Origin of the sequence: Clostridium sp. (genome assembly GCF_029258205.1) — a bacterium.
Lineage (GTDB): Bacteria > Bacillota > Clostridia > Clostridiales > Clostridiaceae > Sarcina.
Genome location: NZ_JARHZJ010000015.1, coordinates 1 through 91146, shown reverse-complemented (window position 1 = coordinate 91146; position 91146 = coordinate 1). Strand labels below are relative to the sequence as shown.

Genomic DNA, 91146 nt, shown 5'->3' with positions numbered 1-91146 from the left:
TTATTTTCTTATTAACTTAGCCACATTCTCAATATGAGAAGTGTTTGGAAACATATCAACTGGTTGAACTTCTAAGGTTTTATAGCCATTTGCCTCTAATATTTGTAAGTCTCTTCCTAAGGTGCTTGGATCGCAACTTACATATACTATTTTTTTAGCATCTATATTTGTTATAGCATCTAGCAATTTTTTATCGCACCCTTTTCTAGGTGGGTCTACTACTACCACATCAGCTTTTACTCCCTTATTTATTAAGTCTGGTATTACTATTTCTGATTCTCCAACAAAGAATTCCACATTCTCTACTTTATTTTCCTTTGCATTTATAAAAGCATTATCTATAGCCTGTGGAATTATTTCTACTCCATAAACTTTTTTAGCCTTTTGTGATAGAAATAATGTTATTGTTCCTGTTCCACAATATGCATCAAAGACTTCTTCATTTCCTGTAAGATTTGCATATTCTAAAGCCTTACCATATAAAACCTCTGTTTGAGTAGGATTTACTTGGAAGAATGATAATGGAGATATGTTAAATCTAAAGTCTCCTATGTAATCTGATATTGTATCTTCTCCCCATAGAGTTTTACTTTCTAATCCTAATATTACATTAGTTTTCTTTGAGTTTATATTTTGTATAACGCTCTTTATTCCAGGAATATTTTTAACCATTAAGTCTACAAACTCTTCTTTGTGAGGAAGTTTCTCTCCATTTGTAACTAAGACAACCATAACTTCATTAGTTTTAAAACCTCTTCTTATCATTATATGTCTTACTATTCCATTTTCATCATACTCACCATCTACATTATATGGCCTTATATTAAATTTCTCTATCCACTCCCTAGTAAGTTTAACAACCTTATCTCCTATTTCATCCTGAATTAAGCAAGATTCCATATCTATAATGTCATGACTTCTTGGAGCAAAGAATCCTATTTTAACCTCTCCATTAATTAATCCTATTGGTAATTGAACCTTATTTCTATATTTCCAAGGTTCATCCATTCCTAATGGATACTTAACTATGCTAGAATCTAATTTTCCAATCTTACTAACACAGTCCTTAACTCTCTCCCATTTAAAATCTAATTGAGCCTTGTAAGAAGCATGCTGAAGTTTACATCCACCACATCTTTTATAAATAGAACAAGCTGGGTTAACTCTTTCCTCTGAAGCTTCTAATACTTCAATAAGTTTTCCATAAGCAAAATTTTTATTAACCTTAACTATTCTTACTTTAACCTTTTCACCCTTTAAAGCTCCCTCAATAAAAATTGGGTATTTATTATCAATTTTAGCTATTCCTTCACCCTCATATCCTTGAGAGATTATATCAAAAATATATTCTTTATTCTTTTCAACCATCCACTAAAACTCCCTTATGTATATTTAATCATCTACTGTATATGTTTTATTCCATAATAACTAACCTTTAAAGTTTATCACATGAAATATGCTTTTACAACGGATTTACTCTTAACTTCCTCACCAATTATCCTTATTCCCTTTTCTATCTCTTCCTCTGAAAGTCTTGTAAAGCCAATCCTTAATGTATCTCTTTTTTCTCTCTCTTTAATATTATGTCCCTCTAAAGAAAATACTCTATTTTCTTTTTCTAGGTAAATATCATTGTCTATATAAAATAAATCTCCAGGCATAAAAAGAACTCCTCTATCATAGCATCTTTTCAAAAGTTCTCTTGTATCAATACCTTTTATTTTTAAGAACATATAGAGTCCACCTTCGCCCCAAATTTCTGCCTCTTTAATATATTTTTCTATAATATTCTTTGTAAATTTATATTTTTCCTTGTAAACTTTTCTAACTTTCTTAATATATTTTTCAAAAGCTCCACTTATCATGAAATCATAAAGAATTCCTTGATCTAAAAAAGAAGTATGAATATTTCTACATCTTTTTACACTCTCTAATACTCCTATTATTTTCTTATCTCCATATACCCATCCTATTCTTAATCCAGGAAATAATATTTTAGAAAAACTTCCTATGTATATTACCCCATTACTTTCTCTATCTAAGGCTGCTAGAGGAATAGTTGGAGAGCTTTCATATAAAAGTTCTTCATTAAAACCATCTTCTATAATAGGAATACCTGCATTTCTTAAAACATTATATACCTCTTCTCTCTTTTTAATAGATGCCACAACTCCTGTTGGATTATGATATGATGGAATTAAGTAAGAAAATTTAATCTTTGAAGCAAACATTTTAATTTTTTTATTTAAATCATCTATATCAATACCATCTTTAGTCATTTTAACTCCAATAATATTTAACTTGTGAGTTTTCATTATTTTTAAAGCAGTATTATGAGTTGGATTTTCACAAAGTATATAATCTCCTTCTTCAGTAAATGCAGAAAGCATCATATCTAATCCTTCTGTAAATCCATTAGTTACTATTATTTCTTTTTCCTCTGAATAAGCTCCCTTTTCTTTCATATAATCTTTTAAATAATCTATAAAAGGTTTGTATCCTACAGCATAGCCATAATTAACTATTTTATGTTTTTCTAAAGCAATTCTATTAGAAAAAGCTCTCTTTAACTCCTCAATATTAAAAAGATTTCCTAGAGGAGCTATGCTTTTAAAAGAAATCATTCCTCTTTCCCACTTTTCTTCACTTTTAATAATATCTAAATTTTCAGCTAACAATCCATATTCATTAATTTTTTTATTCCAATGAATATTCCACTTATTATCCTCTTTAACTTCAGAGTTTTCTTTTTTCATTGATGAAACTTTAGTAGATTTCTCATTACAAAATTCTTTTTTAACAAATGTTCCCTTACCTTTTATAGTTTCAACAAATCCTTCACTTTCTAAAATCTCATAAGCAGACATAACCGTATTTCTTCCTATTGATAAAATACTACTAACCTCTCTTGAGGAAGGTAACTTACTTCCTTCTATTAAAACGCCCCTATTAATAAGATCTCTAATATACTTTGCTATTTGTATATACTTTTTTTCATTTTCACTAAAAGTTAAATTTTTAAACACAACTTCCTCCAAGCAAATTCATAAAAAACCTTTCTTTTAAGACAAAACTTATTTTTAATTAACTTATTTAAAAGATAAATAAAATCTCTTTCTAATTAAATCTTTCTAATTAAACTAAATAAATTCTATCATATATGTTTTTATTCAAACAACTATATCCATTCATAGATTTAAATTCTAGTATAAATAAATTGCTTTTTACACACTATATATACTGTTGGTAATTCCAACAAAGAGGTTCTTAAATTAAGGAGGAGTTTATTATGAAACATAACTCAAGCATAGGATGTACAGTTCATGAGTGTAAACACCATTGTCATGAGGACAATTATTGTACTCTAGACAAAATTGAAGTTGTAAAACATAGTACTAACGCTTGTTCTACAGAATGTACTGATTGTGGAAGTTTCGAAAAAAAATAATAAAATTTCACTCTAATACCCAAAAGGAGGCTATAATAAAGCCTCCTTTTCTGAATTTTTATATTGAATTACATTCTTTTAAACTTTAATTTATTAAATTAATTAGTAAAATTCTATAACTTAATTTTTTTATTTTAATTACATAAGTAAATAAAATAGGCTTTATATTCTTGTAAACCCCTTTATCAATCTCACTATTTTTATTACATAAGTGGAGCAAAAACCCTTATTACTGATCTTAAAATTCTAGTAGGAACTTTAACCTTGGCACAATCTTCTAAGGTTATTCTTTGACATTTCTCTAAAGTTTTTAAAAAATCATCTTTTATTTGCCCTACTGATTTAGTTTTATATAACCATACTCCACATTCAAAGTGAAGATATAAACTTCTATAATCTAGATTTATAGTACCTACTATACCAATTTCATCATCAGATACAAAGGTCTTTGAATGAATGAAACCTGGAGTATATTCATATATTTTAACACCAGATTCTATAAGTTGAGGATAATAAGCCCTTGTAACTATATGAGCATACCATTTATCCTCAATATGAGGTGTAACTATTCTAACATCTATTCCACTTTTAGCTGCAAGAGTAAGTGCTGTAACAAGTTCATTATCAATAATGAGATATGGAGTATTTATATAAACATATTCCTTTGCCTTATTTATAATATTTAAATATACATTCTCTCCTACCATTTCATCATCTAAAGGACTATCTCCATAAGGCTGAACATATCCATCACTTTCAAACTCATCCTCATGATGAAAATATGGATAATACTTTTCATACTCCTCTTTTCCTTCACTATAAAAGTTCCATATTTGCAAAAACATAACTGTTAAATTCCAAACAGCATCTCCCTTTATCATTATTGAAGCATCTTTCCAGTGTCCAAATCTAACAATTTCATTTATGTATTCATCAGCCAAATTTATTCCACCAGTAAATCCTATATGTCCGTCTATAACAGTTATTTTCCTATGATCACGATTATTCATCCTTAAAGATAAAAGTGGCACAAAAGGATTAAATACCATACATTTAATTCCCTTAGATTCTAAAACTTCATTATACTTATATGGTAAAGTACCTAGACATCCCATATCATCATAAACAAACCTAACCTCTACTCCTTCTTTAACCTTTTCCTCTAATATTTCTAAAATACTGTTCCACATAACTCCTTCATGTACTATGAAATATTCCATAAAGATGTAGTGTTTTGCTTTTTTTAACTCTTCCTTTAACCTTTCAAAAAACACCTCTCCAGGAGATAAATATTCTGTAGTAGTATTTTTATATACTGGAAACTGAGAGTAATCAGCTATGTACCTTGATTGATTAGCTATACTTTTATCTTGTGCTTCTAGCTCATCTAAAACCTTTCTATCATTATATAATAAATGTTCTGTTTCATCATAAGAAGCTTTTATTTGCTTTCTAAACTTTTTGCTTGTCTTATTTCCACCAAATATTAAATAAAATAATCCACCAAAGACAGGAAATAATAATACAGGAACCGCCCAAGCTAATTTATAGGATGGATTATCTTTTCTACTAACAATATAAATAAATACTACTATACTAATAAAGATAAATAGAAAATATACATATATGAAATCTTCGGTCACCTTCCATATAGCTCCCATAAGTATAACTAACTGTATGAATATAAGAAATCCAACCATAAATGCTCTACTTAATAGTTTTTTTAGAAACTTTTCCATTTAATCCTCCTTAACTTTATCATTCCAATTTACCTCTCTAATTTTTAATATAAAAAACTCTTCCTCTTAACTTTTTCCAATAATGAGATAACTAATAAATTAGTATCTAATATTAACTCATTAACACCAGATTTAAATTCTTCTACGCAAACTATTACTGCTAAATTAATGTCTAATATTAGTCCATTAACTCCCATCCTTTTATAGCCACTTTATAATAAATCCATCTAGGTGTAAACTTACTAACAAAATATAAAAATTTATTACAAATTCCTGGAATAACTATTACCTTTAATTTCTTATTTATATTTTTCAAACTTATTTCCACAACTTCTTTTGTACTCATCCATCTTACAAATCCTTTATTTTTTAATTTACTCTCTTCCATGTTTAATTTGCTATGAAAATCTGTTCTAGTAAATCCAGGGCAAAGACATTGAACCTTTATATTATTCTCTAAAAGTTCCATAGCTAAACATTGAGTAAAGCTTATTAAGAAAGCCTTTGTTGAACAATACATTGCTGAACTTGGAAATACGTTAAATCCAGCCATAGAGCTAACATTTATTATGTACCCTTTATTATTCTCTTTCATCTTATTACTTAAACTATGGCATAATTTCATAGTAACTAACATATGTACCTTTGCCATATCATATTGCTTATGATATGCATCCTTTGTAAATGAATCATCAGCTCCATATCCTGCATTATTCACTAAAAATTCTATGTTATCTTTTTTCTCTAATCTTTTTATAAAATCATCAAATTTATTGTCATCAGTTAAATCTAAAATTTCTACATAGGTCTTAACATTAAAAGTATTTTCTATTTTTTCTGAAACTTCTTTAATTTTCTCAACTCTTCTACCAACTAATATCAAATCATATCCTTCTTTAGCTAATTGAAAAGCATACTCTTTTCCTATTCCACTAGTTGCTCCAGTAATTACAGCAATCTTACCTAAATCATTCATTTTACTCCCCCTTATATTTTTAAAATAGTTAATCTATTTTTTCATAACATACTAATCCTAATATACTCCAAATGTAAAATTTAAAACAATAATTTATTTTATTATATCTTTTTACTTAATACAATCTTTTATAACTATACTAATAGGTATATATTATTTTCTTTAATAACTTAATATAAAATATCATTTATTTAATGAATTTTAAAATCATTTATATTACTTTCTTAAGAATATATTTTATCATATAAAAAAGCTAGAACTTAAAAATTAATATTTTAGTTCTAGCCCTCTTAATAGTTATTTTTTAAAAAAAGTTTCACATTCAGTTGAAGTAGATGTTGTAGCTTCTGGTCCAAAAACTTGTATATCAGTAGATGTACAAGTCATTCCAACATTATATTTGCAATTCATAGCATAGCATTTTATCTTATGGTCTACATCTTCCTGACTATCCAATGCTTGCATTATTGTTCCAGCATAATTAGTATTAAATGCACTTTTAATTGTATTCACAAAAGTTCTTGGTGCAAAGGTATTGCAACAAGTTTCTTGCTTATTCTCTGCACTCTCACCATCAACTTCAATAGTAAAAGCTGAACACATTCCATTAACATAGTTAACACAATTATGAGCTGAACATGCTAATCTTGTCATATTCAATCTCCTCCTCAAAATATTATTTGAGGTTATTTTTTGTATTTACATTAAATTTATACTATAAAACTATATTAATCTAATAAATGTGAAATACTCACAACTTATAGAATATCAAAAATTCTCTGAAATTAAGTTGAAAATAAATATTATAAATAATCTATAATAATCATTTCTAAATTTTCGCTATCTTTTCAACTTATAATTTTAAATAAAAAAAGAAGCACTCGATGATATCAGTCATCAAGTACTTTTTTCATCTTGGAATCAGTTGCCATTTGATTCTACTTATATTATTTCATAAGCACTATCTAATATACACCATTTTCTTTTACTTGTCACAAAATTATTGTTAACTTTTTGTAAACTATATATTTTTATAATATTTATTTAATATAATTTATTTTTATTCTTATTTAAATCTAAATTTTTTACATTTTTAAACTTTATAAATTTTATTAATATTTTATTAACAATTAAAACTCTCTTACTTTTCATTTAAAACATTACTTTGAAACTTTAAAAAATTATATCTTTAATCAATATAATTTAAAATATTTTTAAAAAAATTTTTATATGAAAAAACCAAAATATAATGTCATTAATATTTACATAATTAAGCCATTTTTTTCATAAAAAAAATAGGTAGATAAACTACCTATTTTTATAATTAGTTATAAAATTATTTTACAACTTCAACTTTTACTATGTTAGTGTTTCCTTCATTAGCTGGTACACCTGCAACAATTACAGCAGTGTCATTAGCTTTAACAAATCCAGCATTTTTAGCTATTTCAACAGCATTTTCCATTGTAGCATTTTCAGCAACAACAGGGTAAACTCCGAAGCATAAAGCAACTTTCTTAGCAACTCTTTCATTTGGAGTTATAGTAACGATTGGTGCATCTGGTCTGCATTGAGAAATTCTCTTAGCAGTAGCTCCTGATTGAGTTAATGAAACTATAGCAGCTGATTTTAACTCGTGTGCAGCGTTACAAGCAGCTCTTGAGATAACTCCTGGTACAGCTGGTATATGTTGTTTAGCTTTTGAAGAAGCTAATTCGTAGCTTAACATTTCTTCTGATTTAGTAGCTATTTTAACCATAGTTTCAACAGCTTCTACTGGCCAACTTCCGTTAGCTGACTCACCACTTAACATGATAGCATCAGTACCATCTAAGATAGCGTTAGTTACGTCTGAAACCTCAGCTCTTGTTGGTCTTGGGTTTCTCATCATTGAGTCTAACATTTGAGTAGCAGTTATAACTGGTTTTCCAGCATTGTTACATTTTTCTATTATCATTTTTTGAACTGAAGGAACGTCTTCCATTGGTATTTCAACACCAAGGTCTCCTCTAGCTACCATGATACCATCTGAAGCTTCGATGATAGCATCTATGTTATCAACACCTTCTTGGTTTTCAATTTTTGAGAATATTTGTATATCAGCTCCACCATTAGCAACTAATACTTCTCTTATAGCTTTAACGTCTTCTGCTTTTCTTATGAATGAAGCAGCAACCATGTTAACTCCCATTTCACAACCGAATATTAAATCAGATCTATCTTTATCAGTCATAGCTGGTAATTTTATTGATACTCCAGGAACATTAACTCCTTTATGAGTTCCAACTAATCCAGTGTTTCTTACGATACACTTAACAGCATTTCCTTCTACAGATACAACTTCTAATCCAACTAAACCGTCGTCTATTAAGATAGTATCTCCTGCTTTAACGTCTTTAGCTAATCCAGCATATGTAACTGAACACTTAGTAGTATCTCCTATTACGTCTTCTGCTCCAGCATATATAGTAAATTCAGTTCCAGCAGTTAATTCAACTTTGCTTGGCTCGAATTTTCCAGTTCTTATCTCAGGTCCTTTAGTATCTAATAATATAGCTACTTCTTTACCTAATTTTTTTGATATTTCTCTTACTTTAACCATTCTTCCTTTGTGCTCTTCATGGTCACCATGTGAGAAATTATGTCTTGAAGCGTTCATACCTGCTTCGATTATTTTTGTTAAGATTTCTTCGTTTTCACTAGCTGGTCCGATAGTGCATACTAATTTTGTTCTTCTCATTTTAAAAACACTCCCTCGTAAAAAAATTAACCCTAAGTTTAAAAATATATAATAAATAATAAATTTAAAAATCTATTATTTCATTAACTAAAATTATTTGTTTATACAGTTAGCCATTTCATAAAGGCTTTCGTCAAAACTTCTCTCTATATCTAAAGCTTCATCTATATCCATATCGAATATTTTATTTTCTTTAATTCCTATAACTTTTGAAGTTTTTCCTTCTAATAAAACTTCAACAGCTTTAGCTCCCATTCTTGAAGCTAATACTATGTCATCAGCAGTTGGTGATCCACCTCTTTGGATATGACCTAAAATTGTAGCTCTAGTTTCTATGCCTGTTACAGATTGTATTTCTTTAGCTAATTCAGCTGATCCTCCAACACCCTCAGCAAGAACTATTATGCTGTGAGTTTTTCCACTTGCTTTACCTTCTAAGATAGTTTTTATTAATTCATCTTTGTCAAATTGCATTTCTGGAACTATTATAGCTTCTGCTCCACCTGCAATACCAGCATATAAAGCAAGATCTCCACAGTTTCTTCCCATAACTTCTACGATTGATACTCTTTCGTGTGAAGTTGATGTATCTCTTAATTTGTTTATAGCATCTACTACTGTGCTTAATGCAGTATCAAATCCTATAGTGTAATCTGTGTAAGATAAGTCGTTATCGATTGTTCCTGGTAATCCAACAGTCTTAACTCCAAGTTTTGAAAGAAGTTTAGCTCCCATGAATGATCCATCTCCACCTATAACTACTAAAGCATCAACACCATAAGCTTTTAATATTTGTGCAGCTTTTTCTCTTACTTCTTCTTGTTTGAATTCTAAACATCTAGCAGTTCTTAACATTGTACCGCCTCTGTTTATAATTTCTGAAACAGATTTTCTATCCATTTTGAATAGTTCTCCGTTTACTAATCCAGCATATCCTCTTTGAACTCCCATTACTTCAAGTCCATGGTGTAAAGCCATTCTTGTAACAGCTCTTAAAGCGGCATTCATTCCTGGTGCATCTCCACCACTTGTTAAAATAGCAATCTTTTTCATAATATTTTCCTCCTCTACACCATTAGGGACAAATTAAGTCCCAACAGTGCCAAATATTACCCACATTTTTAAGATATTATTTATATATGTTAAATGTTTATCAATTTTAAACTTTTTAAATTTTATCTCAAAATTTAATACCCTATGAAACTTCGTTAATACTATTCTACCACAATTAATTGTACTTAAAGTAGTTATTATTTTCAACCTTTTTATGTATAATTAAAGAAAAAACTCGATATTTGATAATTTTTTCAATTATTATTATGCTCTAAAATCGTTTTAATATTTGAGTAAATTTTATTTTTTTAATTATCTCGTGTCCATTTTTATAATAAAAAAGAAAATAAAGGTTACTCCACATGTTTATAGTATAAGTAAAAACAAATAAAGGAGTAACTTTCAATATGATTATACAACAAAATTTTTTTATTTAACTTTGATGAAATGATAAAATTTCAACCTAAAATAAAATTAGAGTTGATTTTATCCCAATTAGATTTAAATAATATTATATTTAATCTTCAAAAAACATAACACTGGTGTTACGAAATTTAACAGCTTTTTCTTTTAATATTTATAACATTAAATATTAACCTTCAACTACTTTTACATTTTCCTCTCCAAATTTGCTAATTAAAAAGTCTATTACATCTGTATCTAAATCAACCCACATATCTCTATTTAATCTAAATGATGCCTTTTCCTTTGCTGCAAATATATAAACTGGAGAATCTCCTTTATATTGTGATAATAAAACCTTTAAAGGTTTAACTATCATATTAGCTTTTTCTCTATCTTGAACCTTTATATATAACTTTGAAGAATTCATTAATTCTAATGGCTGTATATCTTCACAAAGTATTTTTGGCTCTTCATCTTCTTTTAAAGAAACCCTTCCTCTTACTAAAACAAAGCAATCCTCATTTACTAGTGCATTACATTTTTCTAAGGTTTTAGGAAATATAACACATTCTAAATATCCAGTTAAGTCCTCTATTTTTGCAAATGCCATAAGAGTATTATTTCTAGTTACTTTTCTAGAAACATTAGTAAGAATTCCTCCTACAATGACTCTAGTTCCATCAGTTAAAAAACTATCTACACCTAAGTCTTCTAATTCAACATTATTTTGTTCATTTAAATTATTTTGAGCTTCTATTATCTTTTCTATAGTTATTGATGTTTGCTCCTTTAAAGGCTTTTCATAATCATCTAATGGATGACCACTCATATAAAGACCTGTCATTTCCTTTTCCATAGCAAGCATATATTTTTTGTTGAATTCTTTTATATTTGGATAACTTATCTCTAAGTTTGACCCACTATCTTCTTGAAGTGCTCCAAACAATGACATTTGCCCATCTATATTTTTCTTTCTTTGAGAATATACTCCATCCATTATTTTTTCAAAAACAGATAATAATTGTGATCTATAAATCTTTAAGCTATCAAATGTACCAGCTTTTATTAAACTTTCTACTGCTCTTTTATTAACAATACTTAAGTCTATTTTGTTGCAAAAATCCATAAGGGAAGTGAATTTACCCTTTTCATCTCTTGATTTAGCTATGTTTTCTACAACATTTACTCCTACATTTTTTATAGCTCCCATACCAAATCTTATAGTATCACCCTTAACTGTAAACTTAGTGTAACTCTCATTTATGTCTGGTGGTAACACCTGAATTCCAAGTTTTTCTGCACTTCTTATATATTCAGATACCTTATCACTGTTACCCATAACAGAGTTAAGCATAGCAGCTAAAAACTCTACTGGATAATATCTCATAAGATAAGCTGTTTGGAATCCTATTACAGCATAGGCAGCAGCATGACTTTTGTTAAATGCATAGGATGCAAAATCCATCATAGAGTCAAATATTTTATTAGCAGCCTCAACTGAAATACCATTTCTTAAACAACCTGGAACTTCTATACTTCCATTTTCATCTTCAATTCCATAAATAAAGTTCTTTCTTTCCTCTTCCATGACCTTATGCTTTTTCTTAGACATAGCTCTTCTAACAAGGTCACTTCTCCCCATGGAATATCCTGCTAATTTTCTAACAATTTCCATAACCTGTTCTTGGTAAACCATAACACCATAGGTTACATTTAGTATATTTTCAAGCTCAGGAACTATGTATTCTACTGACTTAGGATCTCTTTTACCACTTATATATCTTGGTATTTCTGCCATAGGACCTGGTCTATATAATGATATTCCAGCTATGATATCCTCTAAACAGTCTGGTTTAAGCTCTTTCATGAAAGAAGTCATTCCTGCTGACTCTAACTGGAATACCCCTACTGTATTCCCTTCACCAATCATCTTATAAACTTCTTTATCATCAAAATCTAAATTATCTAAATCTATGTCTACTCCTCTATTATACTTAATCATATTTATAGCATCACGCATAACAGTTAAGGTTCTAAGACCTAAGAAGTCCATTTTTAATAAACCAAGCTCTTCAAGTGTTGTCATATCAAATTGAGTTACAATAGATTCATCATTTTTTTGAAGTGGCACATATTCTACTAAAGGCTGAGAAGCTATAACTACTCCAGCGGCATGAGTTGATGAATGTCTTGGAAGCCCTTCTAGCCTTCTACTTACATCAATAAGCTCCCTTACTCTATCTTCATTTTCATAAATTTCTTCAAGTTCTGGATTTAAATCTAAAGCCTTATCTATAGTAATACCAAGCACTGTAGGAATCTGTTTAGCTATTCTATCAACCTCTGCATATGTATAGTTCATAGCTCTTCCTACATCCCTTATACAAGCTCTAGCAGCCATAGTTCCAAAAGTTATAATCTGAGATACATTGTCATATCCATACTTTTCAACAACATAGTCTATAACCCTTTGTCTTCCCTCATAACAAAAGTATAGTGATAGGTAAGATTTTGATGTTATCTCCATCTTTTCCCCCACTCCACACCGTACGTGAGACTTTCATCTCATACGGCGTTCCCTCGTTTGAATTGTGGATGTATTATGCGACCTTGTTAAAATTTATCGGTTCTAATTTTGCAAGTTTTCTTAATTGGTTTAATTTTTGTTTTGATTTCGTAGTCCAATCTTTTGTTATTTGTGAAATCAATTTTGTATTAGTTGAATGTATAATTTTATGCACTTCCGTGTGTACAATTATTAGGTTTTCATATTCATCAGTTCCACCGTATTTGAGTGGTATTTTGTGATGGCAATGAACGTCAGAAGTTTTTAGCCTAATACCTGTAATGTAGCATTTTCCGTTTTGACCTACAAATTTTGATATTCTATTATCAATATATTCAACACTTCGGTTTACAAAGTTACCTTTTCTTAGGTTTTCTAATTCCAATACTGATACAACATTTAGTGTATTGTGTATTCTTTTTCTTCCTGTCTCGGTATACGGAGTGACCTCTGGATGAATTTGTATTGGCTTTTTGAAATGTATGAAGTGTATTGGGTATAATGTTATTTTGCAACAACTGTTTAAATTTTCTTTGTACCCTTTATAGAATGTTTTTAGCACTTCATTTTCAACGCCTTTTTCAACAATTATATTCTTTCTTTTGAGTGTTTTATATTTACCGTAGATTGTGTGAAATATATCGTTAAAGTCTTGCCTTACATCTGTTGCTACTTTGTAGTAGTTGTGAATTCCCAGTGTGAATCCATTGAGGTTTTTGACTTTATCTATATTCGGACTGATTCTTAAATCTTTTAGCTTATTTTTATAGACTTCGATTATTTTCTTTTTCCTTTTTGGCTCAATTTTGCTTTGCGAGACATATCCTAACTGAGATGTTCCTTTTGGGATAGCTCTCAATCTTATTCCTAAGAAGTCTGAACCATTTTTTCTAAGATTTGTGATTTTGCTCTTTTCATCGCTAATCTCTAATGATAATCTATCTTTTAGCCAAAGTTTTGTTGCTATGAATAATTTCTTTGCATTCGTCCTACTGTCAGTAAATAATTTGAAGTCGTCTGCGTATCTGACAATGTAGCATGGTTTCAACTTGGTATTCTTTAGGGCTTTAATTTTTGAACTTGGGTGAGTGTATTTATGTTTTGTTGTTTTTGTTTCCCATTGGCTTGATATCCACCAATCGAATTCATTTAGCACTATATTTGCAAGTAGTGGAGATAGTATACCTCCTTGAGGAACTCCTTTAGTTGGTTTTCCTTCACCTACTATTTCGGCTTTAAGCATTTTGCTTATTATACATAACACTCTTTTGTCTCTAATTCCTAAAGTCCAAATTTGTTTCATTAATTTACTATGATTTACATTGTCAAAGAACCCTTTAATGTCAACATCCACAACAAAGTGGTTTTTGCTATGATTTATTAAGTGTTGACATCTTGCTATTGCTTGGTGGGTACTTCTGTTAGGTCTAAATCCAAAACTTGATTTATGGAATTTACCTTCGCAAACTGGTTCTAATATTTGAAGAATACATTGTTGTATTAGCCTATCTTCAATTGTAGGAATACCTAATGGTCTTTGTTTACCATTGGATTTCTGTATAAATACCCTTCTTACTGGGTTAGGTTTGTAGTTATTTAATCTACTTCTTACCATACTTATTATTTTATCTTTTGATAATTTTTCTAAGTATTTTATTGTATGACCATTTATACCTTTGGTTTTGCTACCGGTGTTTCTTTTAATTGTTCTATATGCTTTTAGGATATTATCCTCATTTATTATTAATTCATATAATTTGTTAAAATACTGACCTTCGCTTGATTTTTTATACAATTCATCTAATATTTTTTGTTGTCCATAATACTCATTATTTCTTAGGACTTTCCTTTTCGTTGGTTTATGTTTAGTCAACTAATCATCCCCCCTTAATGGAGAATAAGTCCTCTCCGAGAATTTTCGTTTCTTTTAGTCTTACAAGAACCTAAACATTTTTTATTGCAAAATTTTAAAACATAATACTTAGTCCACTCAAACGACTTGAGCCTATCCCTCCACTACTTATTATCATAGTTTCATAGGTACTGTGGCTCTACTCTCACCTTGATTAATTAAGGTTATAGAAGATGTGTTCATCATTCTTTTCCCTTAAAACATTTCATAGATAGCTATATCTCAATGTTCAAGGCTTTCCACGTTCCAATACTCCTATCTGTATCGTATATCCGTAGGTGCTACCTAAATACCGTCATCAACCCAATCCCCTGTAAGGATTGTAGGATTTTCTTAACCGAGCCTTTACTCATCCTTCTGATGATAAACCAAATTTGGTTCTCTTAGCATTTCTACTAAGCGACATTCACGATAAGTCAGTCGGTAGTTCGTCTCCATTACACATTTTGGATACTCACCATAGTTATACTTCATAGACATCAGACATATCAGTTACGACTATATAAGCCTTTCCTCAACATTATTTGTTAGGGTAACTTTTCTGCCTACTTTAACGGGCTTTACACAATTTCATAATAGCTTAATCAACTGCATACCGTAGCTTTAATGGCAATTCTTCGGAGCGTTACTTCCTCATTTAATTGCTCGGAGTATTAGTTCTCCTAAGTTTTTTTTTCAACTTAGTGGGTAATCTTTTCAATTACCAACGTGTCGCACCAGAATCTATATCTGGCATACTTACTCTCTCTGGATTTAAGAAACGCTCAAAAAGTAAGCTGTATTTCATAGGGTCAATTTTTGTTATTCCTAAGGTATAAGCAACTAAGGCCCCAGCTGCTGATCCCCTTCCTGGTCCAGTTGGTATTCCATTATCATTTGCATACTTAATGAAATCCCAAACTATTAGGAAGTAATCAACATATCCCATTTGCTTAATTACTCCAAGCTCATATTCAAGCCTTTCAACATCTTCTTTTACCTTAGAATTACTATCCCCAATTTCATAAACCTTATCTATATCATATATACCCTTTTCCTTAAGAGACTTAAGTTCTTCTAACCTATCTATAAGACCATCAAAACAAGTCTTTCTTAAATACTCAAAAGGCTCTACCCCTTCTGGCAGAGGAAACTTCGGAAGCTTTGAAACATGGAATTCATAATCAAAATTACATTCCTTAGCAATCTTCAATGTATTTTCTAAAGCTTCTGGAATATAATCAAACATATCCCACATTTCCTCTGGTGATTTTAAATAGAATTGGTCAGATGGATATCTTCTTCTGTTTGGATCATCCACAGTTTTTCCAGTTTGTATGCACATAAGTATGTCATGTGCCTTTGAATCCTCCTGGTTTATATAGTGAACATCATTAGTTGCAACTAAAGGAATATTAAGCTCTTTAGCTAATTGTATATTTACTTCATTAACCTTTTTTTGCTCTTCTATTCCATGGTTTTGAAGTTCTAAATAAAATCCATCTTTAAATGTATCTCTATAGAATATTGCAGCTTCTCTCGCTTTATCTATATTTCCATTTAAGATAGCTTTTTGAACTTCTCCACCAAGACAAGCACTTAGAGCTATTATTCCTTCTGAATGTTCTTTTAAATATTCCCTATCAATTCTTGGTTTATAATAAAAACCTTCAATAGATGCTACAGAAACAATTTTCATAAGATTCTCATATCCCTTTTTATTCTTAACAAGAAGAACTAGGTGATATGTTTTATTATCTTCATCATTACTCTTTATCTTTCTAGACTTAGGCACAACATAAACTTCACACCCTAGAATAGGTTTTATCCCTTCAGCCTTAGCTTCCTTATATAAGTCAACACATCCATACATAACACCATGATCAGTTAAGGCTATACTTTCCATTCCAAGTTCCTTTGCCCTTTTAATAAGTGGCTTTATTTTTCCAGAACCATCAAGCAAACTATACCCAGAGTGTAGATGCAAGTGACAAAACTTTTTATCTTCCATTTTTTTCACACCCTTTCATTTAATATAATTCCTATAAAGATTTTTAGTTATATATAAACTACTATTTTTTTATTAAATTAAGCACTTAAAAATTATGTTTTTACTTAAGCGTAATATATTAATTTTACCATATTAATTCTAGTTATTGTTTCTTAAAATTCTAATTTATCTGGTGAAATTATCACCGTAATAATTTTTAATAGACCTTAAAACCAATTAATTTTTAAATAATATTAAAAACTTTTTATTGTTTGTAAATAAAATGAAAACACCAATTTTTTTATGGAACAATTCTGTATAATTTACTCTCTAATAGTTGAAAAGGAGGAATGATGTTGGAGCTAATAAACTTTTTTAATAAAAATTCATTCAATAGAGTTTCATACAAAAAAATAACCAAAGACAGCTTATCTCAAAACTTTGAACTATTAATAAAAGAAAATCTTACTTCTATGTATAGAGTAGCTAAAGGAATTTTAAAAATTGAAGAAGATATTGAGGATGCTATTCAAACTACTATTTTAATATCCTTTAATAAAATTAATACTCTAAAGGATGAAAGGTATTTTAAAACATGGTTAATAAGAATTTTAATAAATGAGTGTAATAAAATCTATAAAAAAAATAAAAATACTCCAAAGGAGTTAAGTTCTGAGTTATATATAACTGAAAACTATAAAAATATAGATTTATATGATGCAATCAAATGTTTAAAAGAAGATTTAAGAGTAATAACAATACTTTTCTACTTTGAGGACATGTCTTATAAAGATATTGCAGAGGCACTAAATATAGCTGAAGGAACTGTAAAATCTAGGCTTTTTAGAGCTAAAGAAGCTTTATATGAAATTCTTAAGGAAAATATTTAAGGAGGCTATATTTATGAAAGATGATTTTGATAGAAAACTTTTTGAAATGGCTAGGGAGTCTAAAGTAAAAGAACCAGATTCTTTAAAGTCTAAAGTTGATTATACATGTAAAAAACTTAAAAAAAATAAGTTTAATTTTAGACATTTAGGGCCAATAGCTGCTATTTTTATCTTTTGTATTTTAAGTGTTTGTCTTTACCTTCCAACATATGCAATGAATATTCATATCCTAGGTGATGTTGTGGAAATTTTAAGCAATAAATTCAATCTAATTGGCTACGAAACAAATACACAAAACCTAAACTATCAAGTTAGTAATGAGAATTATACCCTAACAATAGAAAGTGCTTATTATGATGGAATTGAAACAACATTTTTCTTTAAAATTAAAGGAAATGAAAAATTAAATAAAGCTGGACAATACTTCTTTCAAGCAAATTTTAAATATAATGAAGATATTTCCTATGAAGGTAGCCTTGAAAAAGGTGAATTTATAGATGATTACAATTTTGCTGGTATGATGACTTTCTATATAAATCCTTATAGTGGAAATAAATTACCAGAAAAATTTAATATTAAATTCAGTGTTCCAAACATAATTGCAGATTCTGAAATACTTGCAGTTAATAGCGATACTTTAAATCTTTCTTTTGATATAAAGGATTTAAATGTAAAAGAAACTAAAATTAATAAAGAAATAAAGGCTAATGAAAACTCAATTTTAATATCCTCATTGAAAAAATATCCTACCTCCGTAGTTATTGACTATGATGAAAAATTTAATAATCCAGAAAACAAATTATCTTTTATACTTTGGCATGAAAATTTAGGTCAAATTAATTATTTACTTCCTAACACTCCCGGGAAATTATATATAGTTCCTAAAACTAGAAGTAAACACCATGTAGATAACCTTACAAAAGAAGCTATGCCTTTATCAATAGGAGAAACTAAAACTTTTGAAAAAGTTGGAAAAGTATCTGTAGAAAATATAGATACTAAAGGTGGGAAAACTTATATATCAATAAGAAAAACAGGTGATATAGATTCTTATAATTTTAATATTATAAAAAAAGAAAATATTAATTCAAAACTTAATATGTATGAGTATGAAACAAAAGTTCTAGGAATACTAGATACAATAACAACATATGTTATACCAGACTTAACCACTGATACTGATTACCTTTTAGAATATGAATATATTTCAAATGATGATATTGAAATATTATATAATCAAATAATAGAAATAGATTAATTTAAACTCATTTGTTCTTACTAGAACTTTATTAGCTAAGTTAACTATTTAAACTAAATTAAGCCTATATTAAAAATAAACTTTTAATATAGGCTTAGAATTTTATTTTAAAATATTTTTTACTTCATCTATAGATTCTTGAACTTTAACTCTAGCATCATATGCAGATTTTTCAATATCTTTCATTGAATTAATAAACTCATCTTTAGGCATTGCTAATATCTTATTTCTGTTAGTATCTAAATCACTTTTAACAGTACTTATAGACATTTTTAAATTATCTATGCTTTCAACTATCTTTCTGTTAGCATCATTAACTTTTCCATCTGATTGAGAAACCTTGCTGTTAAGTTCATTTTTTAGATTTGTAAGTTCAGTATCTAAGTTTTTATAATATTTTTCATATTCTTCATAAGTTGCTTGCTTAGTATCCTCTGTTACCTTTGAAAAATCATATTCTTCACCTAAATTTTCATCTCCAATATAAGTTTTTATTTTTTGTTCTAGCATTATTTTATATTCTGCTGGAGTAGTTGCTGATAGCCCTGAGTTCTCTTTCATTTCTTCAGTCTTTTTTGTACATCCAACAATACCTATAATTCCAAAAATCATTACTCCTACTAAAATCCAACTTGTCTTTTTAAAATTCTTTGCCATAATAATACCTCCACTTAAAATAATATTTTTTTCAAAATTATCTTCCCCATTAAGACAAATTAATATTATTCCATTTAGTAGATATTTTTTGCAAAAAAAAACTTTTAAGTTTTTTAACAGCAAATTTAATATTCGCTGTTAAAATAATTACTTAAAAGATTTTAAAAAATCTGTTAGAAGTTACCTGTTCTAAGTTCTTCAGCTATTTTTTCAATTTTTCTTAATCTATGATTTATCCCTGATTTTCCAACTGGTGGTTCAAGCATTTCACCAAGTTCTTTTAATGATTCCTCAGGATAAGTTAATCTAAGTTCTGCAACTTCCCTTAAATTTTTAGGAAGTCTTGCAAGACCTATTTCTCTTTCTATAAGCTTTATGCTCTCAACCTGTCTAACAGCTGCATTTACAGTCTTACTAAGGTTTGCAGTTTCACAGTTTACAAGTCTATTTACATTATTCCTCATCTCTTTCATGATTCTAATATTTTCAAGTTCTAAAAGGGCAGTATGAGCTCCTATTATATTTAATAAGTCTACTATTTGTTCTCCCTCTTTTATATAAACTATGTAACTATTTTTTCTTTGTATTACCTTAGCTTTTAATCCAAAAGTATTAATTAACTTTCCTAAATCTTCTGCATATTCTTGAGAATGAGTAACAAACTCTAAATGGTAAGTTTTTTCTGGATTACTTATACTTCCTCCACCAATAAAAGCTCCTCTAATATAAGCCTTTTTCTTCTCTTCTGTATCAACTAGGTTATCATCTATATGATAGTCTAGTGACATTATGCCATCTATTTCTCTTAATATGCCTGTTAATTCAAGTAATTTTTTTACTCCCATTTCTTCGGTTACAACAACCATATAAATATTATTCTTCTTTAAGGAATTACTTTTTTTAACCATAAGTTTTGAATGTATGTCAAAGTAATCCTTTAATATAGTAAACATCAATCTTGCAGATGCAGGATTTTCTGTTGTCATTTTGAAGCTTATTTGTCTACCACTAAAGGCAAGTGTACCACATACTTTCATGATAGCTGATATTTGAGCAAGAGCTTCCTCTTTTGATATATCAATATATCTACATATTTCTCCCTTTACTTTTGCTGAAAATGACATGTCTGCTCCTTCCTATTTGACCTTTCTCTTTTCTTAATTCTTTGTGATAAATATATATACTCTAAAATTTTCTTTCTATCATATAATAAATGCTTTTCCATTACTGTTTCAATGAGAAGTTGTGCTAAATAATCCGAATTATGTCTTACATAATCTCCCTTGATCTTAATTAAATCTCCTTCAACAACACAAAGTCCCATCTTTTTAAGTTTATTAATATCAAGTTCTACAAGTTCAGAATTTTTATCCAAATACTTTTCTTTTAATTCTTCTGAAATATCTTTAGAGTTTGCAATTATACAGTCTAACATATCCTTTCCACAATGATTTAATATAACTTGAACATGGTCAGATACCTTAAATCCATCAGTTTCACCTGGTTGAGTCATTATATTGCAATTATATATTTTAAATGCTTTACTTTTCTTTATAGCTTTACTTATATCTTTTACCAAAAGATTAGGTAATACACTAGTATATAAACTTCCTGGTCCTAAAACTATAGCATCAGCATCTTCTATGGCCTCTAAAGCCCTCCCTAACGCCCTAGCATCCTCTGGTATTATCTTCAATTTTTTTATTGGACTACTTTGGTCTATTACTTCCTCTCCTATTAGAGATTCCCCTCTTACCCTGTGTCCATTCATAAGTTCTGCTTCTAAAACCATATTTTCTAAAGTTACAGGTAAAACTTCACCCTTAACGGCAAGTACAGAACTCATTTTTTGAACAGCATCCTCAAAATTTTCAGATATTCCATCCATAGCCGCTAAAAATAAATTACCAAAACTCTGGCCCTTTAATCTACCATCATTAAATCTATATTGCAATAATTCATTCATCAAAGGCTCAGTATTAGCTAATGCTAAAATGCAGTTTCTTATATCTCCAGGAGGTAATATACCTAAGTCTTCTCTTAATATACCTGATCCACCACCATCATCTCCAACTGTTACTATGGCTGTTATATTAGATGTATAATATTTTAATCCTCTAAGCATAGTTGAAAGGCCAGTCCCACCGCCTATAACAACAATCTTAGGCCCTTTAATTAAAAGCCTATCATCTTCTATTAAATCTTCCAAATCATCCTCTTCAATAGACAAATTTATATATCCTTTATTAACTAGTGAAACTACTGACTTAACGCACCAAACTACTGATTTATACCCTACTAACCCTGAAAAAATTATTAATATTATAAATATAGCTTTATCTTGAATGGTTGTTACATGCCTCTCATCAATTAATTTTGCAATAGCAACAGCCATAGTAATTATAGATGCCAAAGCCAAAAATATGTATCTTTTAACTCTGATACCAGGCTTAAGCATTTTTTTCATCATCATAGTTTTCTATCTCCCCTGTTTATGTCCTCATTAATATCTCTATGTTCTAAACTAACATGGAAATTTTTAGCTAGAAGTTCTTTATATAAAGCGTTAGCTATGGCTACTGATCTATGTCTTCCTCCTGTGCATCCAATAGAAATAATAAGTTGTCTCTTTCCCTCTTTTATATAGTTAGGAATTAAGAATTCTGCCATATCTGAAAGTCTTGATAAAAATCCCTTTGTTTCTTCTTGCGCAAGAACATAATTTTTAACTGGTTCGTCCTCACCTGAAAAAGGCTTTAACTCTGGAATATAAAATGGATTTGGTATAAATCTAACATCAAAAACTAAATCTGAATCTGATGGAATACCATACTTAAATCCAAAAGATAAAATAGTTATTGAAAGGTTTTGCTCAGCTGGTTTACCATCTCCATATAAAAGGTTTATCTTTTCTCTTAAATTTTTTATAGGATAATTTGAAGTATCTATTATATTATCAGCTCTATCCTTAAGTTCTCTAAGTCTCATTCTTTCCTCACTTATACCAGTTATTATTCTTCCATCTGGTGAAAGTGGATGGCTTCTTCTTGTTTCTTTAAATCTTTTAACTAAAACCTCATCAGAAGCTTCTAAAAATAAAATTTCATAATTAAAATTATTAGCCTTTAAATACTCTATGCTTTCAAATAAATCATCAAAGAATATTCCGCCTCTTATATCTATTACTAAAGCTATTTTATCTATTTTTCCTTCACTTTGAACACAAGCTTCTGCAAACTTAGGTATTAACTTTGGAGGTAAGTTATCTACACAAAAATATCCTAAATCTTCTAAACTTCTTGTTGCTTCTGTTTTTCCAGCTCCCGAAAGTCCTGTAACTATTACAAATCTCATATTATCATCTCCCAAATCTATAATCTATTTAATAACTTCAAAACATAATAAATGCTTTAATCACTTAGTAATTAAAGCAAACAAACTAATTTCTTAAATAAATTATAACATAAAATAATTCAATTATTACTTATTTTATAATCGTCTAATTTTATATATTTTTCTATTTTCCACATAAGTAATTTTTATATTAAAAAATCACTAAAAAAGAGTATGCATACGCATACTCTTTCTCATTAATCTCTACCAATTATTCTCACTTCAGTATGAAGTTCAACATCAAAATTTTCTTTAACTGTTTTTTGAACATAAGCTATAACATCTAAAACATCCTTAGCTGTAGCTCCACCTTTGTTTATTACAAAACCTGAATGCTTTTCTGAAACAGCAGCTCCTCCAATTGAGAAACCTTTTAACCCTGAATCTTGAATAAGTTTTCCTGCAAAATATCCTTCTGGTCTCTTAAATGTACTACCTGCTGATGGATATTCTAAAGGTTGTTTACTCTCTCTTCTGTTTGTAAGATCATCAATCTTATCTTTTATACTAGCATACTCTCCGCTTTCTAGTTCAACTGTAGCCTCTATAACTACATATCCCTTTTTCATAACTATTGAACTTCTATAACCAAGCTCTAATTCTTCTTTAGTTAAATTTTTAATATTACAATTTTCATCAATTACTCTAGCTGATTTTATTACATATGCCATTTCTCCATCATAAGCTCCAGCATTCATAAATACTGCGCCTCCTATGCTTCCTGGTATTCCACATGCAAATTCAAAGCCTCTTAAGTTATTTTCTAAAGCAGCCTTTGATACATCTTTTAATAAAGCTCCACTTTGAGCCGTTACGCAATTTCCCTCTGTTATAATTTTATTTAACTTATTAAATTTAATTACAACTCCAGAAATGCCACCATCTTTAACTAAAATATTAGAGCCATTACCTAATATAAAATAAGGCACATTATATTCCCTACAAAGTTTTAAAGTATTAACTACTTGTTCTTCATTAACAGGAGTTACTAGTATATCTGCTGGTCCACCTACTCTAAAATAAATATGTTCGCTCATTGGAGAATCTACAGTAATATCTTCTTCATTATAAAATTCACCTAATAATTTATAAAACTCCATGTATTGATTCATACCCAAACTCCTCAATTTTAAATTTAATATCCTAATTTAATAGTATAAATTAATTCTTGACATATTTTCAATATTTAGTACAAACTTTTTTATTTTTCTATGATATAATATTATATATATTATTCTAAGTCAATTTCTGTTAATAAAATTAGCTTGAAAAATATTTTTTTATACTTTCTGCTGCTTTTCTATCTATTCCTGGCGTATCTAACAATTCCTCAATAGATGCCTTTTTAATATTATCTATACTTCCAAACTTTATAAGAAGATTTCTCCTTCTCTTTTCACCAATTCTAGGTATATCTTCTAATATAGAATGTAATGTTCTTTTATCTCTTAAGCTCCTATGATATGTTATTGCATATCTATGAACCTCATCTTGAATTCTAGTTATCATATTCATAAGCCCAGATCCCCTTCTAACAAGGATTTCCTCATTGTTGAATATAATACCCCTAGTTCTATGCTTATCGTCTTTAACAAGACCACACACAGGAATCTCTATACCAAAATCCTTTAGAACCTCTAAGGCTATATTTACTTGCCCTTTTCCTCCATCCATCATTATCAAGTCTGGAAAGATACAAAACTTACCCTTTGAGTATTCTAAATTTCTCTCTTTTATTTTATTTACTTCCTCTAATCCATGTGCAAATCTTCTACTTAATATTTCTCTCATGCTTTCATAATCATTAGGACCTTTAACACTTTTTATCTTAAATCTCCTATAATCTGAATTTTTAGCTTTTCCATTTTCAAATACTACCATAGTTCCCACTGAATCTACACCTTGTATATTTGATATGTCATAAGCCTCTATTCTAGAAGGCAAAGAATCCAATCCTAAAACATCAGCTAGTTCAGTTAAGGCAGATTTGTTTAACTCTTTTTCCTCAATCATTTTTTCTTTAAATTGATCAAGCATTATCTTAGCATTATTTTTAACCATATCTAAAAGATTCTTTTTATCCCCCTTCTTAGGGACTTTTATCCAAACCTTTGATCCTCTTTTTTCTGTAAGAAACTTTTCTATAAGCTCTTGATCTTCTATTTCCTCTGGTACATAAATAGTCTTTGGTATTTGTGCAGTTCCTCCATAAAAAGATGCTATGAATGAACTTATTACTTCTTTAACTGGATCATCACTAATATTTTCAATCATAAAGTGCTCTCTACCCGTAACTTTTCCTTCTCTAACAAAGAAAATTTGGGCACATCCATCTTTTTCATCAGTATATAAGTCTATAAAATCTTCATCGCCATCTTTTACAGTAAACATTTTTTGCTTTTCACTAATCAATTCTATAGCCAAAATTCTATCTCTAATTTTAGCTGCTTTTTCAAACTCTAATCCTTCTGCAGCTTTTTCCATTTCTAATTTTAATTTTTTTATTATTGATGTATCTGTACCATTTAAAATATTTATAATTTCATCTATCATTTCCCAGTACTCAGATTTAGATATATATCCAGCACAAGGCGCCTTACAGAGATTAATATGATAATTCAAACATGCCCTTGTAGGTTCTCCACCTTCCAAAATAGCCTTTTTACATGTTCTTAATGGAAATAATTTTTTAATAAGTCCCATAACTTCATAAACGGCTGTCCCATTAGTGTATGGACCAAAATATCTATTTCCATCCTTAGCAAAGTTTCTTGTAACGTAAACCCTTGGAAAATCCTCATTAGTAGTTATTTTTATAAAAGGATAAAACTTATCATCCTTTAAGGCTATGTTATATCTTGGGCTGTATTTCTTAATAAGATTACATTCTAAAATTAATGCTTCCATTTCAGAATCAGTAACTATGTACTCAAATTCAGCTATATTCTTAACCATAGCTCTAACTTTTTCAGAGTGATTCTTAGAGTTTTGAAAATATTGCCTTACTCTATTTTTTAATATTTTTGCTTTTCCTACATAAATAACTTCTCCAAGAGAATTTTTCATTATATAAACTCCTGGTTTATCAGGTAATATCTTCAATTGGTGTTGAAAATCAAACATCATTATCACCTCGCATCTTTTATTATAAAACTTATTTTCATAAATTAAATAACATTTATGTAAAATCACTATAAATTAATACGCCCTAACATACTATTTTAATAGTAATTTTAGGGCGATTATTTTTTTATTAAGTATTTAGTTATATTCTATAATTATTTATTAAAATATGCTTGCATTACTCTAGCTGTAACAGGCGCTGCCACCTTTGAACCTGAACCACCATTTTCAACTATTGTTGCAACAGCTATTTTAGGATCATCAGCTGGTGCAAAAGCTATTAACCATGCATGAGAATTTCCATCTGGAACCTGCGCTGTACCAGTTTTAGCTGCTACATTCATTCCTTTAAAATATCCCCAGTTATTATTTATTCTATCTTTTGTAACACCTTGCATATATTCATTTATTATTTGAGCTTGTTCTTTACTCATAACCGTATCTTTTTTAGTTGAGCTAAACTCTTTTACAGTATCTCCATCTTTATCAACAACTTTACTAACTATATAAGGTTCCATTCTAACTCCATTATTAGCCACTGTTGCTGCAACCATTGCCATCTCAAGTGGACTAGCTAAAACATCTCCTTGGCCTATAGCATCATAAGCTATAAGCCCTTTATCAGCTGTTTTTCTATTTGGAAAACTTCCAGAATAAGCTTTAAGATTTCCTAAATATAATTCTTTATTAAAGCCATACTTTTCTGCTGTTTCTCTTAAGTTTTTATTTCCAAGCTCTTCTCCAAGAATTCCTCCAAAAACTACGTTACTTGAAACTGATAAAGCTTTTCTTAAACTTATATTTCCATATGCAGTTCCATTCTCATTTGGTAAATCTTTTGTACCAACATTTATAGAACCATTATCATTGAAGGTTCTTTGAGTTACACCTGAAAGATTTTCTAAAGCAGATGTTAAAGTTACTACCTTAAATGTTGATCCTGGAGGATATTGTCCATTTAAAGCTCTATCTACTAATATAGCATCTTTAGAATTCCCATTAGGATTATTAGCAATTTCATATGTTTCTTTCATATTGTTAGGATTAAATCCTGGTTTTGAAACACTAGCTAAAACAGCCCCCGTCTTAGGATCTAATGCAACTACTGATCCTCTATTAGCTCCTAAGGCAGCATAAGCTGCCTTCTGTAAGCTGGTGTCTAAAGTTGTTACAATACTATTTCCTACTTTTTTGTCACTTTCATTTCTTTCCTTAAAATCTTTTTTGAAGTTAAATGATTTTAAGAAAGCTTTTAATGATACATTCTCATAAGTAGTTAACTCTTTTGAATATGCTCCTTCTAATCCTGCGTTTCCATATATTCCACTAGCATATCCAATTGGATGAGAATATATTTCTCCATAAGGATATTCTCTTTTTTGAGTCAAATCACCACTTTTAGTACTTTTAGCTAGAACATTTCCATCTCTATCTTTTATTTCTCCTCTTATGACCTCATTCTGAGCAGCCATAACAGCAGAGTTACTATCCATATTAGCAATCTTTGGCACTTTTATTAATTGGAAGTAAGTTATATAGCTTATAAGTCCTACTAATAGCACTAAATAGACGAACATAACTTTTTTTATACTTCCTGATAAATCTTTTTTCCTTGCCATCTATCTTAGTCCCTCCTCTGAAATTTTCTGAAGTATTCCTAAGGCGATGAACACTGTAAGCATAGATGTTCCACCATAACTAACTAAAGGTAGTGTTATACCTGTTAATGGTATTACTGCGAATACTCCTCCTATAATTACTAAAACTTGAGCAACTATAAGTGTACTAAATCCAACAGCATTTAATTGTGAAAATGGATCATCTGTATTTAATGCCGCTCTTATTCCTCTATAGAATAATAAGAAATATAATAATAGTAATCCTATGCCAAAGACAAGACCTAACTCTTGCGCTATTAATGTAAATATGAAGTCAGTAGATCTAAATGGTACTAATTTAGGATAACCATTATAAAGTCCAACTCCAAACATACCCCCTAAAGACATTGCATAAAATCCTTGAACTATCTGATAACTTTCATTATTAGCATATTTCCAAACATCTTTCCAAATCATTACTCTTTTTTTAACATGGCTAAACAAGAAATAACTTACTGTTCCACCTAATGAAAATAATGCTAATCCAGTAGCAACATACTTCCAATTACAAGTAGCTATATAAAGCATAGTTATAGATACAAAGAAGAACATTAAAGCTGATCCTAAGTCTTTTTGTAAAACCATAAACCCTAAAGAATACATTACAACTAATGCAGGCTCTAAAAGCTGTTTAAATTCATCTTTTATATTATTCTTTTTTTCATAATTCATCAAAGCGGATGCTAGATAAAGTATTAAAAATATTTTACCTATTTCAGAAGGCTGAAAACCAAAGCCACCTATGAAGACCCAGTTTTTTGCACCATTTACTGTTTTACCTATAACCATAGCCATAGCCATAAAAATTAAAGTACCACCCATATAAATATATTTATATTTTGCAAAACTTTTTAAATCTGGCATAACTATTACAATTCCCATATAAAGGGCTATTCCTAAACTAAACCAAACTAATTGCTTAATTGCTAATTTAGGATCTAATCTATAAAGAATCGCTATTCCAACTACAGCTAAAACCGATGCGAAGATAAGCATATACTTATCTCCATCTGGATAGAATTTTCTTATTATAAAATGTGAAAATCCAATAATAATTATTAATATACCTGCTATTATAAAAGCCATTTTGTCTATGGGTGTCTGCTTAACAGCTATATTTGTAAATAAGGCTAAGCATAAAAGATAGACTAATAGCAACATCCTTTTTTCATACTTTAAAGTAGTATTCATATTATCACCTCTTCTATCCTATAACCTTAAATACGGTGCTTCCCATTCTTATTTGATCATTTACTTTTAATCTTACTCTTCCCTCTACTTTTGAGTCATTTATAAATGTACCATTTGTACTTGCTAAATCTTCTAAATAAAAATCATTGTTTTTAACATAAATTTTAGCATGATATGATGATACAAACTGATCATTTAGCACAATTGAATTATCTTCTCTTCTTCCAATGGATATAGTGCTCGTCACTGGTATAACCGAGCCAATGCCTAAAGTTCCATTAGAGATTGTCTTTAAAACTTCTAATCCATGTGCTTTCTTTCCAGGGGCTTTCTTCTTTTTCCCGCCTTTAACATCTTTATACATTATCTTTAATGCATAATAAATTATGGAATACAGTATTACTATAAATATTATTCCAAAAACCCATGTCATTAGTTTCGAAAACATCACTTCACCTCTACATATTTTATATTTATTTTATATTTTACTTTATTTAATAACTTGATTATACAATAAAAGATTACAATTTCATAATCATAATTAAAACTCTTAACTATTATATCATCTAAAAAAGCGTAAATTATGATATTTATATTTTAATTTATATTTTCCTAAAATCATTTTAATTTTATAATCTTTAACTTAATCTAATATCTGTGAATAAAATATAGCTATCAGAATTTATAGCCATAAATTCTGATAGCTATTTAAAATAATCTATTCTTAAATAATATATTTACTTCTTAAAATTATATTCCTTTATTAAAGATATTTCTTTAAATATTTACCTGTATATGATTCTTCAACTCCAGCTATTTTTTCAGGAGTTCCTGTAGCAACAATAGTTCCACCTTTATCTCCACCTTCTGGCCCTAAGTCAACTATATAATCTGCACATTTAATCATGTCTAAATTATGCTCTATTACTATTACTGTATTTCCTCCATCAACTAATCTTTGAAGTATTTTTACAAGTCTATTTACATCATGTATATGAAGACCTGTTGTAGGTTCATCTAATATATATAATGTTTTTCCTGTGCTTCTCTTAGATAATTCATATGCTAATTTAATTCTTTGAGCCTCTCCACCTGATAATTGAGTTGAAGGTTGACCTAATCTTATATATCCTAAACCAACATCCATTAAGGTTTGTAGCTTATTTTTTATTCTTGGAATATTTTCAAAGAATTCTAAAGCTTCCTCAACAGTCATATTTAACACATCAGATATATTTTTTCCTTTATACTTAACTTCTAAAGTCTCTCTATTATATCTTTTTCCCTTACAAACTTCACATGGAACATAAACATCAGATAAAAACTGCATTTCTATCTTTATTATTCCATCTCCACTACAAGCCTCACATCTTCCTCCCTTTACATTGAAAGAAAATCTTCCTGGTTTATATCCTCTCATTTTAGCTTCTTGAGTTTGTGAAAACAGCTCTCTTATTATATCAAAGGTTCCAGTATATGTAGCTGGGTTACTTCTTGGAGTTCTTCCTATAGGACTTTGATCTATGTCAATAATCTTATCAATATTTTCATATCCTGTTATCTCTTTAAATTTACCTGGTAAATCCTTAGCTTTATTTACTATTTTATTTAATCCTTTATAAAGAATTTCATTAACTAAAGTACTCTTTCCTGATCCTGAAACTCCAGTAACCATGGTTAGAGTTCCTAAAGGGAATTTAGCAGTAACATTTTTTAAGTTATTTTCCTTAGCACCCTTAACTGTTATGAAATTTCCATTGCCTTTTCTTCTTTCCTCTGGAATCTCAACCTTTTTAGACCCAGTTAAATATTGCCCTGTTAATGAATTTTTATTTGACATTATTTCATCTAAAGTTCCAGCGGCAACTATTTCTCCACCATGTTCTCCTGCACCTGGGCCTATATCAACTATATAATCTGCTTCTCTCATAGTATCTTCATCATGCTCTACTACTATAAGGGTATTTCCCACATCCCTAAGCTGCTTTAATGTAGATATAAGTCTATCATTATCTCTTTGATGTAGACCTATTGAAGGTTCATCCAAAATGTATAATACTCCCATAAGTTGAGAACCTATTTGAGTAGCTAGTCTTATTCTTTGAGCTTCTCCACCTGATAAAGTTCCTGCTTTTCTAGCTAAATCTAAATAATCTAAACCAACATTTATTAAGAAACTTAATCTAGATTGAATTTCTTTTATGATTTGACTGCTTATTATCTTATCTTTTTCTGAGAAATTTATTGAGTTTATAAAATCTAACTCTTCTCTTATAGCCATTTTTGTAAATTCAAATATATTTTTTCCTCCTACAGTAACAGCTAAAGCCTCTGGTTTAAGCCTTGCTCCCTTACATTTAGGACATGGATTATCACTCATATATTTTTCTATTTCAGCCTTCATTGAATCTGAGTTAGTTTCCATATATCTTCTTCTTAAACTGTTTATTTCTCCTTCAAAGGAATGATTATAAACAGCTGTTACATTTTCTTTAGTATATGTAACCTTTAATTTTTCTGGTTCTCCATACATTAAAACCTCTTGAACCTTTTTAGGTAAATCTTTATATGGAGTATCTAAATCAAAGTTGTACTTTTCCATTAAAGCTTTAAGAACACAATAAGTCCAAGATTCTTCCTTCATCCTTGAGTCTCCCCAAGTAGAAATAGCTCCTCCTCTTATGCTTAAATCCTTATTAGGAACAACTAAATTCTCATCAATTTCCATTAAAGTTCCTAATCCATCACATCTTTCACATTTTCCAAAAGGTGAGTTAAATGAGAACATTCTTGGAGCAAGTTCATCTATACTTATACCACAATCAGCACAAGCAAAATGCTCGCTATAAAGCCTGTCTTCTTCCCCTATTATATTCACTAAAACTAATCCTTCAGCCATTTTAAGAGATGTTTCTATAGAATCTGTTAATCTTCCTTCAATTCCATCTTTAACAATTATTCTATCAACTACAGCTTCTATATTATGCTTTATATTCTTTTCAAGTTTTACTTCATCTTCTGTTAAATCATAAATTTCTCCATCTATTCTAGCTCTAACAAAACCCTGCTTCTTTATATTTTCAAGAACTTTTTCATGAGTTCCTTTTCTTCCTCTTATTATTGGAGCTAAGATCATTATTTTACTTCTATCTGGCAATTCCATAATTTGATCTACTATTTGATCCACAGATTGCTGAGTTATTTCTTTTCCACACTTAGGACAATGTGGAACTCCAACTCTAGCATATAACAATCTTAAATAATCATATATTTCTGTTACTGTACCTACAGTAGATCTTGGATTTCTGGAAGTTGTCTTTTGATCAATAGATATAGCAGGTGAAAGCCCTTCAATCGACTCCACATCTGGTTTATCCATTTGTCCTAAAAATTGTCTTGCATAAGATGATAAAGATTCCACATATCTTCTTTGTCCTTCTGCATAAATTGTATCAAAAGCTAGAGAACTTTTACCCGAACCTGAAAGTCCTGTAAAAACAATAAGCTTATCTCTAGGAATTTCTAAGCTTACATTTTTTAAATTATGTACTTTTGCTCCTTTTACTATTATCTTATCCTTCATAAAACTCTGCTACTAAAACTCTGGTCAAAGATATTCATATTAAAAAAATTCCTTCTCTATATAATCAGTTGTTGTATTAACTAATCTTCCATGAAGATTTTCTGCTTTCACTACTTACTTTTGAATATTTTGACTAGTAGCTTCTCCCTTCTATTTTATTTTTAAATTTTATATTTCCTTAAAAGTTTTGTATATTCTCTTTAATATCTATCTTACTTTTTGATTACTGTACTACTTATAAATGTTTAGTTTATAGTAATAACATTACGTAAATCTAAATAACTTCAAATATTATTATGCCTCTGAAATTAATGTATTATCTAAAAAGTCTACTTAATTTTCCACTCAAAATTATTTAAGTAATTTCACTATATTCTAACCCTTATCGCCCTCTTCAAAACCAAACATAAGTTCGTATAATAATATTTTAATTCTCTCTTATTTATATGTCAATTTGTTTTTTATAATATGAACCTATTCAATTAATAGGTGATTTAGAAGTAATATCTAAAATAAGATCAAAATATAATGTTAAAGCATTAAAATCTAGCCTTTGTATAACTATTCCCATAAAAGCTTTAAATTTAATAGCCTTTAAAGATCTTAATCTTCTTATGACATAACTAAAAACCTTTAAAACAAACTTGCAAAATGCTCTATAACAAGTTCCCTAGCTATTACCATCAACTTGAAAATAAACTTGCTAGTTATCTTTTAGCAATGAATAATAAAAATATAAAAAAAGGCTACACTCACTTAATATGAATGTAACCCACTTAAATAAATTAATATACTTTCTATTTTAAAATATTATTATCAACTTATTTCTATATCTTTAGTTAAATTAACTACCCAAACCTTTGATAAAACTCTAGGCAATCCAAAGATGGCTTTAACTATTTCTTCTGAATAAGTAAATAATACTAACATATATATTGGGAATTCATTTATTGCGCCAAAGAATGTTAATGGTATTGATACAAGCCACATACACCCAAACTCTAGTGCAAAGGCATACTTTGTATCTCCCCCACTTCTTAATATTCCTACAATCACCAGAATATTAAATGATTTTAGACCCATTAGAAGTCCCATTATCACAAAAATTTTACTTAAATCTCCAGCCATAGTTGAAGATGTACTATAAATTTTTAATAATATTGGAATACTTAATATTAACATTCCTCCTAAAATACTTCCCACAATAAAGACTATCTTAGAAAACTTATTAGCATAGCCTATAGCTCTATCAGTATTATCTGCACCAAGCTCATTTCCAAGCATAATAGCTGCTCCAGTAGCTATACACATAGCTAACATTATAAATAGATTAGCTGTACTAGTCGCAATCTGACTTGCTGCTATTGCTGATGTCCCAACCATTGCATAAGCTACAGAGTATGAAACTGATCCAATGGCCCAAGCAAAGTCATTTATAAATATAGGCATTCCCTTAGACATATATACTTTGAAAAAGTCTTTATTTATTCCTTTAATATCATTTATATTAAACTTAATTATATAATCTTTATCTTTTAAAATAACATATCCAACTAATAATAAACATTCTATTATTCTTGCAAATACTGTAGAGATAGATGCTCCTTTAACACCTAACTCTGGAAATATACCTATTCCAAATATTAAGCAATAATTAAATATAATATTTATAATAAGAGAAGCTCCACTACAAAACATACCTAACTTAGGATTTCTCACAGCCCTAGCCCCTGTACTTATTACCATGCTCAAAGCTGTTAAAGGATATGAAATAGCTATAATAACTAAATAATTTTTACAAAGTTCAACAACTTTTGAGTCAGTAGAAAAAATTCCTATTATAAGCTCTGGAAAGAAAAATGCTAAAACAAAGAATATAAAACTAAATCCTACACATAAAATAGTACTTAGTCCCATAACTTTCTTTATACTTTTTCTATCATTACTCCCATAAAATTGAGATATAAAAAGCCCTGTAGCTCCTGTTAAACCTATTAATCCCATGTTAAATAAGAAAAATACCTGATTAGCCACTCCAACAGCTGCTATTGATTCTTCACCTAAACTACTTATCATAACTGTGTCAATTACATTTACAGAAGTTGATATAAAGTTTTGAATTATTATTGGAATACATAAAACTAATAATACCTTATAAAATTCTCTATCTTTACCTACTAGCTTCTTTTTTAGAAATAAAGTTACTCCTAATATAATAAAAACTATAACAAAGAAATAAACTCCAAAATACATTGGTGAAAGTCCAAACAAAAAATCTCCCCCTAATTTATATATTTTGTTTTTTAAAAATTCATCTAATTTACCAAGAAATGATTAGATAAAAACACTATATCATAATAACATCATTTTTAATAAGAAATAAGTGCGAATAAATATAAAATTATTCAATATAAAAATATAAAGTGCTACATGTAAATCCTCCGCCAGCTTTTAATATTTCTGAATAATCTAAATAAAATACTTTAAAATCAGCATTTTTCAATATATTAAATACTGTTTTATTTGAAGTAACTATTCTCATTTCACCTAAGGATAATATATTAGTTCCTAGTTCCTCAGATGTCTTTTGATCAATGTTATAACAAGTTTTTATTCTTTTTTTAATTTTTTCTTTATCATATAAATAATTACTAATTATGCACTGATCTTTACCTAATATGTTAAAAACGCAATCTAGATGAAGCATTTTTTCCTTATTAAAATTTATTTCTACAATTTCATATCCCATATTATATTCATTTATATATTCTTTTAGTTCCTTAATTGCTTCTGAGGTAGTTCTTTTACTTAATCCTATAAAAATATAATTTTCGTATAATATTACATCTCCACCTTCTATGTTATTCTTCATCTTACATACTTTTAAGTTATAATTTTTTATGTACTTTTCTAAAGCTTTAGTCTCTTCTATTCTCTCTTTATTGCTAATCTTAGAAATAAATAATCTATCACCTATAACAAAACCTACATCCCTTGTAAAAACTTGATTCTCTCCATATATGGGGTCTAAAAATTGAACTTTAACCCCTTCTCTACTAATTAAATTTATAAATTCATTGTATTGTTCATACATTAAAGGGTAATTTATTTGTACATTACCCTTAACTTTAAAATTACAAGGATAACACATTATTGCAGTTTTAAGTTTTCCATATCCCTTATTATTACTTATTTCCATACTTTCACCTCATTTTATATAAAATCCTTATTTCTTATTATTTGAAAATTATTATTCATATATACCAGTAATTTATTCTTTCTAGGATTAAATAAAAAAATTCCACGAAAAATCCTTTGCAATCTTAACTGAATACCAAAACTCTTTTGCTATATTTAAATAAGGACTATGCCACTCTTGACATAGTCCCTATTAATTTCCATCTTAAACCTATATTAATATTATTCTTTTCTTAAATTATTTATAGTTAATTTAGTAACTATAAATCTTATTTTTTCATAGGAAACATCCTCTTCTAGATTTTCCTTAATAGGTTTTAGCTTACTATAACCAACCTTATCTATAGCATCTAAAACCAATTGTTCTTCTCTTTTTGAAAATAAGGAATCAAAATCTATCTCAAAGTCTATTTTATTTCCCTCTTCTAAATATTGCTGAATATGTGAAAGTACTGTAGTAATAGAAAGTTCTCGTTCTTTTGCAATAGTGTGAAACTTATCCCCTTCTCTAAGCATATCTATAGTAATTTCAAAGGATTTTTTCTTTCCGTTTTTACTATTACCTTTTTTAAACTTTTCTTCTAACTCATCCTTATTAATTTTTAATCCAGATTCCCACTTAACCTCAATATTGTTTAATTTAACATATTCCTTTATTACATTTAAGAACATTTCACCATATTTAAGTATTTTCTTTTCTCCAACACCACTTATTTCTGAAAGTTGACTCTCATTTAATGGTATTCTTACACTCATCTCTTTAAGTGTATTATCACCAAATACTATATATGGAGGTACCCCTTCTTCTAAAGCAATTTCTTTTCTTAAGCTTCTTAATAAATCAAATAATTCATTATTTTTAGATACTCTGTGAGCTTTTCTCTTTTCCTTAAACATAACTTTTTCATTACCCTTAAGAATATCTATTGAACTTTGATTAAGTCTAACTACAGGATATTCACCTATATAATCTATATATCTATGTGAAATTAGAGTGTTTATAAAGTCCTTAAGTCCCTCCTTAGAATAATCCTTCATTATGCCATAAGTACTTAGCTGATCTAATCCTAATTCAATTATTTTCTTATTTTTTGAAGCTCTTAAAACATCTATTATTACTCCTATTCCAAATGCTCTTTTCATTCTATAAACACATGAAATAACTTTCTGAGCATCTATTGTTTTATCAACTAATTCTCCTTCCATTTCACAATTACTACAATTATTGCAATCTTTCTCTAAATCTTCACCAAAATAATTGAGTATAAATCTTCTATAACATCCATTAGAATAAACCAAATCCATCATTGTTTGTAACTTACTTAGTTCATTTATCTTTCTTTCAGGATTTAAAGTTCCATTTTCTATTATATATTTCTGTGTCTGAACATCTCCTGGTGAAAAAATAAGGATACACTCTGATTTTTCTCCATCTCTTCCTGCTCTTCCTATCTCCTGATAATATCCTTCTATGTTTTTAGGCATATTATTGTGAATTACATATCTTATATTAGGCTTATCTATTCCCATTCCAAAAGCATTAGTAGCAACCATTACATTTACCTTATCAAAAACAAAATCCTCTTGATTCTCTTTTCTTTCAACATCAGAAAGTCCAGCATGATATTTTGTACAATTTATTCCTCTTGAATTTATAAGTTCACATAAAGAATCTACCTCTTTTCTAGTAGCACAATAAATAATTCCAGAAACATCTTTATTTTCTTTTAAATAATCTAATATATAATGAGCCTTATTAACTCCCTTTTCTATTATTATTTTTAGATTATCTCTATCAAATCCAGAAACAAAAACCTTTGGATTATTAAGCTCAAGTAATTTTACAATATCTTTTCTAACTTCCTCTGTTGCAGTTGCTGTAAAAGCTGAAACTACAGGCCTTTTTCTTAAAAGATTTATAAACCTTCCAATAAATTTATAACTACTTCTAAAATCATGTCCCCATTGAGAAACGCAATGAGCCTCATCAACAGCCACTTGTGAAATATCTATATTAGAAACTAAATTTAAAAATTCCATAGACTCAAGTCTTTCAGGTGCTACATATAATATTTTTATATGTCCATCTTTAACACTTTTAAATATATTATTTATCTCTTCATTACTAAGAGTTGAATTTATATATGCTGACTCTATTCCAATACTATTTATGGAATCAACTTGGTCTTTCATAAGAGAAATAAGTGGTGAAATTACAACTGTAACTCCCTCTAAAATCAAAGCTGGAATTTGATAACAGATTGATTTTCCTCCGCCAGTTGGCATTATAGCTACAACATCATTTCCATTTATAATCTCATTTATTATATTTTCTTGTCCTTTTCTAAACTCACTATATCCGTAAAAACTTTTTAAAATCTCTTTCACTCTACTCAATATTTCTATCCCTCCAATTTATAAGCCACCAAAATTATTTAATAAGTACTACTTATTTTCATGCTCTAAATTAAGTAAATATTCCTTTTTACTTAATCCACCACCATATCCTGTTAACTATCCGTCTTTTCCTATAACTCTATGACAAGGAATTATTATAGAAATAGGATTTTTATTGTTTGCTTCTCCTACTCTGCTCTAACAGCCTTTGGATTTCATATTTTCTCATCTATCTCCTTATATGAAACTGTCTTTCCATAGGGAATATCTCTATTATCAATATTTATATATGCATTTATTATCTCTAAACCAATAGTATTAGACTAAATATATAAATTAATTATACTATATATTTTTTACATAAGTTTTTATATATTCCACTAATAATAATTGTTATAAACATAAATCTAATCATTTTAAATAACACTTTTAATCCAAAACTTCTAAAATAGAAAAAAGACAAACTTAGAAAGCTTGCCTTTTTTTCTATATAACTTATTCTATACTATTTTGTGATTTATATTGATTATAGTATTCAGATAACAACTCTAAAACTTGTTTTGCTATTTTCTTATATGCCTCATCTGGCAAATTAGCTTCAGATACACGCAATATTCCTGGTGCTGTTCCAAAACCTACCCCTTCCATTAATACTACCCCATTTATCTCTGCTAAACGTAATAAAAAATCAATAGTTTCAAAGTTATCCTTTAAGTATTCCTTAAACTCATCATCATATAAATCGCCAGCTAACTTGTAAATATCTATTAACGAATAGTATTTAGCATTTTCTCTACTATCATCTTCTTTAATTCCTAATGTATAGCATAAATCATGATATCTCTCTCTTACTAATTTTTTAGAACTTTCAATATATGGATCCATTCCTTTAGTAATCAATGAAGTTAAAGCAAATAAAGCCATTTGAATTTGTTGAGGTGTTGATAAGCCTGAAGTATGATAAAGCCCAACTGAACGACTATCTGCAACAATTCTATCAATAAATTTAAACTTTCTTGGTTCAAAAGTTACAAGACCATATCTTTTATCTAAATCTTGTAATTTTTCTTCTGGTAATTTACTTATTAACTCATCAAAAACATTATTTTCATTAGCAGCTATTAATCCTAATCTCCATCCTGTTACACCATATAATTTAGAGAATGAATAAACCAATAATGTATTATAAGGTGCTACTGAATATATAGTCTTAAAATTTTCAACAAATGTTCCATAAACATCATCAGTTATTATCATTAAATCCTTACGTTCTTTAACTATATCAGCTATGTGATTTAAAACCTCTTCACTTAAAGCTTTAGAAGCTGGATTTGAAGGATTTACAAAAAATAAAGCTTTAATATCTCTATCTCTTAATTTATCTAATTCTGAATCCTCTATAACCCAATCATTTTCTTCCTTTGAAATTAAATCTACTTCAACCATTTCATAGTCTTTTAATTCTGGTATTTGTAAGTATGGTGTAAATATTGGAGTGTTTATAGCAATCCTATCTCCAACTTTTATTAGTCCATTTTCTTTTAATGAATTAAATATGTAACATATAGCTGCTGTTCCACCTTCTGTTGGAAATATATTAGTTTCCTTAGCTAGTTTTACCCCTCCAAAAAGTTCTTTTTCTAAATATAGTTTTAAAATCTTTTCTGTATTAACTAAACATCTATTGGGAACTGGATAATCATTTCCAATTGCTCCATCTACAAATTCCTTAACTAATTCATCCTTATTAACACTCAAAGTTTTAATGCTGTAATCTATAGCATCACATAAAAATTTATCTACTTCATGACTACTATCTAAGAAATTAATTAATCTTTCATATATACCCTCTAAATTTGTATACCCAGCTAAATTTCCATTATGTATAGTTCTTCTAGATTCAAAGACACCAAATTCTACTATTCTACTTAATGCTAGTCTTCCTTGAGTATTTATCCAGTTAGGATTTCCTCTTCCTGCATTCAAAAATGCATTGTGTTTTTCATTATTTTTAGCTAACTTTAACATCTTACTACTAATTTCAAAAGCTCCTAATCCTTCTAGCTTTTTTTCAAAATCTTTTTTTATCATGAATAATCACTCCTTATAGTAAATTATCCCCAAATGGTTTATATATTTATTTTAACATCTTGTTAACTTTTATGTGTAATTTACATGTTATTTCAGCATAATTTTCCTATAAAAACACAATAGCAGAACACTTTAGCCTACATTCCATCTTAAGATATATTACTTTAAAATATTATTCTTCAGCTACAGAAAGATCCTTAATAACAATACTCTAACATTTAAAAAGTGACATATTATTCTAAGTATCTTAAAATATATGTTATCAAACTTATTTTTTAAATTAAACAAAAGGAGAGGAATTAATGTGAGTATTACTAAAGAAAGATTCTTTAATGAGTTTAAGAAAGATCAAGCTACATATGATGAAATTCATGACAACATATTAGATGGTGTTAACATAGGTGGAGCTAATTTTATAATTTTAATGTGTGCAATAATAATAGCATCTGTTGGTTTAAATATGAATGCTACTGCTGTTATTATAGGTGCAATGCTTATTTCTCCACTTATGGGACCAATAATAGCCATAGGATATTCCGTAGGTATTTATAATTTAAAACTTTTAAAAAAATCTGCAATTATACTAATAATAGAAATAATCATAAGTATAACTACTGCTACTATTTATTTTTCTTTAAGCCCTATATCTAATGCAGGAAGTGAAATATTATCTAGAACATCCCCTAACATATGGGATGTAATTATAGCCTTTACTGGAGGAATTGCAGGGATAATAGGTATAACTCGTAAAAAATCAGGAAATATTTTACCTGGAGTTGCCATAGCAACTGCATTAATGCCTCCACTTTGTACAAGCGGTTATGGTTTAGCAACAAAAAATATACATATATTCTTAGGTGCAGGTTATTTATTTTTTATAAACTCATTTTTCATAGCACTTTCAACTTTACTTGTTGTCAAATTTATGAAAATACCAACTAGAAATACTTTATCAGAAATAAAACAAAAGAAATTAAAAAAAATAATTATAGTTTCAACCATTCTAGTTACTATACCAAGTTTAATTTCAGCTGCAACTATGGTTGATAGCTTTTTAGACAATACAAATCTTAGTGACTTTATTGAAAATGAGCTGCCTTCTGAATACATTCTTAACAAGGAAATAAATACAAAGAATAAAACGATAGAATTAGTTATAATAGGTAACACCATAGATAATTCAGAAGAAGAAAGATTACAAGACACATTAAAATATTATAATTTCAGCGGATATAAACTTATAATTCAACAATCAACTGATAATTTCCCTGAATTAAAAATGTATTTAGATAAAATCAAAGAACAGGATTCTGGTTTTATAGGTGATTTAGAAATAAATAAAGGAAAAAATAACTCTAATAACAATAATAATGTTACATCAACATTAAACTCAGTTACTTCTTCTTTACCAGGAAAGTTTAATGACATAACTAAAGTTTATAGTGGAATTTTAGACAATGAATTGCCTGTATTTATTATAAATCATTCTAAAGATAATATTGATAAAGATGCTATTAATGCTTATATTCTATCTAATCCTGAATTAAAAAATTCTAAAATTTACTTTGAAAAAGAAAATACAAATAAGGAGAATACAAACTCTTAATAGATTTTAAATTTAAGAAAGTTATAAAAAGTAATTTTAAAAACGATTCTAAAAAATAGAAAGTTTTAATCTCATATGATAAAACATAAATAAAGAGATATAAAATATTTTAAAATAATATATAGGTGGCTACTATGAAATTATTTAAAATTATTTCTTCAATACTTTTAATATTATTGATTTTTTTAACAGCTTGGCTATTTATCATTCTATTGGTTTATTCTTCTAAGTCAAATGCATTTTTCATTAAATTTATTATATATTTTTTTATTTTTATTATTTTTATAATTTTAACAATCTATTTTATAATACAAAAAAAATATAATATTTTATTCATTACAAGTTATTTTATTATAACTTTATTTATATCTTATAATATTTTTACTGGAGATTTATTGATAAAATATATTCCTTTAATATTAAGCACAATTTATATGTTATTAAATAGAAATAAGTAAGTTTTATTTAAAACTTACTTATTTCTATCATTATTCAATTAATATCTATGATAAAAATTCTATTGATAAAATAGAATTAACTAAAAATTTAACCTTGTCACCGCCAAATGTAAACAATGCCACATTTGCAATTATGTTGGTAAATTAAAAAATACAGAAAATATTTCTATTGTCTTAAGTTATCTTAAAGATACTTTCCAAAATAATGGATTATTAAGAATTTTTATTTCCTTATATAAATCATTAAACCAATTAGAAACTTTAACTCTATATACTGACCGTTGGGCTATTGATCCTTTTTTCCTAGATTGTAAAACTTACTTAGTATTAAACGAATATCAAGTAAGAAGTCAAAAAAGTATCCATAGATATTTTCTAATAATGTTTTAGTAAACTACACCTATTGCAAAATATATTCTAATGATAATAATCACTTTAATACTAAATATAAATCTATCAAAAAAGCTTTAGAAAAATCTAAAGTTAGATATATTTGCGAAACCGCTTTAAGCAAGACAACTATAAAAAAAGTTTTGAGTCATTAAAAATAGCCTAAGAATTTGTTTTTTATTCAACTGTAAAATTATTAAAGTAAAAATTTACTATTATAGTTTGGAATATCACTTATATATATGGACAAAAAAATCGATGGCTTTACAGTCATCTTGAAGATTTTTTATGTAACAATAAAAAATCTTTGAAAACATATACAGAAAGTATTGACATTTATTTTTTGAAAAATTATAATGAAAACATAATTAAGTTGGATTGTTACTGGTTATGCAGGCTATACCATTTTGTGTGTGAATTCTAAATTCTGATTCATATTAGGTCACAAGAAAGGTATAGCCTTTTTGTAATTATAAGGAGGGAGGCTATTTGTAAATAATGAAGGTTGTTAAAGTAATTAATAATAATCTAGTTAAATCTGTAGATTACAATAACAATGAAGTGCTGGTCATGGGATGTGGATTAGGTTTTAAGAAGACTCTTGGAGATGAAATAGATGAAAATTTAGTTGAAAGAATTTACACTTGTAATGATAAAGAAAGTTCAAATCAGCTGATAAAATTACTAAGAAAAATACCTTTAGAACATATTCAAGTAACCAATCAGATAGTAAGTTTTGCAAAAGCATCATTAGGAAAGAAATTAAATGATAATCTTTATATAACCTTAGCTGATCACATTAACTTTGCAATAGAGAGACAAAAAGATGGCTTGGTCGTAAGAAATGCATTATTATGGGAAATTAAAAAGTTCTATAATCATGAGTTTTTAGTAGGAAAAGAAGCACTAAATATAATTAAAAATAAACTTGGCGTTACTTTGCTAGAAGATGAAGCGGGATTTATTGCACTACATTTAGTAAATGCTTTAATGGATGATATATCTATGGAAAAGACTACTAATATGACTAAAATGATTGATAATATAATTAATATAATTAAATATCATTTTAAATTAGAATTAGATGAATATTCAATTCATTATGAAAGATTCATAACCCATCTTAAATTTTTTGCTCAAAGAATATTTAGTGAAGCTATTATTGAAGACGGAGATACAAAATTTCTAGAAGTTTTAAAAAAACAATATAAAAAAGAATATGAATGTACACTAAAAGTTAAAGATTTTATTAAAAAAGAATATGGATGTGAATTAACAGAAGATGAGATGATCTATCTTACTATTCACATAAAACGAATTACAAATATGTAATGGGTAGTTACTTTAAACAGGCTATACCTAGATAAAAGTTAGTTAGTTTTACACTAATTAAGTTTTTATTTAGGTATTTTTTATTTAAGAAATTATAAAAATAATATTTAGGGGGAAATAATAGATGAATTATAAAGAATTAGCTAAAACTATAATTAATCTTGTTGGTGGAAAAGAAAATATTTCATCATTAACACACTGTGCAACAAGATTAAGATTTACTTTAAAAGATGAAAATAAAGCAGATACAGCTACTATAAAAGCAACAAAAGGTGTAATTGGAGCTGTAAATAATGGAGGTCAATACCAAGTTATAATTGGTAGTGAAGTAGCCAATGTATATAGAGAAGTAGTTGAAATTACAAATTTAGAAGACAATGCTTCTTCAAATAAAAATGAAAAAGATGATAGAAAATTATTTGCAAAATTAATAGATACAATATCAGGAATCTTCACACCTGTATTACCTGCTATTACAGCATCAGGTATGCTGAAAGCAGTTCTATCATTATTATTAGCCTTTAATTTAATATCTAAAGATTCTCAAAGTTATCAAGTTATTAATTTTATGGCAGATGCAGCATTCTATTTCTTGCCTATATTACTAGCTAGCTCTGCAGCTAAGAAGTTTAAATGCAACCAATATATGGCGATGATGTTAGGGGGAATTTTACTTCATCCAAACTTTATAGCTATGATAAATGGAGCAAAAGAAGCTGGTTCAGGTATTAGTGTTTTGGGATTACCTATAAAATTAGTAAACTATGGTTCTAGTGTAATTCCTATTATTTTAGCAATTTGGTTAATGTCTTATATTGAACCAATAGCAGATAAAGTTTCACCAAAGTTTATTAAGTTTTTCTCAAAACCTTTAATTACAGTATTTGTAACTGGTATTATTACATTAGTAGTTATTGGACCATTAGGATTTATTCTTAGTGATAAAGTAGCTTTAGCAATTAAAACTCTTGAATCATATGCAGGTTGGTTAGTTCCAACTATTATTGGAGCAATATCACCATTATTAGTTATGACAGGAACACACTATGGACTTATGCCAATAGGAATAAGTAATCGTATAACAATGGGATATGATGCAGTTCTTTATCCAGGGATATTAGCATCTAACGTAGCTCAAGGTGGTGCTACATTAGCAGTTGCATTTAAGAGTAAAAACAGTGAAATTAAGCAATTAGCTTCATCAACAGGTATAACAGCAGTTTGTGGTATTACTGAACCAGCTTTATATGGAGTAAATTTAAGATTTAGACCAGCACTTTATGCATCAATTATAGGTGGTGCAGTAGGTGGATTGTTCCTAGGACTTTTAGGAGTTCGTAATTACTCAGGTGGAGTACCAGGTGCTTTAACATTACCAAGTTATATTGGTGGAGATACAATTACAAACTTCATTTATGCAGTAATTGGAACATTAATAAGTATAGTTGTATCATTTGTAGTTTGCTATATATTCTATAAAGATCCTGTAGAAGAAAGTAGCGAAGTAGACGAAAGTCCAAAAGTACAAAAAGGAAACATTATAACAGTAAAAGCACCATTAATAGGTGAAGCTGTATCTTTAAAGAGTGTAAATGACCCTGTATTTTCAGATGAAATTATGGGAAAAGGAATTGCTATAATACCAACAGAAGGAAAAGTTGTTTCACCAATTGAAGGAACTGTAGAAATGGTATTTGAAACAAAACACGCTATTGCTCTGAAAGATAAAAATGGAGTTGAAATGTTAATACACATTGGATTAGACACTGTAAAATTAGGTGGAAGACATTTCAATGCACATGTTTCTCAAGGAGATAAGGTAAGTGTTGGTACATTATTAGTTGATTTTGATATGGACAAAATTAAAGAAGAAGGTTATGATTGCATAACACCAATTATTATAACTAATGTAGATGAATTTGGTCAAATAGTTACAATTGATTATAAATCAGTAACTCAAGGTGAAGATATTATTAAAGTAATTAAATAGAAAATTTTAGAGTATATAAATTATATACTCTACTTTATATAGAAAGAAGGCAAAAATATGAGCGGATTATCAAAAAACTTTTTATGGGGAGGAGCAACAGCTGCTAACCAATGTGAAGGTAGATATTTAGAAGGAAATAAAGGGTTAGGAACAGTAGATGTTATTCCAGCAGGAGAAAATCGTATAAATGTTATGAAAGGTAAAATGCATTATAATGATTTACCAAAGGATTCATATTTCCCATCACATGAAGCAATAGATATGTACAGTAACTATAAAGAAGATATAGCATTATTTGCAGAAATGGGATTTAAATGCTATCGTTTTTCTTTTGCATGGTCAAGAATTTTCCCAACAGGAAAAGAAACTGAACCAAATGAAGAAGGATTAGCATTTTATGAAGCATTTATAGATGAATTACTAAAATACAATATTGAACCAGTAGTTACTATATGTCATTTTGATTTACCTCTTGCATTAGAACAAGAATATGGTTCTTGGCGAAGCAGAAAGGTAGTAGATGCTTATACTAGATATTGTGAAGCAATATTTAAAAGATTTAATGGTAAAGTAAAATATTGGATTACCTTTAATGAAATAAATATGCTTATGCATGCACCATTTATTGGAGCAGGAATAATGTTTAAAGAAGGTGAAGATGAGCTTCAAGTTAAGTATCAAGCAGCTCACAATGAATTAGTAGCCTCAGCTTTAGCTACAAAGCTAGCAAAAGAAATTAATGAGAATAATAATGTAGGTTGTATGTTAGCAGCAGGACAATTCTATCCATTTACTTGTAAACCAGAAGATGTTTTAGAAGCTATGGAAAAAGATAGGAATAACTATTTCTTTATAGATGTACAATCTAGAGGTAAATATCCTAATTATGCTAAAAAATTCTTAGAAAGAAATAACATAAAGATAGAAATGGAACCAGAAGATGAAAAAATCCTAAGTGAAAACACTGTAGATTTTATTGCATTTAGCTACTATTCATCAAGACTTACAAGTAGTAATCCTAATTCAGGAGAAAAAACATCAGGTAATGTAATATCAGCAATTAAAAATCCATATTTAAAAGCAAGTGAGTGGGGATGGCAAATTGATCCTATAGGTCTTAGAATTACAATGAACTCACTTTATGACCGTTATCAAAAACCATTATTCATTGTAGAAAATGGTTTAGGTGCTATTGATGTTTTAAATGAAGATAAAACAGTAGATGATGATTATAGAATTGAATACTTAAAAGCTCATATAAATAGCATGATTGATGCAGTTGAATTAGATGGTGTTGAATTAATTGGATACACTCCTTGGGGATGTATTGATTTAGTTAGTGCATCAACGGGTGAAATGAAGAAGAGATATGGTTTCATATACGTAGATAAAGATGATGAAGGTAATGGAACTTTAAAGAGATATAAGAAGAAGAGTTTTTACTGGTATAAGAAAGTTATTGCTAGTAATGGTGAGGAGTTATAATTAAGTAATTAAGAGGAAATTATTAGAGTAACTTACTTTTTGTGTAGAGAAAACCATTAGCTATGCGAGTGTGTTCAGAAGAGCTTTAGCGATGTAAGAAAAACCTCCTTTTGTTAAAATGAAAATAGGTTTGCAACCAATTTTCGTAACAAAAGGAGGTTTTTAAATGGATACAAACAGTTCAGCACATACAAAATGCAATTGTAAATATCATATAGTTTTGCATCAAAATACAGAAGAAAAGAAACTCTTAAATGTTTTTTTGCAAAGGAATGATATGAAATGATATTTACATACTTAATAAGCTTACTATAATAGTCAGAATTATGGTATTATACCTTATCAGCTAATTAATTTTGATTTTATAAATATAATCTTAAATATATTATTTATTCTTTCTTTATCTAATTTTAACTCTAATATTATAGCCGCTATAATTATTAATATAGCACCTATAACCTGCTTGCCATTTAATACTTCTCCAAAAATAAAGAAAGCAAATATACTTGATAGTACTGGTTCCATAGAAGCCAATATACTAGTAACACTAGCCTCTATGTATTCAGTAGATTTTATATAGAATGTATTAGATATAAATGTACTTAAAATACCTATAGATAATATATTTAATATTACCATCCCAATATTAGGTGCATGTTTAATTATATTAAATGACTCTTTAAAATCTATAAATAAACCTATAAACATACTTGCAAATATATAACCATAAATAAGCAATGTGTCCTTTCTATAAGTACTAAAAAATTTAGGAAATATTATTTGAAAAGCAAATAAAAATCCCGTCCCTAATCCAGCGCATATTCCTATTGCACTCATGTTTAAATGTCCTAAAGACATATTTGAAACCATTATGCATCCTACTAAAGTTAATAGAATAACAATCCCCTTCTTCATATTGAATTTTTCGCCAAAGAATAATACTCCAAAGATTGTTACCCATATTGAGTTAGTAAACATCAATACTGTTGCTACAGATATAGGTATATATTCTACAGACAAGTTATACCCAATAAAGCATAATGCAAAAGTTCCTATTCCATATAATGCTGAAATAGCTAACCCTCTTAAATCTATCTTTAAAATTTTTCTATCAGTTATTATTATCCAAATAAAAAAGCAAATAGAAGATAAAAAACTTCTACTAAATGCTATAAACATTGTACTTAATCCAGCTTCATATAAGATTTTACTACTTATTCCCATTATGCCCCAAAAAAATGTTGCTATTAAAACTAGACTTATTCCCTTCTGCTTATTATTCATTAAAATTCCTCTTTTTCTATTTTTTTATACAAATTCTATTATATACTTATTAAAAAAATTTAAAAGCTCCAAAAATGATATTTTTCTTTTATTAACCTTCATTTTCTACTCTATTATATAACTTTAGTTATTATATCTTAAAATTATTTAAATTAGCTTATAATGTAATTCTAAACAAAATTAAAAACTTTTACTTTTCTTTAAAGTTGTCAGTTTACCATCATTTTTTGAAAGGAAATTTTAATAATTATTCAATTCCAAGTCTATCAAACTAAATTTTCTTTATAAACCTTCTTATAAAACACTATATTTTTATAAACAAAAAGAAGTTGTATCAAAACTAACAAATAAAACTTATGAATATATTAAACTTCACATTATTTATAAGTTTTATTCGTTAAAATTTTCTACTCAACTTCTTTAAACAATATCTTTATATTTATTATGTAACTAACTTATATAATAAAATTTCTATAATTATTTAAAAGAAACTTTATTGTCTTCTAATTTATCTATTATTGCAAGAGATTCTACTCTTACGCCTAAATCTTCTAAAACTTTTCTTCCGTCTTGAAATCCCTTTTCTATAACTATTCCTATTCCTACTAACTCAGCACCAGCCTGCTCAACTAAGTCTATCATTCCTTTAGTTGCACATCCTTGAGCTAAAAAGTCATCAATTATTAAAACTCTTTCACCTTTATTTAAAAATTGTTTTCCAACTCTAACTTTATAATCTTTTTTCTTTGTAAATGAATGTACATTTGATTCATAAACATCTTTATCTAAATTTAAACTTTCAGTCTTTTTAGCAAAAACTACTGGAACATAATCAAAGTATTGTGATGTTATACCTGCAATAGCTATTCCTGAAGCTTCTATTGTAAGTATTTTATCTACTTTTTCATCCTCAAATCTCTTTTTAAATTCCTTACCAACTTCATTAAGAAATTTTATGTCCATTTGGTGATTTAAAAAACAATCAACTTTAAGTATATTTCCCTCTCTAACTTTTCCTTCTTTTAATATCTTTTCTTTTAATGCTTCCATCTTCCTTTTCCCCCTACTATAAAAATTATTTCATTATAATAAATAACTATATTTATACTATCTTATTGAATTTATTGAAACTCTATCTAATTGCCCACCTTACTACAAAGATAATTTCTATAAAGTATATTAAAAAGAAAGCTTTTTTAAAGATTTTAAATTATAATTTTATATAAATCAAAAAAATTCCTAAGCCCAAAAGCCTAGGAATATATAATAATCTCACAAAAAAATATAGAAATCACCTATATATTCGTAGTTAGGATGTTTACGGCCTCCTAGTAGAAACACTCGACCCATATCGTCGAGCATATACGATATACTTATATAAGTAAATATTAAGTTATTAAGTAGTATTATAACTACTTATTCTTTCAATGTAAAGTTTTATCACTAAAAAAATTTTAATGAACCTATAAAATTTCAAAAATCTGTTAATTTTATGCTAGCTTTGAAATAAAATATTAATAAATTTACCTTTTCTAAAAGCCAAAACTTTAAAGCTCACTCTGATAATTGTAAAAATAGAGATATTATCTATAATTTTAGCTAAAATCTAATCTTGGAATAGTCGTCCAAACTCACCTAATACGCTACCTTCTCCAACATCTCTAGACCCTGGAACTTGTGGTGCAGATGAAACAACCTTAGATGCAAGTCTACTAAATGGTAAACTTTGAATCCAAACTTCTCCTGGGCCTACTAGACTTGCAAAGAAAATACCCTCTCCTCCAAAGACAGCATTCTTTATTCCTTTAACATACTCTATATCATAATTTATATCTTTAGTCATAGCAACTAAACATCCTGTATCTACCTTTAATTTTTGTCCTGGTAAAAGTCTCTTTCTAACAATGGTACCACCAGCATGAATAAAGGCCATACCATCCCCTTCAAGTTTTTGAAGTATAAATCCTTCTCCACCAAAGAACCCAGTTCCTAATTTTTTTCTAAAATCAATTCCTATACTTACGCCTTTAGCTGCACATAAAAAAGCATCCTTTTGGCATATAAGTTTACCACCATAATTTCTTAAATCTACTGGAATTATCTTTCCTGGATATGGTGAGGCAAATGCAACTTTTTCTCTTCCTACTCCCATATTGGTAAATGCAGTCATAAATAAGCTTTCACCTGTTAAGACTCTTTTAGCAGCCCCTCCTAGCTTGCCAAAAAAACTACTAGATCCGCTATTACTTCCATCACCAAAAATAGTTTCCATTTCTATACTACTATCCATCATCATCATTGCTCCCGCCTCAGCAACAACAGTTTCTCTTGGATCTAATTCAATCTCTACAAATTGCATATCATCTCCATAAAGTTCAAAGTCAATTTCATGTGAATTCATCATATGCACATCCTCCAATAAATAAATATATTACAACACTAAATCATAATTTTATTTTACATACTATCATAGAATATATAACTTCTACAATAAAAATATTCTAAGAAATCAATCCTATATTATTCTTTTCACAATTACTAAAGTATTTATTCACATACCTTTATATAAACTCATAATATTTATTAATATGAGTTTCAAATTCTTAATAAAATCATATTATTTTCATAATAAAAATTTATTGACATACAACCCAAACAGATATAATATGATATTAAACTTAATAATATTTAATATCTATTGTGTTAAGAGGGAGTAGTTGCAAGCTATAATATCAACATCGCGGTTAACGAAAAGTTACCTGGTATTATACACCAATTTGGTTACAAGACTTTTAATATAATCTAAGGAATTTAAGGTATTTTATATACTATTCCTTAGATTATATTAGGAGTCTTATTTTTTTGCCTCCTATACATAGATATTATTTGTTAGAACTTATCAATAATTTATAAAAAGAAAGGAAATAATAATATGAAGAAAGTTTATTCAAAATCAAAAGAAGAACTTTTTAAAGAACTTGGGGTAAACAAGAACGGTTTAAATGATACTCAAATTAAAAGCATGGAAGAAAAATATGGTAAAAACGAATTGGTTGAAAGTAAGAAAAAATCTACTTTCAAAGTATTCCTTGATCAATTTAAGGACATGCTAATAATAATTCTTATATGTGCTGCAGCTATTTCAATGTTTTTAGGAGATATTGAAAGTGCAGCTGTTATCATATTCGTATTAATAGTAAATGCTACTCTTGGAACAATTCAGCATCTTAAAGCTGAACAATCTTTAAATAGCTTAAAGGCTCTCTCCTCTCCTTCTACTAAAGTGCTTAGAAATGGTGAAAGATTAGAAATAGACTCAAAGGATGTAGTTGTTGGAGATATTATATTTCTTGAAGCTGGTGACTATGTTCCTGCTGATGGTAGAATACTTGAAAACTATAGTTTACAGGTTAATGAAAGCTCATTAACTGGTGAATCTGAAAGCATAGTTAAAATATCTGAAATAATAAAAGGAGAAGAAATCCCTATTGGTGATAGAAAGAATATGGTCTTCTCTGGAAGCTTAGTAACTTACGGTAGAGCTACTATTTTAGCAACAGCCGTTGGTATGGATACTGAAATAGGTAAAATAGCTCAATTATTAAATGATACTAAGGAAAAGAAAACTCCTCTTCAAGTAAACTTAGATAACTTTGGTAAAAAACTTGCAATTGGAATACTTGTTATATGCGCAGTAGTATTTGCTCTTAGTCTTTATAGAGGCGAAGCTATTATAGATGCATTCATGTTCGCAGTTGCCTTAGCAGTAGCTGCTATACCAGAAGCTTTAAGCTCTATAGTAACAATAGTTCTTTCTTTGGGAACTCAAAAACTGGCTAAAGAAAATGCTATCATAAGAAAACTACAAGCAGTTGAAGGTTTAGGTAGTGTATCAATTATATGCTCAGATAAAACTGGTACATTAACTCAAAATAAAATGACTGTTAAAAAGATTTTTGTTGATGGACAAGTAATAGATTCAAATGAATTAAACTTAGAAAAGAGAATAGATAACGACTTACTAACTATGAGTTTACTTTGTAATGATGCAATTACAGATTGCGAAAAGGAAATAGGTGATCCAACTGAGGTTGCACTTGTAAACTTAGGTGATTTATACGGAGTAGATGAACTTGTTCAAAGGGATAAATTTAAGAGACTTGGTGAAATTCCATTTGATTCAGATAGAAAACTTATGAGTGTTGTTTATAACATTCATGGTGAAAATATTATAGCTACTAAGGGAGCTGTTGATGTTCTTCTTAAAAGATCTACTAAAATTGAAACTTCTGAAGGGGTTAGACCTATAACTAAAGAAGATATAGCTAAGATAGAGGAAATTAATAAACAATTCTCAAAAACAGGTCTTAGAGTTCTATCTTTTGCATATAAAAATATTGAAAGTAGAACAAATATAAAACTTAATGATGAAAATGAATTAACCTTCATAGGTCTTATATCAATGATGGATCCACCAAGAGAAGAATCTGCTGAAGCAGTAAAAGCTTGTATAGAAGCTGGAATTAAGCCTGTAATGATAACTGGTGACCATAAAATAACAGCTTCTGCTATAGCAAAACAAATTGGTATATTAAAAGATGAAAGTGAAGCTATTGAAGGTTCTGATTTAGATAAAGTTAATGACGAAGAGCTTAAAAATATGGTAGAACACATTTCAGTATATGCTAGGGTTTCTCCTGAGCATAAAATAAGAATAGTTAGAGCATGGCAAGAAAAAGGCAATGTAGTTGCCATGACTGGTGATGGTGTCAATGACGCACCTGCTTTAAAACAAGCTGATATAGGTGTTGCAATGGGAATTACAGGATCTGAAGTTGCTAAAGATGCTGCTTCTATGGTATTAACAGATGATAACTTCGCAACAATAGTAAAAGCTATTGAAAATGGTAGAAATATTTACTCAAATATTAAAAATGCTATTAAATTCTTATTATCTGGTAATACTGCTGGTATATTATCAGTATTATATGCTTCTATATTAGCATTACCAGTTCCATTTGCTGCTGTACACTTATTATTTATAAACCTTTTAACTGATAGTTTACCTGCAATTGCCTTAGGTCTTGAACCTCATAAAAAAGAAGTTATGAAAGAAAAGCCAAGAAAAGCTAATGCTTCTATATTAACAAAAGACTTCATTACAGATGTCTTATTTGAAGGTGTTGTTATTACTATTATTACTATGATAGCTTTCCATATTGGATTAAACCAAGGTGGACCTCTATTAGCAAGTACAATGGCGTTTGCTACTTTATGTTTATCAAGACTTATTCATGGATTTAATAGTAAATCTAAAAAACACGTATTATCAAAAGAATTATTCTCTAATAAATATTTATGGGCTGCTTTTGGTATAGGATTTGTGCTATTAAATATTGTTCTTTTAGTACCTGTATTTCAAGGATTATTCCAAGTTGTTCCACTTACACTTAATAACTTATTAACTATATATGGATTATCATTATGTACTTTTATAGTTATTCAAGCTGTTAAATTTATAAGAGAAAAATTTAACAAAAACAAAATAAACACTATTCAAGAATCAAATAAGGAAAATATAGTAGCTTAATTGTAATTTTATATAGACCATGCTAAATAACTAAAATTAAAAAGACTGTACTAAAATTTTATTTTATAATTTTAGTACAGTCTTTTCTTAATTAAATAATAGTTTTGATTAGAAATATAAACTTTATTTTATTCTCTGATATAATTTAAATAATAAGGTTTTTATTAAACTATAATTTAAGATAACTTAATGAAAGGTATAAATTATGAGAAAAAAATACTTTATATTAACCATTTTAACTATGATTCTTGGACTTTTATCTAGAAAATTTATGTACTATATTCCTAATTCAATAGCACCATACTTAGGAGATATACTTTGGGCAACTATGGTTTATTTTGGCTTTAGATTTCTACTCCCAAAATTAAATACTAATATTTGTTTTTTAATTGCTATTACTTTCTCCTTTCTAATAGAATTTAGCCAAATATATCAAGCTCAGTGGATTAATAATATTAGAGCTACACTCATTGGTTCTTTAATTCTTGGACACGGTTTCCTGTGGAGTGATTTAGTGTGTTACACCATAGGGATATTAATTGGCTGTTTCATAGATAAACTTACTCTTAAAAAAAACTCTAAGGTAAGCAAAAAACCTTAGAGCCACAAGAGGTATCTACAATAGCAACCACTATATGATGAATAGCTTTAAGCTATTTATTATCTTATATTCAAGTATTTATTAGATTATTCCTATTTCAAGTATTAATGCTACAAATACAATAGAAATCATATACTTGAATTTGTATTTGTAGTAGTCTTCATTCAAAGATAACCACTTAAAACATAAATAATCCTCCAGTAACAAAGACAAAAGTAACAAACATTTATAAATAACCCATAAAACTTAAAATCATTAAAAGAGTAAATATTTCTAAAAATAATAAAGATCATACTTTATATTGCTTAATTAAAAATTCATTTAATCCTCTCTTGATTTTATCATCAACAGCCTTTATATCTCTATCACCCTCATCACATTTGATTATTATTCTTCTTAAGTAAACAGCAAATATAAGTGCTATTGTTGAACATATTTATACTGTTCATCTATTTACTCTAAACTCCATTGCTTTTGCTGAAACTTTTTATCATTGCCATTACATTTAACATAACTAACATTAAATTTTGTTTTTTTTGCCAATTTCACAATTTCATCCTCTGTAAAACCATTCTTTTTAAATATAATACAATATTCATATTCACTAGATTCTTTAGGGTTTAAATTACTATCTAAATTGTTCTTTAAATGATCTCTTGAAATTATACCCTCTTTTTTACAAATATTTTTTTCTAATTCTTCATTTACAATAGGATCAAAACTTATATTTTCTATAAAATCCTCATCTAAATTGTTAAATACCATTATATAAAAATATATAGGTACATATTCTAAATTCTTTTCACCATCAACTCCAATACCTCCAAAACTTAGGCTTAAATCATTTTTATATAATATCTCTCCATTTAATTTTAAATCACTTCCTTTAGTTATATATTTATCTTTTCCAACATCAACTTCTACTTTCATATCTGAAATCATCTCATGAATTTCTATATATCCACCATCGCCAATTCCATAATTAGATGAAACAATAGAAATTATATTTTTTCTAACCGAATCCATATATTCAAACTTTAAATCATTGTCTAACTGTTCAAAATTTTTATTACCTTTTGCTATAACAGTAGAATTTCTAAATCCAGATAATTTATAACTTGATATATATTTACTTAATCTTGAATCTCTAATAAAACTTTTTATTTCATATGTATTTTTTACTAAAGGAAATGTAATAAGCATTACTATTATAGTAATAATTAAAACTCCAATTAACCATCTAAAACTCGCCTTTGCCCCTAGTTTATCAATTAAAAATTCTCCTTTAAGTAAATTATAAATCCACCATATAATTAATATTAACAAAAAGCAATCTATAAATAACCATGTACTCATAGTAACTCCCTTAATTTTATTATTTAATTAGCAAAGTTAAATCTGTTCAAAGGCCATACTGTTATTTGAGCTTTTCCTAATATATCATCACCATCTATATATTGATTGCTCCAATACCTTGCATCTTTACTATTATCTCTATTATCTCCTAACAAAAGATATTTGTCTTCTGGAACTTCAAAATTTATATTCACTTTACCACCTGGATATTTTATATAATGCTCATCTAACCTTTCATTGTTTACATATACTGTTCCATCTTCTTTTATTTCTATCCGCTCTCCTGGTAACCCTATAAGTCTTTTTATCATCTTTTCATCAAATTCCTTTGAATAGAAAACTATCATATCTCCTCTTTTCATATTAGATAAATTATATATTCTTGTAGCAAAAAGTTGATCTCCTGGCTCAATAGTTGGCGCCATTGATGGAGTTGGAACTACTATTTTAAAAACCAAAAATTTATTTACAAGAAATGTTAATATTATAGCTACAAAAATAATTGATATATATTCTTTTAAGCTTTTAAACATTTCTATTCTCCTCTCTAAGACTAATATTTTATTATAATTAGTTACATTTATTATATCACTAAATACATTTTTTTCTTTAATTTCTTTTAAAATACAAATTATTTTTATAAAAACTAATTTTAATTATATAAATATATAAAATTAAAGATAAATTTTATTTTTAAAACAATTTATAAATAAAACTTTCTTATTAGGTCTATGAATTTTTTGTAAATATGTTATTATTAATATGAACCTAGTCCACAATGAAAATTAATTTTCACATATTAAAGTAAATCCACACTTTAGATTTCTTTTAATATATGAAAACTTCAAATTAAGGACAGGCTATAAAATTTTATTCTAATTTAAGAAAGAAGGTTTTTTTATGCCTAAATTATTAATTCCAGCTATTATATTTATAACATTAGCACTAATATTTTACACAATTGGTGTTTGGAGCGAGCATAGAGCAGGTATATTAAAGAAAAAACATGTAATAATCTTTTGGTGTGGTTTAGTATGCGATACTCTTGGAACTTATACAATGAGTAGAATCGTTGCATCAGGAACTGATAAAGCTATTACTCCAACTGATTTATTAATACATCAATCAACAGGTATGCTTGCTATTATTTTAATGCTTATACACGCTGTTTGGGCAACAGTTGTTTTAAACAAAGGTAGTGAAAAATCAAAGGCTATATTCCATAAATTCAGTTTAGTAGTTTGGTTCATATGGCTTATCCCATACTTTATAGGTATGTATATAGGAATGACATCATAACAAAAAATACTCCTTTTAAAATTAATTTAAAAGGAGTATTTTTTATCATGAAATTTTATATGCTAATTAAATTTTCAATTTATTTTATTCACAAACTTTACTTTGATTTAAAATATCATTTGAACTAAAAGCCAAATTCATTACGCTAAGCATATATTTTTAAGACCTTAACTTAAGCATATGTCTTTTGAATATTTTATTCAATTTTCAGTTATTATATAGAATTATATTTTACTTTAATTTTAAATAAAGTCTCAATTAATAAATATTTTCCTTTATTAATTCAAAATGCTCTTGCATATATTTATATGCAGAATAAACATCTCTATTTTTTATAGCTAGATATATTTTTTCATGAAAATCTAATAGCTTTTCTTTGTTTCTTTCATCACTTAGAATAGCTCTTCTTCCTTCAGTTATGAACTTATCAACTAACTCAGATACTACTTCTAATAAATTAGTTATAAGTACATTGTTTGCTGCTTTAACAATTATACTATGAAATTCGCTATCAATTTTAACATTCTCTTTTTCATTCCTAGATGTCTTAAACCTTTCAACAAGTTCACCAAGCTTTTTTAATTCTTCATCAGATATTCTCATTACAGATAAAAATATAGTAGACAATTCTAATACTTCTCTTAATTCAAAAATATCTTTATTAGTTCCATTTTGAAGCATAAATACTATTGAAAGTGGCTCTAATAATACATCATCAAACTCTTCTCTTATATAATTACCTGCTCCCTGTCTACTTTCCACTAATCCTACAACTTCTAAAGCTCTCATAGCTTCTCTTATAGACGTTCTGCTTACTTGCAATTCTTCCGCCATAACTCTCTCTGTAGGAAGCTTATCTCCTTTTTTTATCTGTCCTATTCTAACCATTTCTTTTATTTGATCAACAACCTGTTCATAAACTTTCATGTTTTTAACTGGTTTAAACATCCTAACAATCCTTTCTAAATAAAGCCTTCTAGCTTTTCTGATCTTCTATATGACTTGTTTATTATATCTTTTGGATAACCTATATAATCTAATAATTTTATAGCATTTCTAGTTTTAGATACTCCTCTTTTTAGCTTATAATCAAAACTTAACCCATTTTTACTATCAACATTTTCGCTAAAATAATAAAACTCATAACTTTCTTTTAATATGTCAACTAATTCTCTATCATGAGTTGCAACTATAGAAATACTATTTCTATTATTTATATAAGTAAGAATCTCTGCTGAAGCTGATATTCTCTCTATAGGATTTGTTCCTCTAAATATTTCATCAATTGCACAAAATACTGGTAACTCCTTATCTAACGCTCTTATTATTCTTAAAATTGATTCTGCTTCAGCCATGTAAAAACTTTTACCAATACTTAAATCATCATTTGGACTAATTGAAGTAACTATATTAAATATTGGTGCCTCATATTTTTCTGCTAAAACAAAATTAAAAGTTTGAGCAAAAAGCATATTTACTCCTAACATTCTTAAAAAAGTTGATTTACCTGACATATTAGTTCCAGTAAGAACAATGCCTCTCTTACTCATGTTTATTGAGTTAGCTACTGGATTTTCTATAATTGGGTGCATTCCATTTTTTATCTCTAATGTGGTTTCTTTTATGAATTTAGGTTTAGTTATTTTATCCTTTTTTTCTTCTTCATAACTGCCAATAGATATGATTGCCTCCATTTCACCTAATGTTTTATAAAGGCTTAAAATTGTATTTTTATTTTTCTCTATAGAATCAGCAATTTTATAATATGCAGTTTCTTCTAATAAAAATAATACTGACATAAATTCAAATAATCCACCCCACATATTAATAAAGCTAATCATTCTAGTATTTCTATCTATTGATTTTAAATCTTTTAAGTTTTCTCTTATTTTTATATTAAAAGATTCTAAATTTTTATCATTAATTTTAACTATATGCTTAGATGCCTTTATTACTCTTCTTAAATACATAAGCCCATTAGCCTTAATGCGCTCTCTTTCCTTACTATTTATATAAATATTAAAGAAAGTTACACCCATTAACCCAAGCATTGCATTCACACTTATAAATATTGAAGCAAGTATCAATATTAAAGGTAAGATCTTTCCTGAAATTGTATAAAAATAATATTTAAACTTATTAGATTCTATTAGCTTTTCATTAATCATATCTAACAAACTATTCTTTTTATCTCTTCCCAACTCAAAAAATATCCCCATAATATTGAATCTTATATCTTCATTTTCCTTAAAATATTCTATTTCATCTCTTCTCTTATTTAACTTTTTTTCATCATTTAGGGGATTTCTAAGTATTGAATAAAGTGTAGCCTCTCCTAAACTACTATAATTTCTATCTAATTTTGAATAAACCTTATCCAAATCTAAATCATGCCATGTTTGTTCATCTATATGGTATTTTTCTTTTTCACTCATATCATATAGTGTTCTTATGGTTTTTAAGTTTCTCTTTTTATCCATTTCTACTGCATAGTCATACTTTATTACTCTTAATAACCTCTTATCCATAGAAAACTCCTTACCCTAAAAAATTTGATGGTTTTATTATATCTTCTTTTATAATAAAAGTGAAATTTGCACAAACTATAATATAATTTATAAATTTTAATTTAAAGAAAATAAATATAAATTATTTCTTAAAATATATAAAAGTTTACCTTCCTATTAAAATTTAGTATTAAAAATTATAAAGTTTAAAACTTTGAAACCTAGTTCAAATACTTCATTTACATCAACTTGAGAAAAATCATGACCACTATTTTCCAACGTAAGTATTTGAATATCATTCCCCATACTTTTACTCTTATTATATAGATCCATTGAATTACTGTAAGGAACTAACTTATCTTGACGTCCATGAACTATTAAAGTCTTTGGTAAATTAGGCTTTACGTAATTTATTGGACTATATTTATCCATGTATTCCTTTATACTTTCTTTTCCTCTTAATTGCTTTTCAGTTTTCTCTATTGAATTATTTAAATCCACTGAAGCCATAGTCATGTCTAAACCGCTAAGTTCAGTTGGCCCAAAGAAATCTACAACATATTTAACATTTGATGGATAATTAGCAAGTTCCTTATCATCAACAAATTCATCATTCCCACTATACGTTGCTAACAATGATAAATGCGCCCCAGCAGAAGCCCCTATAACCCCAATTTCATCAGTATTAAATCCATAAGTTTCTTTATTTTTATAAACCCATCTTATAGCATCCTTAACATCTGAAGCTTGTTTATTAAAATCAACCTTATCAGTAGCAAGTTCATACTCTACACTTATTATTGTATATCCTTCTTTTCTAAATGAATCTAAAAGAGGAGCTATAATATCCGGTATTTCTTTATTTCCATAAATCCAACTTCCTCCATGAACATAAAGAATTACTGGTGATCCATGTCTTAATTTCTTTTCTGGGCCATAAATATCTAAAGTCTGAGGTTTACCATTAGTATTTTTATAAACTAAATCCTTAAAATCCATATCTTCACTCATTTTAATGTTCTTTAAATCATCAATACTTGGTGGATTTTCCTTTAATTCTAAATACTCTTTTCCTATGTTTACATAAAAACCTATTTGTCCTCTAAAATAATAAGCTAAAGCTCCTATTATAATTATTAAGGTCAATAATATAATTCCTAATACTTTAAAAAACTTTTTCATTCTCTCCCTCCATATAATTTAAATTTCGCCTATATTTCACGTAAATATTCACTTCAAATTCTTATAAATAAAGAACAATATTTACACATATCTTAAACTATTTATATATTTAAAAAGAACAAATTAAAATTTTGTAATTTTAATTTGTTCTTTGCTAAAATAATATCAAATATCATTATTTATAAAAAGGTTACGTTTTTATAAATTATTATATTACACCATTTATAACCTTCTTTTTAATTTTATATCTAATTAAGATTCTCTAGAGTAAGCTATACCTACACTTTTGACACCTACATGTACACCTATAACTGCACTTATTTCACCAATCATTGAATCTAAATCTAATTCTTCTTTAAGTCTCTTAGCTAAATCCTTAGCTTCATCTTCAGCTAATATATGACATACTACAGCTTTCTTTATTCCCTTTTCTTTTAAATCTTGCTTAACTATGTCTACAATCTTATCTATCGCTCTCTTTTTAGTTCTAACTTTATCCATTACAACAACAGCACCTTCTTTAACTGTTAGAATTGGATTTATTTTAAGCATTTTTCCAAATAAAGCTGAAGCTCCACCTATTCTACCACCTTTTTTAAGGTTATCTAAAGTACCTGGAACAAAGATTATCTCTGATTCTTCTATAGTATCTCTTACTATTTTTGAAACCTCATCAAAATCTTTTCCTTCTTGAGCTGCCTTAGCTCCTTCTAACACACCAATTCCAAGTGCCATTACTGAAGTTTGAGAGTCTATAAGATCAATTTTAACCTCAGGATATTTTTCTAAAATCATATCTTTTATTATGTATGATGTTGTGTATGTTCCACTTAATTTAGATGATATAAACGCTGCGACTATATCATAACCATCCTTAGCAAATTTTTCAAAAGCATTATAAAATTCATCCATTGGTGGTTGAGATGAAGTTGGAAGTTTATCACATTTAGCTAATTCATCATAAAAAGCTTCACTATCTATATCTACTTCCTTATAACTTTCTCCATTCATTATAACGCTTAAAGATACTATCTCTACTCCGTACTTTTCTGCTAAATCTTTTGGTATGCAACTAGTACTATCTGTAATTACTTTAACAGCCATATATTCCTCCTAAAACTTAAATACATTCTTTCAGCGCTTTTAGATTCCTCTATAAAATTAAACATTAATATTGATTTAATTATATCTAATAGTGCCTTTAATTATATACTTATGCTTTTTATTTGTATTGTATTTTATCTCATTCTATATTTATTTTTTATAATCTATTATTCATTTTAACATCTAATTTAAATTTGTAAAACTCTTTTCAATTCAACAATTACTTTATTAAACATAATTATGTAAATTAGTAAACGAAATCTTTATTTAGAGTTTTCTTCAAATCTTTTATTATATCTCTAAGTTCAGCAGCTCTTTCAAACTGAAGATTTTTAGCAGCTTCCTTCATTTCTTTTTCATATTGCTCTATAAGCTTTTCTATAGGAATATCTTTCTTAACTGCCTTTTTAACTTCAGTTTCATAGTTTTCTTTTTGTTCTGAAACCTTAGTAGCTTCAATTATATCTCTAACTTCTTTACTTACAGTAGTAGGCGTAATATTATGTTCTTTATTATATTCCATCTGAATAACTCTTCTTCTTTCAGTTTCTTTAATAGACTTCTCCATAGACTTGGTAATATTATCTGCATACATTATTACTTTACTTTCAGAGTTTCTAGCCGCTCTACCTATGGTTTGTATTAATGAAGTTTCAGATCTTAAGAATCCCTCTTTATCAGCATCTAATATTGCAACTAAAGCTACCTCAGGTATATCTAATCCTTCTCTTAAAAGATTTATACCTATTAATACATCAACCTCTCCAAGTCTAAGCTCTCTTATTATTTTCATTCTCTCTAAGGTATCTATATCAGAATGCATATATGTAGCTTTAACATTTAAATCTTTTAAATACTTAGTTAAGTCCTCAGCCATTCTCTTTGTAAGAGTTGTTATAAGGACTCTAAATCCTCTTTGTACAGTTCTTTGAATTTCACCATAAAGATCATCAATCTGCCCCTGTATAGGTCTTATTTCAATTACAGGATCTAAAAGTCCAGTAGGTCTTATTATTTGCTCTGCCACAACCTTAGAATGATCTAGTTCATACTCCCCTGGAGTAGCACTTACAAAGACTACTTGATTTATTTTGCTTTCAAATTCACTAAATTTAAGTGGTCTATTATCAAAAGCACAAGGTAATCTAAATCCAAAATCAACTAAAGATGCCTTTCTAGATCTATCACCAGCATACATTGCTCTAACTTGAGGTAATGTAACATGACTTTCATCTATAAACATTAAGAAATCTTCCGGAAAGTAATCAAGTAAAGTTTGAGGTGGAGTTCCTGGTGCTCTACCATCTAATATTCTTGAATAGTTCTCTATACCTTGACAATATCCCATCTCTCTAATCATTTCTATATCATAATTTGTTCTCTGCTTTAACCTTTGTGCCTCTAAGATTCTATCCTCAGCTGTAAGAACTTTTAATCTATCTTCAAGTTCATCTTCTATTACACTTATTGATCTTTCTAAGGTTTCCTCAGATGCAGCAAAGTGAGATGCTGGAGTTATACTAACATGTTGTCTTTCTCCAATTATATTTCCTGTAAGAATATCAAACTCTCTTATTCTATCTATCTCATCTCCAAAGAATTCAATCCTAATTCCCTTAGATGATGAAGATGAAGGAATTATATCTAAATTATCTCCTCTTACTCTAAAAGTTCCTCTAGCAAAGTCTACGTCATTTCTTTCATATTGAATTTCTATAAGCTTTTTAATAACTTCATCTCTATCCTTAATCATACCCGGTCTTAAAGATATTGTAAGCTTTTTATACTCCTCTGGATTACCAAGTCCATATATGCAAGAAACTGATGCAACTATTATTACATCTCTTCTCTCTAAAAGTGCTGAAGTGGCTGAATGACGAAGTTTATCAATCTCATCATTAATAGATGCATCCTTTTCTATAAAAGTATCGGTCTGAGGTACATAAGCCTCTGGTTGATAGTAATCATAATATGAAACAAAGTACTCTACTATATTATCGGGAAAGAATTCCTTAAACTCAGCACAAAGTTGAGCTGCTAATGTCTTATTATGAGCTAAAATAAGTGTTGGTTTTTGAGTTCTTTCTATGATATTTGCCATAGTAAATGTTTTTCCTGATCCTGTAACTCCTAAAAGAGTTTGCCCTCTATTACCATTTTCAATAGACTCAACTAATGTGTCTATTGCTTTAGGCTGATCACCTGTAGGTTTAAATTTTGATTTTATTCTAAATTCTCCCATAATGTTCCCTCCTAACTATAAAAGACTGTATCTTTAAATAATTCTCACCTTAATACGTGAAGATTAGATACAGCCAAGTTACCCATTATTTATTTTTTATTCTTTATCTTTACTGGCTTTTTTTAATTTTTCTAAAAATTCATCTATCTCTTTATCAAACGATATTCCTTTAGGAACTAACACTATTCCAAACTGCTTTCCTCTATCCTCGCCTGTAATTGTATGCTTCTCAACATTCCCATTATTTTTTCTTATTTCAAGATCTAAGCCATAAAAATTTCTCTTTATTGCCATAAATACTTCTTTTTCATTCTTAGGAATTTCTCCATTAATTTTAACTATTTTATCTCCACTTCTTAATCCCTTCTTATATGCAATAGAATTTGGTAAAACATCTAAAATACATATTTCATCATCAGTTGAAAAATATATTGGCTTCCTAAGAGATTCTAATTTCAGTTCAATTCTTATTCTAAGTTCATATAGTAATGGAATTAAAATAATTAATATAATAGTAAAAATATAATTTTCCTTGAATAAATAAGCTAATATTATAACCACTATACCATATGCAATATTAATTAATCCAGATGTTATTGTCTTACCTCTTTTACTTTGAGTAAATGTAGTTCCTTCATATGAAGTTACTCCATAAGCTGCTAAAGTTCCTAAAACTGCAACACTCATTATAGCATTAGCTTTATATTCATAAAAAAATGGTAACCATTGTGGTAAATCTTTAATTTCATTAATAATTGAATTTCCACTATTAGCTCCTAAAGCAACTAATAAACATAAAGGTAGTGCCCAAAATCTTCTAAAACCAAATCCACCTACTAACTTTCCATCTTTTTGAGCAAATATAGGTAGATAACCTTTGTCTCCATCCATAACTGCTAAAATACCTTCAACAATTGAGAAAACACCTATTAATACAATGATTGAAGTTAAATTAATAGAAAAACTAAAGCCTTTTCCAAAGTATTCAGTATTAATGCTTACTAAAACTCCTATAATACCTAGAAATGCTGCTATATAAGGAATTTTAATAAATCTATTCTTATATACAATAGAAAATACTGATATTATTAAAATAACATCTATTAAAGAACTATTTTCAAAAGTTACTCCTAAAATACTTAATAATAAACTAGCTATTAGCCCTCCTAATATACCAATTAATATCTGCAATAAAGTCATTTCAAGAGGAGACTGGATACTCCTCCCAAGCATTAACTTTTGCATAAAAGCTATCTTCCTATTTTTAAAATAAAAAATTATAGCTATTAATATTAACATTAAAGACAAGGTAGGACTTACTAATGCATAAGATATAGCTCTTATATTTTCTATAAGTAAATTCATTTTAAGTCCTCCAAAAATTTTATTTATTTTATCTTTTCTTGTATGATTTCTAAGGCCTTTTCAAATTGTGGATCAGTACTTCTTGAATATGTCTTTTCTTTAAGCTCTTTTGGATATTCAACTTTAACATCTGGCCCTATACCTTTTTTATGAATATTTTCTCCATTTGGAGTATAATATTTTGAAATAGTTACTTTTAAAGCTGTTCCATCTTTTTCTTTACCTATCTTATCTAAAACCACTTGAACTATTCCTTTACCAAATGATGTTGTTCCAACTAGAGTTCCTAAATCATAATCTCTAATAGATCCTGCTACTATTTCTGAAGCTGACGCAGTACCTCCATCAATCAAAACTACCAAAGGCATTCCCTGTGCTATTCCACCCTTAGATAAACTTTCCTCTTTATTACCATACTTATCTATTGTAGAAACTATAACCTTATCCTTTGGAACAAAATTTGATACTAGTTCCACACACTCTTTCATAAATCCTCCTGGATTTCCTCTTAAATCAAGGATTAACCCCTTCATTCCTTTGTCTTCTAAATCCTTTAACTGAGTTTCAAAGTCTTTAGCTGTTCCCTCATCAAAAGCTAAGACTTCTATATATCCAATGTTTCCATCAATCATTTCACTTTTAACATTAACTGTTTTAATTACATCTCTAATAACATCAACGTCAAATTCGCCTTTACCTTCTCTATATAATGTTAATTTTATATTTTCTTTTGTAGTACCTTTCATCATTGAAACAGCTTTATCCAATTCATTTCCTGAAACTGCCTCTCCATTTATCTTTAATATAACATCTCCAGTTTTTATTCCTACTTTTTCAGCTGGTCCCCCTTGGATAGGAGAAATTACTACTATCTTACCATCTTTAGCAGCTACTTGAATACCAATCCCCATATAATTGCCCTGACTTTTTTCTTTAAAATCCGAAAACTCTTTTTCGTTCATATAGTAAGTATATTGATCACCTAAAGATGAAACCATCCCCTTTATAGCTCCTTCAGATAACTTACTATCATCAATTTTTCCATCATACCATCTATAAAGCATTTCCCTTATTTCTAATACCTTTTTAAAATTTTCTATATCATTTACTTTCTCTAATGATGACTGAACTTCACTAACATTAGTTATAGGTAAAATACCAAATGCGGTAAGCCTATTTCCAGCATATACAGAAACACCAATTATTAAAGTTAAAGCAACACCCATAGCTAAAACTCTAAATCTTTTTTTCTTCTTAAGATTTTTAATAATATTATTATATTCCTTTTTTTCATCATTATTGTTACTCATAAAAATCCACCCTTTCAAAAAAAAGCTTAAAATACGCTATATTTAAATAGTTTACGTATTTTAAGCTTTTTATATTCTATATTAGATATTAAACGTCTAAGAATTTTCTTAAAGCTATTATACTACCTATTGCACCAATTACAATACCTGCTAGTATAAACTGCCATGACATTGTTGTTAAAACATACATCGGTTGTACAAATTGTGGCATATATAGTGATGATGAAGCTACAATTTTTCCATATAAGAAATTATATCCTGCGAATAATAAAAGTGTTGAAAGAATACCACCTATAAGACCAATTATGATACCCTCTATTACGAAAGGCCATCTTATAAACCAGTCAGTTGCACCAACAAATTTCATTATTCCTACTTCTCTTCTTCTTGAGTAAACAGTTATCTTTATTGTATTTACTATTAAGAATAGTGATACACCTATAAATACTATTCCTAAAACTAATCCTACTGTGTTAATAACTTTTACAAATGAGTTTATAGTTCCTATAAGCTCTTCGTCATTGCCTACATCTTCTACACCATCCATATATTTATTATTAGTTTTCATAGCGCTTTCAACGCTTGAAGCTACTTCAGGACTTTCTAATCTTACTATGTATGAAGCTGGTAATGGGTTATTTTCTTTGCTATATCCAGCTAAAATTTCTTTATTATAGTCACTTGAATCTTCCATTTTTGCAAAAGCTTGATCTTTAGATTCAAATTCTACTTCTTTTACCCCTTGAACAGTCTTAAGTTTTGCTTCAACTGCATCCTTTTGTGCTTGTGTTACATCATCTTTAAGAAAAACCTTAACCTCAACTTTATCTTGAACATCTGTAACCCCATTTTTAACATTTAAAGCAGTTAATAAAAATGCTCCAAATATAAATAACGTAGTAAGAACAGTTGCTATAGAAGCTATACTTATTGTTCTATTTCTCTTTAAACTCTTGAAAGCATCTGATATGAAATATCCTATAGTACTAAACTTCATATTCATATCCTCCTTTCTGAACATCACTAACTACCTCACCTCTATCTATAGCTATAACCCTTTTTTTCATTGAGTTAACTATTTCCTTAGCATGAGTAGCCATAACTACTGTTGTTCCTGCTTTGTTTATGTCATCTATTAATTCCATAATTTCTTTAGCTGTTTCTGGGTCTAAGTTACCTGTTGGTTCGTCAGCTATTAAAACTTTTGGATTATTAACGATAGCTCTTGCTATTGAAACTCTTTGTTGTTCTCCTCCTGATAATTCATTTGGAAACATTTTATATTTATTAGATAATCCAACTAGTGATAATACCATTGGAACTCTCTTTCTTATTTCTTTTGGTGTAGCCCCTACTACTCTCATCCCAAAAGCAACATTTTCATAAACATTAAGAGTTGGTATTAATCTAAAGTCTTGGAATACCATTCCTATTTTTCTTCTATGATAAGGTATTTGTCTTCTTTTTATCTTAGATAAATCCTCATTTCCCATAACTATGTTTCCAGTTGATGGTTCAACTTCTTTTAATAACATCTTTATGAAAGTTGACTTACCAGCACCACTAGGTCCAACTAAGAACACAAATTCACCTTTATCAATGTTTATGTTGACATTTGTAAGTGCTTTGACATTCTTATTATAGACCTTGCTAACATTCTTAAATTCTATCATTGTTAACACTCCTTAATAACTTTTTTCTACTTAAAAAATTAAAATCTAAACAAACGTTTAGAAAAAAATATATATTTACCCAATTACTATCAACACTAATCTATTTTACTATTTTACCTTACTTTTCTACATTAATCTACTTAATTTTTGTTAATATTTCATACATTAATGTAAAGCATCTTAATTATAGCATAACAAAGTTCTAAATTTCTACTAAATAAAGAAAACCCTCACCAAAGACTTACTTAGAATATTTCATCTCTCCTCTTAATAAATTAATATTTAATTTACTTTCCCAATTTTAAATTAAGTATTAATTTATTATTTATATAATAGCCTTAAATTTTTAATATTAATATTTATATTTATATTCATATTTTGGCAATAAAATTAAAATTAATACTTTTTTTTATTTTTATTCATAAAAAAACAGCATGAGAAAATTGCTCATGCTGCTTCTTTTTTATCTTATAGATTATCTTTTTAAGCTCATTGCTTTCTTAGCAGCTTTAACTGCATCTTCTGAAGTTAATCCATAAGCCTTTAATAATTCGTCTGGTTTACCACTTTCTCCAAATGTATCTTTAACACCAACTTTAACTACTGGTACTGGGAATTCTTCTCCAACAACCTCAGCTACAGCTGAGCCTAATCCTCCGATTATGTTATGCTCTTCTAACGTAACTATTGCTCCAGTTTCTTTAGCCGCTTTTAATATAATTTCTGAATCTATTGGTTTGATAGTATGAATGTTTATTAATCTAGCATTAATTCCTTCTTTAGCTAAAGCTTCAACAGCTTCTATAGCTACATCAACCATTATACCTGTAGCAAATAATGTTATATCATTACCTTCTCTTAACTCTATACCTTTTCCAATTTCAAACTTGTACTCAGGTCTGTCATTTATTACATTAACGCCTGCTCTTCCTAATCTTACATAACAAGGTCCATCATATTCAGCGATAGCTCTTATTGCAGCTTCTGTTTCAACTGCATCTGATGGACATATTACTGTCATGTTTGGTATACTTCTCATTAAAGATAAATCTTCTATAGCTTGGTGTGATGCTCCATCTTCACCAACTGTTAAACCAGCATGAGTAGCACATATTTTTACATTTAATCTTGGGTAACATATTGAGTTTCTTATTTGCTCAAATGCTCTTCCAGCAGCAAACATAGCAAATGTACTAGCAAATGGAATTTTTCCACAAGTTGATAAACCTGCTGCTACTGACATCATATTCCCTTCTGCAATCCCCATATTTATGAATCTTTCTGGACATACTTTTTTGAAATCTGCTGTTTTAGTTGACTTTGAAAGGTCTGCGTCTAAAACTAATATATTCTCATTTTCATTAGCTAAAGCAGCTAATGCTTTTCCGTATGCTTCTCTAGTTGCTATTTTTTTCGCCATTAGTTGTCCCCTCCGATCTCTTTTATAGCTTGCTCACATTGCTCTTTAGTTGGAGCTGCTCCATGCCAAGCCGCTTCATTTTCCATAAATGAAACACCTTTACCTTTTACTGTGTTACAAACTATGCAAGTTGGTGCTCCTTTTGTACTCTTAGCTTTTTGTATAGCATTCATTATTTCTTCATAATCATGTCCGTTTATAACTATTACATTCCATCCAAAAGCTTCAAATTTCTTATCTATTGGACATGGACTCATTACTTCTTTAATGTCACCATCTATTTGTAATCCATTAAAGTCAACGAAAGCTGTTAAGTTATCTAATCTATAATGAGCTGCTGACATAGCTGCTTCCCAAACTTGACCCTCTTCTAACTCTCCATCTCCTAAAATAGTAAATACTCTGTAATCTTTGTTGTCTAGTTTACCAGCTAATGCCATACCTACAGCTGCTGATACACCTTGACCTAAAGAACCAGTTGACATATCAATTCCTGGTAAGTCATTCATATTTGGATGTCCTTGAAGGTTTGAACCAAATTTTCTTAATGTTGTTAATTCTGCTGGATCAAAATATCCTCTTCTTGCTAAAGCACTATATAATACTGGTGCTGCATGTCCTTTTGATAAAACGAATCTATCTCTATTTGGATCCTTTGGATTTTTTGGATCAATATTCATTTCATCGAAGTATAAAATTGTTACTATATCTGCGATTGATAAAGATCCACCTGGATGTCCTGATGCTGACTCAGTAAGCATAGTTACTATGTCTTTTCTTATAACCTTAGACATACTTTTTAACTCTTGTATCTTGTTGCTCATAATGACCTCCTGTACATTTATGTAAACTTTTTTAAAATATTATTTTACCTTTTTATCAAGTTCATTCTATCACAAAAAACTAATTTTTCATATAGTAATTTTTTATTTATGCTAATCTTTTTATGCTTTTTACTTTCATTAAGCATATTCTAATACCAAATTAGACTACTCTATTAAACTTTAATTTTAATAGCTTAAAATCATCTTTTTAATATTAAAATCTATAATAGTATATCCTGGATAAAATTTTATATGAAAAAGTTTAAATTAGAGTATCACATTTATAGCTTTAATACTATACAAAAATTGTATCGATTACAGTTAATTATTTTTTTAAATTTTATATATTATTATCTAAAAAATAATTAAAATTTCCTTTTTACAAAAAAATTAAGGCTATGATTAAATATTTAATCATAGCCTAAGTTATCTAATTATTACAAATTTAAACTTATTAACAGAGATTTATTCACTTTTTTCATATCTTCCTCTGTCATATGTCCAATTTTCTCTTTTAATCTCTTCTTATCTAAAGTCCTTATTTGCTCTAAAAGAACAACCGAATCTCTATTTAACCCGTATTCTTCAGAAGAGATTTCTACATGTGTAGGCAATTTTGCCTTATTTATTTGTGAAGTTATAGCAGCAACAATTACTGTTGGACTATACCTATTTCCTATATCATTTTGTATTATTATTACTGGTCTTATTCCACCTTGCTCTGATCCAACAACTGGACTAAGGTCAGCATAAAATATATCCCCTCTTTTTACATTCAAACTAGCCATTTATATCACACTCCGCAAAGCCATGTCTCATATTCTATTTGATCAAAGTATTCTCCAGAAGCTCCTTCTTCAGCATATTGTGAATTTATTAAAGCCATAGCCTTATATCCTTCCTTCATCGCTTCGTAAAAGTCTTCTTCTTTTTTCTTCTCACTATATGTTATTATATTTCTTCCTTTTAATTGACTAAAATTTTGGATTTTTTTTTCTTTTTTTGAATTTTGTTTATTAATCTTTGATACTGACATGTACATCACTCCTAAATGTAAAAAGAGTTATAAAATTATGTATAAATTATATTACAAAATATGCCACCTTGTCAAAGATTTCATCTTAAGCAAATGATATTTTTTGACATAATATTTATTATTAAACTTGTTTCCTATTGTTTTTTCTAATAAAATATATTCAATATGTAAAATTATAACAAAATAAAATTAACTTATTATATTTATTATTGTGATTGCTAAAAAAGCAATCACAATATAATCTTAATTTTTAACTTTACTAAAGTTATTAAACTTTATAGAAACACTTTCTGAATCATCCCTATCATAAATCTTAGCTTCCTTAGGAACTTTTTTCTTTGCATCTATAATCATTACTTCTCTTGAAAAATTTTCATTCCCATTTAATTTTTTAAACTCTAGTATTATTTCAGACTTCTCATTCTCATCCTTCCACTTATAAGTAAATTCATGTTCTTCATTACACAAATCCTTTAATTCATTTATAAACATAAATCTATAGAACTGATCATAGTCTTTTCCAACTTCGTAAGTCTTTTCATCTTTAACGTAGTTTATTATTATTTTATCTTTTTCAAATAATTGTTCTCTATCATCTAAAACAATTTTTGTCCCAACTTCTTCGTCATAATAAATTCTACCTTTTTCTTGAAACTGACCTCTAGAATTTTTAACATCATATATTATTTCCGTTTCATAAGATTCTATAGAAAACATATCTTCCAATATATTCTCTGGTGTTAAATTATAAGTTCTTTGATAGATAGCTAGTCCACCTATAACCCCTAGGATTATAATTAATAGTATTATGAGTATTACATTTCTTTTACTCCTCATGAAAATCCTCCTACTGAAACCTTATACCTTACATACTATTAATTAGTAATCCTTTTTATTCTAAAAGCTAATCAATTCTTTAATTTTATTAGGAATATTTTTTATGATTTCCATAGCACTTACTGTAAAATTATCCTTTGATAATTCATCACCTATATAGCCATGTATATATGCTCCTAAAATAGCTGCATCGAAACTATTTACTCCCTGAGATATTAATGATGTTATAATTCCTGTTAATGTATCTCCCATACCTCCTGATGCCATAGCACTATTTCCAGTTGGATTTACAAATACTTTATCTCCATCAGTTATTATTGTATTATATCCTTTTAATAGCACTATAACCCCATTTGATTTTGCAAACCTCTTAGCAATTCCTATTCTATCTCTTTCAACCTCTTTAATTTCTATACCTAATAATCTCGCCATCTCTCCTGGATGTGGTGTTAATACTATGTTTCCTTTAAACTCTTTTAAAATCGATCTTTTTCTCACTAACACATTGATTCCATCTGCGTCTATAACAAGATTTCCATTATAAAGATTACATATATTACTTAACACTTCAAATGTTAAATCATTATTGCCCATACCTGGTCCAAAAGCAATTACATTTGCTCCACCAATAAACTCTTTGTATTCTTCTTTAGAATTATATGTTCCTGTCATTCCTTCATTTAACTTAATAGATAATTCACTTTGAACATCTTTATTAGTAAATACTGTAACCAAACCAGCACCACTCTTTATAGTTGCTTGTCCTACCATGTAAGCAGCTCCAATAAATCCTTTATGTCCAGCAAATATCAATGCTCTTCCATATGTACCTTTATGACCATATTTGTTTCTATAAGGAAATTTATTTCTTATGTATTCTCTATCTGTAAATATTATATTGTCTGAATTTTTATAAACTATACTCTTAGGTATTCCTATATCTACAACTTTTAGATTTCCTAAATATTGAGAACTTTTATAATTTAAAAATCCTAATTTATAAACTTGAAAACTTATTGTTTCATTAGCCTTAACAGCTATTCTCAAAATACTACCATCATCTGAATTTATACCTGATGGAACATCTATAGAAACTGTAAATTTACTATTTTCATTTATACATTTTATAGTCTCAAAATATATTCCAGAAATCTCTTTATCAAGACCTGTTCCAAAAATGCCATCAATAAGCATTTCACTATTTATTATGTTATTTTTTAATATCTCTAAATGATTAAAATTAGAGATATTTTGTATATAGCAACCTAGCTTTTCTAATATAGTAAGGTTAGTTTTATAATCTACAGACCCATTTTTTTCTTTCTCTAATATATGTACATAAACTTTTTTACCTTTATTTAATAGATGTCTTGCAATGCCTAAGGCATCACCACCATTATTGCCTCTTCCAGAAATAATAGTAAAACTTTCTTTAGTTAAATCTATATTTTCTAAAAATTTAATTATGGCATTTTCCATTAAAACTATGCTTGGCATATTAAACTTTTCTATATAATCTTTATCCATATTTCTTATACTATTAGAACTACATATTTCCATAACATTCACCCTCCAAAATAGAATATGCAATTGCATTACTATTATTATGAGAAATACTTAAATGTATCTTTAGTGAATTATTATTTCCAATTAGTTTATTGCCTATTAACTTTGCACCATTATGCAAAATAACATCAGGTTTTCCTAATTCATTTCTAAGAATTTCAATATCTTTAAAAGAGAATCCCCTTATACCAGTTCCCAAAGCCTTACTTATAGCTTCTTTAGCAGCAAAATTTCCAGCTATAACTTCACTATTCATATTTCTATTAATAAAATAATCAATTTCTTTTTTAGTAAATAACTTACTTATAAAATTTTTATTATTTTGAATAGCTTGTTTAACTCTTTCTATTTCAATGATGTCAACACCAATACCTATTATCATAGAGATCCTCTCCCCTTAATCATTAATATATTTATCTACTATGATACTACTAGAATGCAAAATCAGCTACACAGTTATCAACATCTTCACCTATAACATCAATTAGATGTATAGGTGATACTTCATACTTATGCAATTTCTCCACTAAAATTTCTACATTATCTTTGTTAGGAGATATCTTCTCAACTGAATTTCTTTCTATGTTAATTAAACGTGAATCTATAAAATCTTTTCTTTCAACTTCTATCCCATATACTGTTGATCCCTTAAAACAAGTTTCTATCAATCTATAACAAAATTTGTAGCACTTATCTTCTAAGTTTACTTCTTTACACAAATTTTTTATGACTTTCATTGAATTTCCTCCTTATTTCCCTATGTTATATGCATGTACACACTAATCATCTTTATATTATCATCTTTATAAAAAAAAACATGTCAAATCATGGACATGCAAATATATTTTTTATCGTTGTTTAACGACACAAGTCCCTTAATCAAAACCCAAATTTAATTTTTTTTGTATTTTTCTGTGAAAATTTCTTCTTTTTTATTCATATTTTTTTTATTTTTTCATAATTTACTAATAAACCTTATGAAAACGATATAAAAACTATAATTTATCCATTTATTATATAATTAGTTATATTTATGGAATTATACAACTATGTAATAATTCTTGTGTAATCGTTATACAAAATGAAATATGAGGGGGATTTTTTATGAAGAATAAACAAAAAATGCGTAAGCGTAGAAGGGCTCTACTTTGTGTTTTTGCAGCATTTACATTTTCTTTTAACTCATTAGGAAAGATAACTTATGCAACACCTAAACCAAACACAAATATTACAAATTATGTACAAACTCAAGAAGAAACTTCAAATTCAATTCAGAATCAACCAATCTCATCTTATTGGTATCCAGAAGATCTATTAAAATGGAGTGCTGACAATGATAAAGATGCACAATTCAATAAAAGCACAGTTCAATTAGCAAAAAGAGTAGAAAAAAATAAACTTAACACTATTAATGATACTCAAAATAAAAATGTTAAAGTTGTAGCAATTTCTATAATGAATGCTAACACTAGTGGTAACCCATCACAAGGTTCGAATAAATTTAGCTCTAATACCTTCTCTTATTGGCAATACATAGATAAATTAGTTTACTGGGGTGGATCAGCTGGAGAAGGATTAATAGTTCCTCCAAGCCCAGATGTTACTGATTCAGCACATAGAAATGGAGTTCCTGTTTTAGGTACTGTATTCTTCCCTATGACAGCTCATGGTGGAAAAATGGAATGGTTAAATAAATTCCTTGAAAAAGATGCTAACGGAAACTTTCCTATAGTGGATAAGTTAATTGAAGTTGCAGAAAACTATGGATTTGATGGTTGGTTCATAAATCAAGAAACCGAAGGAACTGAACAAGAACCTTTAACTCCAAAACATGCTAAACTTATGCAAGAATTAATAAAGCAATTTAAATCTAAGTCTAATAATAAATTTGAAATCATGTGGTATGATTCAATGACAAAAGATGGAGATATGGATTGGCAAAATGCATTAACTGATAAAAATGAATATTTCTTATTAGATGGAGATAAAAATAAAGTTGCTGATAGTATATTCTTAAATTTCTGGTGGACAAATAAAAGTTTAATAGATAAAGATTTATTAAGATCATCTAACGAAAAAGCTAAAGAACTAGGAATAAATCCTTATGATTTATATGCTGGAATTGATGTTCAATCAAATGGATATAAAACTCCTATTAGATGGACTCATTATCAAAGAGATAATAAAGCTCCATTTACTTCATTAGGTTTATATTGTCCAAGCTGGACTTATTTTGATGCTAAAACACCGGAACAATTTCAAGAAAACGAAAGCAAATTATGGGTTAATGAACATGGTGATCCATCAAAAGCAACTAACGCCAAAGACTTTAATTGGAGAGGAATATCAACCTACTCTATTGAAAAAAGTGCTGTAACTACTCTTCCTTTCGTAACTAATTTTAATATGGGTAATGGATATGATTTCTATATTGATGGTAATAAAGTATCTACTCAAGATTGGAACAATAGAAGTTTAAATGATATAATGCCAACTTATAGATGGGTTATTTCAAATGAAGAAAATAATAATATAAAAGCTAATATAGACTATACTACTGCTTACTATGGTGGTAACTCAATTAAACTTTCTGGTTACCTAGCAGAAGGAAAAGCTTCTACAATAAAGCTCTATAGTTCTGATTTAACTTTACCTGATGGTGTACAATTCACTACTACTGCTAAGGCTAATGGAAATACTATAGATATGGATTTAATTCTTACATTCCATGATGGTACAGAAACTACTATTTCTGCTGATAAGAAACTTGATATTGATTGGACTAAACTTACTTATGATGTTTCACCATACGTAGGAAAATCAATTAAAACTATTTCTTATAAAATCTCAAGTCCAGTATGTGTTGATAAATTCTCAGCAAATTTAGGTAATATAACAGTAGAAGCTCCTAACTCAAGTTCAAAAGTAAATATATCTAATGCTAAGTTAAATGATGTTGACTTTAAGAATGGAATATATGCAGGTGCTAGACTTTCATGGAACTCTGAAGGAAATTCCTATGATGTACATCATTATGAAATTTACAGAGTTATGAATGATGGAACTAAAATTTTACTAGGTGCAACTCCTAATACAAGTTATTATGTTAGTGATTTAAGAAGAAATAATAAAGAAACAAATACTACCTTTGAAGTAGTTGCTGTTAACAAAAACTTTAACAGAGGAAATAGCCAAACTATAAATATGAAATGGCCTGCCTATCCTGCTCCAACAGCATCATTTAAAGTTTCAAATACCCTAATAGCACCAGGACAATCAGTAACCTTTACTAATACTAGTTCTGAAGTTACTGAAAAAATCCAATGGAAATTCCCAGGTTCTAAAGTTGAAACTAGTACAGAGCAGAATCCAACTGTTACTTATGAAAAAGAAGGTGTTTATCCAGTAATACTTACTGCTAAAAACTCTTCTGGAGAAAATGTGGAAACTAAAACTGAACTTATAACTGTTACAAATGCTGCAAAAGATGGTTTAGTAAACTTATCACTTAATAAATCTGCTATAGCATCAAGCTTTGTAAACAAGAATGAAGCTCCTAAATATGCTCTAGATGGAAATATTAAAACTAAATGGTGTGCCGTAGGCTCTACTCCTCATATATTAACAATAGATTTAGGTGATATTAAAACTATAGGAGAATTAGAAATAAACCATGCAGAAGCAGGTGGAGAAAGTAGCGGCATGAACACTAAAGCTTACACTCTTGAAGTTAGTAATGATGGTCAAAACTTTACTCCTGTATTAAATGTAGATGATAATACAAAAGCTATAAGCAATGATGCTTTTCCTGTTACTAAAGCTAGATATGTTAGATTAAACATTATTCAACCAACTCAAGGTGCAGACTCTGCAGCTAGAATATACGAAGTTGCAGTAAAGGGGTTAGATGGAAATGTAGAGTTACCTCCTCTAATAAATCATAATCAGCCAAATAAACCAATTGATCCCGATCAGTCAGGAGATTCTGACAAACCAAATAATCCTGATAACACACATAAGCCAACTACTCCTAATCAGCCTGGTAATTCTGAAAAACCTGAAACTCCAAACAAACCTGGTGTGCAAGAAAATTCAGAAGGAAAACCAGCTACGCCATCTGATTTATTTAGCAAGGAAATCACTGAAAATAGCGCTTTAATAAGTTGGAACGGTCCTGAAAAAGTAAAACTAATTCAAGAATATGCTATTTATCAAAACGGAAAAGAAATTGGTAGAATTCCTGCTAATAAGACACCCCTTGAATTCTTAGCTAAAGACTTAACTCCTAACACTAAATACAAGTTTGAAGTATCTTCAATTGATAAAAACGGAAAAGAATCAGATAAAATATCAATAGAAGCTATTACAAAGAAAAAATCCAATGGTAATTTACCTAATACAGGTACACCAATAGGAGCAGGTACTTTTGCTACTACTGGAGTTATTTTATCAACTATTGGTGCTTACTTAGCTTTAAAGAAAAAGAAAAAATAATATAATAAACAAATTAAAGAGAGCTTTACTTTAAGTGTGGCTCTCTTTGCATTCGTTATAAAATATTGAAAATTTATTTTAAAAAACTAAATACAATTTTCTATTAAAAATTCTTGAATATATCCGTTAATTTTCTGAAAATTCCCAATTGTTTTTTAGTTTAAAATTTAGTTAATAATACCCAATTTCTATTTACTTTTAACCCTAAAAGTGTATAATTAATAACATCAATTAATAAAATTTATTATTTGATATTGTTAATTAATTAGGAAGTCAAATAAGATTTTATATTGGTTTATCCAAAAATAAATTATTTAAAATAGCAAAATAATTATTGATAATCCTATATAATAATTTTGTTTTTTAATTAATTCAATAATATTCGGTTTTATGTATAAAATAATTCTTAATTTATAAAATATATTATATTTTGAAGGGAGGTAGCTGCATATTATTCTACAAAAAATATGTAGCGTATGTAGTGAAGCACTTAAATATTAAAGACGATTTATTTTGGGTAGGAGCATTAGATCCAAACCTTAGAGTATTTGACATAATCATGTACACACCTTACGGAACAACTTATAATTCATATGTTGTAAAAGGCAGTGAAAAAACAGCAATATTTGAAACTGTAAAAGCTGAATTCTTTGATCAATATATAGAAAGATTAAAAGATCTAGGTGTAGAGCCTTCAGAAATTGACTATATAGTTGTAAGTCATACTGAGCCTGACCATGCTGGCTCAATAGATAAAATATTAGAATTAGCTCCTAATGCTAAAATAGTAGCATCTCCTATAGCTATTAACTATATAAAAGAAATAGCTAATAGAAGCTTCGAATCAATTCCAGTTAAAGATGGAGATTCAATTTCTTTAGGAAATAAAACTTTAAAATTCATGTCAGTACCATTCTTACATTGGCCTGATACAATCTACACTTACGTAGAAGAAGATAAAACTCTTATAACTTGCGATTCATTCGGAAGTCACTATTCTTGCGAAGAGATGTTTGATGATTTAATCCCAAATGAAGAAGAATATATGGAAGCATTACAATACTACTTTAACTGTATAATGGGACCATTTAAACCATATGTTTTAAAAGCTCTTGATAAAATAAAAGATTTAGACATAGAAATAATCTGTCCAGGTCACGGCCCAATATTAAGATCTAACCCATATAAAGTTATTAATCTTTATAAAGAATGGAGTACTCCAGCTCCAGCTAATAAAGTAAAAAAAGCTTCAATATTCTATGTTTCTGCATATGGATATACTAAACAACTAGCTGAAAAAATAGCTGAAGGTATTAAATCAACTGGAAACTTAGAAATAAATCTATTTAATATAATAGAACACGATATGACAAAATTAGTTGAAGAAGTTGGTTCATCAGATGCTATATTATTTGGTTCTCCAACAATAGTAAATGAACTTGTTGAGCCAGTAAGAGAATTAATGACAAAACTTAACCCTGTAGTTCATGGCGGAAAAATAGCTGGTGCCTTTGGTTCATATGGATGGAGTGGTGAAGCTGTTCCTAGAATTGAAAGTAGATTAAAAGAATTAAGAATGAAAATGCCTGTTGAAGGTTTAAGAATTAAATTTAAGCCATCAAAAGAAGAAGCTCAAAAAGCTTTCGACTTTGGTGTTGAAATAGGAAATGCTTTAAAATAATTCTTAATCCAATTGTAATAAATATACATTAACTAAAGTGGCTGTATCAAAATATAACAACAAAACTTACAAACATATTCTGACAACTACTATATGTTATCTTAATACTATTTGTAAGTTTTATAAAAGTTATTTTGATACACGCCATTTTTATTTTAAAAGTTATTATCTACTCTATCATGATTAAAATTAACACATTTAAAATCTTCTACAGATACTTCAACAATATATCGTCTCTTCCCTTCATTATCCTCAAAGCTTCTTGTTATAAGCCTTCCACTAACACTTAACAAGTCACCCTTTTTTAAATATTTGCAAGCTATTTCTGCTTTTTTCTCCCACATTATTATTGGAATAAAATCTTTTTTTCTTTCTCCTGTAGAAGATTTAAAATTTCTTGCTACAGCAATGGTGAACTTCGTATATACCTTCTCCCCACCCTCTACATATCTTAACTCTGGATCCTTTACTAAACGTCCTAATAAAACTATTTTATTCATTTAATATGACCTCCTAAAAATTCTTACCTATTATTTTAACCAAAAAATTATAATTTATTCAAAATTCATATTAATTTTGTTTGTTTTAGTAAAACTTTTACTTTAAATAGTATATAATTATATTAAAATAAATTTTATTGGAGGTATTAAAATGGCAATTTTAGTTTGTGGCGGTGCTGGCTATATAGGTAGTCATATGGTTGCAGAATTAATTGAAAACAATAAAGAAGTTGTTATCTTAGATAACTTCAAAACAGGACATGAAGACGCTATTCTTGGCGGAAAACTTTATAAAGGTGATTTAATAGATAGAAAACTATTAGACAAGATTTTCACTGAAAACAACATAGAAGCTGTTATTGACTTTGCTGCATACTCTCTTGTTGGTGAAAGTATGACAGAACCTTTAAAATACTTTAATAATAACGTTTCAGGAACTATAAATTTATTAGAAGCTATGAGAGATCATAATATAAAATATATAGTATTCTCATCAACAGCAGCTACTTATGGAGAACCTGAGAACATTCCTATATTAGAAACTGATAAGACCCTTCCTACAAATGCTTATGGAGAATCCAAGCTTATTGTTGAAAAAATTTTAAAATGGTGTGACACTGCTTATGGAATAAAATATACTGCTTTAAGATACTTCAATGCCGCAGGAGCTCATGTTAACGGAAAAATTGGAGAAGATCATGATCCTGAAACTCATTTAATTCCTTTAATATTACAAGTTGCATTAGGAAAAAGAGATAAAATAATGATGTTTGGAGATGATTATGATACTAAAGACGGTACTTGTATAAGAGATTATATTCACGTATCTGATTTAGCATCAGCTCACTCATTAGCTTTAGAAAGATTAATGAATGGTGGAGAAAGTAAAATATACAATCTTGGTAATGGTGCAGGATTTACTGTAAAAGAAGTTATAGAAGTTGCAAGAAAAGTAACTGGTCATTCAATCCCAGCTGAAGTAGCTCCTAGAAGAGCTGGAGATCCAGCTATATTGATAGCTTCATCTGATAAAGCTATAGAGGAATTACATTGGAAACCTAAATTCAATTCATTAGAAACAATAATTGAAACTGCTTGGAATTGGCATAAAAACCACCCAAACGGATATGAAAAGTAATAAATATATTATAAAAGAGTCATTAATTTAATCTATAAATGACTCTTTTTCTTATAATTTCTCTATAAATCCTTCAATCTATTTTTTTCGGCTAAAACAGCATTTATTTCTCCACCTAAAATTAATATCATAGAAGTAATAAACATCCATGTCATAAACATAAATACTGCTCCCAAACTTCCATATAATCTTGAGTAATTACTAAAATTATTTACATAATAAGCAAAAATATAAGAAATTGATATCCATACTAATGTTGTTATTACAGCACCTGGAATTACCTCAAGCCACCCTAACCTTACACAAGGAGTTGCATTGTATAAAAACATAAAAAATAATATCATTATTAAAATAACTAATACATATCTTATCATATTCCATACATAATATATAAATTCTGGATGATCTAACATCTTTATAAAAAAATTACCTATTACATCTCCAAATACTAATAAAAATAAAGTAGCTATAATAATTAAAGCTAATAAAATTGTGTACACCATAGAGATTAATTTTAATTTTATATAAGATCTAGTTTCTTTAACTTCATACGCCTTATTTAATCCTTTTATTACAGCTTTAAAACCTGATGATGATACCCATATTGCTAAAACTATACTTATCCATAATAATCCTGTTTGTTCTCCATCTACTATTTCAATAACAGTACTTTGTATTAAATTAAAAGCTTCTGTAGGCATTAAATTACTTAATAAATGAAGAACTGCATCACTGTTTAAATGACTAAACCCTACCAAGGTCATTAAAAACATTAAAAAAGGAATAAATGATAATACCATATAATATGCTAATTGAGCTCCTAATGCAAAAATATCGTCATCTCCTATTTTCTTTATAAACATAACAAGAAATATTACAGTTTTTCTCAGAAAACATTTTGATTTTTCTTTCATAACTTGCTCCTTATAACTTATACTAATTCTATAATTAACTATAACTATATTAATTATACACATTTATAATTCATATGTATAATTAATAAAAATGTAACTTTTCTGTTAATCTATAGTAATAAAATTATAGTAGTGAATTATGTAAAATTTTAAAAGAATAAAGGTTGGTGAAATCAATGTCGCGAGGCAAACATGCAAAAAATAATAATAGTAATACACCTAAGAAAAAAAGTAAAATTAAAGTAATAGTATTAACATTATTCTTCTTATTACTAATAGGTATAGGACTAGGAGCTACATATGTATACTCAACATTAAATAAAATGGACATAAAGAAAATAGCTCAAGATGATAAATCTTTAGGTATTGATGAATCAAACAAAGATCTATTCCAAGATGGAATTTTAAATATAGCCCTTTTCGGAGTAGATAGCAGAGATCATAATGATGTTGGACGTTCTGATGCTATAATGATAGCTACAATAGACACTAAACACGATAAAATAAAACTTACATCTCTTATGAGAGATAGTTATGTTGAAGTTGATGGACATGGTAAAACTAAATTAACTCACGCTTATGCTTACGGAGGTCCTACTTTAGCATTAAAAACAATAAATGAAAACTTTGGATTAAATGTAAAAGACTATGTAACTGTTAATTTCGATAACTTAGCTAAAATAATAGATGATGTCGGTGGAGTTTCAATAAATATAAAACCTTATGAAGTTAAGGAAGTTAATAAATATGTTGAAAATGTTGCTAACATAACTGGCACAGAATACAAGCCTGTTCATGAAGGTGAACAAGTATTAAATGGTACTCAAGCCGTTGGATACTCAAGAGTTCGTTATGTTGGTGATGGAGATTATGAAAGAACTGAAAGACAAAGAAATGTTCTTGATGCAATCATAAAAAAACTTTCAACATTAAAACCTTCTGAATACCCAGAAACAGTAAAAAAACTTTTACCTTACGTTGAAACAAACTTAACTCCATCTAAAATACTTAGCATTGCTACTTCTGTAGCCTCAACTGGTATTCCACCAGTAGAAAATATGCGTTTCCCTCTTGATGGATATTGTAAAGGTGAAATGATTGACGGTGTTTGGTATTTAACATTTAATGAAGCAAAAACAAAGGAACAAATACAAAACTACATCTATAAAGATATTAATCCCAAATAATATATTAAATAGCTGGAAAATAATATAAAAATATTATTTTCTAGCTTTTTTGCTATACATAATTAATGATATAATTATTTTGAAAATATACTGCTTTGAAAGGATGAGGTTATGATTTATACTCTTGAAAACGAACACTTAAAAATCTCTTTAAGTAATCATGGTGGCGAATTGCATAGTATAAAGGGAAAAAAAGATAATACTGAATTTTTATGGTCTGGAGATGAAGCTTATTGGAAATATCATGCTCCAGTACTTTTCCCTATAGTCGGAAAAGTTTTCAACGGTAAATACACTGTTGATGGTAAAACTTATGAACTTCCTCAACATGGGTTAGCTAGAGTTCGTGACTTTGAAATGATAGAACAAACTAAAAATTCAATTTCTTTTGAACTAAAATACTCTGAAGATACATTAAAGATTTATCCTTTTAAATTTTCACTTATAATAAAATATACTTTAAATGATATAAACTTAAGTATAAACTATATTGTAAAAAATTTAGATAATAAAGAAATGTATTTCTCAATTGGTGCACATCCAGCATTTATGTGTCCTATAGAAAATGATAAATTTAATGATTATTACTTTGAATTTAATGAAAAAGAAAATGTAAGCATAATGCAATTAATCGGTCCTGGTTATTTTTCAAAAGAAGAAAAACCATATTTAAAAGATGAAAATATAATAAATCTATCTACTGATTTATTTAAAAATGATGCTTTAGTTTTTAAAAACCTAAAATCAAATAAAATTTCATTAAAATCAAAAAATCATAAGAAGTACTTAGAATTTGATTTTGGCCAATTCCCTTACTTAGGATTGTGGACAAAAGATACTGGAGCTCCATTTGTTTGTATAGAACCTTGGTTTGGACATGCAGACTTTGATAGATTTGATGGAGAATTTAAGGATAAAGCTGCAATTCAATCACTTATGCCTAATAAGGAATTCAGTTGTAATTATAATATATCTTTCTTTGAATAAAAAATAAAAAGTTGAAGCTTTATCTTCAACTTTTTATTCTTCTTCTTTATGATATCCATTAACTATTTTTTGCACTACCTTCTTTACTACACTTGCCTGTGCTATTAATGTCATAACAGTTAAGAAAGTTACTATACAATCTCTATCTTCTTCTTTTATATCAGAAACCTGTATTATCTCTTCTATTTTATCGTTATCAACTAATGGCATCTCTAAGAATCTTTTTATACTCTCTTCTTGCAATTCTCCGAACATCTTATAAGCCGTTTCCCAAGATATTATATCATCACTTCTATCATTAATATCATTAAATGCTAAAGCAAATACTTTTTTTATCTCATCGGTTTTTAATAATGGTCTCATATAACTTAATAAAACCAATTGAGCTAAGTGCACCTTAGTATATCCACGTTTTTTTCCATCTTCCGGCTTTGATATTACCTCACTTTTAATATAGTTTTGAACTATATTATTAGTAAATTTATCTTCCGTAAACTTATCATTTAGATAATCTATAACCTGTGAAAGAAATAAATCATACTTTGGTAAATCATCATAAGAAACCATACTATTTTTTGACATTTCTTCCGCTAAAACTTTTATTTGTTCAGAATTAAAATTATTAATATCCATAGCACACCTCAAATTTTGTTTTAAACACTTATTATGTATTATATAGTATTTATAATCACATTACAAGTTAATATCCTCTATTTTGTTTTACAGAACTTAAATTTATAAATAATATATAGAATTAATGATCTTTCTTAATAAGGTTTTTATATTTAATACTATATAAGTAAAATATATTCAAAAATTTTTTTTTAAACTTTAAATATATTTTATCTAATTAGTTTATTTAATCCTTAAATAAATAAACCTTTTATTACAACTTTTAAAATCCACATATTTTTGCATATTTTTTAAATAATAATAAACAATATATTAATTTAATCATATAATATTATATAAATCAAATAATTTGTCATACGACATTTTTATTATTTTTTTCCAATTTTATTTTTTAATATGTATTTTGTAAATTAATTGCTAGTTTCTAAATAGAATTTTATATTAATACATCAAAATTTATACTTTTTTTTACTTTTCGCTAAACAAAAATTAGCCTATTTATGTAAAATAAATTAATCTTTACCTTGACTTTTCAAAAAAATGGTAGTATATTTAATATATAATTGATTGAAAATTAAAAAAAAATTGTAAACAAACATTTTTTTTGACAAAACATATTGACTTAATATGACAAGTTTGTTAATATTATAATGCGTTTTGTCGAAAGTTGTAAGATACAAGGAGGAAATATAATGAAATCAACAGGTGTAGTAAGAAGAGTAGACGAATTAGGAAGAATAGTTATTCCTATAGAGTTAAGAAGAACATTAGATATAGCAGAAAAGGATGCTTTAGAAATCTATGTAGATGGAGAGCAAATCATATTAAAGAAATATGAGCCAGCATGCATATTCTGCGGAGATGCTAGAGATGTTGTTAACTACAAAGGTAAAAACATCTGCCAAAAATGTTTAGATGAATTAAAAAAATAGTAATTAACTTATTTAATATAAATAATTAATTAACATTTTAATCCTAACCAATAATAATTTTAACACTATATCCCCTTATAGTGTTAAAGCACTTCATAATCCCCTATGAAGTGCTTTATTTTTTTATTACCTATGTTTTCTTCTTGTTATCATAATTTTTTATATCTACTTATATATCTAATGAAAATTTATATATTTCTGATTTTGCAACTCCTCTATCCTTTGCTACTTGTTTTATAGCATCCTTTTTCTTCATTCCTTCATTATCTATATAATGTATTATATGTTCCTCTATAGACATACTAATCCATTTTGAAGTATTTTCTTCTTCTATCTCTTTTTCTGTTTTTCCTGATATTACACAAACAAACTCACCTTTTGGAGCATTTTCTTCAAAATGAATTTTAGCCTCTTCTAAAGTACCTCTAAATATTTCTTCATGAAGCTTAGTTAATTCTCTACATATAGCTACTTTTCTATTTCCTAATCCTTCTTTTAAATTATCTATAGTATCTAATATTCTATATGGTGATTCATATATTATTATTGTTTCTGTCCTATTCTTTATATCTTCAATAAAAGATCTTTTATCTTTATTTTCCCTTGGAAAAAAACCTTTAAACATAAACTTAGTTGTATCTAATCCAGAATATATTAAAGCAGTTGTAAAAGCAGTTGCTCCTGGTAAAACTTCAAATTCTATACCTTCCTCTATACATTTGTCAACAACTACACTTCCTGGGTCTGATATTCCTGGAGTTCCAGCATCACTAACTATAGCAACTGAACTTCCTTCTTTAACTCTTCTAAGTATCTCTTCACCTTTACCTTGTTCATTATGCTTATGATAACTAATTAAAGGCTTTTTAATCTCAAAATGATTTAAAAGCTTAAGTGTTTGTCTTGTATCCTCAGCAGCTATTAAATCAACATTCTTTAAAACCTCTAAAGCTCTTAATGTTATATCTCCTAAATTTCCTATTGGAGTTGGTACTAAATAAACTTTACTCATCTTTATTTACTCTCCCTTCCATATATCTTATCTATTTCTTCACTATATCCACCTTCATCTTTATAAACATATAAAGGTGCTTCCCATTTTAAGAAAGCTCCACCATCTCTTTGACCTTCTACTAAAACTATGTTTGCAGCTTTTTTTGTGTTAGGGTGAACCATTCTAACTCTTTTAGGCTCTATTTTATACTTTCTCATAAGACAAAATATATCAGCTAACCTTTCAGGTCTATGTACAATATAAACTCTTCCATTATCCTTTAAAAATCTTCTACTTGCTGCTATAACATCTTCTAAATTACACATAATTTCATGTCTAGCTATAGCAAGTTTATCTTCTTGGTTTACAATACCTGCATTGTTTAACTTATAAGGTGGATTAACTGTTACAACATCAAATTTAGGCATCTTTTTACTAAGCTCTTTATCTTTTAAATCTCCACACACAAAAGATACTTTATCTTGAACATTATTAATCTTTACACTTCTATTTGCCATTTCAGCAAACTCCTCTTGTATTTCAATTCCAACTATCTCTCTAGGATTTTTTTTTCCGTAGATAATAAAAGGAATTATTCCTGTTCCTGTACACAAATCTAATACAGAGTGTTTTCTATTAACATTAGCAAAATTAGCTAGTAAAACAGCATCCACTCCAAATCTAAATCCTTCATTTTTCTGAATTAAATGTAATCCATTTAGCTGTAAATCATCAAGGGTTTCATTCTCATTAACTAAAGTTAAATCCAACTCTTTTAAAGTTTTATTCATACTTCTTCACACTCACCTTTATTCTAATCAGTAGACCTCTAAATCTGCAATTAAATTAAGGCCTATTTAATTTGTTATAGTCTATATTATAGCATATACTCAAAATTCTTAATCTTTTATAAAAAAATATGCCAAACAGTTATTTCTACTGTTTGGCATAAATATATTAAATTATAATATTCTTCTTGCTGATGAGAAATGATATATAGGTCCTACTATTACACCAACACCTGGTCTAGCAGCATGAATCATTTGTCCACCACCTACATATATTCCAACGTGTTCTACACCATTAGTAAATATTAAATCTCCTGGTTGTAACTGATCTCTTGATACAGGTCTACCTTGGTTTATTTGTGTATAAGTAGTTCTAGTAATTTCTCTACCCGCTGCATTTCTATATACATAACTAGTAAATCCTGAACAATCGAATGCATCTGGACCAGTTGCTCCAAATATATATGGTCTTCCTATAAATTGGTATGCATATGATACTACTGCTGAAGCTGCACCTTCACTTGGAGGCGCTACTGTACTTCCACCATTTGATGATGAACTTCCGCTATTTGAGTTTCCACCATTATTAACATCTCCACCTCTATTAGGTGCACTACTTGCGGCTTCTTCTGCCTTCTTAGTTTCAATTAAATCTTTGGCTTTTTCTATTGCTTGAACAGCTTCTGCATCTACATCTGGTGTTTTTATTTGATTTCTTAAACCTCTTAAAGCTGTTACTGCTTGATTTAAGTCATTTATTGAACTACTTGAATTTATCTTAGAAGTCCATGGTTCAATTAACTGTCTCTCTAATGGAGCTAATTGTCCAACAACCTTTTCTTGCTCAGCTTTCATTTCTTTTATAACGCCTTCTTGCTCAGCTTTCATTTTGTTTAACTCATCTATTTTTGATTGAGTTTCTGAATTAAGCTTATTTAATTCAGCAGTCTTATCTTCTAATTCCTTAACTTGGCTATCAAGCTTTTCCTTTTCAGAAGTTAACTCATTAATAACTTGCTTATCCATACCCATTACTTTACTTATAGCTTGTGCTCTTGATAAGAAGTCACCAATTCCATTAGAATCTAATAAAGCTGTTAAGTAGTTTGCTTGTCCACCACTTTTATATGTTGCTCTTATTCTTTGTCCTAAAACTTCTTGTTGTTTTTCTATTTTCTTCTTTGATTCCTCAATTTGAACTTTAACTGTTGAAATTGATTCCTCTGTTTTAGCTATTTCTTCTTTATTTTTTTCAACTTGAAAAAATAAAGGTTCTATTTTCGCTGATAAACCATCTATCTTATCTTCTAACTCTCTTATCTTACTATTTATATCTGCATATTTATCTTGACTTTGTTCCATTTGTTGCTTTTGATCATCTGTAAGTGGAGTTGCGAATACACTATGTCCTACTCCAAATGTCATTGTAGCAGCAAGAACTGTTGAAATTATTTTCTTCTTCATATCTACTTGCTCCCATTTAATGAAAAATAGGAACTCATCCCTCCCCTATGTTAAAAGTTTTATACTTATACATTATAGCATTTGAAACCTTTTTGTAACAATATAAATTTGTCATTTTTTTGTTAAATAAATATATTTTTTTCACTTTTTTCACACTTTTTTAACCCATTTTTACATATATATACTATTTTGAGATTTTATTTCCAATTAATTTCTGTATAATTGATCCTCCAATTATAATAACTACAAAAGCTATTTTTATTGAATTTCCATTAACAAAGTTATCAATTACTCCTAAAATAGTTCCTAAAAATCCTATAAAAATATTTCCTATAGCATTACTTTGTATGTACTTAGCATTGTATTTTCCGACTTGATTTTCTCCCTCAAATCTTTTTTTGTTTGCAAACAATACTATTCCAACAACTATTAATAAAAAACTAGCTGCTAGCATAACAATTGAACTTATCTTCATTTGTTTCACCTCGTCTTTTAATTTTTAAATTACTAATTAACATTATAACATCCTTATATAAATATCATATATATTAAGTAAAATATAATGATTTTTTTATTTTTAAACTTTTTTTATTTTTTTATTGACAACCTTCTTACTTTCTCATATAATAGTATATGTCGCCGGGGTGTGGCGCAGATGGGAGCGCGCGTGGTTTGGGACCATGAGGTCGCAGGTTCGATCCCTGTCACCCCGACCACAAAGGAATTGCAA

67 protein-coding genes, 1 tRNA gene, 3 pseudogenes and 1 riboswitch are annotated in these 91146 nt (G+C 28.1%); of the genes and pseudogenes, 17 read left to right on the top strand and 54 right to left on the bottom strand.

Going from position 1 to position 91146, the window contains the following annotated elements:
* Positions 1 to 1368, bottom strand: coding sequence for a 23S rRNA (uracil(1939)-C(5))-methyltransferase RlmD (rlmD, locus tag Q1J60_RS02045; RefSeq protein WP_300257795.1), 1368 nt, complete (start codon positions 1366 to 1368; stop codon positions 1 to 3).
* 77 nt (positions 1369 to 1445) lie between these two features.
* On the bottom strand, positions 1446 to 3026 hold the full coding sequence (locus tag Q1J60_RS02040) for an aminotransferase-like domain-containing protein (RefSeq protein ID WP_300257793.1): 1581 nt from the start codon (positions 3024 to 3026) through the stop codon (positions 1446 to 1448).
* Positions 3027 to 3289: 263 nt separating this feature from the next.
* On the opposite strand from Q1J60_RS02040, the gene Q1J60_RS02035 reads away from it, so the two are divergent.
* Complete coding sequence (locus tag Q1J60_RS02035; RefSeq protein WP_300257791.1) at positions 3290 to 3448, top strand: DUF1540 domain-containing protein; 159 nt, start codon at positions 3290 to 3292, stop codon at positions 3446 to 3448.
* A 203-nt stretch (positions 3449 to 3651) separates the two neighbouring features.
* Here the strand turns inward: Q1J60_RS02035 and cls are convergent, their stop codons facing one another.
* The 8 genes and pseudogenes from cls to dnaE (Q1J60_RS01995) all read right to left on the bottom strand — a co-directional run.
* Entirely contained in the window at positions 3652 to 5187 is a 1536-nt protein-coding gene (gene cls / locus Q1J60_RS02030; RefSeq protein ID WP_300257789.1) for a cardiolipin synthase, read from the bottom strand.
* A 178-nt stretch (positions 5188 to 5365) separates the two neighbouring features.
* Positions 5366 to 6163, bottom strand: coding sequence for an SDR family NAD(P)-dependent oxidoreductase (locus Q1J60_RS02025; protein ID WP_300257786.1), 798 nt, complete (start codon positions 6161 to 6163; stop codon positions 5366 to 5368).
* Positions 6164 to 6460: 297 nt separating this feature from the next.
* Positions 6461 to 6817, bottom strand: a complete 357-nt coding sequence (locus Q1J60_RS02020; protein ID WP_300257783.1) for a DUF1540 domain-containing protein — start codon at positions 6815 to 6817, stop codon at positions 6461 to 6463.
* A gap of 682 nt (positions 6818 to 7499) precedes the next feature.
* Complete coding sequence (pyk, locus tag Q1J60_RS02015) at positions 7500 to 8903, bottom strand: pyruvate kinase (protein WP_300257781.1); 1404 nt, start codon at positions 8901 to 8903, stop codon at positions 7500 to 7502.
* Positions 8904 to 8996: 93 nt separating this feature from the next.
* On the bottom strand, positions 8997 to 9956 hold the full coding sequence (pfkA, locus tag Q1J60_RS02010; protein ID WP_300257778.1) for a 6-phosphofructokinase: 960 nt from the start codon (positions 9954 to 9956) through the stop codon (positions 8997 to 8999).
* A 592-nt stretch (positions 9957 to 10548) separates the two neighbouring features.
* A pseudogene (gene dnaE / locus Q1J60_RS02005) lies at positions 10549 to 12852 on the bottom strand (DNA polymerase III subunit alpha); the annotation flags it as partial.
* Positions 12853 to 12961: 109 nt separating this feature from the next.
* Positions 12962 to 14800: a group II intron reverse transcriptase/maturase gene (gene ltrA, locus Q1J60_RS02000; protein ID WP_300257775.1), complete on the bottom strand. Its 1839-nt coding sequence runs from the start codon at positions 14798 to 14800 to the stop codon at positions 12962 to 12964.
* A 757-nt stretch (positions 14801 to 15557) separates the two neighbouring features.
* Positions 15558 to 16829, bottom strand: a pseudogene (gene dnaE, locus Q1J60_RS01995) (DNA polymerase III subunit alpha); the annotation flags it as partial.
* A 332-nt stretch (positions 16830 to 17161) separates the two neighbouring features.
* On the opposite strand from dnaE (Q1J60_RS01995), the gene Q1J60_RS01990 reads away from it, so the two are divergent.
* Both Q1J60_RS01990 and Q1J60_RS01985 read left to right on the top strand, forming a co-directional pair.
* The gene (locus tag Q1J60_RS01990) at positions 17162 to 17698 is read left to right on the top strand and encodes an RNA polymerase sigma factor (RefSeq protein WP_300257773.1); all 537 of its coding nucleotides are present in this window, start codon (positions 17162 to 17164) and stop codon (positions 17696 to 17698) included.
* Positions 17699 to 17711: 13 nt separating this feature from the next.
* The gene (locus Q1J60_RS01985; RefSeq protein WP_300257770.1) at positions 17712 to 18956 is read left to right on the top strand and encodes a DUF4179 domain-containing protein; all 1245 of its coding nucleotides are present in this window, start codon (positions 17712 to 17714) and stop codon (positions 18954 to 18956) included.
* Positions 18957 to 19058: 102 nt separating this feature from the next.
* On the opposite strand, the gene Q1J60_RS01980 is transcribed toward Q1J60_RS01985, so the two are convergent.
* The 15 genes and pseudogenes from Q1J60_RS01980 to Q1J60_RS01910 form a co-directional block, all read right to left on the bottom strand.
* Positions 19059 to 19613 (bottom strand): hypothetical protein, encoded by a 555-nt coding sequence (locus tag Q1J60_RS01980; protein WP_300257769.1) that lies wholly within the window; start codon positions 19611 to 19613, stop codon positions 19059 to 19061.
* A gap of 173 nt (positions 19614 to 19786) precedes the next feature.
* The gene (whiA, locus tag Q1J60_RS01975; protein WP_300257766.1) at positions 19787 to 20737 is read right to left on the bottom strand and encodes a DNA-binding protein WhiA; all 951 of its coding nucleotides are present in this window, start codon (positions 20735 to 20737) and stop codon (positions 19787 to 19789) included.
* Positions 20716 to 22086: a gluconeogenesis morphogenetic factor MgfK gene (gene mgfK, locus Q1J60_RS01970; protein WP_300257764.1), complete on the bottom strand. Its 1371-nt coding sequence runs from the start codon at positions 22084 to 22086 to the stop codon at positions 20716 to 20718. The genes whiA and mgfK overlap by 22 nt, the downstream gene beginning before the upstream one ends.
* The gene (gene rapZ / locus Q1J60_RS01965) at positions 22083 to 22967 is read right to left on the bottom strand and encodes an RNase adapter RapZ (RefSeq protein ID WP_300257761.1); all 885 of its coding nucleotides are present in this window, start codon (positions 22965 to 22967) and stop codon (positions 22083 to 22085) included. The genes mgfK and rapZ overlap by 4 nt, the downstream gene beginning before the upstream one ends.
* A 236-nt stretch (positions 22968 to 23203) precedes the next feature.
* Entirely contained in the window at positions 23204 to 24118 is a 915-nt protein-coding gene (gene murB, locus Q1J60_RS01960; protein ID WP_300257758.1) for a UDP-N-acetylmuramate dehydrogenase, read from the bottom strand.
* Positions 24119 to 24266: 148 nt separating this feature from the next.
* Entirely contained in the window at positions 24267 to 26129 is a 1863-nt protein-coding gene (uvrC, locus tag Q1J60_RS01955) for an excinuclease ABC subunit UvrC (protein WP_300257755.1), read from the bottom strand.
* A 155-nt stretch (positions 26130 to 26284) separates the two neighbouring features.
* Positions 26285 to 27748, bottom strand: coding sequence for a peptidoglycan D,D-transpeptidase FtsI family protein (locus Q1J60_RS01950; protein WP_300257752.1), 1464 nt, complete (start codon positions 27746 to 27748; stop codon positions 26285 to 26287).
* Positions 27749 to 28978 (bottom strand): FtsW/RodA/SpoVE family cell cycle protein, encoded by a 1230-nt coding sequence (locus tag Q1J60_RS01945; RefSeq protein WP_300257749.1) that lies wholly within the window; start codon positions 28976 to 28978, stop codon positions 27749 to 27751. It lies immediately after the preceding gene.
* Between the two features lie 13 nt (positions 28979 to 28991).
* Positions 28992 to 29426, bottom strand: a complete 435-nt coding sequence (locus tag Q1J60_RS01940; RefSeq protein WP_003473867.1) for an FHA domain-containing protein — start codon at positions 29424 to 29426, stop codon at positions 28992 to 28994.
* A gap of 315 nt (positions 29427 to 29741) precedes the next feature.
* A complete protein-coding gene (gene uvrA / locus Q1J60_RS01935; protein WP_300257746.1) occupies positions 29742 to 32561 on the bottom strand; it encodes an excinuclease ABC subunit UvrA in 2820 nt (939 codons plus the stop codon).
* A gap of 816 nt (positions 32562 to 33377) precedes the next feature.
* Complete coding sequence (locus tag Q1J60_RS01930; RefSeq protein ID WP_300257743.1) at positions 33378 to 34832, bottom strand: MATE family efflux transporter; 1455 nt, start codon at positions 34830 to 34832, stop codon at positions 33378 to 33380.
* Between the two features lie 130 nt (positions 34833 to 34962).
* Complete coding sequence (locus Q1J60_RS01925; protein WP_300257740.1) at positions 34963 to 35760, bottom strand: dimethylarginine dimethylaminohydrolase family protein; 798 nt, start codon at positions 35758 to 35760, stop codon at positions 34963 to 34965.
* A 221-nt stretch (positions 35761 to 35981) separates the two neighbouring features.
* Positions 35982 to 38156, bottom strand: a complete 2175-nt coding sequence (gene recQ / locus Q1J60_RS01920) for a DNA helicase RecQ (protein ID WP_300257737.1) — start codon at positions 38154 to 38156, stop codon at positions 35982 to 35984.
* A gap of 48 nt (positions 38157 to 38204) precedes the next feature.
* Positions 38205 to 38428: pseudogene (locus Q1J60_RS01915) on the bottom strand (methylated-DNA--[protein]-cysteine S-methyltransferase); the annotation flags it as partial.
* A 223-nt stretch (positions 38429 to 38651) separates the two neighbouring features.
* Positions 38652 to 40247, bottom strand: coding sequence for a bifunctional aspartate transaminase/aspartate 4-decarboxylase (locus tag Q1J60_RS01910; protein ID WP_300257733.1), 1596 nt, complete (start codon positions 40245 to 40247; stop codon positions 38652 to 38654).
* A 304-nt stretch (positions 40248 to 40551) separates the two neighbouring features.
* On the opposite strand from Q1J60_RS01910, the gene Q1J60_RS01905 reads away from it, so the two are divergent.
* From Q1J60_RS01905 to Q1J60_RS01890, 4 genes are all read left to right on the top strand, one after another.
* Entirely contained in the window at positions 40552 to 41853 is a 1302-nt protein-coding gene (locus Q1J60_RS01905) for a TIGR00341 family protein (RefSeq protein WP_300257732.1), read from the top strand.
* 1346 nt (positions 41854 to 43199) lie between these two features.
* Positions 43200 to 44033, top strand: a complete 834-nt coding sequence (gene licT / locus Q1J60_RS01900) for a BglG family transcription antiterminator LicT (RefSeq protein WP_300257729.1) — start codon at positions 43200 to 43202, stop codon at positions 44031 to 44033.
* A 124-nt stretch (positions 44034 to 44157) separates the two neighbouring features.
* Positions 44158 to 46023, top strand: coding sequence for a beta-glucoside-specific PTS transporter subunit IIABC (locus Q1J60_RS01895; RefSeq protein WP_300257726.1), 1866 nt, complete (start codon positions 44158 to 44160; stop codon positions 46021 to 46023).
* Between the two features lie 57 nt (positions 46024 to 46080).
* Positions 46081 to 47508 carry a 6-phospho-beta-glucosidase gene (locus tag Q1J60_RS01890; protein ID WP_300257723.1) on the top strand — a complete coding sequence of 476 codons (1428 nt, stop codon included), beginning with the start codon at positions 46081 to 46083 and terminating at the stop codon, positions 47506 to 47508.
* A gap of 342 nt (positions 47509 to 47850) precedes the next feature.
* On the opposite strand, the gene Q1J60_RS01885 is transcribed toward Q1J60_RS01890, so the two are convergent.
* The 3 genes from Q1J60_RS01885 to Q1J60_RS01875 form a co-directional block, all read right to left on the bottom strand.
* Positions 47851 to 48792, bottom strand: a complete 942-nt coding sequence (locus Q1J60_RS01885) for a DMT family transporter (protein WP_300257721.1) — start codon at positions 48790 to 48792, stop codon at positions 47851 to 47853.
* Positions 48793 to 49269: 477 nt separating this feature from the next.
* Positions 49270 to 49842, bottom strand: coding sequence for a xanthine phosphoribosyltransferase (locus tag Q1J60_RS01880; RefSeq protein ID WP_300257718.1), 573 nt, complete (start codon positions 49840 to 49842; stop codon positions 49270 to 49272).
* A gap of 236 nt (positions 49843 to 50078) precedes the next feature.
* A riboswitch (purine riboswitch) is annotated at positions 50079 to 50180 on the bottom strand.
* Between the two features lie 218 nt (positions 50181 to 50398).
* Complete coding sequence (locus Q1J60_RS01875) at positions 50399 to 51196, bottom strand: TIGR00266 family protein (protein WP_300257715.1); 798 nt, start codon at positions 51194 to 51196, stop codon at positions 50399 to 50401.
* A 528-nt stretch (positions 51197 to 51724) separates the two neighbouring features.
* Here Q1J60_RS01875 and Q1J60_RS01870 point away from each other — a divergent pair.
* Both Q1J60_RS01870 and Q1J60_RS01865 read left to right on the top strand, forming a co-directional pair.
* The gene (locus Q1J60_RS01870; protein ID WP_300257712.1) at positions 51725 to 54382 is read left to right on the top strand and encodes a calcium-translocating P-type ATPase, PMCA-type; all 2658 of its coding nucleotides are present in this window, start codon (positions 51725 to 51727) and stop codon (positions 54380 to 54382) included.
* Between the two features lie 205 nt (positions 54383 to 54587).
* The gene (locus Q1J60_RS01865; RefSeq protein WP_300257709.1) at positions 54588 to 54983 is read left to right on the top strand and encodes a ribosomal maturation YjgA family protein; all 396 of its coding nucleotides are present in this window, start codon (positions 54588 to 54590) and stop codon (positions 54981 to 54983) included.
* A gap of 453 nt (positions 54984 to 55436) precedes the next feature.
* On the opposite strand, the gene Q1J60_RS01860 is transcribed toward Q1J60_RS01865, so the two are convergent.
* Both Q1J60_RS01860 and lepB read right to left on the bottom strand, forming a co-directional pair.
* Positions 55437 to 56339, bottom strand: a complete 903-nt coding sequence (locus tag Q1J60_RS01860; protein WP_300257707.1) for a hypothetical protein — start codon at positions 56337 to 56339, stop codon at positions 55437 to 55439.
* A gap of 23 nt (positions 56340 to 56362) precedes the next feature.
* Entirely contained in the window at positions 56363 to 56872 is a 510-nt protein-coding gene (gene lepB, locus Q1J60_RS01855) for a signal peptidase I (RefSeq protein WP_300257704.1), read from the bottom strand.
* Positions 56873 to 57239: 367 nt separating this feature from the next.
* On the opposite strand from lepB, the gene Q1J60_RS01850 reads away from it, so the two are divergent.
* Positions 57240 to 57638, top strand: a complete 399-nt coding sequence (locus Q1J60_RS01850; RefSeq protein ID WP_300257701.1) for an HsmA family protein — start codon at positions 57240 to 57242, stop codon at positions 57636 to 57638.
* Positions 57639 to 57896: 258 nt separating this feature from the next.
* On the opposite strand, the gene Q1J60_RS01845 is transcribed toward Q1J60_RS01850, so the two are convergent.
* The 17 genes from Q1J60_RS01845 to Q1J60_RS01765 all read right to left on the bottom strand — a co-directional run bounded on the left by Q1J60_RS01845 (position 57897) and on the right by Q1J60_RS01765 (position 75441).
* Positions 57897 to 58586, bottom strand: a complete 690-nt coding sequence (locus Q1J60_RS01845; protein ID WP_300257698.1) for a FadR/GntR family transcriptional regulator — start codon at positions 58584 to 58586, stop codon at positions 57897 to 57899.
* Between the two features lie 14 nt (positions 58587 to 58600).
* Positions 58601 to 60166 (bottom strand): MutS-related protein, encoded by a 1566-nt coding sequence (locus Q1J60_RS01840; protein ID WP_300257696.1) that lies wholly within the window; start codon positions 60164 to 60166, stop codon positions 58601 to 58603.
* A gap of 156 nt (positions 60167 to 60322) precedes the next feature.
* Positions 60323 to 61327, bottom strand: a complete 1005-nt coding sequence (locus tag Q1J60_RS01835; RefSeq protein ID WP_300257693.1) for an alpha/beta hydrolase fold domain-containing protein — start codon at positions 61325 to 61327, stop codon at positions 60323 to 60325.
* Between the two features lie 252 nt (positions 61328 to 61579).
* Complete coding sequence (locus Q1J60_RS01830) at positions 61580 to 62431, bottom strand: DegV family protein (RefSeq protein ID WP_300257690.1); 852 nt, start codon at positions 62429 to 62431, stop codon at positions 61580 to 61582.
* 247 nt (positions 62432 to 62678) lie between these two features.
* Positions 62679 to 64673: an excinuclease ABC subunit UvrB gene (uvrB, locus tag Q1J60_RS01825; protein WP_300257687.1), complete on the bottom strand. Its 1995-nt coding sequence runs from the start codon at positions 64671 to 64673 to the stop codon at positions 62679 to 62681.
* Positions 64674 to 64769: 96 nt separating this feature from the next.
* Entirely contained in the window at positions 64770 to 66038 is a 1269-nt protein-coding gene (locus Q1J60_RS01820) for a PDZ domain-containing protein (protein WP_300257684.1), read from the bottom strand.
* Positions 66039 to 66061: 23 nt separating this feature from the next.
* Positions 66062 to 67348: a S41 family peptidase gene (locus Q1J60_RS01815; RefSeq protein ID WP_300257681.1), complete on the bottom strand. Its 1287-nt coding sequence runs from the start codon at positions 67346 to 67348 to the stop codon at positions 66062 to 66064.
* 88 nt (positions 67349 to 67436) lie between these two features.
* Positions 67437 to 68345 (bottom strand): permease-like cell division protein FtsX, encoded by a 909-nt coding sequence (gene ftsX, locus Q1J60_RS01810; protein ID WP_300257679.1) that lies wholly within the window; start codon positions 68343 to 68345, stop codon positions 67437 to 67439.
* Positions 68335 to 69021 carry a cell division ATP-binding protein FtsE gene (gene ftsE, locus Q1J60_RS01805; RefSeq protein WP_300257677.1) on the bottom strand — a complete coding sequence of 229 codons (687 nt, stop codon included), beginning with the start codon at positions 69019 to 69021 and terminating at the stop codon, positions 68335 to 68337. The genes ftsX and ftsE overlap by 11 nt, the downstream gene beginning before the upstream one ends.
* A gap of 475 nt (positions 69022 to 69496) precedes the next feature.
* Positions 69497 to 70441, bottom strand: coding sequence for a transketolase family protein (locus Q1J60_RS01800; protein ID WP_300257674.1), 945 nt, complete (start codon positions 70439 to 70441; stop codon positions 69497 to 69499).
* A complete protein-coding gene (locus Q1J60_RS01795) occupies positions 70441 to 71265 on the bottom strand; it encodes a transketolase (RefSeq protein WP_423249102.1) in 825 nt (274 codons plus the stop codon). The genes Q1J60_RS01800 and Q1J60_RS01795 overlap by 1 nt, the downstream gene beginning before the upstream one ends.
* 437 nt (positions 71266 to 71702) lie before the next feature.
* Positions 71703 to 72053 (bottom strand): type II toxin-antitoxin system PemK/MazF family toxin, encoded by a 351-nt coding sequence (locus tag Q1J60_RS01790; RefSeq protein WP_300257671.1) that lies wholly within the window; start codon positions 72051 to 72053, stop codon positions 71703 to 71705.
* A gap of 5 nt (positions 72054 to 72058) precedes the next feature.
* On the bottom strand, positions 72059 to 72301 hold the full coding sequence (locus Q1J60_RS01785; RefSeq protein ID WP_300257668.1) for a hypothetical protein: 243 nt from the start codon (positions 72299 to 72301) through the stop codon (positions 72059 to 72061).
* Between the two features lie 243 nt (positions 72302 to 72544).
* Positions 72545 to 73138, bottom strand: coding sequence for a germination lipoprotein GerS-related protein (locus Q1J60_RS01780; RefSeq protein WP_300257666.1), 594 nt, complete (start codon positions 73136 to 73138; stop codon positions 72545 to 72547).
* A 60-nt stretch (positions 73139 to 73198) separates the two neighbouring features.
* Positions 73199 to 74698: an NAD(P)H-hydrate dehydratase gene (locus tag Q1J60_RS01775; protein ID WP_300257663.1), complete on the bottom strand. Its 1500-nt coding sequence runs from the start codon at positions 74696 to 74698 to the stop codon at positions 73199 to 73201.
* Complete coding sequence (gene acpS, locus Q1J60_RS01770; RefSeq protein ID WP_300257660.1) at positions 74685 to 75086, bottom strand: holo-ACP synthase; 402 nt, start codon at positions 75084 to 75086, stop codon at positions 74685 to 74687. Before acpS ends, Q1J60_RS01775 begins: the two co-directional genes overlap by 14 nt.
* A 49-nt stretch (positions 75087 to 75135) precedes the next feature.
* Positions 75136 to 75441, bottom strand: a complete 306-nt coding sequence (locus Q1J60_RS01765) for a DUF6514 family protein (RefSeq protein ID WP_300257658.1) — start codon at positions 75439 to 75441, stop codon at positions 75136 to 75138.
* A gap of 367 nt (positions 75442 to 75808) precedes the next feature.
* Between Q1J60_RS01765 and Q1J60_RS01760 the strand changes: the two genes are divergently transcribed.
* Both Q1J60_RS01760 and Q1J60_RS01755 read left to right on the top strand, forming a co-directional pair.
* On the top strand, positions 75809 to 79198 hold the full coding sequence (locus tag Q1J60_RS01760; protein WP_300257654.1) for an endo-beta-N-acetylglucosaminidase: 3390 nt from the start codon (positions 75809 to 75811) through the stop codon (positions 79196 to 79198).
* Between the two features lie 481 nt (positions 79199 to 79679).
* Positions 79680 to 80879: an FprA family A-type flavoprotein gene (locus Q1J60_RS01755; protein ID WP_300257652.1), complete on the top strand. Its 1200-nt coding sequence runs from the start codon at positions 79680 to 79682 to the stop codon at positions 80877 to 80879.
* 155 nt (positions 80880 to 81034) lie between these two features.
* Here Q1J60_RS01755 and Q1J60_RS01750 read toward each other — a convergent pair whose 3' ends face one another.
* Positions 81035 to 81379 (bottom strand): single-stranded DNA-binding protein, encoded by a 345-nt coding sequence (locus Q1J60_RS01750; RefSeq protein ID WP_060794784.1) that lies wholly within the window; start codon positions 81377 to 81379, stop codon positions 81035 to 81037.
* A gap of 151 nt (positions 81380 to 81530) precedes the next feature.
* Between Q1J60_RS01750 and galE the strand changes: the two genes are divergently transcribed.
* Positions 81531 to 82517 (top strand): UDP-glucose 4-epimerase GalE, encoded by a 987-nt coding sequence (gene galE / locus Q1J60_RS01745; RefSeq protein WP_300257649.1) that lies wholly within the window; start codon positions 81531 to 81533, stop codon positions 82515 to 82517.
* A gap of 62 nt (positions 82518 to 82579) precedes the next feature.
* Here the strand turns inward: galE and Q1J60_RS01740 are convergent, their stop codons facing one another.
* The gene (locus Q1J60_RS01740; protein ID WP_300257646.1) at positions 82580 to 83431 is read right to left on the bottom strand and encodes a YihY/virulence factor BrkB family protein; all 852 of its coding nucleotides are present in this window, start codon (positions 83429 to 83431) and stop codon (positions 82580 to 82582) included.
* A 176-nt stretch (positions 83432 to 83607) separates the two neighbouring features.
* Here Q1J60_RS01740 and Q1J60_RS01735 point away from each other — a divergent pair, with 176 nt between their 5' ends.
* Together Q1J60_RS01735 and Q1J60_RS01730 are read left to right on the top strand one after the other, a co-directional pair.
* Positions 83608 to 84618: an LCP family protein gene (locus tag Q1J60_RS01735; protein ID WP_300257644.1), complete on the top strand. Its 1011-nt coding sequence runs from the start codon at positions 83608 to 83610 to the stop codon at positions 84616 to 84618.
* A 111-nt stretch (positions 84619 to 84729) separates the two neighbouring features.
* A complete protein-coding gene (locus Q1J60_RS01730; RefSeq protein WP_300257641.1) occupies positions 84730 to 85605 on the top strand; it encodes an aldose 1-epimerase family protein in 876 nt (291 codons plus the stop codon).
* Between the two features lie 33 nt (positions 85606 to 85638).
* Here Q1J60_RS01730 and Q1J60_RS01725 read toward each other — a convergent pair whose 3' ends face one another.
* Positions 85639 to 86238, bottom strand: a complete 600-nt coding sequence (locus tag Q1J60_RS01725) for a DUF1836 domain-containing protein (RefSeq protein ID WP_300257638.1) — start codon at positions 86236 to 86238, stop codon at positions 85639 to 85641.
* 692 nt (positions 86239 to 86930) lie between these two features.
* Between Q1J60_RS01725 and Q1J60_RS01720 the strand changes: the two genes are divergently transcribed.
* The gene (locus Q1J60_RS01720) at positions 86931 to 87170 is read left to right on the top strand and encodes an AbrB/MazE/SpoVT family DNA-binding domain-containing protein (RefSeq protein WP_003476163.1); all 240 of its coding nucleotides are present in this window, start codon (positions 86931 to 86933) and stop codon (positions 87168 to 87170) included.
* Positions 87171 to 87339: 169 nt separating this feature from the next.
* Here Q1J60_RS01720 and rsmI read toward each other — a convergent pair whose 3' ends face one another.
* The 4 genes from rsmI to Q1J60_RS01700 form a co-directional block, all read right to left on the bottom strand.
* Positions 87340 to 88182 (bottom strand): 16S rRNA (cytidine(1402)-2'-O)-methyltransferase, encoded by an 843-nt coding sequence (gene rsmI, locus Q1J60_RS01715; protein ID WP_300257636.1) that lies wholly within the window; start codon positions 88180 to 88182, stop codon positions 87340 to 87342.
* Between the two features lie 2 nt (positions 88183 to 88184).
* Positions 88185 to 88955, bottom strand: coding sequence for a tRNA1(Val) (adenine(37)-N6)-methyltransferase (locus tag Q1J60_RS01710; RefSeq protein ID WP_300257634.1), 771 nt, complete (start codon positions 88953 to 88955; stop codon positions 88185 to 88187).
* Between the two features lie 171 nt (positions 88956 to 89126).
* Entirely contained in the window at positions 89127 to 90416 is a 1290-nt protein-coding gene (locus Q1J60_RS01705; RefSeq protein ID WP_300257632.1) for a C40 family peptidase, read from the bottom strand.
* A gap of 184 nt (positions 90417 to 90600) precedes the next feature.
* Complete coding sequence (locus tag Q1J60_RS01700) at positions 90601 to 90891, bottom strand: hypothetical protein (protein ID WP_300257630.1); 291 nt, start codon at positions 90889 to 90891, stop codon at positions 90601 to 90603.
* A 165-nt stretch (positions 90892 to 91056) separates the two neighbouring features.
* On the opposite strand from Q1J60_RS01700, the gene Q1J60_RS01695 reads away from it, so the two are divergent.
* Positions 91057 to 91132: transfer RNA gene (locus Q1J60_RS01695), tRNA-Pro, on the top strand.
* Positions 91133 to 91146: the final 14 nt, after the last annotated feature.

What these genes read in the sequence shown, in the direction of transcription:
- pyk (WP_300257781.1), bottom strand. Translation starts at nt 8,903, where the DNA reads ATGAGAAGAACAAAATTAGTATGCACTATCGGACCAGCTAGTGAAAAC.
- ftsE (WP_300257677.1), bottom strand. Translation starts at nt 69,021, where the DNA reads ATGATAGAATTTAAGAATGTTAGCAAGGTCTATAATAAGAATGTCAAA.
- Q1J60_RS01890 (WP_300257723.1), top strand. Translation starts at nt 46,081, where the DNA reads ATGAGCGGATTATCAAAAAACTTTTTATGGGGAGGAGCAACAGCTGCT.
- Q1J60_RS02025 (WP_300257786.1), bottom strand. Translation starts at nt 6,163, where the DNA reads ATGAATGATTTAGGTAAGATTGCTGTAATTACTGGAGCAACTAGTGGA.
- mgfK (WP_300257764.1), bottom strand. Translation starts at nt 22,086, where the DNA reads ATGATGATGAAAAAAATGCTTAAGCCTGGTATCAGAGTTAAAAGATAC.
- uvrB (WP_300257687.1), bottom strand. Translation starts at nt 64,673, where the DNA reads ATGGGAGAATTTAGAATAAAATCAAAATTTAAACCTACAGGTGATCAG.
- Q1J60_RS01720 (WP_003476163.1), top strand. Translation starts at nt 86,931, where the DNA reads ATGAAATCAACAGGTGTAGTAAGAAGAGTAGACGAATTAGGAAGAATA.
- Q1J60_RS01850 (WP_300257701.1), top strand. Translation starts at nt 57,240, where the DNA reads ATGCCTAAATTATTAATTCCAGCTATTATATTTATAACATTAGCACTA.
- Q1J60_RS01865 (WP_300257709.1), top strand. Translation starts at nt 54,588, where the DNA reads ATGAGAAAAAAATACTTTATATTAACCATTTTAACTATGATTCTTGGA.
- licT (WP_300257729.1), top strand. Translation starts at nt 43,200, where the DNA reads ATGAAGGTTGTTAAAGTAATTAATAATAATCTAGTTAAATCTGTAGAT.
- Q1J60_RS01775 (WP_300257663.1), bottom strand. Translation starts at nt 74,698, where the DNA reads ATGGAAATATGTAGTTCTAATAGTATAAGAAATATGGATAAAGATTAT.
- Q1J60_RS01980 (WP_300257769.1), bottom strand. Translation starts at nt 19,613, where the DNA reads ATGGCAAAGAATTTTAAAAAGACAAGTTGGATTTTAGTAGGAGTAATG.
- Q1J60_RS01705 (WP_300257632.1), bottom strand. Translation starts at nt 90,416, where the DNA reads ATGAAGAAGAAAATAATTTCAACAGTTCTTGCTGCTACAATGACATTT.
- galE (WP_300257649.1), top strand. Translation starts at nt 81,531, where the DNA reads ATGGCAATTTTAGTTTGTGGCGGTGCTGGCTATATAGGTAGTCATATG.
- Q1J60_RS01820 (WP_300257684.1), bottom strand. Translation starts at nt 66,038, where the DNA reads ATGAATTTACTTATAGAAAATATAAGAGCTATATCTTATGCATTAGTA.
- uvrA (WP_300257746.1), bottom strand. Translation starts at nt 32,561, where the DNA reads ATGAAGGATAAGATAATAGTAAAAGGAGCAAAAGTACATAATTTAAAA.
- acpS (WP_300257660.1), bottom strand. Translation starts at nt 75,086, where the DNA reads ATGATAATAGGTATTGGTGTTGACATCATTGAAATAGAAAGAGTTAAA.
- Q1J60_RS01760 (WP_300257654.1), top strand. Translation starts at nt 75,809, where the DNA reads ATGAAGAATAAACAAAAAATGCGTAAGCGTAGAAGGGCTCTACTTTGT.
- Q1J60_RS01875 (WP_300257715.1), bottom strand. Translation starts at nt 51,196, where the DNA reads ATGATGAATTCACATGAAATTGACTTTGAACTTTATGGAGATGATATG.
- Q1J60_RS01870 (WP_300257712.1), top strand. Translation starts at nt 51,725, where the DNA reads ATGAAGAAAGTTTATTCAAAATCAAAAGAAGAACTTTTTAAAGAACTT.
- Q1J60_RS01750 (WP_060794784.1), bottom strand. Translation starts at nt 81,379, where the DNA reads ATGAATAAAATAGTTTTATTAGGACGTTTAGTAAAGGATCCAGAGTTA.
- Q1J60_RS01880 (WP_300257718.1), bottom strand. Translation starts at nt 49,842, where the DNA reads ATGGAAGCATTAAAAGAAAAGATATTAAAAGAAGGAAAAGTTAGAGAG.
- Q1J60_RS01735 (WP_300257644.1), top strand. Translation starts at nt 83,608, where the DNA reads ATGTCGCGAGGCAAACATGCAAAAAATAATAATAGTAATACACCTAAG.
- Q1J60_RS01795 (WP_423249102.1), bottom strand. Translation starts at nt 71,265, where the DNA reads ATGAGCAACAAGATACAAGAGTTAAAAAGTATGTCTAAGGTTATAAGA.
- Q1J60_RS01945 (WP_300257749.1), bottom strand. Translation starts at nt 28,978, where the DNA reads ATGAATACTACTTTAAAGTATGAAAAAAGGATGTTGCTATTAGTCTAT.
- rlmD (WP_300257795.1), bottom strand. Translation starts at nt 1,368, where the DNA reads ATGGTTGAAAAGAATAAAGAATATATTTTTGATATAATCTCTCAAGGA.
- Q1J60_RS01885 (WP_300257721.1), bottom strand. Translation starts at nt 48,792, where the DNA reads ATGAATAATAAGCAGAAGGGAATAAGTCTAGTTTTAATAGCAACATTT.
- Q1J60_RS01950 (WP_300257752.1), bottom strand. Translation starts at nt 27,748, where the DNA reads ATGGCAAGGAAAAAAGATTTATCAGGAAGTATAAAAAAAGTTATGTTC.
- lepB (WP_300257704.1), bottom strand. Translation starts at nt 56,872, where the DNA reads ATGTTTAAAAGCTTAAAAGAATATATATCAATTATTTTTGTAGCTATA.
- Q1J60_RS01815 (WP_300257681.1), bottom strand. Translation starts at nt 67,348, where the DNA reads ATGAGTAACAATAATGATGAAAAAAAGGAATATAATAATATTATTAAA.
- Q1J60_RS01910 (WP_300257733.1), bottom strand. Translation starts at nt 40,247, where the DNA reads ATGATAAAAAAAGATTTTGAAAAAAAGCTAGAAGGATTAGGAGCTTTT.
- Q1J60_RS01990 (WP_300257773.1), top strand. Translation starts at nt 17,162, where the DNA reads ATGTTGGAGCTAATAAACTTTTTTAATAAAAATTCATTCAATAGAGTT.
- rapZ (WP_300257761.1), bottom strand. Translation starts at nt 22,967, where the DNA reads ATGAGATTTGTAATAGTTACAGGACTTTCGGGAGCTGGAAAAACAGAA.
- Q1J60_RS01895 (WP_300257726.1), top strand. Translation starts at nt 44,158, where the DNA reads ATGAATTATAAAGAATTAGCTAAAACTATAATTAATCTTGTTGGTGGA.
- uvrC (WP_300257755.1), bottom strand. Translation starts at nt 26,129, where the DNA reads ATGTTTGATTTTCAACACCAATTGAAGATATTACCTGATAAACCAGGA.
- Q1J60_RS01710 (WP_300257634.1), bottom strand. Translation starts at nt 88,955, where the DNA reads ATGAATAAAACTTTAAAAGAGTTGGATTTAACTTTAGTTAATGAGAAT.
- Q1J60_RS01725 (WP_300257638.1), bottom strand. Translation starts at nt 86,238, where the DNA reads ATGGATATTAATAATTTTAATTCTGAACAAATAAAAGTTTTAGCGGAA.
- murB (WP_300257758.1), bottom strand. Translation starts at nt 24,118, where the DNA reads ATGAATCAATACATGGAGTTTTATAAATTATTAGGTGAATTTTATAAT.
- Q1J60_RS01730 (WP_300257641.1), top strand. Translation starts at nt 84,730, where the DNA reads ATGATTTATACTCTTGAAAACGAACACTTAAAAATCTCTTTAAGTAAT.
- rsmI (WP_300257636.1), bottom strand. Translation starts at nt 88,182, where the DNA reads ATGAGTAAAGTTTATTTAGTACCAACTCCAATAGGAAATTTAGGAGAT.
- Q1J60_RS01700 (WP_300257630.1), bottom strand. Translation starts at nt 90,891, where the DNA reads ATGAAGATAAGTTCAATTGTTATGCTAGCAGCTAGTTTTTTATTAATA.
- cls (WP_300257789.1), bottom strand. Translation starts at nt 5,187, where the DNA reads ATGGAAAAGTTTCTAAAAAAACTATTAAGTAGAGCATTTATGGTTGGA.
- Q1J60_RS01925 (WP_300257740.1), bottom strand. Translation starts at nt 35,760, where the DNA reads ATGGAAATAAGTAATAATAAGGGATATGGAAAACTTAAAACTGCAATA.
- Q1J60_RS01785 (WP_300257668.1), bottom strand. Translation starts at nt 72,301, where the DNA reads ATGTCAGTATCAAAGATTAATAAACAAAATTCAAAAAAAGAAAAAAAA.
- Q1J60_RS01835 (WP_300257693.1), bottom strand. Translation starts at nt 61,327, where the DNA reads ATGAAAAAGTTTTTTAAAGTATTAGGAATTATATTATTGACCTTAATA.
- Q1J60_RS01830 (WP_300257690.1), bottom strand. Translation starts at nt 62,431, where the DNA reads ATGGCTGTTAAAGTAATTACAGATAGTACTAGTTGCATACCAAAAGAT.
- Q1J60_RS01845 (WP_300257698.1), bottom strand. Translation starts at nt 58,586, where the DNA reads ATGTTTAAACCAGTTAAAAACATGAAAGTTTATGAACAGGTTGTTGAT.
- Q1J60_RS02035 (WP_300257791.1), top strand. Translation starts at nt 3,290, where the DNA reads ATGAAACATAACTCAAGCATAGGATGTACAGTTCATGAGTGTAAACAC.
- ftsX (WP_300257679.1), bottom strand. Translation starts at nt 68,345, where the DNA reads ATGAAGTTTAGTACTATAGGATATTTCATATCAGATGCTTTCAAGAGT.
- Q1J60_RS02020 (WP_300257783.1), bottom strand. Translation starts at nt 6,817, where the DNA reads ATGACAAGATTAGCATGTTCAGCTCATAATTGTGTTAACTATGTTAAT.
- Q1J60_RS01740 (WP_300257646.1), bottom strand. Translation starts at nt 83,431, where the DNA reads ATGAAAGAAAAATCAAAATGTTTTCTGAGAAAAACTGTAATATTTCTT.
- Q1J60_RS01790 (WP_300257671.1), bottom strand. Translation starts at nt 72,053, where the DNA reads ATGGCTAGTTTGAATGTAAAAAGAGGGGATATATTTTATGCTGACCTT.
- whiA (WP_300257766.1), bottom strand. Translation starts at nt 20,737, where the DNA reads ATGTCATTTTCAGCAAAAGTAAAGGGAGAAATATGTAGATATATTGAT.
- pfkA (WP_300257778.1), bottom strand. Translation starts at nt 9,956, where the DNA reads ATGAAAAAGATTGCTATTTTAACAAGTGGTGGAGATGCACCAGGAATG.
- Q1J60_RS01860 (WP_300257707.1), bottom strand. Translation starts at nt 56,339, where the DNA reads ATGAGTACATGGTTATTTATAGATTGCTTTTTGTTAATATTAATTATA.
- Q1J60_RS01780 (WP_300257666.1), bottom strand. Translation starts at nt 73,138, where the DNA reads ATGAGGAGTAAAAGAAATGTAATACTCATAATACTATTAATTATAATC.
- Q1J60_RS01800 (WP_300257674.1), bottom strand. Translation starts at nt 70,441, where the DNA reads ATGGCGAAAAAAATAGCAACTAGAGAAGCATACGGAAAAGCATTAGCT.
- Q1J60_RS01765 (WP_300257658.1), bottom strand. Translation starts at nt 75,441, where the DNA reads ATGAAAGTCATAAAAAATTTGTGTAAAGAAGTAAACTTAGAAGATAAG.
- Q1J60_RS01840 (WP_300257696.1), bottom strand. Translation starts at nt 60,166, where the DNA reads ATGGATAAGAGGTTATTAAGAGTAATAAAGTATGACTATGCAGTAGAA.
- Q1J60_RS01985 (WP_300257770.1), top strand. Translation starts at nt 17,712, where the DNA reads ATGAAAGATGATTTTGATAGAAAACTTTTTGAAATGGCTAGGGAGTCT.
- Q1J60_RS01940 (WP_003473867.1), bottom strand. Translation starts at nt 29,426, where the DNA reads ATGTTTTCGAAACTAATGACATGGGTTTTTGGAATAATATTTATAGTA.